This window comes from Micromonospora psammae (assembly GCF_036902725.1).
GTDB lineage: Bacteria > Actinomycetota > Actinomycetes > Mycobacteriales > Micromonosporaceae > Micromonospora.
On sequence record NZ_JBAKHM010000005.1, the window covers coordinates 113,783 to 226,281 of the forward strand.

The 112,499-nt window shown below is 74.0% G+C and carries 109 protein-coding genes, 1 tRNA gene and 1 riboswitch (1 of these 111 cut by a window edge); of the genes, 72 read left to right on the forward strand and 38 right to left on the reverse strand.

The window, feature by feature from the left end; all coding sequences use genetic code 11:
• Together V6U79_RS10465 and V6U79_RS10470 are read right to left on the reverse strand one after the other, a co-directional pair.
• Positions 1-175, reverse strand: partial view of an SAM-dependent methyltransferase gene (locus V6U79_RS10465; protein WP_334614596.1) — the 5' end (the start) only. 854 nt of this gene lie to the left of the window's left edge; only the first 175 of its 1,029 coding nucleotides appear in the window; it begins with the start codon at positions 173-175; the stop codon falls past the left edge of the window.
• Positions 176-207: 32 nt separating this feature from the next.
• On the reverse strand, positions 208-525 hold the full coding sequence (locus V6U79_RS10470; protein WP_334614477.1) for a hypothetical protein: 318 nt from the start codon (positions 523-525) through the stop codon (positions 208-210).
• 156 nt (positions 526-681) lie between these two features.
• Here V6U79_RS10470 and V6U79_RS10475 point away from each other — a divergent pair, with 156 nt between their 5' ends.
• The 7 genes from V6U79_RS10475 (at position 682) to V6U79_RS10505 (ending at position 7,789) form a co-directional block, all read left to right on the forward strand.
• Positions 682-1,659 carry a Rossmann-like and DUF2520 domain-containing protein gene (locus V6U79_RS10475; protein ID WP_334614478.1) on the forward strand — a complete coding sequence of 326 codons (978 nt, stop codon included), beginning with the start codon at positions 682-684 and terminating at the stop codon, positions 1,657-1,659.
• A gap of 115 nt (positions 1,660-1,774) precedes the next feature.
• Positions 1,775-2,623 (forward strand): pantoate--beta-alanine ligase, encoded by an 849-nt coding sequence (gene panC, locus V6U79_RS10480; protein ID WP_334614479.1) that lies wholly within the window; start codon positions 1,775-1,777, stop codon positions 2,621-2,623.
• A 33-nt stretch (positions 2,624-2,656) separates the two neighbouring features.
• The gene (gene panD, locus V6U79_RS10485; RefSeq protein ID WP_334614481.1) at positions 2,657-3,082 is read left to right on the forward strand and encodes an aspartate 1-decarboxylase; all 426 of its coding nucleotides are present in this window, start codon (positions 2,657-2,659) and stop codon (positions 3,080-3,082) included.
• A 191-nt stretch (positions 3,083-3,273) separates the two neighbouring features.
• Positions 3,274-4,170, forward strand: coding sequence for a septum formation family protein (locus V6U79_RS10490; RefSeq protein WP_334614483.1), 897 nt, complete (start codon positions 3,274-3,276; stop codon positions 4,168-4,170).
• A gap of 73 nt (positions 4,171-4,243) precedes the next feature.
• Complete coding sequence (locus V6U79_RS10495) at positions 4,244-5,938, forward strand: L-aspartate oxidase (protein ID WP_334521209.1); 1,695 nt, start codon at positions 4,244-4,246, stop codon at positions 5,936-5,938.
• 115 nt (positions 5,939-6,053) lie between these two features.
• Entirely contained in the window at positions 6,054-6,950 is an 897-nt protein-coding gene (gene nadC, locus V6U79_RS10500; protein WP_334614485.1) for a carboxylating nicotinate-nucleotide diphosphorylase, read from the forward strand.
• A gap of 80 nt (positions 6,951-7,030) precedes the next feature.
• Entirely contained in the window at positions 7,031-7,789 is a 759-nt protein-coding gene (locus V6U79_RS10505) for a type III pantothenate kinase (RefSeq protein WP_334521205.1), read from the forward strand.
• Positions 7,790-7,824: 35 nt separating this feature from the next.
• Here the strand turns inward: V6U79_RS10505 and V6U79_RS10510 are convergent, their stop codons facing one another.
• Entirely contained in the window at positions 7,825-8,565 is a 741-nt protein-coding gene (locus tag V6U79_RS10510) for a class I SAM-dependent methyltransferase (RefSeq protein WP_334614487.1), read from the reverse strand.
• Between the two features lie 91 nt (positions 8,566-8,656).
• Here V6U79_RS10510 and lysS point away from each other — a divergent pair, with 91 nt between their 5' ends.
• The 3 genes from lysS (at position 8,657) to V6U79_RS10525 (ending at position 13,569) form a co-directional block, all read left to right on the forward strand.
• Complete coding sequence (gene lysS / locus V6U79_RS10515; RefSeq protein WP_334614489.1) at positions 8,657-10,165, forward strand: lysine--tRNA ligase; 1,509 nt, start codon at positions 8,657-8,659, stop codon at positions 10,163-10,165.
• 105 nt (positions 10,166-10,270) lie between these two features.
• Positions 10,271-10,615: a histone-like nucleoid-structuring protein Lsr2 gene (locus V6U79_RS10520; protein ID WP_334521196.1), complete on the forward strand. Its 345-nt coding sequence runs from the start codon at positions 10,271-10,273 to the stop codon at positions 10,613-10,615.
• A gap of 422 nt (positions 10,616-11,037) precedes the next feature.
• Positions 11,038-13,569: an ATP-dependent Clp protease ATP-binding subunit gene (locus V6U79_RS10525; RefSeq protein WP_334521193.1), complete on the forward strand. Its 2,532-nt coding sequence runs from the start codon at positions 11,038-11,040 to the stop codon at positions 13,567-13,569.
• Positions 13,570-13,958: 389 nt separating this feature from the next.
• Here the strand turns inward: V6U79_RS10525 and V6U79_RS10530 are convergent, their stop codons facing one another.
• Entirely contained in the window at positions 13,959-14,864 is a 906-nt protein-coding gene (locus tag V6U79_RS10530) for an iron-sulfur binding domain-containing protein (protein WP_334614490.1), read from the reverse strand.
• 96 nt (positions 14,865-14,960) lie between these two features.
• On the opposite strand from V6U79_RS10530, the gene V6U79_RS10535 reads away from it, so the two are divergent.
• From V6U79_RS10535 to V6U79_RS10545, 3 genes are all read left to right on the forward strand, one after another.
• Positions 14,961-15,473 (forward strand): glycine cleavage system transcriptional repressor, encoded by a 513-nt coding sequence (locus V6U79_RS10535; RefSeq protein ID WP_334521187.1) that lies wholly within the window; start codon positions 14,961-14,963, stop codon positions 15,471-15,473.
• Complete coding sequence (locus V6U79_RS10540) at positions 15,470-16,033, forward strand: peptide deformylase (RefSeq protein ID WP_334614491.1); 564 nt, start codon at positions 15,470-15,472, stop codon at positions 16,031-16,033. Before V6U79_RS10535 ends, V6U79_RS10540 begins: the two co-directional genes overlap by 4 nt.
• A 107-nt stretch (positions 16,034-16,140) precedes the next feature.
• A complete protein-coding gene (locus V6U79_RS10545) occupies positions 16,141-16,854 on the forward strand; it encodes a hypothetical protein (protein WP_334521181.1) in 714 nt (237 codons plus the stop codon).
• A 12-nt stretch (positions 16,855-16,866) separates the two neighbouring features.
• On the opposite strand, the gene disA is transcribed toward V6U79_RS10545, so the two are convergent.
• The 4 genes from disA to V6U79_RS10565 all read right to left on the reverse strand — a co-directional run bounded on the left by disA (position 16,867) and on the right by V6U79_RS10565 (position 21,462).
• Complete coding sequence (gene disA, locus V6U79_RS10550) at positions 16,867-18,048, reverse strand: DNA integrity scanning diadenylate cyclase DisA (RefSeq protein WP_334614492.1); 1,182 nt, start codon at positions 18,046-18,048, stop codon at positions 16,867-16,869.
• Positions 18,049-18,190: 142 nt separating this feature from the next.
• Positions 18,191-19,645 (reverse strand): DNA repair protein RadA, encoded by a 1,455-nt coding sequence (gene radA, locus V6U79_RS10555; RefSeq protein WP_334614493.1) that lies wholly within the window; start codon positions 19,643-19,645, stop codon positions 18,191-18,193.
• 92 nt (positions 19,646-19,737) lie between these two features.
• Positions 19,738-20,481: a copper chaperone PCu(A)C domain-containing protein gene (locus V6U79_RS10560; RefSeq protein ID WP_334614495.1), complete on the reverse strand. Its 744-nt coding sequence runs from the start codon at positions 20,479-20,481 to the stop codon at positions 19,738-19,740.
• A 141-nt stretch (positions 20,482-20,622) separates the two neighbouring features.
• Positions 20,623-21,462, reverse strand: coding sequence for a UbiA family prenyltransferase (locus V6U79_RS10565; RefSeq protein ID WP_334614496.1), 840 nt, complete (start codon positions 21,460-21,462; stop codon positions 20,623-20,625).
• Positions 21,463-21,507: 45 nt separating this feature from the next.
• On the opposite strand from V6U79_RS10565, the gene V6U79_RS10570 reads away from it, so the two are divergent.
• The 4 genes from V6U79_RS10570 to V6U79_RS10585 all read left to right on the forward strand — a co-directional run bounded on the left by V6U79_RS10570 (position 21,508) and on the right by V6U79_RS10585 (position 25,295).
• On the forward strand, positions 21,508-22,260 hold the full coding sequence (locus tag V6U79_RS10570) for a methyltransferase domain-containing protein (protein ID WP_334614497.1): 753 nt from the start codon (positions 21,508-21,510) through the stop codon (positions 22,258-22,260).
• Between the two features lie 44 nt (positions 22,261-22,304).
• On the forward strand, positions 22,305-23,471 hold the full coding sequence (locus V6U79_RS10575; RefSeq protein WP_334614499.1) for an acyl-CoA dehydrogenase family protein: 1,167 nt from the start codon (positions 22,305-22,307) through the stop codon (positions 23,469-23,471).
• A gap of 35 nt (positions 23,472-23,506) precedes the next feature.
• On the forward strand, positions 23,507-24,562 hold the full coding sequence (locus V6U79_RS10580) for a type III polyketide synthase (RefSeq protein WP_334521157.1): 1,056 nt from the start codon (positions 23,507-23,509) through the stop codon (positions 24,560-24,562).
• 115 nt (positions 24,563-24,677) lie between these two features.
• On the forward strand, positions 24,678-25,295 hold the full coding sequence (locus V6U79_RS10585) for a hypothetical protein (RefSeq protein WP_334614501.1): 618 nt from the start codon (positions 24,678-24,680) through the stop codon (positions 25,293-25,295).
• A gap of 9 nt (positions 25,296-25,304) precedes the next feature.
• On the opposite strand, the gene V6U79_RS10590 is transcribed toward V6U79_RS10585, so the two are convergent.
• Positions 25,305-26,030, reverse strand: coding sequence for a hypothetical protein (locus V6U79_RS10590; RefSeq protein WP_334614502.1), 726 nt, complete (start codon positions 26,028-26,030; stop codon positions 25,305-25,307).
• 332 nt (positions 26,031-26,362) lie between these two features.
• Here V6U79_RS10590 and V6U79_RS10595 point away from each other — a divergent pair, with 332 nt between their 5' ends.
• The 4 genes from V6U79_RS10595 to V6U79_RS10610 are packed head-to-tail and all read left to right on the forward strand — an operon-like array spanning position 26,363 to position 29,126.
• Positions 26,363-26,848: a CarD family transcriptional regulator gene (locus V6U79_RS10595; protein WP_007073334.1), complete on the forward strand. Its 486-nt coding sequence runs from the start codon at positions 26,363-26,365 to the stop codon at positions 26,846-26,848.
• A 54-nt stretch (positions 26,849-26,902) separates the two neighbouring features.
• Positions 26,903-27,598, forward strand: coding sequence for a 2-C-methyl-D-erythritol 4-phosphate cytidylyltransferase (ispD, locus tag V6U79_RS10600; RefSeq protein ID WP_334521149.1), 696 nt, complete (start codon positions 26,903-26,905; stop codon positions 27,596-27,598).
• 16 nt (positions 27,599-27,614) lie between these two features.
• A complete protein-coding gene (gene ispF / locus V6U79_RS10605) occupies positions 27,615-28,097 on the forward strand; it encodes a 2-C-methyl-D-erythritol 2,4-cyclodiphosphate synthase (RefSeq protein ID WP_334521147.1) in 483 nt (160 codons plus the stop codon).
• Between the two features lie 6 nt (positions 28,098-28,103).
• Positions 28,104-29,126 (forward strand): tetratricopeptide repeat protein, encoded by a 1,023-nt coding sequence (locus V6U79_RS10610; RefSeq protein WP_334521143.1) that lies wholly within the window; start codon positions 28,104-28,106, stop codon positions 29,124-29,126.
• 35 nt (positions 29,127-29,161) lie between these two features.
• Here the strand turns inward: V6U79_RS10610 and V6U79_RS10615 are convergent, their stop codons facing one another.
• Complete coding sequence (locus V6U79_RS10615) at positions 29,162-30,328, reverse strand: homogentisate 1,2-dioxygenase (protein ID WP_334521140.1); 1,167 nt, start codon at positions 30,326-30,328, stop codon at positions 29,162-29,164.
• Between the two features lie 94 nt (positions 30,329-30,422).
• Here V6U79_RS10615 and V6U79_RS10620 point away from each other — a divergent pair, with 94 nt between their 5' ends.
• The 8 genes from V6U79_RS10620 (at position 30,423) to V6U79_RS10655 (ending at position 37,188) form a co-directional block, all read left to right on the forward strand.
• Positions 30,423-31,307: a hypothetical protein gene (locus V6U79_RS10620; RefSeq protein WP_334521137.1), complete on the forward strand. Its 885-nt coding sequence runs from the start codon at positions 30,423-30,425 to the stop codon at positions 31,305-31,307.
• 46 nt (positions 31,308-31,353) lie between these two features.
• Positions 31,354-32,553 (forward strand): fumarylacetoacetase, encoded by a 1,200-nt coding sequence (gene fahA / locus V6U79_RS10625; RefSeq protein WP_334614503.1) that lies wholly within the window; start codon positions 31,354-31,356, stop codon positions 32,551-32,553.
• Between the two features lie 155 nt (positions 32,554-32,708).
• On the forward strand, positions 32,709-32,918 hold the full coding sequence (locus V6U79_RS10630) for a DUF397 domain-containing protein (protein ID WP_334521133.1): 210 nt from the start codon (positions 32,709-32,711) through the stop codon (positions 32,916-32,918).
• A gap of 105 nt (positions 32,919-33,023) precedes the next feature.
• Positions 33,024-33,506 carry an SRPBCC family protein gene (locus V6U79_RS10635; RefSeq protein ID WP_334521130.1) on the forward strand — a complete coding sequence of 161 codons (483 nt, stop codon included), beginning with the start codon at positions 33,024-33,026 and terminating at the stop codon, positions 33,504-33,506.
• Between the two features lie 109 nt (positions 33,507-33,615).
• Complete coding sequence (locus V6U79_RS10640; protein ID WP_334614505.1) at positions 33,616-34,869, forward strand: outer membrane protein assembly factor BamB family protein; 1,254 nt, start codon at positions 33,616-33,618, stop codon at positions 34,867-34,869.
• Between the two features lie 55 nt (positions 34,870-34,924).
• Positions 34,925-35,458 carry a hypothetical protein gene (locus tag V6U79_RS10645; protein ID WP_334614507.1) on the forward strand — a complete coding sequence of 178 codons (534 nt, stop codon included), beginning with the start codon at positions 34,925-34,927 and terminating at the stop codon, positions 35,456-35,458.
• 58 nt (positions 35,459-35,516) lie between these two features.
• Positions 35,517-36,062, forward strand: coding sequence for a hypothetical protein (locus tag V6U79_RS10650; protein ID WP_334614508.1), 546 nt, complete (start codon positions 35,517-35,519; stop codon positions 36,060-36,062).
• 256 nt (positions 36,063-36,318) lie between these two features.
• Positions 36,319-37,188 carry a hypothetical protein gene (locus V6U79_RS10655; protein WP_334614509.1) on the forward strand — a complete coding sequence of 290 codons (870 nt, stop codon included), beginning with the start codon at positions 36,319-36,321 and terminating at the stop codon, positions 37,186-37,188.
• A 43-nt stretch (positions 37,189-37,231) separates the two neighbouring features.
• Here V6U79_RS10655 and hisC read toward each other — a convergent pair whose 3' ends face one another.
• The 4 genes from hisC to hppD are packed head-to-tail and all read right to left on the reverse strand — an operon-like array spanning position 37,232 to position 41,242.
• Entirely contained in the window at positions 37,232-38,335 is a 1,104-nt protein-coding gene (hisC, locus tag V6U79_RS10660) for a histidinol-phosphate transaminase (RefSeq protein WP_334614510.1), read from the reverse strand.
• The gene (locus tag V6U79_RS10665; protein ID WP_334614512.1) at positions 38,332-39,273 is read right to left on the reverse strand and encodes an RDD family protein; all 942 of its coding nucleotides are present in this window, start codon (positions 39,271-39,273) and stop codon (positions 38,332-38,334) included. Before V6U79_RS10665 ends, hisC begins: the two co-directional genes overlap by 4 nt.
• Entirely contained in the window at positions 39,270-40,025 is a 756-nt protein-coding gene (locus V6U79_RS10670; RefSeq protein ID WP_334614513.1) for an RDD family protein, read from the reverse strand. The genes V6U79_RS10665 and V6U79_RS10670 overlap by 4 nt, the downstream gene beginning before the upstream one ends.
• An 11-nt stretch (positions 40,026-40,036) precedes the next feature.
• The gene (hppD, locus tag V6U79_RS10675; RefSeq protein ID WP_334614514.1) at positions 40,037-41,242 is read right to left on the reverse strand and encodes a 4-hydroxyphenylpyruvate dioxygenase; all 1,206 of its coding nucleotides are present in this window, start codon (positions 41,240-41,242) and stop codon (positions 40,037-40,039) included.
• A gap of 145 nt (positions 41,243-41,387) precedes the next feature.
• On the opposite strand from hppD, the gene V6U79_RS10680 reads away from it, so the two are divergent.
• The 6 genes from V6U79_RS10680 to V6U79_RS10705 all read left to right on the forward strand — a co-directional run bounded on the left by V6U79_RS10680 (position 41,388) and on the right by V6U79_RS10705 (position 50,591).
• Positions 41,388-41,912, forward strand: a complete 525-nt coding sequence (locus tag V6U79_RS10680) for an Lrp/AsnC family transcriptional regulator (RefSeq protein WP_334521109.1) — start codon at positions 41,388-41,390, stop codon at positions 41,910-41,912.
• 112 nt (positions 41,913-42,024) lie between these two features.
• Entirely contained in the window at positions 42,025-43,446 is a 1,422-nt protein-coding gene (locus V6U79_RS10685; protein ID WP_334614597.1) for an outer membrane protein assembly factor BamB family protein, read from the forward strand.
• Between the two features lie 67 nt (positions 43,447-43,513).
• Entirely contained in the window at positions 43,514-45,181 is a 1,668-nt protein-coding gene (locus V6U79_RS10690; RefSeq protein ID WP_334521106.1) for a fumarate hydratase, read from the forward strand.
• Positions 45,182-45,443: 262 nt separating this feature from the next.
• Positions 45,444-48,425 (forward strand): AfsR/SARP family transcriptional regulator, encoded by a 2,982-nt coding sequence (locus V6U79_RS10695; protein WP_334614516.1) that lies wholly within the window; start codon positions 45,444-45,446, stop codon positions 48,423-48,425.
• A gap of 35 nt (positions 48,426-48,460) precedes the next feature.
• Entirely contained in the window at positions 48,461-49,870 is a 1,410-nt protein-coding gene (locus tag V6U79_RS10700) for a class II fumarate hydratase (protein ID WP_334521091.1), read from the forward strand.
• 148 nt (positions 49,871-50,018) lie between these two features.
• Positions 50,019-50,591, forward strand: coding sequence for a GNAT family N-acetyltransferase (locus V6U79_RS10705; protein WP_334614518.1), 573 nt, complete (start codon positions 50,019-50,021; stop codon positions 50,589-50,591).
• On the opposite strand, the gene V6U79_RS10710 is transcribed toward V6U79_RS10705, so the two are convergent.
• A complete protein-coding gene (locus tag V6U79_RS10710; RefSeq protein ID WP_334614519.1) occupies positions 50,551-51,096 on the reverse strand; it encodes a CGNR zinc finger domain-containing protein in 546 nt (181 codons plus the stop codon). The genes V6U79_RS10705 and V6U79_RS10710 overlap by 41 nt on opposite strands.
• Positions 51,097-51,180: 84 nt before the next feature.
• On the opposite strand from V6U79_RS10710, the gene V6U79_RS10715 reads away from it, so the two are divergent.
• The 3 genes from V6U79_RS10715 to V6U79_RS10725 all read left to right on the forward strand — a co-directional run bounded on the left by V6U79_RS10715 (position 51,181) and on the right by V6U79_RS10725 (position 54,613).
• Positions 51,181-52,140, forward strand: coding sequence for an EamA family transporter (locus tag V6U79_RS10715; protein ID WP_334521083.1), 960 nt, complete (start codon positions 51,181-51,183; stop codon positions 52,138-52,140).
• A gap of 13 nt (positions 52,141-52,153) precedes the next feature.
• On the forward strand, positions 52,154-52,843 hold the full coding sequence (locus V6U79_RS10720) for an HAD family hydrolase (RefSeq protein ID WP_334614520.1): 690 nt from the start codon (positions 52,154-52,156) through the stop codon (positions 52,841-52,843).
• Between the two features lie 87 nt (positions 52,844-52,930).
• Positions 52,931-54,613, forward strand: a complete 1,683-nt coding sequence (locus V6U79_RS10725; RefSeq protein WP_334614521.1) for a S8 family serine peptidase — start codon at positions 52,931-52,933, stop codon at positions 54,611-54,613.
• An 81-nt stretch (positions 54,614-54,694) separates the two neighbouring features.
• Here V6U79_RS10725 and V6U79_RS10730 read toward each other — a convergent pair whose 3' ends face one another.
• Both V6U79_RS10730 and V6U79_RS10735 read right to left on the reverse strand, forming a co-directional pair.
• The gene (locus V6U79_RS10730; protein WP_334614523.1) at positions 54,695-55,618 is read right to left on the reverse strand and encodes a DUF559 domain-containing protein; all 924 of its coding nucleotides are present in this window, start codon (positions 55,616-55,618) and stop codon (positions 54,695-54,697) included.
• Positions 55,619-55,878: 260 nt separating this feature from the next.
• The gene (locus V6U79_RS10735) at positions 55,879-56,613 is read right to left on the reverse strand and encodes an IclR family transcriptional regulator (protein ID WP_442933763.1); all 735 of its coding nucleotides are present in this window, start codon (positions 56,611-56,613) and stop codon (positions 55,879-55,881) included.
• Positions 56,614-56,676: 63 nt separating this feature from the next.
• On the opposite strand from V6U79_RS10735, the gene cysS reads away from it, so the two are divergent.
• Complete coding sequence (cysS, locus tag V6U79_RS10740; protein WP_334614525.1) at positions 56,677-58,092, forward strand: cysteine--tRNA ligase; 1,416 nt, start codon at positions 56,677-56,679, stop codon at positions 58,090-58,092.
• Positions 58,092-59,222 (forward strand): 23S rRNA (guanosine(2251)-2'-O)-methyltransferase RlmB, encoded by a 1,131-nt coding sequence (gene rlmB, locus V6U79_RS10745; protein ID WP_334614527.1) that lies wholly within the window; start codon positions 58,092-58,094, stop codon positions 59,220-59,222. The genes cysS and rlmB overlap by 1 nt, the downstream gene beginning before the upstream one ends.
• Positions 59,223-59,301: 79 nt before the next feature.
• On the opposite strand, the gene V6U79_RS10750 is transcribed toward rlmB, so the two are convergent.
• Complete coding sequence (locus V6U79_RS10750) at positions 59,302-60,393, reverse strand: ABC transporter ATP-binding protein (protein WP_334521062.1); 1,092 nt, start codon at positions 60,391-60,393, stop codon at positions 59,302-59,304.
• Between the two features lie 365 nt (positions 60,394-60,758).
• On the opposite strand from V6U79_RS10750, the gene V6U79_RS10755 reads away from it, so the two are divergent.
• From V6U79_RS10755 to V6U79_RS10785, 7 genes are all read left to right on the forward strand, one after another.
• Positions 60,759-60,835 (forward strand) — tRNA-Thr (locus tag V6U79_RS10755).
• 85 nt (positions 60,836-60,920) lie between these two features.
• Complete coding sequence (locus tag V6U79_RS10760; protein WP_334614529.1) at positions 60,921-61,154, forward strand: hypothetical protein; 234 nt, start codon at positions 60,921-60,923, stop codon at positions 61,152-61,154.
• Between the two features lie 33 nt (positions 61,155-61,187).
• Positions 61,188-61,673, forward strand: coding sequence for a hypothetical protein (locus V6U79_RS10765; RefSeq protein ID WP_334614531.1), 486 nt, complete (start codon positions 61,188-61,190; stop codon positions 61,671-61,673).
• A 144-nt stretch (positions 61,674-61,817) separates the two neighbouring features.
• Positions 61,818-62,327: a GNAT family N-acetyltransferase gene (locus V6U79_RS10770; RefSeq protein ID WP_334614599.1), complete on the forward strand. Its 510-nt coding sequence runs from the start codon at positions 61,818-61,820 to the stop codon at positions 62,325-62,327.
• Between the two features lie 208 nt (positions 62,328-62,535).
• Positions 62,536-62,940, forward strand: a complete 405-nt coding sequence (locus tag V6U79_RS10775; RefSeq protein ID WP_334521053.1) for a helix-turn-helix domain-containing protein — start codon at positions 62,536-62,538, stop codon at positions 62,938-62,940.
• Between the two features lie 35 nt (positions 62,941-62,975).
• On the forward strand, positions 62,976-63,395 hold the full coding sequence (locus tag V6U79_RS10780) for a VOC family protein (RefSeq protein ID WP_334614533.1): 420 nt from the start codon (positions 62,976-62,978) through the stop codon (positions 63,393-63,395).
• A 155-nt stretch (positions 63,396-63,550) separates the two neighbouring features.
• Entirely contained in the window at positions 63,551-64,165 is a 615-nt protein-coding gene (locus tag V6U79_RS10785; protein ID WP_334521048.1) for a histidine phosphatase family protein, read from the forward strand.
• Here V6U79_RS10785 and V6U79_RS10790 read toward each other — a convergent pair.
• On the reverse strand, positions 64,153-64,761 hold the full coding sequence (locus V6U79_RS10790) for a TetR/AcrR family transcriptional regulator (RefSeq protein WP_334614535.1): 609 nt from the start codon (positions 64,759-64,761) through the stop codon (positions 64,153-64,155). The genes V6U79_RS10785 and V6U79_RS10790 overlap by 13 nt on opposite strands.
• Positions 64,762-64,766: 5 nt before the next feature.
• A complete protein-coding gene (locus V6U79_RS10795; RefSeq protein ID WP_334521045.1) occupies positions 64,767-66,374 on the reverse strand; it encodes a succinic semialdehyde dehydrogenase in 1,608 nt (535 codons plus the stop codon).
• A 225-nt stretch (positions 66,375-66,599) separates the two neighbouring features.
• Here V6U79_RS10795 and V6U79_RS10800 point away from each other — a divergent pair, with 225 nt between their 5' ends.
• The gene (locus tag V6U79_RS10800) at positions 66,600-67,367 is read left to right on the forward strand and encodes an enoyl-CoA hydratase/isomerase family protein (protein WP_334614536.1); all 768 of its coding nucleotides are present in this window, start codon (positions 66,600-66,602) and stop codon (positions 67,365-67,367) included.
• An 831-nt stretch (positions 67,368-68,198) separates the two neighbouring features.
• On the opposite strand, the gene V6U79_RS10805 is transcribed toward V6U79_RS10800, so the two are convergent.
• The 4 genes from V6U79_RS10805 to V6U79_RS10820 all read right to left on the reverse strand — a co-directional run bounded on the left by V6U79_RS10805 (position 68,199) and on the right by V6U79_RS10820 (position 72,244).
• Positions 68,199-68,642, reverse strand: a complete 444-nt coding sequence (locus V6U79_RS10805) for an HNH endonuclease (RefSeq protein ID WP_334521042.1) — start codon at positions 68,640-68,642, stop codon at positions 68,199-68,201.
• Between the two features lie 223 nt (positions 68,643-68,865).
• A complete protein-coding gene (locus V6U79_RS10810; protein ID WP_334614538.1) occupies positions 68,866-70,041 on the reverse strand; it encodes a hypothetical protein in 1,176 nt (391 codons plus the stop codon).
• Between the two features lie 115 nt (positions 70,042-70,156).
• Positions 70,157-71,683 (reverse strand): FAD-dependent oxidoreductase, encoded by a 1,527-nt coding sequence (locus tag V6U79_RS10815; RefSeq protein WP_334521039.1) that lies wholly within the window; start codon positions 71,681-71,683, stop codon positions 70,157-70,159.
• An 81-nt stretch (positions 71,684-71,764) separates the two neighbouring features.
• Entirely contained in the window at positions 71,765-72,244 is a 480-nt protein-coding gene (locus tag V6U79_RS10820; protein WP_334614539.1) for an MSMEG_6728 family protein, read from the reverse strand.
• 88 nt (positions 72,245-72,332) lie between these two features.
• On the opposite strand from V6U79_RS10820, the gene V6U79_RS10825 reads away from it, so the two are divergent.
• Positions 72,333-74,132, forward strand: a complete 1,800-nt coding sequence (locus tag V6U79_RS10825) for a potassium channel protein (RefSeq protein WP_334614540.1) — start codon at positions 72,333-72,335, stop codon at positions 74,130-74,132.
• 39 nt (positions 74,133-74,171) lie between these two features.
• Here V6U79_RS10825 and V6U79_RS10830 read toward each other — a convergent pair whose 3' ends face one another.
• Both V6U79_RS10830 and V6U79_RS10835 read right to left on the reverse strand, forming a co-directional pair.
• Positions 74,172-75,416 (reverse strand): APC family permease, encoded by a 1,245-nt coding sequence (locus V6U79_RS10830; RefSeq protein WP_334614541.1) that lies wholly within the window; start codon positions 75,414-75,416, stop codon positions 74,172-74,174.
• A gap of 11 nt (positions 75,417-75,427) precedes the next feature.
• Positions 75,428-76,195 (reverse strand): phosphatase PAP2 family protein, encoded by a 768-nt coding sequence (locus tag V6U79_RS10835; protein WP_334614543.1) that lies wholly within the window; start codon positions 76,193-76,195, stop codon positions 75,428-75,430.
• A gap of 111 nt (positions 76,196-76,306) precedes the next feature.
• Here V6U79_RS10835 and V6U79_RS10840 point away from each other — a divergent pair, with 111 nt between their 5' ends.
• Entirely contained in the window at positions 76,307-77,518 is a 1,212-nt protein-coding gene (locus V6U79_RS10840; protein ID WP_334614544.1) for a DUF4032 domain-containing protein, read from the forward strand.
• A 1,035-nt stretch (positions 77,519-78,553) separates the two neighbouring features.
• On the opposite strand, the gene nagA is transcribed toward V6U79_RS10840, so the two are convergent.
• From nagA to V6U79_RS10855, 3 genes are all read right to left on the reverse strand, one after another.
• On the reverse strand, positions 78,554-79,663 hold the full coding sequence (nagA, locus tag V6U79_RS10845; RefSeq protein ID WP_334614546.1) for an N-acetylglucosamine-6-phosphate deacetylase: 1,110 nt from the start codon (positions 79,661-79,663) through the stop codon (positions 78,554-78,556).
• A 2-nt stretch (positions 79,664-79,665) separates the two neighbouring features.
• The gene (locus V6U79_RS10850; RefSeq protein ID WP_442933765.1) at positions 79,666-80,580 is read right to left on the reverse strand and encodes an ROK family protein; all 915 of its coding nucleotides are present in this window, start codon (positions 80,578-80,580) and stop codon (positions 79,666-79,668) included.
• 62 nt (positions 80,581-80,642) lie between these two features.
• On the reverse strand, positions 80,643-81,572 hold the full coding sequence (locus V6U79_RS10855) for an SIS domain-containing protein (protein ID WP_334521024.1): 930 nt from the start codon (positions 81,570-81,572) through the stop codon (positions 80,643-80,645).
• 199 nt (positions 81,573-81,771) lie between these two features.
• On the opposite strand from V6U79_RS10855, the gene V6U79_RS10860 reads away from it, so the two are divergent.
• The 16 genes from V6U79_RS10860 to V6U79_RS10935 all read left to right on the forward strand — a co-directional run bounded on the left by V6U79_RS10860 (position 81,772) and on the right by V6U79_RS10935 (position 92,631).
• Positions 81,772-82,557 (forward strand): DeoR/GlpR family DNA-binding transcription regulator, encoded by a 786-nt coding sequence (locus V6U79_RS10860; RefSeq protein WP_334614548.1) that lies wholly within the window; start codon positions 81,772-81,774, stop codon positions 82,555-82,557.
• Positions 82,558-82,675: 118 nt separating this feature from the next.
• Positions 82,676-83,686 carry an ABC transporter ATP-binding protein gene (locus V6U79_RS10865; RefSeq protein WP_334614549.1) on the forward strand — a complete coding sequence of 337 codons (1,011 nt, stop codon included), beginning with the start codon at positions 82,676-82,678 and terminating at the stop codon, positions 83,684-83,686.
• Entirely contained in the window at positions 83,683-84,696 is a 1,014-nt protein-coding gene (locus V6U79_RS10870) for an ABC transporter permease subunit (protein ID WP_334614551.1), read from the forward strand. The genes V6U79_RS10865 and V6U79_RS10870 overlap by 4 nt, the downstream gene beginning before the upstream one ends.
• 156 nt (positions 84,697-84,852) lie before the next feature.
• Entirely contained in the window at positions 84,853-85,383 is a 531-nt protein-coding gene (locus V6U79_RS10875; protein ID WP_334614552.1) for a DUF3263 domain-containing protein, read from the forward strand.
• A gap of 82 nt (positions 85,384-85,465) precedes the next feature.
• On the forward strand, positions 85,466-86,362 hold the full coding sequence (locus tag V6U79_RS10880) for a hypothetical protein (protein ID WP_442933764.1): 897 nt from the start codon (positions 85,466-85,468) through the stop codon (positions 86,360-86,362).
• A gap of 182 nt (positions 86,363-86,544) precedes the next feature.
• Complete coding sequence (locus V6U79_RS10885; RefSeq protein ID WP_334614554.1) at positions 86,545-87,054, forward strand: GNAT family N-acetyltransferase; 510 nt, start codon at positions 86,545-86,547, stop codon at positions 87,052-87,054.
• Positions 87,055-87,355: 301 nt separating this feature from the next.
• Complete coding sequence (locus V6U79_RS10890) at positions 87,356-87,784, forward strand: hypothetical protein (RefSeq protein ID WP_334521006.1); 429 nt, start codon at positions 87,356-87,358, stop codon at positions 87,782-87,784.
• A gap of 2 nt (positions 87,785-87,786) precedes the next feature.
• Positions 87,787-88,980 carry an SRPBCC family protein gene (locus tag V6U79_RS10895; protein WP_334614556.1) on the forward strand — a complete coding sequence of 398 codons (1,194 nt, stop codon included), beginning with the start codon at positions 87,787-87,789 and terminating at the stop codon, positions 88,978-88,980.
• Positions 88,977-89,402, forward strand: coding sequence for a gas vesicle protein GvpJ (gvpJ, locus tag V6U79_RS10900; RefSeq protein WP_334614558.1), 426 nt, complete (start codon positions 88,977-88,979; stop codon positions 89,400-89,402). The genes V6U79_RS10895 and gvpJ overlap by 4 nt, the downstream gene beginning before the upstream one ends.
• A gap of 1 nt (position 89,403) precedes the next feature.
• Positions 89,404-90,159, forward strand: coding sequence for a GvpL/GvpF family gas vesicle protein (locus tag V6U79_RS10905; protein ID WP_334520998.1), 756 nt, complete (start codon positions 89,404-89,406; stop codon positions 90,157-90,159).
• A 2-nt stretch (positions 90,160-90,161) separates the two neighbouring features.
• Positions 90,162-90,551, forward strand: coding sequence for a gas vesicle protein GvpG (locus V6U79_RS10910; protein ID WP_334520995.1), 390 nt, complete (start codon positions 90,162-90,164; stop codon positions 90,549-90,551).
• A 4-nt stretch (positions 90,552-90,555) separates the two neighbouring features.
• A complete protein-coding gene (locus V6U79_RS10915; protein ID WP_334520992.1) occupies positions 90,556-90,897 on the forward strand; it encodes a gas vesicle protein GvpO in 342 nt (113 codons plus the stop codon).
• 1 nt (position 90,898) lies between these two features.
• Positions 90,899-91,270, forward strand: coding sequence for a gas vesicle protein (locus V6U79_RS10920; protein WP_334614559.1), 372 nt, complete (start codon positions 90,899-90,901; stop codon positions 91,268-91,270).
• Positions 91,254-92,051, forward strand: coding sequence for a GvpL/GvpF family gas vesicle protein (locus V6U79_RS10925; protein WP_334614560.1), 798 nt, complete (start codon positions 91,254-91,256; stop codon positions 92,049-92,051). Before V6U79_RS10920 ends, V6U79_RS10925 begins: the two co-directional genes overlap by 17 nt.
• The gene (locus V6U79_RS10930) at positions 92,048-92,278 is read left to right on the forward strand and encodes a gas vesicle protein (RefSeq protein WP_334520983.1); all 231 of its coding nucleotides are present in this window, start codon (positions 92,048-92,050) and stop codon (positions 92,276-92,278) included. The genes V6U79_RS10925 and V6U79_RS10930 overlap by 4 nt, the downstream gene beginning before the upstream one ends.
• Entirely contained in the window at positions 92,275-92,631 is a 357-nt protein-coding gene (locus tag V6U79_RS10935; protein WP_334614562.1) for a gas vesicle protein K, read from the forward strand. Before V6U79_RS10930 ends, V6U79_RS10935 begins: the two co-directional genes overlap by 4 nt.
• 40 nt (positions 92,632-92,671) lie before the next feature.
• Here the strand turns inward: V6U79_RS10935 and V6U79_RS10940 are convergent, their stop codons facing one another.
• From V6U79_RS10940 to V6U79_RS10975, 8 genes are all read right to left on the reverse strand, one after another.
• Positions 92,672-93,568: an SMP-30/gluconolactonase/LRE family protein gene (locus V6U79_RS10940; protein WP_334614564.1), complete on the reverse strand. Its 897-nt coding sequence runs from the start codon at positions 93,566-93,568 to the stop codon at positions 92,672-92,674.
• 122 nt (positions 93,569-93,690) lie between these two features.
• The gene (locus V6U79_RS10945) at positions 93,691-95,988 is read right to left on the reverse strand and encodes an AAA family ATPase (RefSeq protein WP_334614566.1); all 2,298 of its coding nucleotides are present in this window, start codon (positions 95,986-95,988) and stop codon (positions 93,691-93,693) included.
• Positions 95,989-96,034: 46 nt separating this feature from the next.
• Positions 96,035-96,502: a hypothetical protein gene (locus V6U79_RS10950; protein WP_334614568.1), complete on the reverse strand. Its 468-nt coding sequence runs from the start codon at positions 96,500-96,502 to the stop codon at positions 96,035-96,037.
• A gap of 44 nt (positions 96,503-96,546) precedes the next feature.
• Positions 96,547-97,314, reverse strand: coding sequence for a GTP-binding protein (locus tag V6U79_RS10955; protein ID WP_334614569.1), 768 nt, complete (start codon positions 97,312-97,314; stop codon positions 96,547-96,549).
• Positions 97,292-97,783: a DUF742 domain-containing protein gene (locus tag V6U79_RS10960; RefSeq protein ID WP_334614570.1), complete on the reverse strand. Its 492-nt coding sequence runs from the start codon at positions 97,781-97,783 to the stop codon at positions 97,292-97,294. The genes V6U79_RS10955 and V6U79_RS10960 overlap by 23 nt, the downstream gene beginning before the upstream one ends.
• On the reverse strand, positions 97,780-98,250 hold the full coding sequence (locus V6U79_RS10965) for a roadblock/LC7 domain-containing protein (protein ID WP_334520964.1): 471 nt from the start codon (positions 98,248-98,250) through the stop codon (positions 97,780-97,782). Before V6U79_RS10965 ends, V6U79_RS10960 begins: the two co-directional genes overlap by 4 nt.
• A complete protein-coding gene (locus tag V6U79_RS10970) occupies positions 98,247-101,042 on the reverse strand; it encodes a sensor histidine kinase (RefSeq protein WP_334614572.1) in 2,796 nt (931 codons plus the stop codon). Before V6U79_RS10970 ends, V6U79_RS10965 begins: the two co-directional genes overlap by 4 nt.
• On the reverse strand, positions 101,029-102,231 hold the full coding sequence (locus V6U79_RS10975) for a hypothetical protein (RefSeq protein WP_334614574.1): 1,203 nt from the start codon (positions 102,229-102,231) through the stop codon (positions 101,029-101,031). The genes V6U79_RS10970 and V6U79_RS10975 overlap by 14 nt, the downstream gene beginning before the upstream one ends.
• Before the next feature lie 375 nt (positions 102,232-102,606).
• Here V6U79_RS10975 and V6U79_RS10980 point away from each other — a divergent pair, with 375 nt between their 5' ends.
• The 5 genes from V6U79_RS10980 (at position 102,607) to paaN (ending at position 111,220) form a co-directional block, all read left to right on the forward strand.
• Positions 102,607-105,471 (forward strand): alpha/beta fold hydrolase, encoded by a 2,865-nt coding sequence (locus V6U79_RS10980; RefSeq protein WP_334614576.1) that lies wholly within the window; start codon positions 102,607-102,609, stop codon positions 105,469-105,471.
• Complete coding sequence (locus V6U79_RS10985) at positions 105,471-106,403, forward strand: ABC transporter permease (protein ID WP_334614578.1); 933 nt, start codon at positions 105,471-105,473, stop codon at positions 106,401-106,403. Before V6U79_RS10980 ends, V6U79_RS10985 begins: the two co-directional genes overlap by 1 nt.
• Positions 106,404-106,518: 115 nt before the next feature.
• Positions 106,519-106,654, forward strand: a riboswitch (SAM riboswitch).
• An 11-nt stretch (positions 106,655-106,665) separates the two neighbouring features.
• Positions 106,666-107,952: a threonine synthase gene (thrC, locus tag V6U79_RS10990; protein ID WP_334614580.1), complete on the forward strand. Its 1,287-nt coding sequence runs from the start codon at positions 106,666-106,668 to the stop codon at positions 107,950-107,952.
• Between the two features lie 439 nt (positions 107,953-108,391).
• Positions 108,392-109,411 carry a GNAT family N-acetyltransferase gene (locus V6U79_RS10995; RefSeq protein ID WP_334520948.1) on the forward strand — a complete coding sequence of 340 codons (1,020 nt, stop codon included), beginning with the start codon at positions 108,392-108,394 and terminating at the stop codon, positions 109,409-109,411.
• A gap of 138 nt (positions 109,412-109,549) precedes the next feature.
• Positions 109,550-111,220, forward strand: a complete 1,671-nt coding sequence (gene paaN / locus V6U79_RS11000; protein ID WP_334614581.1) for a phenylacetic acid degradation protein PaaN — start codon at positions 109,550-109,552, stop codon at positions 111,218-111,220.
• A gap of 91 nt (positions 111,221-111,311) precedes the next feature.
• Here paaN and V6U79_RS11005 read toward each other — a convergent pair whose 3' ends face one another.
• On the reverse strand, positions 111,312-111,842 hold the full coding sequence (locus V6U79_RS11005; RefSeq protein ID WP_334520942.1) for a GNAT family N-acetyltransferase: 531 nt from the start codon (positions 111,840-111,842) through the stop codon (positions 111,312-111,314).
• 223 nt (positions 111,843-112,065) lie between these two features.
• On the opposite strand from V6U79_RS11005, the gene V6U79_RS11010 reads away from it, so the two are divergent.
• Positions 112,066-112,269, forward strand: coding sequence for a cold-shock protein (locus V6U79_RS11010; protein ID WP_067305333.1), 204 nt, complete (start codon positions 112,066-112,068; stop codon positions 112,267-112,269).
• Positions 112,270-112,499 lie beyond the last annotated feature (230 nt).

The window sequence follows — 112,499 nt, forward strand, 5'->3', positions numbered from 1 at the left end:
CCACGTCGACGACGGCGAGGACTGCCGGGTGGCCGAGGGCGACGTCGACCTGGGTGAGCAGGCGCAACAGGGCTGTGGTGAAGGCCGGGGTGGCGTGCACGCTGGTGCGGAAGTGGGCGGCCGGCCCGGCCCCGGAGACGAAGAAGCCAGTGGGCCCGTAGAGCGCCCGGTCCATGGCGTCCCGCCAGGGCAGCCGGTCGGAGAAGGTCACCCGCCGACCGTACGGGTCCGGTAGATCTCGACGCAGCCGGCCGAGGCCCGGAACTCGTCGAATTCGGGGACCGGTCGGCCGGCGCGGGCCGCGACCGCCCGCACCGCCTCGGGGAACCCGTCGAGGTCTTCGTTCAGCTCCAGGAACTCACCGGAGGAGTGGCTGACGTCCAGGTAGAGGAATTTCTGGTCGTCCGGCGGGAGCACCAGGACGCACACCCCGACGTCCGTGATCTCCGTCCAGGGGTAGCCGACGACGCCGTGGCCGCCTTCGGTCCAGATCCCGTTCTCGTCGACGACGATCCGCTCTGTCACCGGCCGCAGCGTAGCCCCGCGCGGCAGCTCAAAGTGGCCTGCCGAACCGCCCCCGGCCACGGCCGGTGAAGGTTTTCACACATGCTGTTTTCGTTCCTTGACCCCGGCGCATACTTGCGGTCGACCGGTACCCCCTCCGAGGACTGGATCGATGCCATGAGCGCACCGCTGCGCCCGCGCCCGGCTGCCCCGCGCGGGGCCGCCGCACCGTCGGGCGGCGCCCCTGTCGGCGCCCCGCTCGCCTTTTCCCGCACCCTGACCGTCGGCATCATCGGCGCCGGCCGGGTCGGTGCCGTGCTGGGCGCGGCGCTCGCCGCCGCCGGCCACCGGGTCGTCGCCGCCTCCGGGGTCTCCGGCGCCGCCAAGGCCCGGATCGCGCTGCTGCTGCCCGACGCCCGGAACCGGTCCGCCACCTCGGTGGCCCGGGCCGCCACCGACCTGCTGCTGATCGCCGTACCGGACGACGCGCTCGCCGGCGTGGTCGCGGGGCTGGCCGAGACCGGTGCGCTGCGTCCCGGGCAGGTGGTCGCGCACACCTCCGGCGCGCACGGCCTGGCGGTGCTCGCCCCGGCCGCCGCGGTGGGTGCCCGGCCGCTGGCCCTGCACCCCGCGATGACCTTCACCGGTACGCCGGACGACCTGGGCCGTCTCGCCGGCATCTCGTACGGGGTGACCGCCCCGGCGGAGCTGCGCCCCCTCGCCGCCCGGCTCGTCGCCGACCTGGGCGGGGTGCCCGAGTGGATCGGGGAGGCCGACCGGGCGCTCTACCACGCGGCCCTGGCGCACGGCGCCAACCACCTGGTCACCCTGGTCAACGAGGCGGCCGACCGGCTGCGCGACGCCGGGGTGGCCAGTCCGGAGAAGGTGCTCGCCCCGCTGCTGCGGGCGGCCCTGGAGAACGCGCTCCGGTTCGGCGACGACGCGCTGACCGGCCCGGTGTCCCGGGGTGACGCGGGCACCGTACGCCGGCACCTGGCCCGGCTGGCGGAGACGGCGCCGGAATCCGTCGCCCCCTATCTGGCGTTGGCCCGTCGTAGTGCCGACCGGGCGATCGCGGCCGGCCGGCTGCGGCCGGTGGACGCGGAATCGCTGCTGGACGTGTTGGCGGGTATCCACCGGGAGGTGGCGGCGTGAGCGTGAGGAGTGAGCCGATCTTGCGAGCCCCGCAGTCGCGAACCGAGGTGACGGGCGTGAGCGTGAGGAGTGAGCCGATCTTGCGAGCCCCGCAGTCGCGAACCGAGGTGATCCCGTGACGGAGTTGGTGCACACCCGGGCGGAGCTGGCGGCGGCGCGGGACGGGCTGAAGGGCACCGTCGGCGTGGTGATGACCATGGGTGCGCTGCACTCGGGCCACGAGACGTTGCTGCGGTCGGCCCGCGAGCGGGCCGACCACGTGGTGGTGACGATCTTCGTCAACCCGTTGCAGTTCGGGCCGAACGAGGACTTCGACCGCTATCCGCGCACCCTCGACGACGACCTGGAGATCTGCCGCCGGGCCGGGGCCGACGTGGTCTTCGCCCCGTCGGCGACGGACATGTACCCGGACGGGCAGCCGCTGGTCCGGGTGAACCCGGGTCAGCTCGGCGAGGACCTGGAGGGGCAGAGCCGTCCGGGCTTCTTCCACGGGGTGCTGACCGTGGTCATGAAGCTGCTCCAGCTCACCCGGCCGGACCTGGCCTTCTTCGGCGAGAAGGACTACCAGCAGCTCACCCTGGTCCGGCGGATGGCCCGCGACCTGGACGTGCCGGTGGAGGTGGTCGGCGTGCCGACCGTCCGGGAACCGGACGGGCTGGCGCTGTCCAGCCGCAACCGCTACCTCTCCCCGGACGAGCGGCGTTCCGCGCTGGGCCTGTCGGCCGCGCTGCGGGCCGGCGCCGCCGTCGCCGACGAGGGGCGCGACGCCGGGGAGGTGCTGGCCGCCGCGCACCGGGCGTTCGGCGCGGCCGCCCCGGGCGCCCAGCTGGACTACCTGGTGCTCACCGACCCGGACCTGGAGCCGGGCCCGGTGGCCGGCCCGGCGCGGCTGTTGATCGCCGCCTGGGTGGGCGGTACCCGGCTGATCGACAACCTGGCGATCCGGCTCGCCCCCCGTTCCTGACCTCCTCCACCACACCTGCTGAAAGGCACCCCGATGTTCCGGACGATGCTCAAGTCGAAGATCCACCGGGCCACGGTGACCCAGGCCGACCTGCACTACGTCGGCTCGGTGACCGTGGACCAGGATCTGCTCGACGCCGCCGACCTGCTCCCCGGCGAGCAGGTGGCGATCGTGGACGTGACCAACGGTGCCCGGCTGGAGACGTACGTGATCCCGGGCGAGCGGGGCAGCGGCGTGATCGGCATCAACGGCGCCGCCGCGCACCTGGTGCACCCCGGTGACCTGGTCATCCTCATCTCGTACGGCCAGATGGACGACGCCGAGGCGCGCTCGTACCAGCCCCGGGTGGTCCACGTCGACGCGGACAACCGCGTCGTCGCCCTGGGCGCCGACCCCGCCACCGCCGCCCCCGGCACCGCCGGCACCCCCACCCCCAACCCCCTCGCCCTCCTCAACTGACCCACCCCACCCCGCCGATCACGCAGTTGCGGTGGACGATTCGTAGCCGTTGGCGGCTTTCGTCCGCCAGCACAACTGCGTGATCGACGAGTTCGGGTGTGGGGCGGACATCCGGTCTGTCACCGGAAGGTCATTTTTGGTTACCCTGAGCGGACCGTCGGGTTGACGGTCGTCGGCTGGGGGAGGCCGCGATGCGCCGAGCGATGACGACCACGGTCGCCGGGTTGGTCGCGGGGGCCCTGCTGGCCGGCTGTGGTGCGGGCGGCGGGACCGACGGGGACCTCACCGACGACTGGAAGGCCATGGCAGCCGCCGGGCCGTTCACCCCCGCAGCCGGGGTGTGCCAGGTCGCGGACTTCACCGAGACCGTCGGGCTGGACGCGTACGCGCCGGTGGACTGCGCGGTGGCGCACCGGGTGGAGACCGTGCACGTCGGCGCGTTCCCGGCCGACCGGGCCACCCGGCCGGCCACCGGCTCGCCCGAGCTGCGGGGCGCGTTCGCCGAGTGCGACACGCGCGCCACCGGCTACGTCGGCGACGACTGGCGGGCCGGGCGGCTGCGGCTGGCCGTGGCGCTGCCCACCGTCCCGGGCTGGGCGGCCGGGGCCCGCTGGTACCGCTGCGACCTCAGCGAGGTGAACACCGTCGAGACGGCCGCCGTCGTGGTCACCCGCACCGGCAGCCTGCGCGACGCGCTGAAGGGGGCGTCCCCGCTGCGGCTGGGCTGCCAGCAGAGCCGGTCCGGCCGTGGTCGCGGGGTGCAGACCCTGATCCCGGTGGCCTGCGAGACCCGGCACGACGCCGAGTTCGTCGGGGTGTGGAAGGCGCCGGACCGGCCGTACCCGGCCAGGGACGCCGACTGGGCGCCGCTCTACACCGGCTGCCGCACCGCCCTCGGCCGGTACGTCGGTGTGCCGGACGACGCCGACCTGCGCTTCCGCAGTGGCGTGGTGGTACGCCCACCCGGTCCCGGCCGCTGGCGGGTCGGCGACCGGGGGGTCCGCTGCTACCTGTGGCTCAGCGACCGGACGGTGACCGCGTCGCTGAAGGGTGCCGGACCGGCCGGTATGCCGGTACGGACGAAGTAGCGGACGCCGTAGCCGATACCACTCGTCCCGCCCCCGCCGCCCGTGGTGAGGGCCGTTCGGGTTGACTGTGCTCATGGACCTTCCGACCGTCGACCTGCCGGCCGTGCCCCGACTGCTGGCCGCTCCCGCGCCCGGCTGGGTGGAGACCACCGACGTGATCGTGGTCGGGTCCGGGGTCGCCGGGCTCACCGCCGCGCTGCACCTGCGCGAGGCGGGTCTGCACGTCACCGTGGTCACCAAGGTCAACATCGACGACGGCTCGACCCGCTGGGCCCAGGGCGGCATCGCCGCCGTGCTCGACCCGGCCGACACCCCGGCCGCCCACGCGTACGACACGGAGGTCGCCGGGGTCGGGCTCTGCGACCCGGCGGCGGTGCGGGTGCTGGTGGAGGAGGGCCCGACCCGGCTGCGCGAGCTGATGCGCATCGGCGCCGAGTTCGACCGCAACCCGGACGGTTCGCTGATGCTCACCCGGGAGGGTGGGCACCGGGCGGACCGGATCGTGCACGCTGGTGGCGACGCCACGGGGGCGGAGGTGCAGCGGGCGCTGCACGCGGCGGTCCGGCGCGACCCGTGGATCCGGCTGGTGGAGCACGCCCTGGTGCTGGACCTGCTGCGCGCCCCCGGGGACGGCCCCGACGGGCTCGGCCCGGCCTGCGGGATCACCCTGCACGTGCTCGGCGAGGGCAGCGAGGACGGCGTGGGCGCGCTGCTGGCCCGGGCGGTGGTGCTGGCCACCGGCGGGATGGGACAGGTCTTCTCGGCCACCACGAACCCGGCGGTCTCCACCGGGGACGGGGTGGCGCTGGCGCTGCGGGCCGGCGCGGCGGTGACCGACGTCGAGTTCGTCCAGTTCCACCCGACCGCGCTGATCACCCCGGCCGGCGCGGGCGTGCCCGGCGCCGGCCGGGCCCAGCAGCCGCTGGTCTCCGAGGCGCTGCGGGGCGAGGGCGCCCACCTGGTCGACGGCGACGGCAAGCGGTTCATGGTGGGCCAGCACGAGCTGGCCGAGCTGGCCCCCCGGGACGTGGTGGCCAAGGGCATCCACCGGGTGCTGCTGGCCACCGGCGCCGACCACGTGTACCTGGACGCCCGGCACCTCGGCGGTGACCACCTCGCCGGGCGGTTCCCGACCATCGTCGCCTCCTGCCTGGCCATCGGCGTCGACCCGGCCACCGACCTGATCCCGGTCGCCCCGGCCGCCCACTACGCCTCCGGCGGCGTCCGCACCGACCTGCGCGGCCGGACCTCCATCCCCGGCCTGTACGCCTGCGGCGAGGTGGCCTGCACGGGCGTGCACGGCGCCAACCGGCTGGCCAGCAACTCCCTGCTGGAGGGGTTGGTCTTCTCCCGCCGGATCGCCGAGGACATCGCCGCCGGCCTGCCGGAGCAGGCGAAACCGGCGGAGACGGGCGCCTGGGTGGGGGGCGAGGGCTGGGTGGTGCCGGCCGGCGGCACGCCGGCCCTGCAACGGGCGATGACCCGGGGCGCCGGGGTGCTCCGATCGGCGCGGACGCTGGCCGGGACGGCGGTCACGCTGGGCGAGCTGGGCCGGGGCCGGGGCACGCCGTGCACCGCCGACTGGGAGGCGACGAACCTCATCACCGTGGCGTCGGCCCTGGTCGCCGCCGCCTACGCCCGCCAGGAGACCCGGGGCTGTCACTGGCGGGAGGACTTCCCGACGGCCGACGAGCGGTGGCGGGGCCACCTCGTCGAGGCGATCGGGGCACGGGACCGGTTGGCGCAGCGGTGGGAGGAGTCAGCGTGAGCGCGAGGAGTGAGCCGTTCTTGCGAGCCCCGCAGTCGCGAACGAAGGTGGTCCGGTGAGCGTGAGGGATGAGCCGTTCCTGCGAGCCCCGCAGTCGCGAAGTGAGGAGAGTGCCGTGATCGAGTCGACGGAGCGGACGTTGCGGGCCGGTGGGCTGGACCCGGAGCGGGTGCGGCGGGTGATCACCGACGCGCTCGCCGAGGACCTGGGTGCGGACTTCCTCGACGTGACCAGCGTGGCCACCATCCCCGACACGCAGACCGACACCGCCGACCTGGTCGCCCGCGCCGACGGCGTGGTGGCCGGGCTGGCCGTGGCCGCGGCCGTGTTCGAGCTGGTCGGCGAGGTGACCGGGGTGGGTCGTACCGTCGAGGTGTCGTTGGTGGCGCACGACGGGCAGCGGGTGGCGCGCGGCGACGTGCTGGCCACGGTGACCGGCCCGACCCGGCTGCTGCTCACCGCCGAGCGGACGGCGCTCAACCTGCTCTGCCGGATGTCCGGGGTGGCCACCCACACCCGGGCCTGGGCGGACGCCCTCGCCGGCACGAAGGCGATGGTGTTGGACACCCGCAAGACGACGCCGGGCCTGCGCGCCCTGGAGAAGTACGCGGTGCGGGCCGGCGGGGGGACCAACAAGCGGATGGGCCTGCACGACGTCGCCATGATCAAGGACAACCACAAGCTCGCCGCCGGCGGCGTCGCGCCCGCCTACCACCGGGTCCGGGAGGCGTTCCCGGACGTGCCGGTGCAGGTGGAGGTGGACACGGTCGCCGAGGCGGTGGAGGCGGTCGGGGCCGGCGCGGACTTCCTGCTGCTGGACAACATGTCCCCGGAGATGCTGCGCGAGGTGGTGGCGCGGGTCGGGGACCGGGCCGAGCTGGAGGCGACCGGTGGTCTCACCCTGGACGTCGCGGCGGAGTACGCGGCGACCGGCGTGGACTTCCTGTCGGTGGGCGCGCTGACCCACTCGTCACCGATCCTGGACATCGCGCTGGACCTGCGGGTGGAGTGAGGCCGTCGCGCGCCCGGGCCGCTGCGGTTCGCGGGGCCGGCTCGCTCCTCGCGCTCACCGGCGGCGTCTAGGCTGCGCGTGTGCTGCTCTGCATCGACATCGGAAACACCAACACCGTGCTGGCGACCTTCGACGGCGACAAGCTGGTGCACTCCTGGCGGATCAAGACCGATGCCCGGTCCACCGCGGACGAGCTCGGGCTGATGTTCCGCGGGTTGCTCGCCGGTGACGCCGTGGAGATCACCGGGGTGGCGGCCTGCTCGACCGTGCCGGCCGCGCTGCGTTCGCTGCGGACCATGTTGGGCCGCTACTACGCCGACCTGCCGAGCGTGATCGTCGAGCCGGGGGTGCGCACCGGTGTGCAGCTGGCCATCGACAACCCCAAGGAGGTGGGCTCCGACCGGGTGGTCAACACCCTGGCGGCGTACACCCTCTACGGCGGTCCGTCGATCGTGGTGGACTTCGGCACCACCACCAACTTCGACGTGATCAGCGGGCGGGGGGAGTTCCTCGGCGGCGCCTTCGCTCCGGGCATCGAGATCTCCTTCGACGCGCTGGCCGCCCGGGCGGCGCAGCTGCGCAAGGTGGAGGCGACCAAGCCCCGCTCGGTGATCGGCAAGAACACCGTGGAGTGCCTCCAGTCGGGCCTCTACTTCGGCTTCGCCGGGCAGGTGGACCGGATCGTCGAGCGGATGGTCGAGGAGTTGGGCGAGGTGAAGGCGGTGATCGCCACCGGCGGTCTCGCCTCGGTGGTGATCGGTGAGTGCCGCACCATCACCCACCACGAGCCGATGATCACCCTGATCGGCCTGCGGATGGTCTACGAGCGCAACACCTGACCCCGGCCGCCGCCGGGGCGGGGCCGGGCCTGGCGTCAGCGCCGCCGGGCCCGGAACACCAGCGTCCGGTACGGCAGCTCGACGGTCCCCTGCCCGGCCAGGTCCGGGTGGGTGGCGAGCAGTTCCCGCAACTCCCGCTCGACCCGCCGCTGCTGCCGGGGTGCCGAGGTGAGGTGGTACGAGCGGGTCCTGATCATGCCGATCACCTCGTCCGGGGCGAGGGTGGCGAGGTGGGGGAACTCGCCGAGTTCCACGGCACCGAAGGCCGGGCCGAAGTCGCGTACCTGCCCCATCAGGTCGCCGACGGTGTCGCCCAGGTGGGCGATCCGGCCCAGCTCGGCCACCCAGTCGACGCGTTCGTCCCGGGTGTTCCAGATCGGGGCGAACGTCCCGCCCGTCCGGAGCACCCGGGCGATCTCGTCGTGCGCCCGCTCCCGGTCGAACCAGTGGTACGCCTGCCCCACCAGCACCGCGTCCGCGGTGCCGGCCGGCAGCGGCGTCCGTTCGGCGGTCCCGGCCAGGGCGGTGACGCCGGGGGTGACCGCGTCCAGCTGGGCCCGCATCCCCGGATCGGGCTCGACGGGGACCACCTGGTGGCCCAGGGCGAGCACGCCGCGGGTGAGGATGCCGGTGCCGGCGCCCAGGTCGACCACCCGGGCGGGCGCGGTGAGCCCGTCCAGCGCCCAGCGCAGGGCGTCCTCGGGATACCGGGGACGGAACCGGTCGTAGTCGGCGGCGGCCGCCCCGAACGAGAGGGCCTGAGTGGGGTCCGTCATGGCTGGCACGTTATCCGGTAACGGCCTCCTGGGGGCTTGAGTACGCTCGGGGACTGACCCCGCCGATATCTCCCTTCTGAGGAAGCGTGCCGTGACCGAGCAGAACGCCGTTCCAGTCGACCCCGCCGACGACCTTCCCGAGCAGATGAAGGTCCGCCGGGAGAAGCGGGACCGGATGCTCGCCGAGGGCGTCGAGCCGTACCCGGTCGGCTTTCCCCGCACCAGCACGCTGGCGGAGATCCGCGAGAAGTACGCCGAGCTGCCCACCGACACCGCCACCGGCGACCGGGTCGCGGTCACCGGCCGGGTGATCTTCGTACGGAACACCGGCAAGCTCTGCTTCGCCACCCTGCGCGACGGCGACGGCACCGAGCTTCAGGCGATGCTCTCCCTGGACCGGGTCGGCGCCGAGCGGCTGGACGACTGGAAGCGCCTGGTCGACCTCGGCGACCACGTCGGCGTGACCGGTGAGGTGATCACCAGCCGCCGGGGCGAGCTGTCGGTGCTGGCGGACGAGTGGGCGGTCACCGCCAAGTCGCTGCGCCCGCTGCCGGTGGCCCACAAGCCGCTGAGTGAGGAGGCGCGGGTCCGCCAGCGTTACGTGGACCTGATCGTCCGGCCGCAGGCGCGGCAGATGGTCCGTACCCGGGCGGCGGCGGTCCGCAGCCTGCGCGACTCGTTGCACGGCAAGGGATTCATCGAGGTCGAGACCCCGATGCTTCAGTTGCTGCACGGTGGCGCGGCGGCCCGCCCATTCGTGACCCACAGCAATGCACTCAGCACCGATCTGTATCTGCGAATCGCGCCGGAACTGTTTCTCAAGCGCGCCGTGGTCGGCGGGGTCGACCGGGTCTTCGAGATCAACCGCAACTTCCGTAATGAGGGAGTCGACTCCTCGCACTCCCCGGAGTTCGCCATGCTGGAGGCGTACCAGGCCTACGGCGACTACGACACCATGGCCGAGTTGACCCGCAATCTCGTCCAGCAGGCGGCGATCGCGGTGAGTGGCTCGACCGTGGTCACCCACGCCGACGGGCGCGAGTTCGACCTCGGCGGCGAGTGGCGTTCGGTGACGCTGTTCGGGGTGCTTTCCGAGGCGCTCGGCGAGGAGGTCACGGTCCGCACCGACCGGGCCCGCCTGGTCGAGTACGCCGAGAAGGTCGGTCTTTCCGTGGACCCGAAGTGGGGGCCGGGCAAGCTGGCCGAGGAGCTGTTCGAGGAGCTGGTCGTGCCGGGCCTGCAGGCGCCGACCTTCGTCCGGGACTACCCGGAGGAGACCAGCCCGCTCACCCGGGCCCACCGGAGCGAGCCGGGGCTGGCCGAGAAGTGGGACCTCTACGTGCTCGGTTTCGAGCTGGGCACGGCGTACTCCGAGCTGGTGGACCCGGTGGTGCAGCGGGAGCGGCTGGTCGCCCAGGCGCAGCTGGCGGCTCGCGGCGACGATGAGGCGATGCGGTTGGACGAGGACTTTCTCCGGGCGATGGAGTACGGAATGCCGCCGGCCGGGGGTATGGGAATGGGAATCGACCGGCTTCTGATGGCGCTCACCGGCCTGGGAATTCGGGAAACCATCCTCTTCCCGTTGGTCCGCCCGGAGTGACGGAAGCTTCTCCGGGTCGTTACCGCCTCCCATTGACGCGCCGAGCATCGGGCGGGTTATTGTGCTTCCATTGCAGGAGCACCCTGCTCGAAAGGAATGTGGGACGTGGCCAAGCAGATCATTCACAAGCTGGTCGATGACCTGGACGGCGGGGACGCGGACGAGACCGTCAAGTTCGCCCTCGACGGCGTTCAGTACGAGATCGACCTGTCGAACTCCAACGCCGCCAAATTGCGCGAGGCATTCGCTCAGTACATCGCCCACGGCACCCGGGTGGGTCGGGGTGGCGTGGTCGTCGGCGGCCGGGCGGCGCGGGGCCGGGGCGGCGCCACGGCCGATCGCGAGCAGAACAAGGCGATCCGGGACTGGGCCAAGAAGAACGGCAAGGAGATCTCCGACCGGGGTCGCATTCCGCAGGAGATCGTCGACGAGTACCACGCGTCCCGCTGACCGGGACGACCAGGCGACCCGACGCCGGGCCGGAGCACCACTCCGGGCCGGCGTCGCCGTTTCCGGGGTGCCCCGGACGGGCCTCGGCCGGCGGGAAGTTTTCACCTGGGGGAGGCGTTGTCCACAACCGGTGGAGACTTCGTCCACAGCCTGTGGATGGGCCACCAGGCCGCCGGAGGGCCGATCGCGCCCCGGGCGAATTTCGCTCTGCGCGTACAGGTCGGGGTCCCGGAACACCTCCTGAGCGCGGATGGTTGGTCAAAACGACGTCAGAACGGCTCGTCGCGGGGACACACGACCTCAGCGGAGTCGGTCGGCGGCGATAGAGTAAGGAGGCACGGACGCCCGTCCTGGACGTCCGCGCACCGGCCCCGCCAAGATCTTGGCTATCAAGGCGCACGGCACGTGAGGAGCACGAGGGCATGTTCGAGCGGTTCACCGACCGAGCGCGACGGGTTGTCGTCCTGGCCCAAGAAGAGGCCCGGATGCTCAACCACAACTACATCGGTACGGAGCACATCCTGCTGGGCCTCATCCACGAGGGTGAAGGCGTCGCGGCAAAGGCCCTGGAGAGCCTCGGCATCTCCCTCGAGGGCGTCCGCCAGCAGGTCGAGGAGATCATCGGCCAGGGTCAGCAGGCGCCGAGCGGGCACATCCCGTTCACGCCGCGGGCCAAGAAGGTGCTGGAGCTGTCGCTGCGTGAGGCGCTTCAGCTCGGCCACAACTACATCGGCACGGAGCACATCCTGCTCGGTCTGATCCGCGAGGGTGAGGGCGTCGCCGCCCAGGTGCTGGTCAAGCTCGGCGCCGACCTCAACCGGGTCCGCCAGCAGGTGATCCAGCTGCTCTCCGGCTACCAGGGCAAGGAGCCGGCCGCGGCGGGCGCCGCGCCGGGCGAGGCCGCGCCGTCGACCAGCCTCGTGCTGGACCAGTTCGGCCGCAACCTGACCCAGGCCGCCCGCGAGGGCAAGCTCGACCCGGTGATCGGGCGCGAGAAGGAAATCGAGCGGGTCATGCAGGTGCTCTCCCGCCGTACCAAGAACAACCCGGTCCTGATCGGTGAGCCCGGCGTCGGCAAGACCGCCGTGGTGGAGGGGCTGGCCCAGAAGATCATCAAGGGCGAGGTGCCCGAGACGCTCAAGGACAAGCAGCTCTACACGCTCGACCTCGGTGCCCTGGTGGCCGGTTCCCGCTACCGCGGTGACTTCGAGGAGCGCCTCAAGAAGGTGCTCAAGGAGATCCGCACCCGCGGCGACATCATCCTGTTCATCGACGAGATCCACACCCTGGTGGGTGCGGGTGCCGCCGAGGGCGCGATCGACGCGGCGAGCATCCTCAAGCCGATGCTGGCCCGTGGCGAGCTGCAGACCATCGGCGCCACCACGCTCGACGAGTACCGCAAGCACCTGGAGAAGGACGCCGCCCTGGAGCGTCGTTTCCAGCCGATCCAGGTGGGTGAGCCGTCGCTGGCCCACACCATCGAGATCCTCAAGGGCCTGCGCGACCGGTACGAGGCGCACCACCGGGTCTCGATCACCGACGCCGCGCTCGTGGCTGCCGCGACCCTGGCCGACCGGTACATCTCGGACCGCTTCCTGCCGGACAAGGCGATCGACCTGATCGACGAGGCCGGTGCCCGGATGCGCATCCGCCGGATGACCGCGCCGCCAGACCTGCGGGACTTCGACGAGCGCATCGCCCAGGTGCGTCGCGACAAGGAGTCCGCGATCGACGCGCAGGACTTCGAGCGCGCCGCCCAGCTGCGTGACAAGGAGAAGCAGCTCCTCGGTCAGAAGGCGCAGCGGGAGAAGGAGTGGAAGGCCGGTGACCTGGACGTCGTCAGCGAGGTTGACGACGAGCAGATCGCCGAGGTGCTCGGCAACTGGACCGGCATCCCGGTCTACAAGCTGACCGAGGAGGAGACCTCGCGCCTGCTGCGCATGGAGGACGAGCTGCACAAGCGCGTCATCGGCCAGGAGGACGCGGTCAAGGCGGTCTCGAAGGCGATCCGGCGTACCCGGGCCGGCCTGAAGGACCCGAAGCGGCCGTCCGGCTCGTTCATCTTCGCCGGCCCGTCCGGCGTCGGTAAGACCGAGCTCTCCAAGGCGCTCGCCGAGTTCCTGTTCGGCAGCGAGGACGCCCTCATCCAGCTGGACATGTCCGAGTTCCACGACCGGTACACGGTGTCCCGCCTGGTGGGTGCCCCTCCCGGCTACGTCGGTTACGACGAGGGCGGGCAGCTGACCGAGAAGGTGCGGCGTCGGCCGTTCTCGGTGGTCCTCTTCGACGAGATCGAGAAGGCCCACCCGGACGTGTTCAACACGCTGCTCCAGATCCTGGAGGACGGTCGGCTCACCGACGGTCAGGGTCGGATCGTGGACTTCAAGAACACGGTCATCATCCTGACCACCAACCTCGGTACCCGCGACGTCGCCAAGGCGGTCTCGCTGGGCTTCCAGGCCTCCGAGGACTCCGAGTCGACCTACGACCGGATGAAGCAGAAGGTCAACGACGAGCTCAAGCAGCACTTCCGGCCTGAGTTCCTGAACCGGATCGACGACACCATCGTCTTCCACCAGCTGCGCCAGGGCGAGATCCTCTCGATCGTGGACATCATGATCCAGCGGATCGAGACGCAGCTGCGCAACAAGGACATGGGTCTGGAGCTGACCGACAACGCCAAGAAGTACCTGGCGAAGAAGGGCTTCGACCCGGTGCTGGGCGCCCGTCCGCTGCGTCGCACGATCCAGCGCGACATCGAGGACAACCTCTCCGAGCGGATCCTCTTCAACGAGCTGACCCCGGGTCAGATCGTGGTGGTGGACTGCGAGGGCGACCCGGAGGACATCGACAAGTCCAAGCTGGTCTTCCGCGGTTCGGACCGGCCGGCCGAGGTGCCGGACGCCGTTCCGGCCGACCTCGGTGGCGCGGCCACCGCGGGGGCGGACGAGTAAGGACGAAGCACGAGGGCGGCGGCCCCGGACGGCGAGAGCCTCCGGGGCCGCCGCCTTTCGTCGTGCCCGATCCGCCCAGGACCGGCCGCGCGCCCGACCCGCCCAGGATCGGCCGCGTGCCCGGCCCGCTCTGCGGCCGGTCCTGGGCGGCCGACACCGTGATCGGAACGCTTTGCGGCGTGTCGCGGTCTCCTCGGCACCGGACACCCCGACACGCCGCCAGAGCGGGGTCGGGAGCCAGCGCCGGGCCGAGCCGGACCGGCCTGCCCGACGGTCCGGGCCGGCACGACTTGCGGTGTGTCGGGGTGTCCGGCGCGTAGGACGCCGCGACACGCCGCAAGTGGGGGAACCAGCCTGCCGGGGCCCGGGCCCCGGCGTGGTGGGCGTGGTCAGGGGAGGGGGAGCGGGGCGGGGCCGCCGTCGCCCACCAGCCGGAACGACTCCTCGCCGACCGGCTCGACCAGGCCGTCCTTCACCAGCCCGGCCAGCGCCCGCGACCGCTGCACGTCGTCGGTCCACACCTGGTCCAGCCGCTGGTGCGGCACCGGGCCGGTGGCGTCCCGGAGCACTCCGAGCAGCAGCCCGCGCACCTGGCGGTCGGTGCCGGCGTACCGCTGGGGGCGGCGGGTCGGCCCGGCGGGCGCCTCGTGGCCGGAGGCCCGCCACCGGCAGACCGACTCGACCGGGCAGACCGCGCAGCGCGGCGAGCGGGCCGTGCAGATGATTGCACCCAGCTCCATGAAGGCGGCGCTGGCGAGCGCGGCGGCGGCGGGCTCGGCGGGCAGCAGCTCCTCACAGGCGACCAGGTCGGCCGGCCGGGTGGCCGGTCCGGCGTCCGGTTCACCGGCGACCGCCCGGGACACCACCCGCCGTACGTTGGTGTCGACCACCGGGTGCCGCTGCCCGTACGCGAACGCCGCAACCGCCCGGGCCGTGTACGTGCCGACCCCGGGCAGCGCCAGCAGCTGGTCCAACCGGTCCGGCACCTCGCCGCCGTGCCGCTCCACCACCGCCACCGCGCAGTCGCGCAGCCGTACCGCGCGGCGGGGGTAGCCGAGCCGCCCCCACATCCGAATCGCCTCGGCCGGGGTGTCGTCGGCCAGCGCGGCCGGCGTCGGCCAGCGGGTCGTCCAGGCGTGCCAGGCGGGCAGCACCCGGACCACCGGGGTCTGCTGGAGCATCACCTCGCTGACCAGGATGGCCCAGGCGCCGACGCCGGGCTCCCGCCAGGGCAGGTCGCGGGCGTTCTCCTCGTACCACCGGCTGACCCGGGTGGCGAAAGTGGGTTCAGTCATCGCGCCGCCGATGATGTCACGGGGCGCGGTCCCGCACGTTGGGCGGCCCGGGCGGGGCGGCGCGGCTGACCGGTGGTGATCGGGCAGAATGCCCGGATGAACGAGCTCGCGATCACCGTCATCGGCCGGGACCGGCCCGGCATCGTGGCCGACGTCGCCGAGGTGCTCGCCCGGCTCGGCGCGAACCTCACCGACTCCACCATGACCCGGCTCCGGGGTCACTTCGCGATGACCCTGATCTGCGTCGGCCCGGCCGCCGCCGAGGTCGAGGCCGCGCTGGCCCCCCTCGCCGCCGACGGCCAGTTGCTGGCCACCGTACGCGCGGTCACCCCCGACGGCGAGGTGGCGCCCGCCGGCGAGCCGTACGTGATGGCGGTGCACGGTGCGGACCGGATGGGCATCGTGGCGGCGATGACCCGGGTGCTCGCCGACGCCGGCGGCAACGTCACCGACCTGAGTACCCGGCTCGCCGGCTCGCTCTACGTGGTGGTGGCCGAAGTGGACCTCCCGCCGGGCAGCGCCGACGAGCTAACCGGCCGGCTGTCCCGGGCCGCCGCCGAGTTGGGCGTCGGGGTCTCCCTCCGGCCGGCCGACCCGGACCTGCTGTGAGCGAGGAGGAGTACGCCGGTCTCGGTGACTGGACGCCGGCGGTGCTGGCGGTGCCGGGCGAGGTGCGCCCGGTGGTGGCCGCCCCGCATCCGGTGCTGAGCCGGCCCGGCGAGGCGGTCGACCCCACCTCGGCGGAGACCGTACGGCTGGCCGCCGACCTGATCGCCACGATGCGGGTGTCACCCGGCTGCGTCGGCCTGGCCGCTCCGCAGGTCGGGGTGGGAGCCCGGGTCTTCGCGGTCGACGTCACCGGCCATCCGAAGTCGGTCACGCTGCACGGGGTCTTCGTGCTCTGCAACGCGCGGGTGGTCGAGGCGACCCGGTGGAAGCTGGCCCGGGAGGGCTGCATGTCGGTGCCCGACCTCACCGGTGACGTGAAGCGGGCGAGTCGGCTGGTGGTGGAGGGGGAGCTGCCCGGCACCGGTGAGTCGGTCCGGCTGGTCACCGACGGCTTCGAGGCCCGCGCGTTGCAGCACGAGATCGATCACTGCGACGGGCTCCTCTTTCTGGACCGGGTGGCCGGCGCGCACGCCGTCTACCAGCGCAAGGTCTACCTGTGAGTCGACCCGGGCGACTGTCGTGAGTGGAAGGACGTCGGGGTGAGGCGAGCGAGGTCCGGCGCGTCGCGGGGGATCTCCGCGTGCCGCGCCGCTACGGTGGGGGCATCATGCGTCTGACGGTCGGTCCCCTGCCATCCGCCGTGTACTGGCGGCGTCGCGCCGTCGTACTCGGAGCCGGGCTCCTCTTCCTGATTGTCCTGTTGTATTCGTGCAACCGGTCGGGTGACACCACCACCACACCGGGAGCGCGGTCGGCGCCGTCCGCCCCGGCGGTCGGGGCGTCGCCGACCGGCACCGCGCCGTCCCCGGAATCGTCCGGCGCGCCGGATTCCTCGGGTGCCCCGGACGGCTCGGCGGCCGACCCGGCGCCGACCAGCGCGCCGCCGCCGCCCGCCGTGCCGGCCAATCCGGCCGCCGTGGACGACGGCACCTGCACGGACGCCGAGATCACGGTCTCCTCGGTGGCGCTGCCGAGCGAGGCGCAGCGGGGCGCTCCCGTCGACCTGACCCTCAAGGTGAAGAACCGGTCGCAGCGCACCTGCAGCCGGGACGTCGGGGCGGACGTGCAGGAGCTCTTCGTGAAGTCGGGCGCCGAGAAGGTCTGGTCGTCGGACACCTGCGGCACCGGCAAGGGCTCCGACCCGCAGTCCTTCACCCCGGGCTTCGAGCGCACCTACCAGCTCACCTGGAACGGGATGGACGCCAGCCGGTGCGCCAAGGGCGTGGCGGCGGGCCCTGTGCCGCCGGCCGGGACGTACCAGGTCTTCGCCCGGGTCGGCACCAAGCTCAGCGAGCCGGTGAAGCTCACCATCACCGGCTGAGCGGCGGCCGGGTCAGACGTAGCGCTCCAGGATGGACGCTTCGGCGAGCCGGGACAGTCCCTCCCGTACGCCCCGGGCGCGGGCGTCGCCGACGCCCTCGACGGCCTGGAGGTCCTCGACGGTGGCGCCGAGCAGTCGCTGGAGGCTGCCGAAGTGCACGACCAGCCGGTCGACGATCGCCACCGGCAGCCGGGGCACCTTGGCCAGCAGCCGGAACCCGCGCGGGCTGACCGCCGCGTCGAGGGCGTCGGAGGCGGCGGGGTAGCCGATCGCCTTGGCGACCGAGACCAGGTCGATCAGCTCGGTGGCGCCGAGCAGGTCCAGTTCGACCAGCGCCTCGTCCAGGGTGCGGGACTTGCGGCCGGAGGGCAGGTAGTCGCGGATGACCAGGGTGCGGTCGGCGTCGACGCCGGCCATCAGCTCGTCCAGCTGGAGGGCGAGCAGGCGGCCGTCGGTGCCCAGCTCCACCACGTAGCCGGCGATCTCGTCGGCGATCCGGCGGACCATCTCCAGCCGCTGCACCACCGCGACCGCGTCCCGTACGGTGACCAGATCCTCGATCTCGAGCGCGGAGAGGGTGCCGGAGACCTCGTCCAGCCGGAGCTTGTAACGCTCCAGGGTGGCCAGCGCCTGGTTGGCCCGGGACAGGATGGCCGCCGAGTCGTCCAGCACGTGCCGCTGCCCGTTGACGTAGAGGCTGATGATCCGCATGGACTGGCTGACCGAGATGACCGGGTAGCCGGTCTGCCGGGCCACCCGCTCCGCGGTGCGGTGCCGGGTGCCGGACTCCTCGGTGGGGATGGACGGATCGGGCATCAGGTGCACGGCGGCCCGGACGATGCGAGTGCCGTCGCTGGAGAGCACCACCGCCCCGTCCATCTTGCACAGCTCGCGGACCCGGGTGGCGGAGAACTCGACATCGAGCGGGAAACCGCCGGTGCAGATCGTCTCGACCACCTTGTCGTAACCGAGGACGATCAGCGCACCCGTGCGGCCGCGGAGGATCCGCTCCAGCCCGTCGCGCAGCGCGGTGCCGGGCGCCATCAGGGCGAGGTTCGCCCGCAGCGGGTCACCGGCGCTGCCGGCGCCCCCGGTCACGCTCACGCTGATCGCACGGGCGGGCGAGCCCACGGCAGCGGTGCGGGCGTGGGGCGGCGCGCCGGCAGGCTTGGTGGTATCGCGGTCGATCGGCACGGGCACAGTCTACGGACTGCCGTGCGGTGGGTGCTCTCGTGGTTACTGTGATGTGTCACGTCGTCGGGTCCTTCCCGGCGGTACCGGCCCGGCGGGCCTGTCCGGTATGGCCCGGGCGGTCCGGCCCGGCGGGCGTCGCCGGTCACTCGGCGGACGCGCGGGCGACGCACTGCAGCGCCGCGCGGACGTCGGTGACCTCCATCACCCGCATGTTCTCCGGGGTGACGCCGGTGCTGCCCGGGCCACAACCGGGCGGCACGAGGGCCACCCGGAAGCCGAGCCGGGCCGCCTCGGCCAACCGCCGGGGCACCGCCCCGACCCGGCGCACCTCGCCGGTGAGGCCCACCTCGCCGATCGCCACCAGATTGGGGGCGATGGCCAGGTTGAGCCCGCCCGATGCGACCGCCAGGGCGACCGCGAGGTCGGCCGCCGGTTCCACCACCCGGATGCCCCCGACGGTGGCCGCGAAGACCTCCCGGTCGTGCAGGGTCAGCCGCTCGGTGCGGCGTTGGAGCACGGCGAGCACCATGGCCAGCCGGGCGCCGTCCAGGCCGGAGACCGTACGCCTCGGCGAGCCGGCCACCGTCGCGCCGATCAGCGCCTGCACCTCGGTGAGCAGCGCCCGCCGCCCCTCCATCGCCACCGTGACGCAGGTGCCCGGCACCGGCTCGGAGTAGCGGGTCAGGAAGAGCCCGGACGGGTCGGCGAGGCTGCTGATGCCCCCCTCGTGCATCTCGAAGCAGCCCACCTCGTCGGCGGCGCCGAAGCGGTTCTTGACGCCCCGGACCATCCGCAGCGACGAGTGCTTGTCGCCCTCGAAGTGCAGCACCACGTCGACCAGGTGCTCCAGCACCCGGGGACCGGCCACCTGGCCGTCCTTGGTCACGTGGCCGACCAGCACGGTGGCGATGCCGCGCTCCTTGGCGACCGAGACCAGGGCGGCGGTGACGGCCCGGACCTGGGTGACCCCGCCGGGCACCCCCTCGGTGCCGGTGGTGGAGATGGTCTGCACCGAGTCGAGCACCAGCAGCCCCGGCTTGACCGCGTCGAGGTGGCCGAGGACGGCCCCCAGGTCGCTCTCGGCGGCCAGGTAGAGCTGGTCGTGCAGGGTGCCCATCCGCTCGGCGCGGAGCCGGACCTGGCTGACCGACTCCTCACCGCTGACCACCAGCGAGGGGCTGCCCGCGCCGGCGGCCCACTGCTGGGCCACGTCGAGCAGCAGGGTCGACTTGCCGACCCCCGGCTCCCCGGCGAGCAGCACCACCGCGCCGGGGACCAGGCCGCCGCCGAGCACCCGGTCGAGCTCGCTGACGCCGGTGGGCCGGGCCCGGGCGGGGGCGGCGCTGATCGTGGCGATCGGTCGGGCCGGCTCGCTCGGCATCCGGGAGCTGACCACCCGGCCGGAGACCATCGGACCGGTGACCGTGGACTCGACCACCGAGCCCCACTCGCCGCACTCCGGGCAACGCCCCACCCACTTGGGCGGCTGGTGCCCGCAGGCGTCGCACTCGTAGGCCGGGCGCGGCTCGCGGGCGGCCCGGCCCCGGGACGCGCCGGAGGCCGCGCCGCGGGGGGAGGTCGATCGGGGAGTGGTCACCCCAGGACGCTAACCCCCGGATACGACGAAAACACCGCCGGCGTGGTGGTCACCACGCCGGCGGTGTCGTCGGCAGTTACGTACCTCCGGGGTCAGCCGTGGCCGGAGCCACCCTCCTCGCCGCCACCCTCCTCGCCGGAGCCACCCTCGCGGTGGATGATCGGGGAGGGCTCGGGGACCGGGGTCAGCGGCACGGCGATCGGGGCCGGGGTGTCGATGGTCCGGCCGTTGCCGAAGTCGAAGGTCAGGTTGACCTGCTGGCCGGGGCGCAGCGACTCCTTCAGGCCCACCAGCTGGAGGCTGCGGCCACCCTGCAGGTTCAGCTGGACGTAGCCCAGTGCCGGGATCTCGATCCGGGCCGGCTCGCCGGCCGGGGCGGACGGGCTGGGCGAGGCGCTCTCCGACGGGCTGGCCGAGGCCGAACCGGACGGCGACGCGCTACCCGACGCCGACGGGCTGGCCGTGGCCGGGGCGGACGGGCTGGACACGCCGGCCTGGGTCCCCGGCTCGGCCTGGCCGGTGATCACGACCTCCCGGGCGCTGTCCGTGGTGACGGTGACCGTCACCGGGCTCTCGGTGTCGTTGTAGAGCACGGCGTTGAGCGGGGCGTTCGCGCCGGCGGGGTAGCCGGTGGCGCCCGGGTACTCGACGTAGAGGCTGCGCACCTTGTACTCGTTGTCCGGAGTCTGGACGTTGATGCCCTGGATCGACGGCTCCTTGTTGGCGGTCTCGGCCACCTGGCCGGTCCCGCAGCCGGTGGCCAGCAGGGCGGTCGCCGCCGCCATGCCGGACAGCAGCAGGGCCGCCCGCCGGGAACCCCTGATCGAGCGCGTCACGTCGGTCCTCCTCGTCACGATCCGCACCCGGCCGTACCCCGGGCGCGGGGTGGTCATACCCGCGCAGACCGCGCTCCAGGGTAGTTGGGCCTGATCGACGACCGCACGCCGACCCGGTGCCGCCACCCGCGCGGGTGCGGGTCAGACCACCCGACCGCTCGCCACCAGCAGCACCACGTCGATCAGGGCGACCACCATCACCGCCCGGAACGCGGCGACCGGCCGTCGACCCGCGCGGACCGCGGCCCGTCCGCCGTACCAGCCGAGGGCCGGCACCACGGCGGCGGCCGCGACGGCCGACAGCCCGGCCCAGGACGGTGGCCCGGGCGGCCCGAGGACCAGCGTGACGGTGGCGGCGAGCAGCAGCCCGGCGGCGGCCACCCGGCTGCCGGCCGGGCCGAGCCGGTGCGGCAGCCCGCGCACCCCGGTGCGGGCGTCGTCGGCCAGGTCGGGCAGCACGTTGGCGAAGTGCGCCCCGGCGCCCAGGCAGGCCGCGGCGGCGACCAGCCAGGCCGGCGGTGCCGGCGCGCCGGGCAGGGCCAGCACCACGAAGGCGGGCAGCGCGCCGAAGGAGACCGCGTACGGCAGCACGGAGGCCGGAGTGGACTTCAGCGGCCAGTCGTAGAGCAGCGCCGAGACCAGGGCGACGGTGATGCAGAGCGCCGCCGCCGGGGTGGTGGTCAGGGCCAGCGCCGGGGTGGCGAGCGCGGCCACCGCCGCGCCGACCGCCACCGTCCGGCGGCTCACCGCGCCGGCGGCGACCGGTTTGTCGGTACGCCCCACCGTGGCGTCCCGCTCGGCGTCCAGCGCGTCGTTGGTCCAGCCGACGGCGAGCTGGCTCGCCAGCACGCTGCCGACGACCGCGGCCACCCCGGCCGGCGGGTGCCCCACCCCGACGGCCAGCAGGCCGGTGACCACGGTGACCGCGGCCGCCGGCTCCGGATGGCTCGCCCTGACCAGCCCTAACACCGTTGACGACATAAGGGAAGTCTGGTCGTTACCGGCCGGTCGTGTCACGCTCGGTCCATGCGGAACGGTCCGGTCTCGACTCCGCCCCGCGTGCTGCCCCCCAACGACCCCCGCCAGTACGACGACCTGGCCGGCGAGTGGTGGCGACCGGACGGCGCGTTCGCCATGCTGCACTGGCTGGCCCGGGCGCGGGCCGCGCTCGTGCCACCCGCGAGCCGCCCCGGCGCGCTCCTGGTCGACCTGGGCTGCGGCGCCGGGCTGCTCGCCCCGCACCTGGCCGGCAAGGGCTACCGGCACGTCGGCGTCGACCTGACCCGGTCCGCCCTGGCGCAGGCCGCCGCGCACGGGGTGGTCGTGGTCAACGGGGACGCGACCGCCGTGCCGCTCGCCGACGGCTGCGCCGACGTGGTGGCCGCCGGCGAGCTGTTGGAGCACGTGCCCGACTGGCGGCGCGCGGTCGGTGAGGCGTGCCGGCTGCTGCGGCCGGGCGGCCTGCTGGTGCTGGACACCCTCAACGACACCGCGCTGGCCCGGCTGGTGGCGGTGCGGATCGGTGAGCGGCTGCCCACGGTGCCGCGGGGCATCCACGATCCACGGTTGTTCGTGGACGACCAGGAGCTGGTCGCCGAGTGCGCCCGGCACGGCGTCGACCTTCGGGTCCGGGGCATCCGTCCGGAGCTGCGCGGCACGCTGGCCTGGCTCGTCCGGCGGGCCCGGGGGGCTTCCGCCGGGACGGGCGTCCAACCGCGGGTGAAGGCGACGTGGTCCACGGCCGTGCTCTACCAGGGGAGTGGAGTGCGGCACGGGTAGCGGGTGCGGCCGGGGGGTATCAGGGACGTCGAGAAGGGGGCGACATGACGGTGCACGCGTTGGAGGCGGCCCGCCGGTTGGCGCCGCGGTTCGCGGCACGCGCCGAGCGGCACGACCGGGACGGCTCGTTCCCGGTCGACGACTTCGCCGACCTGCGTCAGGCGGGCCTGTTCGGGCTGATGGTGCCGCGCGAGCTGGGCGGGACGGGCGCCACCTTCGCCGAGTACGCCGCGGTCGCCACCGAGCTGGCCCGGGGCAACGGCGCGACCGCGCTGGTGTTCAACATGCACGCCTCGGTCACCGGCGCGCTCGGCGCGGTCACCGAGGAGCTGGCCGAGGCGCTCGGCGTGCCGGACGAGGCGCTGGCCGCCCGGGACCGCCTGCTCCGCGCCGCCGCCGAGGGCTCCTGGTACGCGGTGGCGATGAGCGAACGCGGCGCGGGGGCGCGGTTGTCCCAGCTCAGCACCGTCTACGAGCCGGTCGAGGGCGGCTGGCACCTCAAGGGCAGCAAGACCTTCTGTTCCGGCGCCGGCCATCCCGACGGCTACCTGGTGGCCGCGCGCAGCGCCGCCGACCCGGCGGTGGTCTCCCAGTTCCTGGTCCCGGCCGGTGACGGGGTGACCGTGGAGCCGACCTGGGACTCGCTGGGCATGCGCGCCACCTCCTCGCACGACCTGCACCTGGACGTCACGGTCCCCGCCGACCGGCTGCTCGGTGGGGTGGAGGGGCTGGCCCTGGTCGTGGCCCAGCTGATGCCGCACTGGCTGGTCGCCAGCTACGCGGCCGTCTACGTCGGGGTGGCCCGGGCCGCCGTCGACGCCGCCGCCGAGCATCTGAACGCCCGCAACCTGTCCGGGCTGCCGGCGGTCCGGGCCCGCCTCGGCCGGGCCGACGCGGCGGTCGCGGCGGCGCACCTGGTGGTGGCGGAGGCGGCCCGGCGGGTCGACGAGGCGCCCGGCGACGAGGAGACCAACCGCTGGGTCTGGCGGGCGAAGCTGCTGGCCGGCACGACCGCCGCCGACGTCGCGGCGTCCATGCTGGAGGCGGCCGGGACGTCGGCCACCCGGCGGGGCCACCCGCTGGAGCGGCTCTACCGGGATGCCCGCTGCGGGTCGCTGCATCCGGCCACCTCGGACGTCTGCGCCGACTGGCTCGGCATCGCGGCGCTCGGCGGCGACCCGGATCGTGACGGATCGACCCCTCGTTGGTGAACGGGCGGGACAGTCAGGGACGAGAGGTGGGGGACATGGCCGTGCCAGTGATCGCGGGTCTCGGTACGGCGCATCCGCCGGGCGCCGCACAGGACGAACTGTGGGAGGGTTTCTTCTCCCGGCACTTCTCCGGCAACACCCGGGCCCTGGCCCAGCGGATCTTCGCCAACTCGGGGGTGTCCCGGCGGCAGGCGGCGGTCAACCCGTTGCTGGAGGACGTCTCCGACTGGCCGACGGAGCGCCGGATGCGGCGCTACCAGGTCGAGGCGCTGCCGCTGGGCAAGGAGGCGGTGGGTCGCGCGCTGACCTCCGCCGGCATTACCGCCGGGGACGTCGGGCTCTTCGTGGTCTGCTCCTGCACCGGGTACGCCACCCCGGGGCTGGACATCCTGCTCGCCCGGGACCTCGGCATGGCTGCCGACACCCAGCGGATGTTCGTCGGCCACATGGGCTGCTACGCCGCACTGCCCGGCCTCGGCGCGGCCGGTGACTTCGTCACCGCGCGGGGCCGCCCGGCGCTGCTGCTCTGCGCCGAGCTGACGAGCCTGCACATCCAGCCGGCCAGCGCCCGGGTGGACACCCAGCAGATCGTGTCGCACGCCCTCTTCTCCGACGCCGCGGTCGCCGCCGTGCTGGTACCCGACTCCGGGGCCGGCGGTTACCGGCTGCGCGAGGTCGTCTCGGTCACCGACACTTCCACCGCCGACCACATGACCTGGGAGGTGACCGACACCGGTTTCCGGATGGGGTTGTCGCCGAAGGTGCCGCAGGTGCTCTCCACCCACGTCCGGGGGTTGGTCGACGACCTGCTGTCCCGGCACGGCACCGGGGTCGCCGAGGTGGACGGCTGGGCGGTGCATCCGGGCGGCCCCCGCATCCTCAACGTGGTGGAGCGCGAGCTGGCGCTGCCCCCGACGGCCCTGGCCGCCTCGCGGGCGACGCTGGACGAGCACGGCAACTGTTCGTCGCCGACGGTGCTGCTGATCCTGGACCGGCTGCTGCGCGCCGCCGTCCGGCCGGAGCGGATCGTGATGCTCGCCTTCGGCCCCGGTCTCACCCTCTACGCCGCCCTGCTGGAACGTCGCCCCTGAGCGCGACCGGCAGCGCGTCCGACCCTCGGCCGTCGACCCGTCGGGCGGGAGCCGGGACTCCGTCGGCGCGCGTCGCGGGCCGGCGGGGTTGGCGCGCGCTGGTTACGCTCGCCGGGTGGGCGACGCGACGGGTGACCGGCTGCGCGGTGTGGTGCTGGCCGGCGCGGCCCTGCTCGTCCTGGTGGCGGGGGGCTGGTGGTGGCGGGCGAACGCGCCGGTCACCGGCGCGGACCGGGCCGACGGGCGGGACAGCGGCGCGTTCCTGGAGCCCGGCATCAGGCCGCCCCGGGGCACCATTCCCTTCCGGGGCAGCGAACTCGACAGGGCGGTGGTGACGAGCCGGCCCGACGCCAGCACCCACCTTGAACTCGATGTCAGGACGGGCCGGGCCCTCGACCTGACCGAGCTGCCTGACGACTGGTCCGACGGCGGGCTGCCCCGCTCCGCGGACGTCCGGTGGCGGGAGGAGATGACCCTGGTGCCCGGCGCCGAGCCGGTCCGCCGGGAGTCCCGGGCGGACGGTGTGCGGCGCCTGTTGCAGTACCGCTGCACGGGCGACGGTGAGCTGCTGATCTCGACCGTGCACGCGCCGTACACCGACACCAGCCAGACGAACTGCGACGGCGAGCCGGGTTGGCTGGAGCTTCCGGAGCCGCAGGTGCCGACCCGGCTCGAGTTCTCCGCCGTGGCCGGTCCGGTCCGGGTGCAGGCGCAGGTCGTCGCCCTGTCCTGAGCGGCCCGCTCAGCCGGCCAGGCGGACCAGGTCGGCGTGGTAGTCGGCGGCGGCGCCCAGCTCGGGCAGCACGCGTACGACGGTGCCGGTGCGGTCGACCAGCAGCGCGGGGGCGGTGCCGGGGCGGGCCGGGAGGTGCAGCGCGGCCCGGACCCCGCCGGCCGGGTCGGCGAGGGCGCGTACCCGCGTGTTGCCGGCCGGTACGCCGGTGGGGCTGCGACCGCCGGCGACGGTGACCACGGAGACCCCGGCCGGGGCGGCGCCGGCGGCCGTGGCGACCTGTTCGGCGCAGGCGCAGGCGTCCACCAGGATGATCATCGCGGGCAGCAGCCGACGCAGCGGCACGGTCGCCTGGTCGGCGTCGACCAGGTCGAGGGCCGGCAGGGGCCGGCCGGTCAGCGCGGCGGTGGTCGTCGGGTACGGCAGGACGGTCGGCCGGTCGGCGCCGCGCGGTGACCGGGGCCAGGTGACCGCCGCCAGACCCGCGAGGGTGGTCAGCACCGCCACCAGCAGGACCAGCAGGGGCAGCCCGAGGGGCGGCCGGCCGTCCCGCCGGGGGGCCGGCCGCGGGTGCCGGGGGTCGGTGCCGGCCGGGCGGCGCAGCTCGCGGCGGAGCTGCTCGGCCTCGGCGGCCAGCGCGGAGGCGTCGTCCGGTACGACCACCCGGCCCCACTCCGGTGGCAGGTCGGGCAGTCCGTCGGGCGGGCCGGGGCCTTCGGCGTCAGTCATGCCCATCGGACCCCCGGGGGTGAGCGGCTCGGCGAGCGGGCGGCGGTACGGCCTCCAGCGTCCCCCACCGGGCCCTCCTCCCGCCAGATCTGGGCGCGTCGGGCGGCATCGCGATACCATGTGAGAAGCGCATAGCCCGAGATTTCCACGCTCCGATCACCCCTACCGGGTTGTCATCCGTTCGTCACGGAGCGTGTGCAAACCATCGGTTTGACCGCCTGTCAAGCTGAAGAAATACCTCTCACAGGGCCCCTGAGCTGCGCCAACGGTCAGGACAGCGGTGGGACATCGGTGCCTGAGCGTGTTACCCTAGACACAGCGAAAGGGGTTTCGAACCTATGGTTTTCAGTGTCGGCGAGACCGTTGTTTACCCCCACCACGGGGCCGCACTCATCGAGGCAATCGAGACTCGGGTCATCAAGGGCGAGCCCAAGCAGTACCTCGTCCTGAGGGTCGCGCAGGGTGACCTGACGGTCCGGGTGCCCGCTGAGAACGCCGAGATCGTGGGTGTGCGCGAGGTGGTCGGCGAAGAGGGCCTCGGCAAGGTCTTCGACGTGCTCCGCGCACCGCACACCGAGGAGCCGACCAACTGGTCGCGGCGTTACAAGGCGAATCTGGAGAAGCTGGCCTCCGGTAACCCGCTGAAGGTCGCCGAGGTCGTTCGCGACCTGTGGCGCCGGGAGCGGGAGCGGGGCCTGTCCGCGGGTGAGAAGCGCATGCTCGCCAAGGCCCGCGACATTCTCGTCGGCGAGGTCGCGCTGGCCGAGAAGAGCACCAAGGACGAGGCGGAGACGCTGCTCGACAAGGTCCTGACCGAGGCCTAGTTCCCACAGCATCGTCGTACCCCGACATCGGCAAAGAAATCCGAGGACCGCGACGTGACCGCGCAGCTCAATCCGCGCGGTGACGTCGCGGTCCTCGTGCCTGCGGCCGGTGCCGGGGTACGCCTCGGTCCGGGCGCGCCCAAGGCGCTGCGCCTGCTCGGCGGCGAGCCGCTGCTGGTGCACGCGGTACGTCGGATCGCGGCCGCCCCGTCGGTGCACACCATCGTGGTGGCCGCCCCGGCGGCCGACGTGGCGGCGGTACGGCAACTGCTCGCGCCCGTGGCGCAGGTGGTGGTGGTGCCCGGTGGCGCGGAGCGCCAGGCCTCCGTGGCCGCCGCCCTCGCCGCCGTCCCGCCCGGCCCGGACATCGTCCTGGTGCACGACGCGGCCCGGGCGCTCACCCCGCCCGCGCTGGTCGAGTCGGTGGCGACGGCGGTCCGGGCCGGTCACGACGCGGTGATCCCGGTGCTGCCGGTGGTCGACACGGTCAAGGAGGTCGGGGCCGACGACGTCGTCCTCGGCACCGTCGACCGGTCGGCGCTGCGCGCCGTGCAGACCCCGCAGGGCTTTCGGCGGGGGGTGCTCACCGCCGCGCACGCCGCCGCCGGCGACCCGCTCACCGACGACGCCGGACTGGTCGAGAAGCAGGGCGTCCCGGTGTTCTGCGTGCCCGGTTCCGAGTACGCGTTGAAGGTCACCCGCCCGTTCGACCTGGCGCTGGCCGAGCACCTGCTGGCCGCCGGTTGTTGACGCGTACCCTCGGGTCATGATCGTTCCTCGGGTCGCCATCGGGACCGACGTGCACGCCTTCGAGGCGGGCCGGCCCTGTCAGGTGGCCGGCCTGCACTGGCCGGACCAGGACGGCCTGGCCGGGCACTCCGACGCGGACGTCGCCGCCCACGCCGCCTGCAACGCGCTGCTCTCCGCCGCCGGGCTCGGCGACCTCGGCGCGAACTTCGGGGTCGGCCAGCCGGAATGGGCCGGCGCCTCGGGGGTGGCGCTGCTGACGGAGTCGGCGCGGCGGGTCCGGGCGGCCGGCTTCGAGATCGGCAACGTCTCCGTGCAGGTGATCGGGAACCGCCCGAAGATCGGACCGCGCCGGGAGGAGGCGCAGCAGGTGCTCTCCGCGGCGGTCGGCGCCCCGGTGACCGTCTCCGCCGCCACCACCGACGGCCTCGGCTTCGCCGGGCGCGGTGAGGGGCTCGTCGGGATCGCCGTTGCCCTCGTCCACGACGCCCCGGCCGGCTAGACCGCCATGACCGGGGACGCCGCCTCCGACCGGTCCGCCGCCGACGGCTACCGGCAGCGGGCACAGCTCCTCGCCGAGCTGGGCCGCTACGACGAGGCCGCGGAGGAGTTGGGCTTCGCGCTCGCCCTGGGCCCGACCGACGCGGTGGCGCTGACCCTGCTGGCCCGGCTGCACCTCGCCGCGGGCCGCCCCGCCGAGGCGCTCACCGCGGCCGACTCGGCGTCGGCCGCCGCCCCCGACGCGGTCGCGCCCCTGGTCGCCCGCGGCTTCGCCCTGACCGACCTGGCGGAGTACGCCGAGGCGGCCCGGACCGCGGACCGGATCCTCACCATCGCGCCCACCGACGCGTACGCCCAGCGCAGCGGCGCGGCGTTGCTGGCCGAGGCGCGCAACGGCCAGCCGGCGCTGCACGCGGCCTGGCGCGGCGTGGAGCTGGCCCCCGAGGAGTCGCAGGCGCACCTGGTGCTGGCGCTGGTCGCGGGCCGGTTGGAGCTGTTCGACCTGGCCGAGCGGGCCTACCGGGAGGCGTTGCGGCTGGACCCCGAGCTGGCCGACGCCCGCGACGACCCGGGCGTGCTGCGGTTGGAGCGACGGCGCTGGGCCGAGGCCCTGGAACTGGTCGCCGCGACGGCCCCGGTCGAGCCGGGGCGGGCACTCGCCCCGGCCGGCCCCGACGACCTGCGCCGGCTGGTGGTGCGGGGCGCCGCCTGGTCCCTGGTCGCCAGCGTGCTGATCGCCGTCCTGGCGTCCGGCGGGGCGGGCCTGAGCCGCGTCGCGGCCCTGCTGGCGGCGCTCGGCGGGGCGCTCTTCGTCCGGCGCCTGGCCCGGCGGGTGCCCGAGCTGGTCCGGGTCGTGCTGCCGGCGCTGCTGCGCACCGACCGTCCACTGGCGCTGGCCGGCTACGCGGTCGCCGCCGGCCCGCTCCTGCTGCTGCTCTACGCGCTGGTCGGCACCCCGTGGCCGCTGGTCGTCGCGATCGCGGTCGCCGCCGCGGCGGAGCTGACCGTGCTCGGTCGCGCGCACCACTGACCCGCGCCGCCCCCGGGTCGGCGGCGCGTGGCGGGTCAGCTCCGGCGGGCCCAGGTCCAGGCGTAGCCGTCGTCCTCGCACTCCGCCGCGGCCTCGCAGAGGTCCAGCGGGCGGAAGGTGTCGACCATGACCGCCAGCTCGTCGAAGAAGTCCGCGCCGATGGAGCGTTCCGCCGCGCCGGGCTGCGGCCCGTGGGTGAAGCCGGACGGGTGCAGCGAGATCGAGCCCTGCTCGATGCCCGAGCCGCGCCGCGCCTCGTAGTTGCCGCCGGTGTAGAAGAGCATCTCGTCGGAGTCGACGTTGTGGTGGTTGTACGGCACCGGGATGGCGTCCGGGTGGTAGTCCACCTTGCGGGGCACGAACGAGCAGATGACGAAGTTCGGGCCCTGGAAGGTCTGGTGCACCGGCGGCGGCTGGTGGATCCGCCCGGTGATCGGCTCGAAGTCGTGGATGGAGAACGCCCACGGGTACATGTGCCCGTCCCAGCCGACCACGTCGAAGGGGTGGTTGGCGTAGACGTACCGGGTCCAACCGCGCCGGTGGCGGACCAGCACCTCGACGTCGGCGCCGTCGACCAGCAGCGGCGCGTCCGGTCCACGGACGTCGCGCTCGCAGTACGGCGCGTGCTCGAGGAACTGGCCGCGTACCGAGAGGTAGCGCTTCGGCGGGCCGATGTGCCCGGTCGCCTCGATGGTGAGCAGCCGGGTGGGCTGGTCGCCGGTGGGCACCAGCCGGTGGATGGTCGACGTGGGGATGACGACGTAGTCACCGGCGACCGCGTCGAGCACGCCGAAGGTGGACTCCACCCGCAGCGTGCCGGCCTCGACGTAGAGGCACTCGTCGCCGGTGGCGTTGCGGTAGAGCGGGGAGGGCCGGTCGGCCAGCACGTAGCCGATCCGCACGTCGTCGTTGGCGAGCAGCTGCCGCCGGCCGAGGACCGGGTCGGCGCCGGAGCCGTCGAGCTTGTGGGTACGCAGGTGGCGCGGCTTGAGCGGCAGGTTCGGCACCCGGGTGGTGGCCGGCGGGGTGAACTCCTCGGCGGCGACGATCGCGGTGGGCGCGTACCGGTGGTAGAGCAGGGACGAGTCGGAGGAGAAGCCCTCCTGGCCCATCAGTTCCTCGGCGTAGAGGCTGCCGTCGGGCTGGCGGAACTGGGTGTGGCGCTTGCGAGGTACCTCGCCGACGCTGCGGTAGTACGGCATGTCGCCTCCCGTTATATCCCGTTCTCCGGCCGGCCGTGTCCGATAATCGGACGCTGTTGTCCGTTCCTCGTAGCGTCCCGTAGATTCTTGTCTCGTGTCAACGCAGGTGCCCCGTCTCTTCGCCGGCCTCGTCGACGACGCCGCCGTCTTCCCGCCCGGCAGCGCGTCGCTGCCGGACGCCCTGGCCGCGCACCGCCGACACCGCGACTCCTGGTACGCCGACCTGGTCGGCCCGCTGCTGCTGCCCGCCACCCGGCTGGCGGAGCTGGCCGCGCTCCTCGACGCCGACGAGCGGATCGCCGTCGGCGTGATCGGCGACGGGCCGCTGGACCGGCTCGCCGAGGCCCGGGCCCACGCCGACCCCCGCATCGAGATCCGCCAGGTCGAGGCGGCGGTCGCCCGCCGCGGCGAGGACCCGCTCCCGGGTCTCGCCACCCTGGTCGACCAGGCCCGCGACGCCGCGCGCCCGGCAGCCGGATCGCCCGCCGCCGGACCCGACTGGTACGCGGAGATCCCGCTGACCTTCGGGCTGACGGCCGCGCTGGACGCCCTCGCCGCCGCCCGCGCCGACGGGGTGCCGATCGCCGCCAAGTTCCGCACCGGCGGGCTGGCCGCCGAACTCTTCCCCACGCCGGTGGAGCTGGCCGCGGTGATCGGCGCCTGCCGCGACCGTGACCTGCCGTTCAAGCTGACCGCCGGCCTGCACCACGCGACCCGCCACCTGGACCCGGAGACCGGCTTCACGCACCACGGCTTCGGCAACGTGCTGGCCGCCACCCTCGCCGCCACCGGGGGCGCCGAGACCGACCGGGTCGCCGGGCTGCTCGCCGCCCTCGACCCGCTGCCGCTGGTCGAGCCGGTCCGGGCCCGGCGTGACGACGAGCGTCCGCTGTGGATCGGCTTCGGTTCGTGCAGCATCCTGGAACCACTGACCGATCTGATCCGGCTGGGGCTGGTGAACGGGGGATTCGACGGATGAGCGAGCGCATCAGCAGGTGCGGTACGGCACGGAGCGGAGTGGCGGCATGAGCTGGGTGACGGGCGTCGACGGCTCCCCGTACGGGGTGGCCAACCTGCCGTACGGGGTGTTCCGGCACGGCGGGCGCGAGCCGCGGATCGGCGTACGCGTCGCCGACCTCGTACTCGACCTGGCCGGCGCGGAGGCGGCCGGGCTGGTGCTGGCCGCCGGGGCGCTCGGCCGGCCCACCCTCAACGACTTCATGGCGCTCGGGCGTCCGCAGTGGACGGCGGTGCGGCAGCGGATCGTCGAGCTGCTCACCGACGAGGCCCACCGGGCGGCGGTGGAGCCGCTGCTGGTGCCGCTCGCCGAGGTCGAGCTGCGGCTGCCGTTCGAGGTCGCCGACTACGTCGATTTCTACTCCTCCGAGCACCACGCCTCGAACGTCGGGCAGATCTTCCGCCCCGGCCAGCCGCCGCTGCTGCCCAACTGGAAGCACCTGCCGATCGGGTACCACGGCCGGGCCGGCACGGTGGTCGTCTCCGGCACGCCGGTGGTCCGCCCCAGCGGGCAGCGTGCCACCCCGCAGGGCCCCACCGCCGGACCCTCCGTCCGCCTCGACATCGAGGCCGAGGTGGGCTTCGTGGTGGGCGTGCCCAGCGCGCTCGGCGACCGGGTCTCCGTGGACGACTTCACCGACCACGTCTTCGGCGTGGTGCTGGTCAACGACTGGTCGGCCCGGGACATCCAGGCCTGGGAGTACCAGCCCCTCGGCCCGTTCCTGGGCAAGTCCTTCGCGACCTCCGTCTCGGCCTGGGTGACGCCGCTGGACGCGCTCGCCGAGGCGTTCGTGCCCGCCCCCGACCAGGACCCGCCGGTGCAGGACTACCTGCGCGACACCCCGCACCTGGGGCTCGACCTGCGCCTGGCGGTGGAGTGGAACGGCGAGCGGGTCGCCGAGCCGCCCTTCGCCACCATGTACTGGACCCCCGCCCAGCAGTTGGCCCACCTGACCGTCAACGGGGCCTCGCTGCGCACCGGAGACCTCTACGCCTCCGGCACCGTCTCCGGCCCGGAGCGCGGCCAGGTCGGATCGTTCCTGGAGCTGAGCTGGGGCGGCGCCGAGCCGGTCAAGGTCGGCGGTGGAGAGACCCGGACCTTCCTGGAGGACGGCGACACCGTCACCATCCGGGCCACCGCCCCCGGTCCGGACGGCACCACCATCGCCCTGGGGGAGGTGACCGGGCGGATCCTTCCCGCCCGCTGACCCCTACCGTCCCGCGGTCGCACCGGCTGTCCGATCGGCCGGGCCTCCTGCCGAGTTTGATCGACCGGATTCGGTCACCACCCCACGCCGTCCCGTCCCGGGGCGGCGTGGGTCGTGACCGACACGGCACGTTCCAGCGGACAGGAGGTACGAGCATGAACGATCTTGTGGGCGCGGTCTGGCGCACCAGCAGCCGCTCCAACGACCAGGGGCTCTGCGTCGAGGTGGCGGACAATCTCGCCGGCACCCGAGGCGTGGTCGGGATACGTGACTCCAAGGACCCGCGGGGGCCGGTGCTCGTGGTCGGCCCGCCGGGCTGGACCGCGTTCGTCGACGCGCTCCGGGGCGGTCACCTCCGTCCCTGAGCCGGCCGTCTCCGGTGCCCCGACCGGGGCACCGGCGACGGAATTTCCATCCAGGGCTCCCGTGCCCCGCTCACCCGCCGTACGGTGGACGACACGGGAGGTGTCATGTCCACGGTCACGGTCACCGAGTTCATCGAGGCGCCGGCCGCGGACGTCTGGGCGCTCCTGGCCGAACTGCCCGTCCGCGTCGACTGGCTCTCCACCGTCGGCGGCGTCGAGCTGCTCACCCCGGGCCGGTTCGGACCCGGCACCGCCTGGCGGGAGACCCGCACCAGGCCGGACGGCGGCGACCAGGCGGAGGAGTTCGTGGTGCTGGCGGTGACGCCACCGCACCAGCTGGTGCTCAGCTCGCCCGGCATCGGAGTGGACTACCGGATCACCTGGACCCTGCGGACGGTCCAGCGTCGCCGCCGCAGTCGCACCGCCGTCACCGTCGAGCACGAGGCGGTGCCGATCGCGCCGTACGGCCGGGTGATGGCGCTGCTCTTCGGTGGGCTGGCCGCGCGGGCGGTGGAAGGGGCGATCCGGCGTGACATCGCCGACCTGGCCGCCGCCGTCGGGGCCAGCGGTACCGCCGTGGCGGCCTGAGCGCCCGGGGGAGACCGCGCGGGCCGGACCGACCCGACGGCGCGCCCTGCCGCGACCTGACCGGGGCGCACCGGGATTGCCTGGGTAGGGTGCCGGGCGGAGGTGCGGCATGGGTGTCCCGAAGGGCCGGCGACGGATAGCGGTCGCGGTCGCGGCGCTGCTCACCCTCGGGGCGGTCGCCGTCATCGGCTACCGGGTGCTCGCCCCCGCCGAGGTCAGCACGCCCGCCCGGGGCGAACTGCCACCGGCGGCCACCCCGAAGATCGGCGTGGTAGGCCGGCTACCGGCCGCGCCCCTGATCGTCGACGGTCGGCTGCGGGTGTACGCCACCACCCGCCAGGTGTACGCGGACCGCCCGGTCGACCGCCGGCACCGGGTCACCCCGTTCTGGTCGTACCGGCGGTGGCCGGCGCAGGTCAACGGGGTGCTGGCCAGCGGCACGACCGTGGTGACCCACTGGTCGGACGGGAAGGTCGTGGCGCTCGACGGGCGTACCGGTCGGGTGGCCTGGCGGGCGGGCGGGCCGGAACCCGGCGCGGGGTTCACCGCCCGGCGCACCGGCGCGGCCACCGTCTGGGACCCCCCGGGCATCTCCGTCGGGCAGGGCCCGGGCGGCGGGTCGGTGCTGGTGGTCTCCGGACCGGGCGGGCTGCGCGGCTACGGGCTGGTCGACGGGCGGGAGCTGTGGCGGGCCGGCGGCGGCACGGACTGCCGTACCGGCCTGGGCACCACCGCGGCGGGCCGGTTCGTCTCCGTCGACGCCTGCGCGGGCCCGGCGACCGTCGAGTTCCGGGACGTGACCACCGGCGCGGTGGGCACCCGCTGGCGGCCGCCCGACGCCGGGGCGGAGCTGGTCGTGACGCCGCTCGGCTGCCTGACCCCCCGGTCGCAGTGCCGGGGGCTGCGCACCGCCGCGCCCGGCGACGCCGCCGGACGGGGCTGGCTGGTCGGCGCCGGTGAGCCGGTGCCCGCTCCCGCGCTCGACGCGGCGGAGGCGGTCCTCGCCGGCGACCTGGCGGTCGGTGTGACCGACGGGGTGCTGAGCGGCCGTGACGCGCGTACCGGCAAGCTGCGGTGGCGGCGGGGCGACCTGGGCCAGGTGCGGGTCATCGCCGCCGAGCCGGGCCGGGTGTACGCGTTGACCGGGTCACGCGAGCTGATCACGCTGGACCCGGTGACCAGCGCGGAGCGGTCCCGCTTCCCGCTCACCGTCGGGCAGGACGGGACCAGCTGGAAACCCGGGTTGGCCCACGCGGTGGACGGCTACGTGGCGGTGGAGCGGCTCCGTGGGAACGCCCGTCCGGGCGCCGACGACCAGCAGTGGTTCCTGATGACCGAGCCGGTGGTGCTGGCCGCCACCTGAGCGGCACCCGCCACCCAGCTCAACAAAACGGACATAGGTTAATTATAGTCACAGAATGCGACTCGTGGCTGCCCTGCTGGGTGCGTTCCTGATCCTCGTCACCGCGCCGCCGGCCCATGCGGCACCCGCCGCTCGGACGCTGCGCCTGTCCCTGACCGCTGGCGTCGACATCACCGTGCCGGCGGCCGTCAACCTGGGCACCGGCTTCACCGGCGGCACGTTGACCGGTTCGCTCGGCATCGTCGAGGTGCGCGACTCCCGTGGCCCGGTGAACCCGAACACCTGGGTCGCCACGGTTTCCGCCAGCGTCTTCGTCGCCGGCGGGGGAGGTGCCCTGCGGACGATCGCCCCCGGTCAACTCTCCTACTGGTCCGGGCCGACGGTGCGCAGCACCGGCGGCGGCGTCCTCGCGCCCGGCCAGCTCAGCTCGACCCAGGCGGTCACGCTGAACGTGGCCCGCGAGGCGTTCCGCAAGTCCTCGGGCAACGGCAACAACGAGGTGCGCTGGACGCCGAACATCCGGGTGGCGATCCCGTCCAACGTGGTGGCCGGCACCTACACCGGAACTGTTACGCACTCTGTCGCCTGATGAGTTATTTGTCCGAATAAGCCCAGTTTAGGGCGTTCGCGATACCTAAGGTGACGGCATGAAGAAGCGACTTCTCTCCCTGACCGCCGCTGCTGCCGCCGCCGTGGTGGCACTGGCATCGCCCGCCGCGGCGTCCCCCACCGACGACACCATCGTCACCTTCACGGTGGGAGCCGCGAACCTGAACATCTTCGCGCCACCGGCGGTGAACCTCGGCTCCACCTTCGCCGACACCACCATCGAGGGCTCGATTGGCCCGGTTCAGGTCGTCGACCAACGGGCGACGCTCAACGCCAGCTGGGTCACGACCGTGAGCATCACGGAGTTCGTCAGTGGTTCCGGCAGCCCGGCGGAGCTGATCACGCCCGGCCTCGTCGAGTACTGGTCGGGGCCGGCGACCAGCACCACCGGCACCGGCACCTTCGTCCCCGGGCAGCCGACCGCGACGGACCGGGTGAGCCTCTCCGTCCCCCGTACCGCCTTCTCGAAGACCTCCGGCAGCGGCAACAACTCGGCGACCTGGAACCCGACCATCCGCATCAACGTGCCGGCCACAGCGGTGAGTGGCACCTACAGTGCGACGGTGACCCATTCGGTGGCATGACCCCGTCCGCGTCGTCGCCCTGGCCCTGACCTTCCTGGTCGCGGCCGGGGCACCGGCGTCGGCCACGCCGCACACCTGGCCACCGCCGGCACGGACCGGCACCCAGGCGCAGGCGCCGGACCGGCCCGACGCCGGCCAGGCGGGGGCCGGGGTGCCGCGCCGGGACGGACCACGCAGGCCCTCACAGAGTCCGACGTCGAGCCCGAGCCCGGTCGGACCGGCGTCCGCCGTCGGCATCCGGCTGCTCGACGCGCCGGTGGACCGCCGGGACGACACCCGGGCCCACAAGTACATCGTCGACCACGTACGTCCGGGCACGACGATCAAGCGTCGGGTCCTGGTCAGGAACCTGTCCGAGGACCGCCGACCGATCTCGGTCTACGCCGCCGCCGCCGACGTGACGACGGAAGGCTTCGTCTTCGCCCCGGGCCGTACCGAGAACGAGCTGAGCAGCTGGATCCACGTCGACCGGGCGGAGCCCCACCTGGCGCCGGACGAAGAGATCGAGGTGCTGGCGACGATCGAGGTACCGGAGAAGGCCGAGGCCGGCGAACGGTACGCGGTCATCTGGGCCGAGGTGGCCGGCGTCGAGGGGCAGACCGTGCGCAACGTCGGCCGGGTCGGAGTCCGGGTCTACCTCTCCGTCGGGCCGGGCGGCGAGCCCCCCTCCGGCTTCGAGATCGGCCCGCTCACCGGCGGCCGGGAGAAGGACGGCACCCCCGTGGTCACCGCCGAGGTGCGCAACACCGGCCAACGGGCGCTCGACCTCGCCGGGGAGCTGCGCCTCACCGACGGGCCGGGCGGGCTCTCCGCCGGCCCGATCAAGGCCGAGGCGTCCACCCTCGCCCTCGGCGGAACCACCACCGTCCGCGTGATCCTGGACCGCCGCCTGCCGGACGGCCCGTGGTCGGCGAAGCTCGACCTGGCCAGCGGCTGGACGAAGCGCGACGCCACCGGGACGCTCAGCTTCGGGACCGCCACCGCCGCCGCGGCTGCCAGCGCCACCGACCGGTCCGGTCAGGTGCTCACCGGCGGCCTGGTCACCTCCGGCCTGGTGCTGACCCTGTTCGTGATCCACGCGTACCGCCGGCGGGCCCGGTTCCGCGAGCCGGTGCCGGCCGCCTGAGACCACCGGGCCGCCTCCGACCGGGGGCGGCCCGGTCCTTCGCTCAGGCCAGCGCGGCTTCCGCCGCGGCCAGGAAGGCGTCGTTCTCGGCCGGGGTCCCGATGGTGACCCGCACCCCGTCCCCGGCGAACGGCCGGACGATCACGCCGCGCGCCTCGCACGCCTTGCCGAACTCCACCGCCCGATCGCCCAGCGGCAACCAGACGAAGTTGGCCTGGCTGGACGGCACGTCGGGGAGCAGCTTGCGCAGCGCCTCGGTCACCCGGTCCCGCTCGGCGACGACCAGCGCGCACCGCCGCCGCACCTCGTCGGCCTGGGCCAGCGCCGCCAGCGCGCCCGCCTGGGCGGCCATGCTGGTGGAGAAGGGGGTGACCACCTTGCGCACGGCCGCCGCCACCTCCGGCGCGGCGACCAGGAAACCGATCCGCAGGCCGGCCAGGCCCCAGGCCTTGGAGAGGGTGCGCAGCACCACCACGTTCGGCCGGTCCAGGTAGGTCAGGCCGTCCGGCACCTCCGGGTCGGTGACGAACTCCCGGTACGCCTCGTCGATCACCACCAGCACGTCCTCGCCGACGGAGTCGAGGAAGCGGTCCAGCTCCGCCCGGCGGACGGCGGTGCCGGTCGGGTTGTTCGGGTTGCAGACCAGCACCATCCGGGTCCGGTCGGTCACCGCCGCGGCCATCGCCGTCAGGTCGTGCCCGTGCCCGGCGTCGTTGGGCACCCGCACGCTGGTCGCGCCGCTGGTCGCCGCGATGATCGGGTACGCCTCGAAGGAGCGCCACGAGTAGAGCAGCTCGTCACCGGGCAGGCAGGTGGCCCGGACCAGGTGCTCGGCCAACGCCACCGACCCGCAGCCGGTGGCGATCCGGTCGGCGTCCACGCCGTACCGCTCGGCCAGCGCCGCGCGCAGCGCCACCACCCCCATGTCCGGGTAGCGGTGCGAGCCGGCGACCGCCTCCGTGACCGCCTCGACCACGCCGGGCAGCGGGCCGTACGGCACCTCGTTGCTGGCCAGCTTGATCGCCTCGTCCAGGCCCAGCTCGCGGGCCAGGTCGGCCGGGCTGCGACCCGGCACGTAGTTGGGCAGCGCGTCCAGGTCGGCGCGGGTCAGCCGCAGCGAGGACTGGTGACGTCCGGTGTCGGTCATGGGGTGTCTCCCGGGGAGTCGGCACGGTCGTGCGGGGCGGGACGGGTCGCGGTGCCGCCGGTTCGCGGCATCTGCACCACGACGGTCTGGGCGCGCCTGTCGTGTAGGGCCTGGCGCATCGGGTGGTCGAAGAGGGCGGAGACCGCGTCGACGAACTGGAGCAGCAGGCCGAAGCCGCAGCAGTACCAGAGCAGCGTGGGCAGGCCCAGGGTGCTCCACCGGCGGGTGGCCCGGCCGAAGCCGAGCGGCTGGTCCGCCTCCAGGGGCACCGCCCGTACGCCCATCAGCCGCTTGCCGAAGGTCTGCCCGCTGGCGGCCATCGACGGCACCTCGTACGCGTACCAGAGCGCGGTGGCGATCAGCAGGATGGCGACCAGCAGGGAGCCGCTCTGCGCCCCGGCCGCCGGCAGCGGTTCGGTGCTCAGGTCCCGGGCGTTCACCCGCCGCCAGTACTCCTGGAACGGCGGGGCGATCTCCAGCGCGAACCGCCAGACGAACCAGCCGTTGACCAGCACGTTGAGCAGGAGGAGGACGCCGAAGTCGATCAGTCGGGCGATCAGCCGGGCGCCGTACCCGGCCAGGGGCAGGCCGTGCGGGCGCGGCGCGGGCGGACGACCCGGCCAGGTCGGGTAGGGCCAGCCGGGCGGTGGCCCCTGCGGGTGTCCCGCCCCGTGCGGGTGGACCTGCCCGGGGCCGTACGGGGTGACCGGGCCGGCCGGGTGGCCACCGACCGGTCCGGGCGGCGCCGGCGCACCGGTGGCCGGTGGGGCGGCCGGGGACGCCGGGCGGGCCGGTTCGGGGGCCGGCTCGGGGGGCGGCGGCCCCTCGGGGGGCGTGACGTCGACCGGGACGGGCGCGCCGATCCAGCCCTCGCCGTCCCACCAGCGCCTGGTGGAAGGGTCTGCGGGGTCGACGTACCAACCGGGTTGCACACTCACCCGGACACCTTAACGACGACGGTGCCGGCGAACTTGTCGTGGAGGCACTGCTGCCAGGGCTTGTCCCAGAGCTGCCAGAGTCCGTCGACGTAGCTGAAGCCGGGAATGAACGATCCGCCGATCTGGTGGGCGGCCCACCGCTTCGCCGCCGCCCTCCGGTCCAGCGTGGCGGCCGGGTCGAGCGGGACGACCCGCAGTTTCATCACCCGCTTGCCCAGCGTCTGCCCGGTCTTGAACATCATCTCGACGTGGAAGACGTAGGTCACGCCGATCGCGAACAGGAGGATCCCCGCCTCCAGGGCGAGGAACGGCAGGAGGAAGTCCGTGACCGGGTCCGCCTCGACGTAGCTGCCGTCGGCCGTGGTGGCGGTCAGGTCGGGCAGGACCGCCAGGAGGAGGACGAGCACGGCGGGCAGGATGACCACCATGCAGATGCCCATGATCACCAGGCCGTCGATCAGCACCGCCAGCAGCCGGTCGCCGAAGCTGGCCAGCGGTTGCCCGTTCGGTGCGAGCGGCACGCCCGGGAAGCCGGGTCGGGGCGGGCCCGCCGGGTGCACCGGCAGCCCGGCGTAGGGGCCGGCCTGCGGTGGCGGGCCGTACGGGTTGGCCTGCGGCGGCGCGCCGTACGGACCGGGCTGCGGCGGCACGGCGTACCCCTGGGGGGTGGGGCCGGCGGGGGGCGCGAAGCCGCCGGCGGCGGGCGGGGGCCCACCGGCCGGCGGCGTCGGGTACGTCGGAGGCTGCGTCACGCTCGACAGTGTTACAGGTTGCCGCGCGCTTCCTGCTCCCGCTCGATCGCCTCGAAGAGCGCCTTGAAGTTGCCCTTGCCGAAGCCGAGCGATCCGTGCCGCTCGATCAGCTCGAAGAAGACCGTCGGGCGGTCCTGCACCGGCTTGGTGAAGATCTGCAGCAGGTAGCCGTCCTCGTCCCGGTCGACCAGGATCTTGCGGGCCTTCAGCTCCTCGATCGGCACCCGGACCTTGCCGATCCGGGCGCGCAGCTCCGGGTCGTCGTAGTACGAGTCCGGGGTGTCCAGGAACTCGACACCCGCGGCGCGCATCGCGTCGACGCTGGCCAGGATGTCGTTGGTGGCCACGGCGATGTGCTGGGCGCCCGGGCCCTGGTAGAACTCCAGGTACTCGTCGATCTGCGACTTCTTGCGGGCGATCGCCGGCTCGTTGAGCGGGAACTTCACCTTGCGGGTGCCGCTGGCGACGACCTTGCTCATCAGCGCCGAGTAGTCGGTGGCGATGTCGTCGCCGATGAACTCCGCCATGTTGGTGAAGCCCATGACCCGCTTGTAGAACTCCACCCACTCGTCCATCCGGCCGAGCTCGACGTTGCCGACCACGTGGTCGATGGCCTGGAAGAAGCGCTTCGGCTGGAGGCCGGCGTCGATCATCGGCTGCCGGTCCACGATCGGGCCGCGGGCGACGAAGCCGGGCAGGAACGGGCCGGTGTAGCGGGACCGGTCGACCAGGGTGTGCCGGGTGTCGCCGTACGCGGCGATGGCGGCCATCCGGACGGTGCCGTGCTCGTCGCTCACCTCGTGCGGCTCGACCAGGCCGGTGGCGCCCTGGGCGACGGCGTGCGCGTACGCGGCGTCGACGTCCGGCACCTCCAGCGCGATGTCCGAGACGCCGTCGCTGTGCTTGGCGACGTGGTCGGCGCCGGCCGCGTCGGGGCGGACCGCGCCGGTCAGCACGAACCGGGCCGAGCCGCTGGTCAGCACGTACTCGGCGTGGTCGCGGTAGCCCTGTTCCGGCCCCCGGTACGCCACGCAGGTCATGCCGAACGCGGTGGAGTAGTAGTGCGCGGCCTGCTTGGCGTTGCCGACCAGGAAGTGCACGTGGTCGAGGCCCCGGACCGGGAAGGGGTCGCGGCTGATGTCGTGGTCGACGGCGCCGACGAGCAGGTCGACGTCGACCTCCTCGGTCGACTGGGGTCGGTCGATCGCCTGGGTCATGGTGTCCTCCCTGCGTACCGGCCGGCCTGGTGGGCCGCCGCGGTGGTTCGGTTGTTCTTGTGGCGAGGATCGCGGTTACCGGGTTCACTGGGCAACCGTTGGCGGTTCGGCTGGTCAGCTTGCGCATAACGTAGGGTCGTAGAACATGAATGCTGGACAGGATGTACAGCTCGACGAGCTGGATGCCCGGCTCATCCAGTTGCTCGCCGACGAACCGCGGATCGGGGTGCTCGAGTGCTCCCGCCGGCTCGGGGTGGCCCGGGGCACCGTCCAGGCCCGGCTGGACAAGCTGGTCGACCGAGGGGTGGTCGGCGGGTTCGGGCCGGACATCTCGCCGACCGCCATCGGGTTCGGGGTGACCAGCTTCGTCACCCTGGAGATCAGCCAGCGGCAGGGCCACGACGCGGTCACCGCCCACCTGGCCGCCATCCCCGAGGTGCTGGAGGCGCACACCATCACCGGCGCCAGCGACCTGCTCTGCCGCATCGTGGCCCGGTCCAACACCGACCTGCAACGCGTGATCGACCAGATCGTCTCCTACGAGGGCATCCGCCGGGCGTCGACGATCATCGCGCTGGCCGAGCAGATCCCGTACCGCGTGCTGCCCCTGGTCCGCTCCGCGGCCCGGCGCGCCGAAGGGCAACCCGGCGCGGGGGCGGCCCCTTCCTGACCGGCCGGCGACGCGGAGAAAGGGCGGCGACACTCCGGGCCGGGAGCGGGAGAGGTCGGTGATCGTCGCTACGGTGTGCGGTGTGAAGGGCCTTGGGGGCGTACGGGGGGCGTTGCTGGTGGGGCTCGTCACCGTGGTCGTGCTCGCCGCCACCGGGGTGTGGAACCCGTTCCCGGGGCTGTGGGACTGGGTGAACCGCAGCCAGCCGATCTCCGAGCCGGACGTGGTCTGGCAGCAGCGCGTCGGCGGCACCCCGAAGAGCGTCACCATCGCCGGGGAGACCGTCGTCGTGGAGCAGCGCACCCGGGTCGAGGCGCGCAGCCTGGCCACCGGCACGCAGCTGTGGGAGCGCAAGGCGGACTGGGCCGCGGTGGCCGGCGGCGACCGCGACGCCGTCGTCGCCGTGGGCAAGCTCCTGGTCAAGGGGTACGAGCTGCTCGACCCCGCCACGGGCGTGGTCCGTCGGCGCGACGACGACGCGGTGGCCGTGTGGACGTACCGGAACCTGCTGCTCGACGCGCGCTGCACCGAGGCCACCGACTGCACCCTCAGCGCCTGGGACCCGCGCGGCACCACGCCACTGTGGACGGCGTTCCTGCCGGGCGTCAGCACCGGCCTCTTCGCCGACAATCCCCAACTGCTCGGCACTCGGCGACTCACCGCCCTGCGGGTGGACGACGGCGCGGCCGGCCCGGAGCGGGTGCCGCCGCTGCTGGGCTTCCCCGTCGACGGCCGGGTGCACGTGGTCGACACCGCCACCGGCCGGGTCGTGCAGAACGTCGAGCCCGGGCGGGACGAGCGGCTCGCCGTGGTCGGCGGGCGGATGCTGCGGATCACCGCCGTCTCCGCCGACGGCAGCTGCCGGTACGCCATCTCCGGCCGCGACCCGGCCACCGGCCAGGAGGTGTGGCGCCGGGCCGGGGTGAACGTGCGGACCGCCGACAGCGCGGGCTGCGCCCAGCGGGAGGATCCGCAGGGCGCCCGCAACGTGCTCGTCGGAGTGGCGCCGGACGGCCGGGAGGCGGTCCTCGACGGGTACGACGGCCGGCTGCTCCTGGTCGACGCCGAGGGGGAGAAGCTGCTCGCCGTCGACGACCGGTACGCCCTGGTGCGCAGCGCCGACAAGCGCACGATCACCGGCCGGGAGCTGGGCGCCGACCGGGTGCGCTGGACCCGTCCCGCCGGCGGCAAGCCGGGCGCGGCCCTCACCCCGTACGCGGCGGTGGTCGCCGCGGAGAAGCCGAACCGGCTCACCGCCCTCGACCCGCGTACCGGTCGGGAGCTGGTGGTGCTGCGCACCAGCGCGAACGTGCTCGCGGTCGGGCCGAACGGCATGATCATCGGCGAGGGGCGGGAGATCGGGTACGTCCGCTTCGGCGCCGGCGCCGCCGTTCCACCGGCGCCCCCACCCGACGGCGGCGTCCCCGGCCCGGGCGACACCGGCCCGGGCGACACCGGCGGCGTCCCGACCGACGGGGACAACTGCGGGCCGAAGCGGGAGCTGTGCCGGACCGAGGCCCCCAAGGACGGATGAGAGCGGCGTCCCACGACCGACCCGGCGGGTGTCACCGATCGACCGGTCTGCCCTAGGCTTTTCCGTCATGAGCAGTGCCGCCGCGTTCTCGTACGCCCCCTTGCTGCCGACCGGTCCGGACGCCACGGAGTACCGCCTGGTCACCGACGAGGGCGTGGACGTCGTCAACGGCCCGGGTGGCCGCCGTTTCCTCACCGTCGATCCGGCCGCGCTGACCGCGCTGACCGCCGAGGCGATGCACGACATCGCCCACTTCCTGCGCCCCGCGCACCTGGCCCAGCTGAGGTCGATCATCGACGACCCGGCGGCCTCGCCGAACGACCGGTTCGTCGCGCTGGACCTGCTGCGCAACGCCAACATCGCCGCCGGTGGGGTGCTGCCGATGTGCCAGGACACCGGCACCGCGATCGTGATGGGCAAGCGCGGCCGGCACGTGCTCACCGACGGGGCCGACGCGGAGGCGATCTCCCGCGGCGTCTACCAGGCCTACACCCGGCTGAACCTGCGGTACTCGCAGCTCGCCCCGCTGACCATGTGGGACGAGCGGAACACCGGCAGCAACCTGCCCGCCCAGGTGGAGCTCTACGCGGAGGACCCGGACGGCCACCCGGACGCGTACAAGTTCCTCTTCATGGCCAAGGGTGGCGGCTCGGCCAACAAGTCGTACCTCTACCAGGAGACCAAGGCGCTGCTGAACCCGACGCGGATGATGCAGTTCCTGGAGGAGAAGCTGCGGCTCATCGGCACCTCGGCCTGCCCGCCGTACCACCTGGCCATCGTCATCGGCGGCACCTCCGCCGAGTACGCCCTGAAGACCGCCAAGTACGCCTCCGCCAAGTACCTCGACGCGTTGCCCACCTCCGGTTCGATGACCGCGCACGGCTTCCGGGACCTGGAGCTGGAGGCGGAGGTGCTGGAGCTCACCCGCAACTTCGGCATCGGCGCGCAGTTCGGCGGCCGGTACTTCTGCCACGACGTCCGGGTGGTCCGGCTGCCCCGGCACGGCGCCTCCTGCCCGGTGGCGATCGCCGTCTCCTGCTCCGCGGACCGGCAGGCGGTCGCCAAGATCACGCCGTCGGGCGTCTGGCTGGAGCGGCTGGAGACCGACCCGGCCCGCTACCTGCCCGACGTCACCGACGAGACGCTGGACGCCGAGATGGTCGTCAAGGTCGACCTCAACCGGCCGATGGACGAGATCCGCGCCGAGCTGTCGAAGTACCCGGTGAAGACCCGGCTGTCGCTGACCGGCCCCCTGGTGGTGGCCCGGGACATCGCGCACGCCAAGATCGCCGAGCGGCTGGACGCGGGCGAGCCCATGCCCCAGTACCTGCGCGACCACGCCGTCTACTACGCCGGCCCGGCGAAGACCCCCGAGGGGTACGCCTCCGGCTCGTTCGGCCCGACCACCGCCGGACGGATGGACGCCTACGTGGAGAAGTTCCAGGCCGCCGGCGGCTCCCAGGTGATGCTCGCCAAGGGCAACCGCTCGTCCCAGGTCACCCGCTCCTGCGCGCAGCACGGCGGCTTCTACCTCGGCTCGATCGGCGGCCCCGCGGCCCGGCTCGCCCAGGACTGCATCAAGCACGTCGAGGTCCTCGAATACCCCGAGCTGGGCATGGAGGCGGTCTGGAAGATCCAGGTGGAGGACTTCCCGGCCTTCATCGTCGTCGACGACAAGGGCAACGACTTCTTCGCCGAGGTCACCAAGCCGGTGCTGACCATCGGTCGCCGCTGACGACGCGTACGCGAAAAGGGGCGCCGAGCTTCCGCCCGGCGCCCCTTTGTCATCTGGTGCTCGCCGACATCGGTGCGCCCGCCGCCCGGTGGGGCGTGGCCGGCGGGCGCACCGCCCCCGTCGGATGTCGTCACCGACAACCACGATGAGTGTCGGCTCCGCTGCTGTCGTTCCGCTATCGGATCGCTATCGTCCGCGTGAGGCGAGCTGTGACCGTCGGGCTACGCTGCTGGAAGGTGCACAGAAGCGTGCGGGGGCGCAGATGCGGTTCGGGATCCTGGGACCTCTGCGGGTGGGCGGCGGCGAGGCCACCATCACCGCAGGTCGGGACCGGACGGTGCTCGCCATGTTGCTGCTGCGGGCCGGCCGGGTGGTGCCGGTCGAGGAGTTGATCGACGCCGTCTGGGAGGACCGGCCGCCGGCCACCGCCCGGACGCAGCTCCAGATCTGTGTGTCGCGACTCCGACAACGCCTGGCGGCGGTCGGACTGCCGCCGGAGATCATCGTCACCGACCCGGTCGGTTACGGGATCCGGGTCGAGCCGACCGACCTGGACGCCGAGGTGTTCGGCCGCGCGGTCGAGGCCGGGCGCGTCGCCGTCGCCGACGGTCAGGCGGCGGAGGCCAGCCGGCACTACCGCTCAGCGCTGGCCCTCTGGCGTGGCCCGGCGCTGAGCGGAATCGCCAGCCGGAGCGTACGGCGGCGGGCGCAGACCCTCGACGAGCAGCGGCTCGCCGTGCTGGAGGAGTGCGTCGACGTCGAGCTGCGGCTGCGACGGGCGGCCGACCTCATCGACGAGCTCACCGAGACCGTCGAACGGCATCCCCTGCGGGATCGGCTGCGGGGCCAGCTCATGCTGGCCCTGTCCGCGGTCGGCCGACAGGCGGACGCCCTCGCGGTCTACCGCGAGGGCCGCCGGATCTACGCCGAGGAGTTGGGCATCGAGCCCGGTGCGGCGTTGCAGGAGCTGCACCAGCGGGTGCTCGCCGGCGACCTGGCGCTGGCCGGTCCGGAGGATCCGGCGCCCGCCCCGGTCCGCGCGCTGCCCCGGGCCATCAGCGACTTCATCGGGCGGCAGCAGACCGTCTCCCGGCTGGTGAAGGAGATCGAGGAGGACGGAGCGCGGATCCAGCTCATCGACGGCATGGCCGGCAGTGGCAAGACCACCCTGGCGGTGCATCTCGCGAACGCCCTCGGTGACCGCTACCCCGACGCGCACCTCTTCATCGACCTGCACGGGCACAGCGAGCGCACCCCGCTGAACCCGGCCGCGGCGGTGGCCACCCTGCTCCGCCAGCTCGGCGTGCCGGCGGAACGGGTGCCGCTCGACCCGGACGACCGGCTGGCGATGTGGCGGACCGAGCTGGCCCAGCGGCGCGCCCTGCTGGTGCTCGACAACGCGGCCGACGCCGCGCAGGTGACCCCGCTGCTGCCGAACGGCCCGAACTGCCTGGTGCTGATCACCAGTCGCCGCCGGCTGGTCGGGCTGGACGAGGGGCGCCCTTCGTCGCTGCCGGTGCTCGACCCGCAGGAGGCGGTCGAGCTGCTCGGCCGGGTCGCCGGGCCGGAGCGGGTCGTCGCCGAGCCGGACGCGGCCGGCGAGGTGGCCCGGCGCTGCGGCCACCTGCCGCTCGCCATCCGGCTGGCCGGGGCCCGGCTCGCGCACCGACCACGTTGGCGGATCGCCGATCTGGCCGATCGCCTGGCCCAGGGGCGCAATCCGCTGGCCGAGTTCGCGGCGGGGGACCGGTCCGTCGGGCAGGCCTTCGCCCTGTCGTACGCCCAGATCACGCCGCCAGCACAGCGGCTGTTCCGGTTCCTGGGCCTGCATCCCGGCGTACGGATCGACAACCGGGTGGCCGCCGCCCTCGCCGACCTGCCCCTGCCGGAGACGCAGGACCTGCTGGACGAGTTGGTCGACGCCCACCTGGTCGAGGAGGCGGAACCCGGCCGGTACCGGCTGCACGACCTCATCCGGGAGTACTCGCGCCTCCTGCTCGGCGAGCCGGAGCGGGTTGAGGAACGGCGGGACGCCCTGCGCCGGCTGCTCGACCACCATCTGTACGTGGCCGCCGAGCTGACCCGGCAGGTGGAGTGGGCGAGCAGCCGGCTGGCGCTGCGCCTGCCCGAGCCCGCCCGGCCCGATCTGGTCGCCGCCTCGGTCGCCGACGGACGCAGCTGGTTCGACGAGAACCGGTCGGCGTTGCCCGCGTTGAGCCGGATCGCGGAGGCCGAAGGGTTCCCCCGGCACTGCTGGCAGCTCGCCCGGGCCAGTTGGCGGGCCCAGTTCGACGGCGGTCACCTGGACGACCTGATCGAGATGCACGAGGCGGGCCGACGGGCCGCCGCGACGATGGGCGACGACGAGGCCGTCGCGACCATGCTCAACTACCTGGCCTCGGCGTACTACCGGCTGGCCCGCTTCTCCGAGGCCATCGGGCTGATGGAGGTGGCACTGGACCTGTGGCGGAGGCTCGGGTTGCACCACGAGGTGCGGAACACCCTGGGCAATCTCGCGACCTCCCACGCCGCCAACGGGGACCTGCCGCAGGGGCTGGCGTGTTACCAGGCCGCCAAGGCCATGTACCAGCGGCCCGGAGAGCTGGGTCATCTGGCCCAGCTGCTCAACAACCTGTCCTTCGCCCACTTCGTGGCCGGGCGGTACGAGGAGGCGTTGCGGGTCGGCCGCCGGCACCTGTCACTGGCACGGCAGGTCGGCGATGCGCGCCAGGTGGGGCACGCGATCGCCCACCTCGGGATGATCCGCCACCGGCTGGGGCACGGGGAGCCGGCCCACCGGCTGCTGCGGCTGGGTCTCCGGCTCAAGCGGAAGTCCGGCAACCGGTTCGGTGAGGGCGAGCTGCTCAACGAGATCGGGCTGATCGAGCGCCGGGCCGGCCGGCTGGACGCGGCGGCCGCCCTGCACCGGCAGGCGCTGGTCCTCATGATGGAGGTCGGCGACCGGATCGGGCAGTGCGGCTCGCGCAACCTGCTGGCCCGGGCCCTGCTCGACCAGGGCGACGTCGCCAGCGCGCTGGACCTGCACCGCCGGGTGCTCGCCGACGCCACCCGGCTCGGCGCCCGGCGCGAGCAGGCCCGGGCGCTCGACGGCATCGCCCGGTGCCTGCGCGGCACCGACCCCACCGCGACCCGCTCCCACTGGATGCGGGCCCTGGCGCTGTTCCGCCAGGTCGAGTCGCCGGACCAGCACGAGGTCGCCCGGCTGCTGGCGGAGCTGGACTGAGCGATCATCTGCGAGTCGGCGGCGTGCGCGGCAGGATGGTACGCGTGACGACTCCAGAGGCGACCGGTTACCGGATCGAACGCGACTCGATGGGCGAGGTGGAGGTGCCCGCCGAGGCGCTGTGGCGGGCGCAGACCCAACGCGCGGTGCAGAACTTCCCGATCTCGGGGCGGGGCATCGAACCGGCCCAGATCAAGGCGCTGGCCCGGATCAAGGGGGCCGCCGCCCAGGTCAACGGGGAGCTGGGCGTGATCGGGGCGGACGTGGCCGCGGCGATCGCCGCCGCCGCCGCGCACGTCGCTGACGGGGGCTACGACGACCAGTTCCCGGTCGACGTCTTCCAGACCGGCTCGGGCACCTCGTCCAACATGAACACCAACGAGGTCATCGCCACCCTGGCCGGCCGCGAGCTGGGCCGGCCGGTGCACCCGAACGACGACGTCAACGCCTCGCAGTCCAGCAACGACGTCTTCCCGTCCTCGATCCACCTGGCCGCCACGCAGGCGGTGGTCGAGGACCTGCTGCCCGCCCTGAAGCACCTCGCCGGGGCGTTGGAGGGCAAGGCGGAGGAGTTCGAGACCGTGGTGAAGGCGGGGCGTACCCACCTGATGGACGCCACCCCGGTGACCCTCGGCCAGGAGTTCGGCGGCTACGCCGCGCAGGTCCGCTACGGGGTGGAGCGGCTGGAGTCGGCGCTGCCCCGGCTGGCCGAGCTGCCGCTGGGCGGCACCGCCGTGGGCACCGGCATCAACACCCCGCTGGGTTTCGCCGCCCGGGTGATCGGGAAGCTGCGCGAGTCGACCGGCCTGCCGCTGACCGAGGCGCGCAACCACTTCGAGGCGCAGGGCGCCCGGGACGCCCTGGTGGAGACCTCGGGGCAGCTGCGTACCGTCGCGGTGGGGCTGTACAAGATGGCCAACGACATCCGCTGGATGGGTTCCGGTCCCCGCGCGGGCCTGCGCGAGCTGCGCATCCCCGATCTCCAGCCCGGCTCGTCGATCATGCCGGGCAAGGTGAACCCGGTGGTCGCCGAGGCGATGCGGCAGGTCTGCGCGCAGGTGGTCGGCAACGACGCCACGGTCGCGTTCGCCGGGTCGCAGGGCGACTTCGAGCTGAACGTGATGCTCCCGGTGATGGGGCGCAACCTGCTGGAGTCGATCCGGCTGCTGGCCGCGTCGAGCCGGCTCTTCGCCGACCGTCTGGTGGTGGGCCTGGTCGCGGACGCCGAGGTCTGCCTGGCGTACGCGGCGGGCTCGCCGTCGATCGTCACCCCGCTCAACCGTTACCTCGGATACGACGAGGCCGCCTCGATCGCCAAGGAGGCGCTGGCGAAGCAGATCTCGATCCGCGAGGTGGTGATCGCCCGGGGCCACGTCGACTCCGGCAAGCTGTCCGAGACCCAGCTCGACGAAGCCCTCGACCTCCTCCGCATGACCCACCCCTGATCCCCTGGACCGATCCACTCCGTTGCGCCGATCTGGCGGTGTCCGGGGCAAGGTGATACCGCCACGTCGCCGACGTGGAGCGGATCACCAGCGCGGCGGGGGCGGGATATCGGTCGACCGGGGCGGGTGGGGGCGGGATCATCGCGGCATGGCCGCTGAGGTGGTGCTGGAGACCGCGCGGCTGCGGCTGCGCCGGTTCACCCCGGACGACGTGGACCACCTGGTCGAGCTGGACAGCGACCCGGAGGTGATGCGCTTCCTGACCGGTGGCCGGCCGACCCCGCGCGCCACCGTGCGCGACGAGCAGCTGCCCCGGCTGCTGCGCCAGTACGACGCACACCCCGGGCTGGGGCGGTGGGCGGCGGAGGACCGGGACAGCGGCGGCTTCCTGGGCTGGTTCGCGCTCGACCCGTCCGACGACGGGACGCAGGCCGAGCTGGGCTACCGGCTGCGCCGGAGCACGTGGGGACGGGGACTGGCCACCGAGGGTTCACTGGCCCTGGTGCGGCACGCCTTCGACACGGTGGGCGTGCGGCGGGTCTGGGCCCAGACCATGACGGTCAACAGCCGCTCGCGGGCGGTGATGGCGAGGGCCGGCCTGCGCTACGTACGCACCTTCCACCTGCACTTCGACGACCCGGCTCCGGGGACCGAGCACGGCGAGGTGGAGTACGAGCTGCTCAGGAGCGACTGGCGGCCTTCCTCGCCCGGTACGCGTTGACCGCGGCCCGGTTGCCGCAGCCCGCCTCGCAGAACCGGCGGGACCGGTTCTTCGACAGGTCGACCAGCACGTTCTCGCAGCCCGGGTGGGCGCAGATCCGCAGCCGGCCCAGCTCGCCGGCGCGGACCAGGTCGGCCATCGCCATCGCCGCCTCGACCGCCATCCGGGTGGCCAGCGGCGCGTCCCGGGGCACCGCGTGCAGGTGGTACGGCTGGTCGTCGTGCCGGATCAGCTGGGGCAGTGCGTGGGATTCGCGCAGCAGTGCGTTGACGATGGCGACGACCTCGTCGACGTCGGCGTGCCAGATCCGGCGCAGCCGGGGGCGCAGCCGGCGTACCGCGTGCAGCTCGGCCTCGGTGTGCTCGTGCCGGCCGGTCCAGCCGTTGGCGACGAAGAACCGGTCCAGCGCGGCCACGTCCGGCAGTCCCTCGCCGTCCGGGTCGTCGGTGTTGGCGAGGGCGGCCGCCGCGATCAGCCCACATTCGGTGTCATGAGCAAAGAGCAACTTGACTCCTGTCAGCGTCGACCGTTAGCGTCACCAGCATAAGCGTATTTCGGTCATGACACCTGTGCCGGCGAGGAGAGCCCGATGCACGAACGATCCGCTGGCGTGGGCCTGGGGCTGGCCCTGGTCTCGGCCGTCACCTTCGCCACCTCGGGCACCTTCGCCCGATCCCTGATCGGGGCCGGCTGGTCGGCCGAGGCCGTCGTCGTCGCGCGGGTCGGGATCGCCGCCCTGGTGCTCGCGGTACCGGCCCTGCTCTCCCTGCGCGGCAAGGGTGCCGTGCTGCGCCGCAACCTCGGCCCGATGACCGTCTTCGGCCTGCTCGGCGTGGCCACCGCCCAGGCGTGCTTCTTCAACGCCGTGCGCTACCTGCCCGTCGGGGTCGCCCTGCTGCTGGAGTACCTCGGCATCATCCTGGTGGTGGCCTGGATGTGGCTGATGCACGGCCAGCGCCCCCGACGGCTCACGGTGGTCGGCTCGGTGGCCGCGCTGGTCGGGCTGGCCTTCGTGCTCGACCTGACCGGCGCCGGCCGCCTCGACCCGGTGGGCGTGCTCTGGGGGCTCGGCGCCGCGGTGGGGCTCGCCGGCTACTTCGTGCTCGCCGCCCGGGTCGACGCCGAACTGCCGTCGGTCGCCATGGCCAGCGGCGGCATGGCGATCGGAGCGGCGGTCTTCCTGCTGCTCGGGCTGGTCGGGGTGCTGCCGCTGCGGGCCACCTTCGGCGAGGTCGACTTCGCCGGGCAGCGCACCAGCTGGCTGGTCCCGATCGTCGGGCTCTCGCTGGTGGCCGCGGTGGTCGCGTACCAGGCCGGCATCGCGGCCACGCGGATCCTCGGCGCCCGGCTGTCGTCCTTCCTCGGGCTGACCGAGGTGATGTTCGCGGTGCTCATCGCCTGGCTGGTGCTGGGTGAACTGCCCACCGTGGTGCAACTGGCCGGTGGCACGCTGATCGTCGCCGGGGTGGCGCTGGTCCGCCTCGACGAGCTGCGCGGCGCCCGTGCCGAACGGTCGGCGACCCCGGCCGAGGAGCCCGCCCTGACGTGAGATCGTCGGCGCCGTGCTGACCGTGCTGGTGTTCGACGCCGACGAGACCCTGCTCGACCTGCGCCCGGCGGTCACCGGCGGGCTGGTGGCCGTACTCGAGGAGATGCGGAGGTTGACCCCGGCGGCGGCCGGGGTGTCGCTGGCGGACCTGGAGTCGGACTGGGGCGCGGTCTTCGGCGCGATGAGCGCCGCCCCGGTGCGGGAGATCCGGCGGGCCGCGCTGGCCCGCTCCCTGGCGCGGGCCGACCTGGCCGAGCACCTCGACGCGCTGGCGGCGCTCTTCTTCGCCCGGCGGTTCGCGCTGACCCGCCCCTACGCCGACGTGCTCCCCGCCCTGGCCACGCTGCGACGCGACTTCCGGCTCGGCTACGCCACCAACGGCAACAGCCGCGCCGAACGCTGCGGGCTGGCCGGCGAGTTCGCCTTCGAGCGGTACGCCCACGACGACGGCCTGCCGAAGAAACCCGACCCCGGCTTCTACGCGGCGGTCGTCGAGGCCGCGGGCGTGCCGGCGGAGCAGATCGCGTACGTCGGAGACTCGCTCGCCCACGACGTGGCCGGCCCGCAGCGCGCCGGTCTGCGGGGGATCTGGCTCAACCGGCTCGGCCTCCCCTGCCGGCCCGGCATACGCCCCGACGCCGAGGTCACCGGTCTGGCGGCGCTCCCCGCCGCGCTGGCCGGGCTCCAGCTCAAAGCCGGATAAACGTCCAATCCGGACGCCCACCTGGCGGAACTCGCATCGGTGTTGTCTGATGTCTGCGCACGTCCCTCAACGAGAGGAATTGATGTGGTGAGCAAACGCTTCACCGCCGGGGCCGTCGCGACCGCGGCGACCCTGGCGCTCACGGTGACCGGACTCGTGGCTCCGGCCAACGCCGAGCCGACCAGCACCCGGACCTTCACCGTGGTCGCCGAGGACGGCGTCTCGGCGGACGCGGCCATCGCCGCGATCCGTTCCGCGGGCGGCACCGTGGTGTCCCGCACCGACGACGTCGGCCTGTTCCAGGTCACCAGCGACCGGGCCGACTTCGCCAGCCGGGCGACCGCCGCCGGAGAGCTGGTCGGCGCCGCCGAGCAGAAGGCCATCGGCCGCAAGCCGAAGCTGGACCGGGTCGAGCAGGAACACCTGCTGACCGAGGCCAAGGGCGCCGCCGCCAGGGGGCAGGGCAAGAAGCTCGACCCGCTGGACGACAAGCTCTGGGGCCTGGAGATGATCCGCGCCGACAAGGCCCGGAAGATCGAACCGGGTGACCGGCGGGTGACCGTCGCCATCCTGGACACGGGCGTCGACGCCAGCCAGCCGGACCTCGCGCCGAACTTCAACTGGTCGCTGTCGCGCAACTTCGCCCCGGACAAGACCGACGTCGACGGCCCCTGCGAGGTGGCGAGCTGCCTCGACCCGGTCGGCACCGACGACGGCGGACACGGCACGCACGTCGCCGGCACCATCGGCGCCGCCGCGAACGGCTTCGGCCTCTCCGGGGTCGCCCCGAACGTCTCGCTGGTCGAGCTCAAGGGTGGCCAGGACTCCGGCTACTTCTTCCTCGACCCGGTCGTCAACTCCCTGGTGTACGCCGGCAAGGCCGGCATCGACGTGGTCAACATGTCCTTCTACGTCGACCCGTGGCTCTACAACTGCACCGCCAACCCGGCCGACTCGCCCGAGGCGCAGGCCGAGCAGCGGGCCATCATCAAGGCCATGACGCGGGCCCTGAACTTCGCCCACCGCAAGGGCGTGACCCTGGTCGGCTCGCTCGGCAACAACCACGAGGACCTCGGTGCGCCCCGGACCGACGTCTCCAGCCCGGACTACGGCTCCCCGCCGTACCCGCGGCCGATCGACAACGACAGCTGCTGGGACCTGCCGGCCGAAGGGCCGCACGTCATCGGCGTGTCCGCCGTCGGCCCGTCCGGCAAGAAGTCCGACTACTCCAACTACGGCACCGAGCAGATCTCGGTCGCCGCACCGGGTGGCTGGTTCCGCGACGGCTTCGGCACCGACACCTACCGCACCGACGCCAACATGATCCTCTCCACGTACCCGAAGAAGGTGCTCCAGGAGGAGGGCTCGGTCGACGAGGACGGCAACATCGTGGCCGGCTTCGAGAACTCGGTCTTCAAGCAGTGCACCGCCGCCGGTGAGTGCGGGTACTACACCTACCTGCAGGGCACCTCGATGGCGTCGCCGCACGTCAGCGGCGTGGCCGGTCTGATCGTCAGCAAGTTCGGCAAGAAGCAGGGCCGCAACGGCTTCGGCCTGGCGCCGGACCTGGTGGAGCAGCACCTCTACCGGACCGCCGCCGAGCACGCCTGCCCGGAGCCGCGCCTGCAGTCCTACACCAACGAGGGCCGGTCGGCCGAGTTCGACGCGTACTGCGCCGGCTCGCTGAACTTCAACGGCTTCTACGGGTACGGCATCGTCGACGCGTACGCCGCGGTGAAGAGCCCGCTCAAGCCGCACATCCAGCCGTAACGCACCTCCCGTCGAGGGCCCGGGCGACAGCCGTCGCCCGGGCCCTTCGCCGTCCGGTCGCGCTCGGCAGCGGCGGGGTGGTCAGCGCCGCCAACCCCGGGCGACGAGGGCGGTTCGGATCTCGCGGAGGACCGCGGGGAAGTCGTGGCGGAGGCGGCGGCCGGTCACGTGCAGCACGATCCAGCCGGCGGCCACCAACTGGTTGAGTCGTCGTCGGTCGCGGTGCAACTGGTCGGAATCGGCGTGCCACTGGCCGTCGTACTCCACCGCCACCCGGAACTCCGGCCAGGCCAGGTCGGGGTGCAGGAGCAGGCCGGACGGCAACCGGACCGGATGCTGGGTGACCGGCCGGGGCAGACCACCGAGGACCAGCCGGACCCGCAGCTGCGACTCCGGTGGTGACTGCGCTCCCGCGTCGGCCAGGTCGAAGACCCGGGCGGCGCGTCGACCGCCCGGGCGGTGGGCCTGCCGGCTGGCGGTCTCGGCGAGGGCGTCCCGGGACGTCAGGCCCATACCCAGCAGAGTGTCGACGACGCCGACCGCCCGAACGGGCTCCAGCCAGGCGGCCGTCTCCCAGGCGGCCTGCGCCGGGTCCGACCGGGGGAGGGCGGCAGGGATCCGTGCCGTGCCGTCCACACCGAACCGGCCGGACGGAATCACCGCGTCGCTGGTGTGCACCCGAATGCCGCCGAGGGAGTCGAGGCGGACGGTTCGGGGCACCCGAACGTGCACGACGTCGTCGAATCCGGCGGCATGGGTGACGCCGTGCAGGTAGGCCGCGGACGGGCCGGCGATCACCGCCTCGGGTGGCAGACGGAGCATGGTGGCCTGGCAGGCCAGCGCGTGGTCCCGGTCGAGGCGGGCGTCGGCGTAGACGTCCTGGCGGACCCGGATCCAGGAGGCGCCGCGGAGCTGGTGCCGGGTGAGCAGGCCACGCCGTACCGCTTCCGAGCCGCGGAAGACCCGCCAGGCGAGCGCGGACGGGCGGTGAGGTGGTGGGGGCATGACAAGGAGCGTCGCCGCCGCCGCTCCTACTGCGACACCCCTGTGGACAACCAGGGCCGGCCGGGTACGCCCGCCCTGTGGACGACGCCCGCCAGCGCCGCATCCTGTGGTAGGCGCCCCCTGATCACCGGTCGTCCGGTTACCGGCCGTTCCGCAGCTGAGATCGACTCCGTTTCGCCGACATGGCGGGGACCCGTCACGTCCGACACCACAACCTCGGCGCAATGGAGTCGATCTTGCCGGCTCGGGGTGCGGGGAAGTCAGGAGAGGGCGGCGGCGATCGACTCGGCGGCGGCGAGCACCTGCGCGCCGACCGCGTCCGAGTCCAGCGGGGCCAACGCCACCACCCCGACGCTCGCCTCCAGGCCCGGCACCCCCAACACCGGCGCGGCCACCCCGTACGCCCCGGGTTGGAGCTCCCCGACGGTGCTCACCGGGTCGGCCACGCCCGACCGGCCGGCCAGGATCGCCCGGCCGGCCGCCCCGCGCTCCAGCGGGTGCCGCGCGCCCGTCCGGTACGCCACGTGGAACGACGTCCAGCTCGGCTCGACCACCGCCAGCGCCACCCCCTCGCCGCCCTCCACCACCGTGAGGTGCGCGGTCGCGCCGGCCTGCTCGGCCAGCCGGCGCAGCGCCGGCAGCGCCCCCTCGGCGAGCAGCGGCTGGGCCCGCCGGGCCAGGTGGAGCACGCCGGCCCCGAGGCGCAGCCGGCCCGCGCCGTCCCGGCGCAGCATCCCGTGCCCGGTCAGCGCCCCGACCAGCCGGTAGACGGCCGCCCGACCGATGCCCAGCCGGTTAGCCGCCTCGGTCACGGTCAGCCCGGCGGGCGCGTCGGCCACCAGATGCAGCAGGCGCAGGCCCCGGTCCAGGGTCTGCGCCGTCTCGCCGGCCCGGACCGCCGCGTCGCCGAGCGCCGGCCCGTCCCGTTCCGTCGCGCCGACCCCGACCCGGGCCGCCGCGTCGCCGGACTCGCCGGACCTCGCCGTCGTCTCCACAGCACGCAGCGTACGACCCGGCTCCGGGCGACCTGGGAATGCGTGGACGGCTACCCTTGTACGGTGACGCTACGCCTGTATGACACCGCCACCCGATCGGTGCGGGACTTCGTCCCGCGGGAAGCCGGCAAGGTGGGGGTCTACCTGTGTGGGCTCACCCTCCAGTCCCCACCGCACATCGGCCACCTTCGCTCCGGCGTCAACTACGACGTGCTGCGCCGCTGGCTGCTCGCCGCGGGCTACGAGGTCACCTTCGTCCGCAACCTGACCGACATCGACGACAAGATCCTGGTCAAGGCGCAGGAGCAGGGCCGGCCGTTCTGGTCGATCGCGTACGCCAACGAGCAGCTGCTCGCCAACTCGTACCGGGCGTTGAACGTGCTGCCGCCGACGTACGAGCCGCGCGCCACGGGGCACATCCCGGAGATGCACGAGCTGATCGCGAAGCTGATCGCCGACGGGTACGCCTACCCGGCCACCGACGGCTCCGGCGACGTCTACTTCGACGTGGCCTCCTGGCCGGCGTACGGGTCGTTGTCGGGCGCGTCGCCGGACGCGATGCAGTCGGCCGGCGACGCGCCGGACCGGGGCAAGCGGGACCCGCGCGACTTCGCCCTCTGGAAGGGCGTCAAGTCCGACGAGCCGGCCGACGCCTACTGGCCGTCGCCGTGGGGGCGGGGCCGGCCCGGCTGGCACATCGAGTGCTCGGCGATGTGCTGGCGCTACCTGGGCGCCGAGTTCGACATCCACGGCGGCGGGCTGGACCTGACCTTCCCGCACCACGAGAACGAGATCGCCCAGTCGCAGGCCGCCGGGCTGCCCTTCGCCCGCTACTGGGTGCACCACGGGCTGCTCGGCATCGGCGGCACCAAGATGGGCAAGTCGCTGGGGAACGCCCTCGACCTGGCGTACGTGGAGTCGCTCGGGGTGCGCCCGGTCGAGCTGCGCTACTACTACGCCGCCGCGCACTACCGCTCGCTGATCGACTACTCCGAGGAGGCCCTGCGCGACGCCGCGGTGGCGTACCGGCGCATCGAGGGCTTCGTGCTGCGGGCCGCCGAGCGGGTCGGCGCCGGTCAGCTCGGCGAGCTGCCCGCCGGCTTCGTCGCCGCGATGGACGACGACCTGAACACCTCGGCCGCCCTCGCCGTGCTCCAGGGGGTGCTCAGGGACGGCAACACCGCCCTGACCGACGGCGACGATGTGACCGTGCGCACGACCCTGGGGGCCGTACGGGCGATGCTGGATATCCTCGGCGTCGACCCCCTGGACCCCGCCTGGACCGGCGGTGGCCGCGCGGACGACCTGCGCGGCGTGGTGGACTCCCTGATCGCGCTGGCCCTGGAGCAGCGCGCGCAGGCTCGCAGCCGCAAGGACTGGGCCGCCGCGGACGCCGTACGCGACCAGTTGAAGCAGGCCGGCGTGGTGGTGGAGGACACCCCCCAGGGCCCCCGATGGACTATTGGAGAGCAGGACTGATGGCCGGCAACTCGCAGCGCCGTGGCCGGCGTCTGACCCCGAAGGCGGGCGCCCCGAAGGGCTCCGGCGGCAAGAACAAGGACGCTCTGGCCGGGCGGGGCAGGACCCTGCCCGCCGATGAGCGGCCGTGGCACAAGGCGTACTCGGGCACCGAGAAGCTGCCCCAGCGCACCGCCTGGAAGCAGGACAAGGAGCGTCGCGCGGCGGCCGAGGAGGGGCGTGCCCCCAAGATCGGCCAGCCGGGCTCGAAGGACACCACCTGGGGCAAGGGCGGTGGCCGGGGCGTTCCGGTCGGCCGGGGCGCCACCGGCGGCCGGGGCGGCAAGCCCACCGGCCGGACCGGTCCGCGGGTCGCGCCGGGACGCAAGTCCAACCCGGCCAAGGACAGCCCGGAGTTGCTGGTCGGCCGCAACCCGGTGCTGGAGTCGCTGCGCACGCAGGTGCCGGCGACCGCGCTCTACACCGCGCAGGGCATGGACGCCGACGACCGGGTCAACGAGATCATCCGTACGGCCGCCGACCGGGGCATCGCCATCCTGGAGGTCAGCCGGGCCGAGCTGGACCGGATGACCGGCGGGGTGCTGCACCAGGGCGTCGGTCTCCAGGTGCCGCCGTTCGCGTACGAGCCCTTCGAGGACATGCTGGCCGCGTCGGTGGAGCACACCGCCCCGCTGCTGGTGGCGCTGGACGGGGTCACCGACCCGCGTAACCTGGGCGCGGTGATCCGCTCCGCCGCCGCGTTCGGCGCGCAGGGCGTCTTCGTACCCGAGCGGCGGGCCGCCGGGATCACCGCGACCGCCTGGCGGACCTCCGCCGGCGCGGCCGCGCGGGTGCCCGTCGCCCAGGTCACCAACCTGACCAGGGCGTTGAAGGCCTGCCGGGACGCCGGCTTCATGGTGGTCGGCCTGGACGCCGACGGCGAGACCGACCTGTACGACCTGGAGGCCGCGGTCGGCCCGCTGGTCGTGGTCGTCGGCTCGGAGGGGCGCGGGCTGTCCCGGTTGGTCGGGGAGACCTGCGACCTGACCGTCAGCATCCCGATGATCTCCGACGTGGAGTCGCTCAACGCCAGCGTCGCCGCCGCCGTCACCCTCGCCGAGGTGTCCCGCCGCCGCGCCGCCGAGGGCTGACCGACCGGTTCACGCAGACGAAAGGGGCGGTCCGCCGTGGCGGACCGCCCCTTCGCTGTACGTCAGTTCAGGGCGTACGTCAGATGCGCTTGCCGGTGGTGGCGTGGAAGATGTGGCTCTGGCCGGCGCGCGGCTTGACGAACACGGTGTCACCCATGTTCGGCATGGTGCGCCGGTCGGTGCGGACGACGAAGCGCTCGTCGTGGCCCTCCAGCGCGGCGTGGCCGTAGACGTTGGCGTCCGAGCCGAGGTCTTCGACCAGCTCGACGACGACCGGCATGCCGCCCTCGGTCGGGCTGACCAGGTCGCAGTCCTCCGGACGGAAGCCCACGGTCACCTTGCCGTCGCCGCCCTCGGCGCGGGCCGCCTCGACCTGCTCGCGGGTCAGCGGGATGTGCATCTCGGCGAAGGCCGCGCCCTGGTCGTTCAGCGGCACGGTCTTGATGTTCATGGCGGGGGAGCCCATGAAGCCGGCGACGAAGACGTTGGCCGGGGTGTCGTAGAGCGCCCGCGGGGTGTCCACCTGCTGGAGGATGCCGTCGAGCATGACCGCCACCCGGTGGCCCATGGTCATCGCCTCGACCTGGTCGTGCGTGACGTAGACCGTGGTGATGCCGAGCTTGGCCTGCAGCGAGGCGATCTGGGTACGGGTCTGCACGCGGAGCTTGGCGTCGAGGTTCGACAGCGGCTCGTCCATGAGGAAGACCTGCGGCTCCCGGACGATCGCCCGGCCCATCGCGACCCGCTGGCGCTGACCACCGGAGAGCGCCTTCGGCTTGCGGTTGAGGTACTCCTCCAGCTGGAGCAGCCCGGCCGCCTCCTTGACCCGCCGGTCGATCTCGTCCTTCGGGGTCTTGCGCAGCTTCAGCGCGAACGCCATGTTCTCGTACACCGACATGTGCGGGTAGAGGGCGTAGTTCTGGAAGACCATCGCGATGTCGCGGGCCTTCGGGGGAAGGTGGGTGACGTCCCGGTCGTCGATGTAGATCGCGCCGTCGTCGACGTCCTCCAGGCCGGCGAGCATCCGCAGGCTGGTGGACTTGCCGCAACCCGACGGGCCGACCAGGACGAGGAACTCCCCGTCGCCGATCTGGAGGTCGAGCTGGTTCACCGCGGGGCGTTCGGTGCCCGGGTAGATCCGGGAGGCCTTCGCGTACGTGACCGTAGCCATGGTGGTGCGCTTCCTTTCACCGGCAGGAACGTGCCGGACGATCCGAGTGAAGGAGCCACCGGCACCGCGTCGGTGCCGGTCCGCGGACGGCGCAACCGGTCGGCCGGAGCCGGTGGGGGTGTCGCCCGCGTGACTGCACGGTAAACGCCTTTTCCGGGCCTGCCAAGACGGGGGACGCCGGAAGGGATGGACCGCATACGCATTCCGGTCAGTCGGGCACGGGCGGGCAGGAATCCCCTCGGCCGATCCTGCCCTTCGGCGTCGGTCGGTCGGCGAAGAGCGCCAACGATCGACGTTTTCCGTGCTCGGCGGCCTGCCGGGCGGGAATTCCGGACGCCAGTCGCTATGCTGACGTCGACACATGCGCCCCTGTAGCTCAGCTGGCCAGAGCACTCGCCTTGTAAGCGAGATGTCGCCGGTTCGATCCCGGCCGGGGGCTCCAACTCCACTACGCAGCTTCCACCGGGCGCTGCCGCGCGTGCTGTACCACTCTCGCTACCACCGGCTCTCCCCGTAAGGCGAGCACGGTGACCCGAGGGGCGAACATCATCGCGATCATCCAGAAGACGGCCGCGACGGATGCGATCGTTGCGATGGCCTTCGTTGGGAGCGAAGCCGCCCTCCACACGCTGCTGGGCAGCACGAATTGGCTGGCTGCCACCACCGCTATGACCATCGCAATGATCAGCACCGCCGTGAATCTCGACCGCCTCCTCGACGCCCGCCCTCAGGTCACACGCCTCTCGGGTACGAGATCATGACGAGTCTTGGTCGACCCGACTAGCCTCTCGGCCATGCCTCTGTCCGGCCGTGCGCGGCGGCGGGCCGCTCGGCTACCGCTGTGGCCCAGGTTCGCCATCGTCGGCGTCGTGGCGTCGACCGGGCTGCTCCTGGCCGGCCTCTTCGCCGATCTGGGACCGCCACCGCAGGCCGGCGAGCTGGTCCCCGGCACCGTGGTCTCCGTCGAGACCGACCGCGGCGGCCTGCCCGCCACAGCGCTGCTGGGGATCGAGACGGTAGACGGCCCGGTCCTGTGTGGCATCGGGCGGACGGCGTTTCCGGGAGAGCAGGTCCCGCCCCCGGGGACGCGGATGACCGTGGACCACACGCCCACCACGTGTGCCCCGGCCCCGGTATCGCGTGAGTTGCCCCGTTGGCTGCTGCTCTCGACCGGCGGTGGCGGACTGGCTCTGATGGTGGCCTACCTGTGGCTGGCCGGGCCGATCACCTGGGCTCGGTTCATGCCGGGATGGACCCGCGGCGGCGCCTGGCACGGGTGAGCAAGGCGCCCCGCTGCCGAGCCGTCGTGCCCCACCCGGGGCGAAGAATTGTGGGACGGTTGCGCCTACCGGACGGCGGGAGACGGGAGGAGACCCCGCGTGGACGAGACCGGTACGCCGCGGGTCGGCGGACAGGACCCGGAGGTGCGGTGCACGGAGAGCGGGCGGTTGCTGCTCCGCCGGCCCACGTCGGCTGACCTGCCGGACGTGTTCCGGATCCACGGCGATCCGCGGACCAACCAGTTCAACCCGGACGGCCCACACGTTGGCGTCGAGACCAGCGTGGCACTGCTCGATCAGTGGCTCGATCACTGGCGGACGCACGGGTTCGGATACTGGGCGGTGCAGCCCGTGAGTAGCGCGGAGGTCATCGGCTTTGCCGGGCTGCGCCACGGACGATGGCTCGGACGTTCCGTGCTGAACCTGTACTACCGCTTCGCGCCGCAGCACTGGGGCAGTGGCTACGCCACCGAGACGGCCCGGTACGCGGTCGCCTGGGCCGCGGCACACCAACCGGACCTGCCTGTGCTGGCCCGCACCACCGCCGACAACGTCCCGTCTTTGCGTACGGCGCTGGCAGCGGGCCTGGTACGGCGCCCGGACCTCGACGGGGCCGAGGGAGACGTACCGATGGTGGTGCTGGCATCGCGCTGACCGGTCCGGTCACCACCCCGCGACCTCATGATCGACATGGCCCAGGAGGACGTTCCGGAGGACGGCCGGCTGCTGAGGACGCTTGCCGACCACCATGACCTGACGTTCGGGGCGTGCGCGGCGGTGGTCGCGGCTTCCTCGAACCGGGCTCGCCACCGTTGGACCCACCCGCCCGATAACCTGGGCGGACGCGGGGGAGGCGAGGTCGATGAGTCGCGCGGTGGAGGAGTCCAACCGGGCGATGCTGCGCGCCCGGGACGCGATGGACCGGGCGTACGCCCAGCCGTTGGACATCCCGGCGCTGGCCCGGATCGCGCACGTCTCCCAGGCCCACTTCATCCGTACCTTCCGGGCCACCTTCGGTGAGACCCCGCACCGCTACCTGCAACGCCGTCGGGTGGAGCGGGCGATGTCCCTGCTGGTCGAGAGCGACCGGGACGTCACCGACATCTGCTTCGCGGTCGGCTTCAGCAGCCTCGGCACGTTCAGCCGGACGTTCCGGCAGATCGTCGGCGAGTCGCCGAGCGACTTCCGCCGGCGCCGGTCGGCCGCCGCCGCGCGCGTGCCCAGCTGCTTCACCAAGGCCTGGACCAGACCGAGCAGTTTCGGATAAGCGGCAGGTCACGTCCGACCTCTAGCGTCGTGGGCATGACGATGAACGCGATCAGCCGCTCCCAGATCTACGTCCTCGACCAGGACGAGGCCCTGGACTTCTACGTCGGCAAGCTCGGCATGGAGGTCAACACCGACCAGGACCTCGGCTTCATGCGCTGGCTCACGGTCAACCTCCCGGGCGACCGGGAGCGCGAGATCCTGCTGGAGAAGCCCGGACCGCCGGCGCTCGACCCGGCCACCGCCGAGCAGGTCCGCGAGCTGCTCACCAAGGGCGCGCTGGGCGGCTACCTCTTCATGACCACCGACGACGCCCACAAGACGTACGAGGATCTGGTCGCCAAGGGTGTGGAGATCACCGACGAGCCGATGGAGCGCCCGTACGGGATCGACTTCGGCATCCGCGACCCGTTCGGCAACAAGATCCGCATCGGCCAGATGTTCCCCCGGGCCTGATCGCCTTCGGCCTCGCGGTGTCCGCCGGCTGGGCCTGGGTCACCGCGACCTTCGTGGGAGCGCTGCGACGGTCGCCTCGCTGAGCGTGAGCGGGACGGCGGCGGCCGGGAGGCGCGGGTTAGCATCGCGCCTCCCGGCCACACGAGGAGACGACGATGGCCACGCGACTGCTCTATCTGGCTCGGCACGGCGAGCAGGACCGCCCGGAGGTCGAGTCGCCCGAGGTGGGTCTCTCGGAGCGGGGTCGCCGTCAGGCCACGCTGCTCGGCCAGCGGCTGCGGGCCGTACCGTTGCGCGCCGTCCACCACGGCCCGCTGCGCCGGGCCGCCGAGACCGCCGAGCTGGTCGCCGCGTCGCTGCCGAAGGTCCCGGTGTACGAGACCGAGCTGGCCGGCGCCCATCTCCCGCACGACACCGACCCGGCCGGCCTGCCCGTGGCGTACGCGAGCTTCCTGGCCCGCTTCTCGGCGCGCGAGCGGGTCGACGGGCCGCGACTGGCGGCGGAGGCCGTCGCCCGCTTCGCCACCGCCCCGGCGGAGGGTGACGTCCGCGAGTTGGTGATCACCCACAACTTCCTGATCGCCTGGCTGGTCCGGCATGCCCTCGACGCCCCGGAACGACGCTGGCTGGGGGTGAACCACCACAACGCCGGGCTGACCGTGATCCGCTACAGCTCGTCCGGGCCGCCCAACCTGGTCGCCTTCAACGACGTGGCGCACCTGCCGCCCGAGCTGCGCGGCACCGGGCTGCCCAGCGACTATCGGGTGTGACCGGCGCGCGGGGGTGAGGGTCGGGACGCGGGCGCCGTGGGCAGGCCGGCGAGCAACGTGTCGACGAGGGCGTCCGCGTCCGCCGCCGGAAACGGACGGTGGGTCACCACGGCCCGCAGCCAGACCGGTCCGAGCAGCAGGTCGGCCAGGAGCAGGTCGTCCACCGGTCCGCTCAGCTCGCCCCGGTCGCGGGCCCGGGCGGTGATCTCGGCGACGTGGGCGCAGTGCTGGCCGAGCAGTTCGTCGGCGAGCCGGGCCAGCTCCGGGTCGGCGCCGGTGTGCGCGAGCACGTCGGCGGCGAGCCGGCCCGGCCCCGCACCGAGGAAGGCCGCCTTGGCCCGGAGCAGCGTGACCAGGTCCCCGCGCAGGGTGCCGGTGTCCGGCACCGGCAGGTCCCGGGCGATGGCGTGCCGGAAGGTGGCGGCCACCAGCGCCGGCTTCGAGGGCCACCAGCGGTAGAGGGTGCTCTTGTTGACCCCGGAGCGGCGGGCCACCCCCTCGATGGTCAGCCCGGCGTACCCGTCGGTGTCGAGCAGGTCGAGCACGGCGGCGTGGATGGCGGCCGCGCCGCGCGGCCCGCGACCGGCCGTCGCCACGCCGGTCACCGGCCGACGCGGCGCAGCAGGCGCAGCGCCGTGGTCATCCGGCGGGTCCAGGCCGCGGTCTCCGCGCCCGGCCGGTGGTACGCCGGGGCGAGGTCCAGCCCGCGCTGCCGGGCGACGGTCTTGACCCGGGTGAAGCGGAGCAGCCCGTCGGCGCCGTGCCGGCCGCCGAGCCCGGAGTCCTTCCACCCGCCCATCGGCGCGTCGATGCTGCCCCAGACCGCGGAGTAGCCGTCGTCGACGTTGACGCTGCCCGCCTCGATCCGGGCGGCGACCGCCTCGCCGCGCGCGCCGGAGCCGCTGAACACGCTGGCGTTCAGGCCGTACGCGGTGTCGTTGGCCAGGGCGACCGCCTCGTCGTCGGTGTGGAACCGGTGGACGGCGACCACCGGCCCGAAGGTCTCCTCGGCGTACATCCGCATGCCGGGGGTGACACCGGTGAGCACGGTCGGCTCGAAGACGTACGGGCCGACGTCGGGTCGGTGCCGACCACCGGTGTGCACGGTGGCGCCGTGCTCGACGGCGTCCGCGACGTGCGCGGTGACCGTGTCGAGCTGGCGTGCGGAGGCCAGCGAGCCGAGGTCGGCGTCGAAGTCGCCGCCGATCCCCAGCCGCAGCGTCGCGGTACGCGCCACGAAGCGGCGCAGGAACTCGTCGTGCAGCCGGTCGGCGACGTACACCCGCTCGATGGAGACGCAGAGCTGCCCGGCGCTGGCGAAGCAGGCCCGGATCGTCCCCTCGACCGCCCGGTCGAGGTCGGCGTCGTCGAGCACCAGCAGCGGGTTCTTGCCGCCCAGCTCCAGCGACGCCGGGACCAGCCGGCGCGCGGCCTGGGCGGCGACCTCCCGGCCGACCCGGGTGGAGCCGGTGAAGCAGACCAGGTCGGCCCGCTCGGTTACCAGCGGACCGACGTCGGCGCCCTCGCCGGCGACGACCTGCCAGAGCGCGGCGGGCAACCCCGCCTCGACGGCCAGGGCGCGGACCCAGAGGGCGGTGAGCATGGTCGCCGGGTCGGGTCGGTGCACCACCGCGTTGCCCGCCATCAGGGCCGGCAGCACCTCGGCGGTGGCGAGCGAGAGCGGGTAGTTCCAGGGCGAGACGACGCCCACCACGCCGACCGGGAAGCGCAGCTCGCGGGTGCGGGTGAGCAGCGGCAGGGCACCGCCACGGCGGCGCGGGCGCAGCAGCCGGGCGGTGGCGCGGGCGTAGTAGCGGGCGGTGATCGCCACGTCGAGGATCTCCTCGACGGCGTGTCGCCGTGCCTTGCCGGCCTCCAGTTGGACCAGGTCGAGCCCGTCGGCCTGCCGGTCGAGCACGAGGTCGTGCAGCCGGAGGAGGACGGCGGCCCGGCGGGTCACCGGCAGCGCCGCCCAGGCCCGCTGCGCGCCGGCCGCGTCGGCGAACGCGGCGTCCACGTCGGCCGGGCCGCTCGACGGTACGACCACCGTCGCCGCGCCGGTCAGCGGCGAGGTGGCGGTGAAGGTGGGACCGGTCCCGCGTACCTGGTCGACCAGCGCATCCACCCCGGCGGGCAGCGCCGGCGGGGCGCCGCCGACGGCCGGGTTGCCGGGCGGGGCGGTCTGGGGGGTCAACGCGGCAGCGGTCATGCGGCCACGGTACGCAACGCAACGTCGCGTTGCAAAGTTTCGGGCTGAAGCAGCGGTGTCGATCAGAAGGAAGCGGGTCGCGTCCGGGGCGGCGGTGGGCGTCCGGGGCGGCGGTGCCGGTTGCCCCCCTTTCTCCCGCGCCACCCCTCGCGGGTGGTCGTCGGGCCCGCGCCGTTATGGTCGCCGGACCGGCGTCGGCGCGCGCCGACCGGCACGGAAGGGGTGGTGGCGGTGTCCGACGCGGGGTTGACCGTCGAGGTGACCGGCGCGGTGGCGACGGTGACGATCCGCAACCCGGCGCGGCGCAACGCGATGACCCCGGCGATGTGGCGGCAGCTGCCGGTGCTGCTGGACGGGCTGGAGGCCGACCCGACCGTGCGCGCCCTGGTGCTGACCGGTGCGGAGGGCACCTTCTGCGCGGGGGCGGACCTGGGCGATCTGGACGAGCTGCTGGAAGCCGGCGACGGCAGCATCGCGGTGGTCGCCGAGGAGCGGCTGGCCGCCTTCGCCAAGCCGACCGTCGCCGCGGTCGCCGGGCCCTGCGTGGGCGGCGGCTGCCAGCTCGCGGTCGCCTGCGACCTGCGCATCGCCGCCCCGGACGCCCGGTTCGGCGTGCCGCCGGCGCGGCTCGGGCTGGTCTACCCGGCTCCGACCACCCGCCGGCTGACCCAGCTGGTCGGCCCCGCCACCGCGAAGTTCCTGCTCTTCACCGCCGAGCTGATCGATGCCGAGCGGGCGTTGCGGGTCGGCCTCGTGGACGAGGTGGTCGACGATCTCACCGCCCGGGTGGACGCGATCACCGCCGCCATCGCGCAGCGCTCGCAGCTCAGCGTCGCCGCCGCCAAGGAGATCGTGGACGACCGGGCCGGGCCGGCCCGGATCGCCTGGTGGCACCGGAAGGTACGGGACAGCGGCGAGGCCCGCGAGGGCATCGCGGCCCACCGCGAGCGCCGAGCGCCCAACTTCGGCTGGACGCCGTCCGACCGGCCCTGAGCGCCCCCGCCCTGATCCACAGGTACGACCATCGCCCGCCGCGCTGCTTCATCCGCTCCTGATCGTGATCCCGTCCGGCGCAGGGGGCCGCCCCCGGCACCGTGGGACGTCTCTCGCGGACGCTTTGGAGCTGATGACGTGGACGAATCATCGTGTCGGTTCGGACGGGGGCGGCTCGGGCGCGGGTGGCGTCACCCTCCTGTGCTGATCCGGGTGCTTTGGAGCTGGTGACGTGGACGAATCGGCCTGCCGGCTCGGACCGGGCTGGCTCATGCGCGGTTGCCTTCACCCGCCTGCCCTATGCCGGGTGCTTTGGAGCTGATGACGATCGGTCTGCCGGCTCGGACCGTGCCGGCTCGGCACGGTGCCGTCACCGGCCTGCGCTGGAGCCCGCGGGCTGCCGACTCGTGGCGGGCCTGCGGCTTCGCGCGCTTGAGTCGTTTACGACATCAGGTCCAAAGCGTCGTCGACCCCCTCTTCCTCCGGCGCCGGTCCCGTCAGGGGCGGCACTGGCACCCGGCGTCATGCATGCGGAGGCTCAGCCCCCGGCCCGCCGAGCCGGCGGAGTCCAAGGCGCCAACGGGCCGGGACCCGCCGTGGTGCCCGGCGCACCGACAGCGGTCACCGGCCGTGATGCGCTGGACCGGCACGGGTCACCGGCACCGGCACCGGTCACCGACCCGTGCCGGGCTGGGTCGGCGCCGAAGCGGCACCGAGATCGGCACCGAGGCCGGCACGAGGCCGGCACCAGAAACGGGACCGGGGCCGGCGGGCGCCGCGCCGGAGGCGTACACCTCCGACGCGGCCCCCTGTGCCCGCCGGCCGGCTTGGTCACCGCCCGGCGAACGCGGCCCAGCTCGGCGTGACCGGCTCGCGGCGCAGCGGCATGCCCGCCTCTGCCGGCGTCCGGTCGCCCTTGCGCTGGTTGCAGGCGTAGCAGGCGGTGGTCGTGTTCTTCCAGGTGTTCCGGCCGCCGCGCGAGCGGGGCAGGATGTGGTCGATGGTGCTGCCCGGGCCGCCGCAGTAGGCGCAGCGGTGCCCGTCGCGGCGCAGCACGCCGGCCCGGGACCAGGCCGGTCCGGCGCTGAACCGCCAGCGGGTGACCACGTACCGGACGAGCCGGACGACCCTCGGCATCGGGAAGACGCCGATCACCTGGTCCGGCTCGGCCTCGTGGATCTCGGCGACCCGGCGGCACAGCATCCGGATCGCGTGCTGGACGGTGACCCGGTGCAGCGGGCCGAGGTCGGCGTTGATGACGAGGACGGCGTCCACCGGGCTCTCCCTTCACGATCGGCGGTGGACCGGCCCGGACAGCGAGAAGCCGCCCGGTCCGGTGCGGGACGGGCGGCTGCAACGCGTGCGGGCACGCGTCAGTCGGGCCTGTTGTCCCAGGGACCTTCGGCTCGGCGACCGTCCGACGGCAGCGTCGACCACGCGCACGTGACGTGCGACAACGGCATGACTGACTCCCGGCGGGCTGGTTGACCTTGCGCGATCACGGTAGGTCCACCCCGGAGAGAGGGGCAACGTATTTCGATTCGCCCTCGGCCCGGTCCGGGCGTCTCTGGCGCGCGGCGGGGCCGGCCGCCTGCGCGGCGGCGAGCGGCCTGTTGATCCGTACCGCCATCTGTGTGGTCAGCTCGCTGTCCAGCAGCGGCCGGTTGATCTCGGCGGCGACGGAGAGGGTCGGTCCGGAGACCGAGCGCCAGATGGCGGTCAGCCCGGCGCCCAGGCCGAGCAGGGCGACGGCCGCCCGGGTGGTGGGCGAGCCGGCCGCCGCGGCGGCACTGAGCCCGACGACCGCGCCGAGCACCACCAGCAGGGGTACGAGCACCGGCCAGAAGATTCCCCGGGCGGCCTGGACCACCAGTCGCCGGTCCCGGATGATCAGGTTGCGGGCGACGATCGCCCAGTTCTCCTCGTCGAGCAGGTCCCGCGGGTGCAGCCCACCGGTGAGCACCCCGCGCCACAGCTCACCCTGGTTGCGCAACTGGCGGGACAGCTCGGCCGGGTCGGCGCCCCCGACCCGGGTGACCGCCGTCGCCCACGCCGCCAGGGAGCGCCGCACCACCGCCGCGGAGTACGGGGGCAGCACGCTGGCCAGCTCGTCCAGCCAGCGGCTGATCTGCACGTGCCGGCCGCCGAAGCGCCGGGTCAGCTCGTCGGCGTCGCCCTCCCGTACGGTGTCGGCCAGCGAGCGGCCCAGCCGGTACGCCAGCCCCACCCGGTGGTTGGTGGCCGTCGCCCAGCCCAGCACGTCGACGTTCAACTCGTCCAGCGCGAGCAGCAGCCCGGTCACCTCGACGGGACGGTCGCCCTCGCCGAGGCGGTCGCGGGCGGTCGCGGTGGCGGGACCGGGTCGGTCGGTGCTGGTCAGCTGGGCGATCTGATCGAGGGCCACCTCCACCGCGTCGAGGTACATCCGCATCCGCTGCCGGCCCGGCATCTCCGTCAGGTTGGACAGCTTCGCGGGCGGGGTGACCGGGCGGTCGTCCCGGCCGGTCAGGTCGACGGTCCGCGCCCGGTGGTACGCGTCCGCCATCCACCAGCCCAGCCGCAGGGCGATGACGATGCACGCCCGCTCGTCACGGAGCAGCCCGTACGCGTCGTCGCGTCCGTCCTCGGTGCGGTCCGGTGCGGCGTCCACACCGGACCGGTGCAGTGGCGACACCCTCCTGACCTCCCGTGCCGGCTGCTCGCCGGCGTCGATCGACGTCAGTCGAGCGTAGAGCGGTCAGGCGGACAAAAGGGGCGATTCGCCGAAGATCGCGTCCCGGAGGTATCCCTCAGCGGCGGGCGAGCAGGCCGCGCGGGCGGACCGACCGGACCGGCTCGGCCGCCGCGCCCGCGGCGCGCAGGATGTGGTTGGCGGCCAGGATGCCGGTCGCCGCCGACCGCTCCATCAGCGCGCTCGGGAACTCCGTCCGGATTCCGTCGCCGGCCAGGTAGAGCCCGCCGGCGTCGGTGCGTACCCCCGGCCGGCCGGCGTGGCTGCCCGGGGTGAACGCCGGGGCCTGCGCCTCCACCCGGGCGCGCAGCTCGCGGACCCGCAGCCCGGCCGCCTCCGGCCAGAGCGTCGTCAGCTCGACCCGCATCCGCTCGGCCAGCTCCTCGGCGGGCACGCCCTCGTCACAGGCGTACGCGTGCAGCTCCACCACCGAGCCGCCGGTCCGCTCGGCCCACCGGCGGGAGGAGTTCTCCAGCCGGTGGTAGAGGGTCACCGAGTCCAGGGTGGGCTGCCGGGACACCCCGCTGAACACCGCCCGGTCGGCACGGACGTCCCCGTCCATCCAGTACCGCGCCACCGCGTACGGCGGACCGGCCCGGCCGAACGCGGGCATTCGCGCCACCAGCCGGGGCGCCGCCCCGCGCAGGCCGGGGGAGGCCGCGACCAGCGCGGCGAGCGCCGGCGGGTCGACCGCCAGTACGACGTGGCCGGCGGTGTACCCGGTGCCGTCGGCGGTGGTCACTCGCCAACCGTCCGGGGCACGGTCCAGCCGGGTGGCGGCGGCGCCGGTGACCACCCGGCCGCCGTGCTTCTCCACGTGCCGGGTCAGCGGCTGCCAGATCGCCGTGGCGTAGTCCTCGTCCGGGCAGTCGAAGGCCAGCCCCTCCGGGTTGCCCAGCAGGTAGAAGTGGAACTGGGCGATCATCTCGGCGGCGGACATCTCCGCCTCGTGGTTGAAGAACGAGTGGGAGAAGACCTCGAAGAGCATCGCCCGGGCCCGGTCCGGCAGCCGCAGCGAGGTGAGCAGCTCGTCGGCGGTGGTGGCGTCGAACTCGGCGTACGTGCGCTCCGGGTCGTAGGTGAGCAGCGGCAGCGCGGCGTCCCGGTCCATCCCGCGCAGGTCGGCCAGGCGCAGGCTGGGGCTGCGCAGCAGCAGGGTGAGCAGGTTCAGCGGCGGGGCCGGCGGCAGCTTGCCGAACTCCTCCGTCGGCCACTGCCCGCTCAGGATCGGGTAGCCGGGGATCGGCTTGAGGAAGCCCAACCCCGGGTCGACCCGGCGCAGGATCGACCGCCAGTTGTAGTACTGCCGGAAGAACGCGTGGAAGCCGTGCTCGTTGAACTGCGGGCCGTCGGCGAGCGCCTCCGGCCAGGCGCCCAGCCGGCCGCCCAACGTCGGCGCGGCCTCCAGCACGGTCACGTCCACCCCGCGCTCGGCCAGCACCACCGCCGCCGACACGCCGGCGATCCCGCCCCCCACCACCACCGCCGTGACCGGACGCGGCACGCGGGGGGCGCCGCCACCGCCCGGGTCCACCACGTGCTCGCGTACGCCGATGAGCCGACCCAGCAGTTGCGACAGCGCCATGTGCACCTTCCCCGCCCGAGGAAGTCCCAGTCTGCCGGAGATGTGACCGGAAGGACCCCGTCGACGGCCGGCAGCTCTCCCTCAGGGCAGGCAGCGGCGGGGGCGGTCGGAGGGAGGCCAGACGTACTCGAGGTCGGGTGGGACGTCGCCGAACTGGGGGCCGTAGTGGTCGGGATCCTTGCGCAGCAGCGAGGAGCGGTGACTCAGGTGCAGGTCCTCCCGGCCCAACCAGGGTGGCAGCTCGCCGGCCTCCGCCAGCTCCCGTTGGGTCCGGATCCGCTCGATCCCGCAGGCCGCGGCGAGGTCGGTGCTCATGGTCGCGGCGCAGGTGTCCGCCCGGCCCGGCTCGGACCAGACCGCGCACATGTCCAGCCCGTACCGGGTGAGCGCCTCCTCGTAGCCGGCCCACATCTTGACCGCCGGATGGTTGCGCCAGCCGTAGTTCGGCCGGGTCAGACCGCGCAGCACCTGGATCGTCTCCACCCGCTGCTTGCCCAGCCGCCGCTGGTCGAGCGCGCGGGCGCTGGCCAGGAAGTCCGGATACGGGAGGAACGTCTGCATGCCGGTGCTCTACCCGCCGTCGGCCCCGCCATGCCCCCCCATGATCGCCGGGCTGCGCGCGGCGCGACCGGCTGACTACCATCCGGTCATGGCCGAACCCCTGCGCGACCGTGCCCGGCGCGCGACCGGCTGGCGGCTGCGGATGAACGGCGACACCCGGGCGCACTACGTGATCTGCGGCAACGACCCGCTCGCCTACTGGGTGGTGCGGGCGCTGCTCGCCACCGAGCTGCCGCAGGGGCGGGTCCGGATCACCCTGGTCGTGCCGGAACGCCGCCGCTCCGACGGGCCGGACGGGCGCGACCTCGACGGTGTGCAGGTGGTCCGGGCCGACCGGCTGGACGAGGCGACGTTCCGCCGGGCCGGGCTGGCCGGCGCGGACGGCCTGGCGCTGCTGCACCAGGACGACGTCGGCAACATGCACGCCGCGCTCTGCGCGCAGGAGGTCGAACCCCGGCTGCGGCTGGTGGTACGGATGTTCAACACCAGCCTCGCCAACGGCCTGCGGCAGCTCTTCCCCGACTCGGCGGTGCTCTCGGACGCCTCGATGGCCGCCCCGGCCTTCGTCGCCGCCGCGCTCGGCGAGGTCGCCCCGACCCACTTCCGGCACGGCGGCCGCACCCTGTACGTGGCCCGGCGGGAGGACGTACGCCCCGGTGACGTCGTCAGCGGCCTGGCCGTCACCACGGACCCGGAGCTGGTCAGGGTGCTGCCGGCCGACGAGGCGGCGGCCGACGTGGTGCTCGCCGAGGCGACCGGGCAGCCGCCCGGGACGGAGCTGGCGGCCCGCCGCCTGGTCCGGGCGCGGCGCCGTCGGCAGCCGGTCGCGGTGCTGCTGCGGGCGGTCCGCAGCTTCGCCACCCGCAAGATCGGCATCGCGGTGCTCGCGCTGTTGGCGGTGATCGCCGTGCTCGGCTGGCTGAACGGCCGCGCGGCCGATGTCAGCTGGGCCGAGGCGCTCTACCTGACCCTGGTCACCACGCTCAGCGGCCAGGATCCCGACGTCACCAAGCCGGCCGCCGCGCAGGTCATGCAGGTGGTGCTCAACCTGGCCGGGCTGGCGCTGATCCCGCTGATCACCGCCGTGGTGGTCGACGGGATCGTCAACGCCCGGCTGGCCCTGCACACCGGCCGGATCCAGCCCGACCGGACCGGGCACGTCGTGGTGGTGGGGCTGGGCAACATCGGCACCCGGGTGATGGCGCAGCTGCGGGACTTCGGCGTCGAGGTGGTGGCGATCGACCGCACCGGGGAGGCGCGCGGCGCGGCGCTGGCCCGGCGGCTCGGGGTGCCGCTGATCGTCGGGGACGCCGCCCGGGAGGAGACGCTGCGGTCGGCCTCGGTGGAGAGTTGCCAGGCGCTGGTGGTGGTCTCCACCGACGACGGGGTCAACCTGCGGGCCGCGTTGAACGCCCGGGCGCTCAACGAGGAGGTGCGGGTGGTGCTGCGGCTCTTCGACGGGGACTTCGCCGAGCGGATCCAGAAGGCGTTCGGCATCGGCATCTCGCGCAGCGTGTCGTACCTGGCCGCACCGGCGTTCGCCGCCGCGCTGCTGGACCGGGCGGTGATCGCCACCATCCCGGTCGACCGGCACGCCCTGCTGGTGGTGGAGGTGCCGGTGGTGGCCGGAGCCCCGCTGGACGGCCGCCCGCTCGCCGCGGTGGCCCGCCCCGGCGAGGTCCGGCTGCTCGGGCACGCCCGGGCCGGGCAGAAGGTCGACTGGTCGGCCGACCCCCGCATGGTGATCACCGCAGGGGACCGGCTGACTGTGGTGGCCCGGCGCGCCGGGTTGAGCGCCCTGCTGCGGGAGACCGCCCCACCGGCGCCCCCGCCCCCGCCGGTGGCGCCCGGCGGCCCCCCGGCGCAGCGGACCGCCGACGAACAGTGACGCCGCGGAGGGTGCTCACGCGGCCGGTTCCGCCGGAGGTCACCGGGCGGGGCGGGCGTGGCGCAGGGCGTACCCGGCGGCGCCGAGGGCGAGTACGCCGAGACCGGTGAGCACGCTGGCCGGCGGCAGGTTCACGGCGAGCAGCAGGCAGCCGGCCAGCCCCAGCCCGGCGAGGAGCCGGACGGGCAGCTTGCGCGCCGGGTCACGGCCCAGCGTCAGCGCCGCCGCGTTGGTGATGGCGTAGTAGACCAGCACCGTGCAGCTGGAGAAGCCGATCGCCCCGCGCACGTCCCCGAGCGCGACCACCACGATCACCACGGTGGCCACCGCCAGTTCGGCGCGGTGCGGCACCCGGTGCACCGGGTGCACGGCGTCCAACGCCCCCGGCACGTCCCGCCGGCGGGCCATCGCCAGCAGGGTCCGGCCGACCCCGGCGAGCAGGGAGAGCAGCACACCGGTCACCGCCACGGTCGCGCCGGCCCGGACCACCCAGGCCAGGCCGGGCAGCCCGGCGGCGGTCACCACGTCGGCCAGGGGCGCGGCGGAGGCGGCCAGCCGGTCGGCCCCGAGCACGCCGACGGTGACCACACCGAGCACCAGGTAGACGGCGAGCACCACGCCCAGGGCGAGCGGCACCGCGCGGGGGATGGTCCGCTCCGGATCGCGTACCTCCTCACCGAGGGTGGCGATCCGGGCGTACCCGGCGAAGGCGAAGAAGAGCAGCCCGGCGGCGGTGAGCACCCCGCGGACGGTCCCGTCACCGCTGCCCAGCCGGTCGAGGGAGACCTCGCCGGCGGCGATCCCGGTCACCGCCACCAGGGCGAGCACGGCCAGCACCACCACGACCAGCGCCTTCGTCGCGGTGGCGGTCCGGGCGATGCCGCGCAGGTTCACCGCGGTCACCGCGAGCACCGCACCGGCCGCGACCGGCCGGGCCTGGCCCGGCCACAGGTACGCCCCGATGGTCAGGGCCATCGCCGCGCAGCTCGCCGTCTTGCCGACGACGAATCCCCAACCGGCCAGGAAGCCGGCGAACGGGCCGAGCCGTTCCCGCCCGTAGACGTACGTCCCGCCGGACTCGGGGTGGCGGGCGGCGAGCCGCGCCGAGCTGGTCGCGTTGCAGAAGGCGACGAAGCCGGCCAGGGCCAGCGCCACCAGCAGCCCGGCACCGCCGGCCGCCGCCGCGGCCGGGGCGAAGACCACGAAGACGCCCGCGCCGAGCATCGATCCCAGCCCGATGACCACCGCATCGGGTACGCCCAACCGCCGCGCCAGCCGCTCCACGTGCGCAGACCCTAGGGGTGCGAGATGAACGGCCGGTCACGCTCCCGCAACCTGCGCGGCAGCGGCACGTCGTCCCACGGCACCCGGTGCAGCAACCGGTCCAGCAGCAGCCCGAGCAGCAGCCCGGCGACCGAGTCGGTCAGCCAGTGCCAGCCCAGGTAGGTGGTGGTGCAGAGCACCACCGCCGGCGGTACCACCCGGACGACGGCGACCACCCGGCGCGGCATCTGCCGGCCGAAGCTGCGCAGCAGCGGCGCGAGCAGCAGGGCGATGACGCCGTACCAGACGATCGCGTTGGCCACGTGCCCCGACGGGTACGACTGCGCGAACCGCACCGGCAGCTCGTCCTGGAACAGCGGCAGGGTCTGTGCGGGCGGCAGGAAGGGCTCCTTGGTGCTGGCGCTGGGCGCCGGCCGGGCCGTCCACACCTTGAGCGGGCCGATGGTCAGGTAGGTCAGCGCGAAGGCGACCACCGGGGGCAGCACGGGGCGGACGGACCGGAGCCGGACGGCCAGCAGGACGCCAAGCCCCGCGGCGATCAGCGTCAGCGGTGTGCCCTGCCCCAGGTAGTTGAGGATCACCGCCGTCCACCGGGCGGCGGTGGGCCGGTGCGCGTCGGCCCAGTCGGCCACCGCGCGGTCGATGCCGAAGAGCTGGTCGGCGCTCAACGCGACGGTCAGCCCGACCAGGGCCGCCAGGAGCAGCAGATCGAACCACCAGCCGGCCGGGCGGACCGGTCGGAGCCGCGCTCTGCGCCGTACCGTCGTGGTTTCCCGCACCCGGCCACGCTACCGGCCGCGGTCGATGGCGGACCGGGACGGGGCCGGGGTGCCTGTGGGCCCAACCACGTAGAGCGGCGCTGCGCCGGGGGAGCGGTCACACTTGTCCCCGTGCGGATCACCTCGGCCCTCGTCGACCCGGCGCTGCTCGACCTTCCCTGGTCGACCCCGCTGGAGCAGTGGCCTGCCGAGCACCTGGTGGCCCTGCCGCAGGGCATCTCCCGGCACATCGTCCGGTTCGTCCGGCTCGGTGACTACGTGTACGCGTTCAAGGAGACCCGCGAGCGGATCGCCGAGCGGGAGTACGACCTGCTCCGGGCCCTGGAACGGATCGACTTCCCGTCGGTCGAGGCGGTGGCGGTGGTCGCCGACCGGCAGACCGAGGACGGGGAACCCCTCGAGTCGGTGCTGATCACCCGGCACCTCCAGTTCTCGCTGCCCTACCGGGCGCTCTTCTCGCACACCCTGCGTCCGGAGACGATGAGCCGGCTGCTCGACGCGCTCGCCGCCCTGATCGTCCGGATGCACCTGACCGGCTTCTTCTGGGGCGACTGCTCGCTGTCGAACACGTTGTTCCGCCGGGACGCCGGGGCGTTCGCCGCCTACCTGGTGGACGCCGAGACCGGTGCCCTGCACAGCTCCCTCTCCAACGGCCAGCGCGGCGAGGACCTGGAGATCGCCCGGGTGAACATCTTCGGTGAGGCGCTGGACCTCCAGGCGGCCGGGCTCCTGCACGAGTCGATCGACCCCGAGGTGGTCTGCGAGGAGGTCGTGCAGCGCTACGAGCGGCTCTGGCACGAGATCACCTACGAGCAGCAGGTCGAGCGGGAGGCCCGGCACGACATCGAGGGGCGGATCCGCCGTCTCAACGAGCTGGGCTTCGACGTCGCCGAGGTGGCCCTCTCCACGGTCGACAACGGGCGCTACCTGGTCCGGCCGAAGGTCGTCGACGCCGGCTACCACACCCGCCGGCTGCTCCGGCTGACCGGCCTCGACGCCGAGGAGAACCAGGCCCGCCGGCTCCTCAACGACCTGGACGCGTACCGGGTGGAGAGCGACCTGACCGACGAGCAGCAGGCCGCCCACCGCTGGCTGACCGAGGTCTTCGAGCCGGTGGTCCGGGCGGTGCCGGCACACCTGCGGCGCAAGCTGGAGCCGCAGGAGCTGTTCGCCCAGATAATCGAGCACAAGTGGCTGCTCTCCGAGCAGGCCGGTCGGGACGTCGGCATGGGACCGGCGGTGCAGTCGTTCCTGGCCGACGTGCTGGTGCACCGCCCCGACGAACAGGCCGTCCTCGGCGTCGAGGTCCCCAACGCCGGCTGACGCCCGACCCGGCCTCCCCGGCCTCCCGGCAGCTCCGCCTTCCCTGCCTCTTCCGCCTTCTCAAGCGGCTGAGGCTCCGCCTTCCCCGGCCGCTCCGGCCTGCTCTGCGGGTCCTGACCTGCTCTGCCGGTCCTGGTCCGCTCTGCCGGTCCTGGTCCGCTCTGCCGGTCCTGGTCCGCTCTGCCGGTCCTGGTCCGCTCTGCCGGTCCTGGTCCGCTCTGCCGGTCCTGGTCCGCTCTGCCGGTCCTGGTCCGCTCTGCCGGTCCAGGTCTGCCCTGCCGGTCCAGGTCTGCCCTGCCGGTCCTGGCCTGCCCTGCGGTCCTGGCCTGTCCGGTGCAGGGTGGCGGCTCGCAGACGCGGCCCGGGCCTCGACGCCGCGAGCGAACCCCTGGGCAGTGATGTGCGTCCTTTAGAGCTGATAGCACAAACGAATCACGTCGCGGCCGAGATGCAGGGACCGGAGCTACGGTCCGCCGACCGCCTGCCAGCAGCAGGTCCGATACCGAGGCGAACAGGTCAACTCCGAGGGCGTCCGAGCCCTGATCAGCTCAATGGCGTCAGACTGCCGTGGCAGCTGAGCGGACCGGGCGCGTAGAAGCCGAGGCTGACCAGCCTTGACTCGGTTACGTCATCAGCTCTAAAGGACGCCAAGAAGAAGTGCGACCTCCAAGAGCCTCGGGAGGCCGGGAGCCTCGGAGGGCCGGGAGCCTCGGAGGGCCGGGAGCCTCGGAGGGCCGGGAGCCTCGGAGGGCCGGGAGCCTCGGAGGGCCGGGAGCCTCGGAGGGCCGGGAGCCTCGGAGGGCCGGGAGCCTCGGGAGGCCGGGAGCCGGGAGCCGGGGAAGACTGGGAGCGCGGGAGGCTGGGAGCCGGGGGAGGCCGGAGCCGCGGGAGGTCCGGAGCCGCGCGAGCCCGGAGGCCCCGCGAGGCCGGAAGCCCCGGAGTCAGGGGGGCCGAAAGCGTCGCGGCCCGGGAGCTTCCGGGGCCCCCGGCCGCGAGTCGGCGTCGCGGGGGGCGACAGCGGGGGTCCGGAGCCGATCAGTCCAGCCAGGTGCCGCCGCGCATCACCCGGACCACGTTCAGCTCGTCGTCGAGTACGACCAGGTCCGCCCGGAGGCCGACCTGGAGCGCGCCCACCCGGTCGCCCAGGCCGATGGCCCGGGCCGGGGTGGTCGCCACCATGCGGACCGCGTCGGCGATCGGGATGCCGGCGTCCACCGCGTGGCGCAGCGCGGCGTCCATGGTGAGGGTGCTGCCGGCGATCGCGCCGTCGGAGGCCAGCCGGGCCACCCCGTCGGTCACGGTGACGGCCTGGCCGCCCAGCTCGTACTCACCGTCGGGCATGCCGGCGGCTGCCATCGCGTCGGTGATCAGCGCGGCCCGCTCCGGGCCGGCGACCGAGGTCGCGAAGGTGAGCATCCCGTCGTGCAGGTGCACGCCGTCGGCGACGAGCTCGCAGACCACGTTCGGGGCGTCCAGCAGGGCCACCACCGGGCCGGGCTCACGGTGGTGCACCGGGCGCATCCCGTTGAACAGGTGGGTACCGACGCTCGCGCCCGCCGCCACGGCGGCGCGGGTCTGGTCGTACGTGGCGTCGGTGTGCCCGACCGCGGCGACCACCCCGTGCGAGGTGAGCAGCTTGATCGCGTCCAGCGCGCCGTCCCGCTCCGGGGCCAGCGTCACCATCCGGACCGCGCCCCCACCCAGCTCGATCAGCTCGGCCAGCTCGTCGCTGGACGGGTCGCGGAGGAACTCCGGGTTCTGCGCTCCGCAGCGGGCCGCCGACAGGTACGGCCCTTCGAAGTGGATGCCGGCCAGCACTCCCTCGTGCCGCAGTGGCGCGTACGCGGAGGTGGCCGCCCGCATCAGCTCGAACGGTGAGCTGACCAGACTGGCCAGCAGGGTGGTGGTGCCGTGCCGCAGGTGGAACGCGGCTGCCTCGCGAGCCTGGCCGGCGTCCCCGGTGGTGAAGGTGTGCCCGCCACCGCCGTGGGTGTGCATGTCCACGAAGCCGGGCACGATCCAGTGGCCGTCCCGCTTCGCCGGGTACTCGGCGACCGCGCTGATCCGCTCACCGTCCAGCTCCACGCACCCCTGCCGGATAACGCCGGTCGGGGTCACCACCTTGCCGGTCACCCGAAGGGCCATCACTACTCCAGACTGTCGAGGGCGAGCAGGGCGGCGCCGAGGCTACCTGCCTCGTCGCCCAGGGCCGCCGCGACCAGCCGCGGCTCCCGGTGGAAAGTCATCCGCTCGCGCAGCGCCGCGCGCAGGGGGTCCAGCAGCTGCCCGCCGGCCCGAGCCAGGCCACCGCCGATCACGATCGTCTGGACGTCGAAGAGCGCCTGGCCGGTGGCGAGCCCGTCGGCGAGCGCCTCGACGGCCTCCCGCCACACCCGGCCGGCCAGCTCCTCGCCGGCCGCCGCCCGCGCGGCCACGTCCGCCGCGGTCACCACCCCGACCGCCGGCCTGGCGCCGTCGCTCGCGGCGTCGGCCCTGGACGCCTCGGCCAGTTCCGCGTAGCGGCGGGCGATGGCGGAGGCCGACGAGACGGCCTCCAGGCAGCCGGGACGGCCGCAGCCGCAGCGCGGTCCGCCGGGGCGTACCAGGATGTGGCCGATCTCCCCGGCGGCGCCGTGCGCGCCGGCGGCGGCCGACCCCGCGACGACGTGCGCGGCGGCGATGCCGGTGCCGATCGCGACGAAGAGGACGTGCGTGGTGCCGCGCCCGGCGCCGAGCCGGGCCTCGGCGAGACCGCCGACGCGCACGTCGTGGCCGAGCGCCGCCGGCAGCCCGAGCCGCGTGGCCGCCAGGTCCCGCAGGGGTACGTCCCGGAAGCCCACGTTCGCCGACCAGACCGCCGTGCCGGTGGCCTCGTCGACCACGCCCGGTACGGCGATGCCGCAGGCCACCGGGGTGAGCCCGTCGGCGCGGGCCTTGTCGGCCAGCCCCTCGGCGATGTCGAGGACGGTGTCGACCACGGCCGCCGGCCCGCGGGCGGCGCCGGTGGGGTGGCGTTCGGTGTGCACGACCTCGCCGCTCGGCCGGACCAGGGCGCACTTCATCCCGGTGCCGCCCACGTCGAGGGCGACGACGACGGCGTCACCGGCGCCGGTGGGGCCGTCGGTCACGCCAGCACCACGGAGCGGGTCAGGTGCCGGGGCGCGTCCGGGTCGAGGCCCCGGCTGGTGGCCAGCGCCACCGCGAAGCGCTGGGCCAGGATCAGGTCGGCCATCGGGTCGACCGGGGTACGTCCGGCCGCCCAGCTGCCCAGCACGGTGTGGCAGCCGTGGTGGCGGCTGTGCACGAAGGCCGCGCCGGTGGCCGCCACGTCCTCGGCCAGGCCGTCGGGCAGGGCGCCGAACGCCCAGACCAGGCGGCCCGGAGCGGCGATCGAGATGGGACCGTGCCGGTAGTCCATGGCGGGGTACGCCTCGGCCCAGAAGGTGGCCGCCTCGCGGCACTTCAGCGCCGCCTCCTGGGCCAGCCCGACGGTCCAGCCCCGGCCGAGGAAGGTGGCCTGCCCGATCGTGGCCGGGTCGATCGGCAGCGGGGCCCGGACGGCCACCTCGGCGTCGGCGGCGAGCGCCTCGACGTTGTCGCCCAGGTGGGCGCGGAGCAGCGCCAGCGACGTGGTGGCGAACCGGGTCTGCACCACCGACCGTTCGTCGGCGAAGGGCATGGTCACCGCCGCGTCGGCCAGGCCGACCGCCGGGGATCCGGGATCGCCGACCAGGACCGTGGTGGGCAGCTGTCCGCGCAGCGCGGCGAGCAGGTCGAGCACCTCGGTGGTGGTGCCGGAGCGGGTGATCGCGATCAGCCGGTCGTAGCGGCGGCCGGTGGGGAACTCGCTGGCCTGGAAGGCGTCGGTCTCGCCCTGGCCGGCGCGTTCGCGCAGCCCCGCGTACGCCATCGCCATGAACCACGACGTGCCGCAACCGACGACGGCGACCCGCTCGCCGGGGTGGGGAAGGTCGGCGGCGACGCCAGCGGCGAGCCGCGCCGCCTCCCGCCAGCAGTCGGGTTGGCTCGCGATCTCCGCGTCGACGTACGCCATGAGGACTCCTCGCACTGGCTGGCGATGCGCATTACGGCTCGTTAAAGCCGTCTTTCGCGCGTTATTCTGCGCGAACCCGGGTGGCTCTGGCAACCAGCCCCCAGATCGCGCAGGTCAGGGTTTTGCGCCTTCGTAGTTTCGCGCACTACTGTGCACGCAATCAATCACCGATCGTGCAGAGTCAACGGAGGCCCCCGCGGTGGACCGGTACGCCAGATGGAACGCTCTGCTCGAGATGCTGACCGACAGCGGCCGGGTCAGCGTCGAGGAGGCGGCCGAGCGGCTGGACGTCTCCCAGGCCACCATCCGGCGTGACTTCGACCAGCTCGCCCAGCAGCAGATGATCACGCGGACCCGGGGCGGCGCGGTCGCCAACGGCGTCTCGTACGACCTCCCGCTGCGCTACAAGACCGCCAAGCACTCCGCCGAGAAGCAGCGGATCGGCGCGGCCGCCGCGTCGCTGGTCTCCCCGGGCACGGTCGTGGGCCTCAACGGCGGCACCACCAGCACGGAGGTGGCCCGGGCGCTGGCCGTCCGCCCCGATCTGAACACCAGCGCCGAGGGCGCCCAGCTCACCGTCGTGACCAACGCCCTGAACATCGCCAACGAGCTGCTGGTCCGGTCCCGGATGAAGGTCGTGGTCGCCGGCGGGGTGGTCCGCCCCAAGTCGTTCGAGCTGGTCGGCCCGCTGGGCGGGGCGCTGCTGCGCGAGGTCACCCTGGACGTCGCCCTGCTCGGCGTGGACGCGGTCGATCCCCAGCTCGGCGCCGCCGCCCACCACGAGGGCGAGGCCGCGATGAACAACCTGATGGTGGCCCGGGCGAAGCGGGTGGTGATCATCGCCGACTCGTCCAAGCTGGGCGGTCACGCCTTCGCCCGGATCTGCCCGGTGGACCGGGTGGAGACCCTGGTGACGGACTCCGGCGCCGACCCCGCGGTCGTCGAGGCGTTCCGCGCCGCCGGGGTCACCGTCATCTGCGCCTGAGTACGTCGTTGCTATACGGTCGGTGACGATTTCCGAGCCGATGCATACCCGGTATTGCTCTGCTCTGTATACCGAGTATGGTGACCGCTGTCATGGAGTCCCATCGGGGAGGCGCAGCTTGTCGGCTGTCCTGGAGATCGAAGGTCTACGTAAGACGTACCGGAGTCGTCGGCGGGGCGTCCGCAACGCCCTCGACGGCTTCGACATGCGGGTCGAGGCGGGACAGGTGCACGGCTTCCTCGGCCCCAACGGGTCGGGCAAGACCACCACGCTGCGTACCCTGCTCGGGCTGATCCGGCCCGACGGCGGCCGGATGGCGATCCTCGGCCACGAGGTGCCGGCCGCGCTGCCCGTGGTGGCCGGTTCCGTCGGGGCGATCGTGGAGAGCCCCCAGTTCTTCCCGCACTTCACGGCCCGTGACACCCTGTCGCTGCTGGCCGGCGCCGGTGAGGTGCCCGCCGTCCGGGTCGACGAGGTGCTGGAGCTGGTCGGCCTGCGGGACCGCGCCAACGAGCGGGTCAAGACCTACTCGCTCGGCATGAAGCAGCGGCTCGCCGTCGCCTCGGCGCTGCTCAAGAACCCGCGGCTGCTGATCCTGGACGAGCCGGCCAACGGCCTCGACCCGGGCGGCATCCGGGAGATGCGCACGCTGATGCGCAACCTCGCGGAGTCCGGGATGACCGTGGTGCTCTCCAGCCACATCCTCGGCGAGATCCAGCTCATCTGCGACGAGGTCACCATCATCTCGCTGGGCCGCCGGGTCGCCTCCGGCCCGGTCGACCAGGTGCTCGCCGCGCACTCGCACGGCGGTGTACGCGTCCGCCTGGAGGCCGCCGAGGACCTGTCGGCCGCCGCCGAGCTGCTCGGGCGGGCCGGCGTGGTGGTGAGCCGCCACCCGGACCACCTGATGCTCGCCGGCATCGACAAGCCGGCCTCCGTCAGCCGGCTCCTCGCCGAGCAGCACCTCTACGTCAGCGAGCTCGCCCCGGTCGCGGTGGACCTGGAGAGCGTCTTCCTGGAGTTGACCGCCACCGCGCCGGTGCCCGGTCAGCACCGCCAGGTCGACCAGTCCACGAAGGTCGGTGAGCCGGGTCCGACCGGCGGCGCCGGAGGAGGTTGGGGCGCATGAGCCTGTACGTCACCGAGCTGCGGCGGCTCTTCAAGCGCCGGTTGACCCGGGTCATGCTGGTGCTGCTCGTCCTCGGGCTGGCCGGCATCGCCACCGCCTTCGCCTTCTCCAGCCAGAAGCTCTCCCCGAGCGTGGTGGCGGAGGCGCAGGCCCAGTCCGACGCCAACTACCAGCAGGCCCTCCGCGATTGGGAGAAGTCGGTCGCCGACTGCGACGCGGCCAAGGCCCGCGGTGAGCAGACCGACGAGAAGTACGGCCCGGAGTGCGGTCGGGAGTGGCAGCCGCAGCCGGAGATGTTCGACCCGAAGTGGCACATGCCGTACCAGTTCGACTTCCGCGCCGAGTTCGGCATCTTCGTCGCGGTCTTCGCCGGGGCGGTGGCGCTCTTCGCCTTCCTGGTGGGCGCCTCGTCCGTCGGGGCGGAGTGGAGCAGCGGCGGCATGATGAACCTGCTGCTGTGGCGGCCGAAACGGTTGACCGTGCTCGGCACGAAGCTGGCCGCCGTGCTCACCACGCTGCTCGGGGTGAGCGTGGTGCTCGGAGCGCTCTGGACCCTGGCCTTCTGGCTGATCGGCACCTACCGCGGCACCACCGCGAAGGTCACCGCCGGCGTCTGGCAGTCCGCCGGGCTGAGCGGCCTGCGGGCCGTGGGGCTGATCCTGGCGTTCGGCGCGGTCGCCTTCGCGCTGGCCTCCCTTGGCCGGCACACCGCGATGGCGCTCGGTGTCGCGGTCGGGCTCGGCGTGGTCAGCGAGATCGGCCTGCGGATCGCGATCGAGATCGCCGGGGTCCGGTTCGGGGAGCGCTACGTCCTCTCCACCTACGCGATGGCCTGGTTCGAGAAGCAGAAGAAGCTGATCGACTACCGGTCCTGCGACTTCGTGCAGGGGCAGTGCAACCCGAAGGAGATGCTGGTGACCTGGCAGGACTCCGCGGTGGTCTTCGGTGTCGGCACCGCCGTGGTGCTGGCCGCCGCCTTCTGGATGATGCGGCGACGGGACATCACCTGAGCCGGGGCCGCCCGGTTCGGGCGGCCTGACGGATGAGCGGGCCCGGGCACACCCGGGCCCGCTCGTCGTCCGCTGCGGGTGTCGTCGGGTCTGGTTAGGCTGGGAGTCCCCCGGTCGGCTCCGCTGCGCCGGCCGTCCGCCCTGCTGAGGAGCGCCATGCCGCCCGCCGACGCCGCCCCGGCCGCCGCCGACCGGTCCGAGCCGTCGCCGGGCCGGGTCGGCACCGACGGGTCGGCGAGCGCGGGGCGCACCGTCCCGCCGCCCCGCGTCGCACCGGAGGCGGGGCCGGTCCCCGCGTCGCCCCCGCGGGTCGGCGCGCCGCCGTCCTCGGCACCCGGTGTGCCGGCGCCCGCCACCTCGCCGGAGGAGGTCGCCGCCGGCCCCGCGGAGGTCGCCGCCGGCCCCGCGGCAGCCGCCGCCACCTCGCCGGACGCTCCGTCGCCGGTGGCCGGGGCGGACGAGCTGACCGAGCGGGAGCGGTCGATCCTCGCCTTCGAGCAGCAGTGGTGGAAGCACGCCGGGGCGAAGGAACAGGCCATCCGGGACACCTTCGGGCTCTCCGCCACCCGCTACTACCAGCTGCTCAACGCGCTGCTGGACCGTCCCGCCGCGCTGGCCGCGGAGCCGTTGCTGATCGGCCGGCTCCGCAGGCTGCGTTCCTCCCGGGCACGCAACCGCCGCCGCTGACCGACTGATCCGATCGCGGGTGGCGGGCATGGCCCCGGTCGGGCCGGGTAGCCGGCCGGCGGGCGAGGCGAAGGGGGCGGGCATGGCGGGACCGGAGGCGCGACACCCGGCGGGGCACACGGTGCGGACCGTCGGCGCGGCGTGGACGATGCGGGTCCGCTCCGCGTCGTCCCCGGCGCCGGGGCGGGAGAACGAGGACATGGTCTTCCGGTTCGGCCCGCTGGTCGGGGTGCTGGACGGGGCGACGGTGCCCGACGGGTTCGACACCGGGTGCGTGCACGGGCCGGCCTGGTTCGTCCGGCACCTGGCCGCCCGGATCGGCCTGGCGGTCGCCGCCCGGCCGACGTCCACCCTGGTCGGCAGCCTCGCGGCGGCGCTGCTGGCGGTACGCGCGGACCACGGTGCCGCGTGCGACCTGGACCATCCCGGCACCCCCTCCTCGACGGTCTGCCTGCTCCGGGAGGGCGAGGACGAGGTCGACTACCTGGTGCTCTGCGACAGTCCGTTGGTGCTGGACCGGGGCGGGCGGATCCAGGTGGTCTCGGACGACCGGCTGGACACGGCGCTGGCCGACCTGCGCCAGATCATGGCGACGCTGCCGGCCGGGGAGGCCGACCGGGCCACCCGGTTCCGGCAGGCGGTGGGGGTGCAGCGGGAGCGGATGAACCGGACCCACGGGTACTGGGTGGCCGCGGCCGACCCGGACGCCGCGTACCACGCGCTGACCGGCACGGTGCCGCTGCGTGGGCCGGACGCGCTCCGTCGGGCGGCGCTGCTCTCCGACGGCGCCTCCTGCGCCGTCGAGCAGTTCGGGCTCCTCGACTGGGCCGGCCTGCTCGACCTGGTCACCACGGAGGGCCCGGGTGCGCTGATCGACCGGGTGCGCACCGCGGAGCGGGAGCTGCCCGACCGGTTGCGTCGGCACAAGCGGGCCGACGACGCCTCCGTGGTGCTCTGCGAGTTCCTGTCCCACGACTGAGGCGCACCGGCGCGGACGGTCTCGGCCAGGGCCCGCCGGGACGCCGGCGGCAGGGGCGCGGCTGACAGCGGAGCGTGACGTGGAACACCCTCATGGCACGACCGGTTGGTCCCTTCGGCCGGATCGCCAGTCGCGGCCCGAAGGGCTGGACGAGGGCCGGTGAGGACGGCAGACTGCGGCACGTGGCAGGTGCGGTGCGGCTGGAGCCGGTGGACGAACGGAACCTGGAGGCGTTGCTCTCGGTAGCGGCGGCCGAGGCCGAGCCGGGTGACGTCATGCCCCCGGTCGAGGCGCCGGTCGGCTGGTCGCACGCCCGCCGCGAGGCGTTCCGGGACTACCACCGGGCCAGCTTCGCCGGCCTGGACGGCCCCACCCGCACCCGCATGTACGCGATCCTCGCCGGTGGCGAGGTGGTCGGCATGGTCCGGATGAGCCGGTGCGACGAGCCCGGGGTGGTGGAGACCGGGATGTGGCTCGGGCGGTCGGCCCGGGGTCAGGGCCTCGGCGTGGCGGCGCTGCGGGAGTTGCTGAACGAGGCGGCGGCGGCCGGCATGCACGCCGTGCTGGCCGAGACCACGCGGGACAACGCCGGTGCTGTCCAGGTATTGCGGAAGTGCGGCGCGAAATTGCTCGAAGATGGCGACGTGGTGCGTGCGGAAATCTGTCTGGACGCGACGCCTCCGGTGTTGTGAAACGGTGTTCTCCATTCTTTTGGTGATCTGTACCCGTCTCGGAACGGTCCTGCTCAGAGCTGTCCGTCTGTCCGAATAGCCCGCTTGGTGCGCGGCTGAAGACGCCATTCTCATTTGCCGTCGCGAGCCGGCGCGTAATTGCCGGTGCAGGTTTTGTGTATGAGGTCCGGGGTACCTCCGGCGGGGTCCGCCAATACGGGACACCCGATCGCAGGCCCGACATGCGCCGTTTCCCCGGTAGCGTTTTCCGGCCCTCCGTGGATCGGGTTCGACCCGTCCACCGGGGAGCGAAGGAGAACCGATGAAGAGCGGAATGCGGATCGGCCTGGCGGTCGGTGCCGGATACATCCTCGGGCGGCGCAGGAAGCTCCGTACCGCCCTCACCCTGGCCGCCGCGGTCGCGGCGGGCCGGGCCAGCCGCGAACCGGGCCACCTGCTCAAGCACGGTGGCCAGCTGCTCAGCTCGTCCCCCCAGTTGAGCAACCTGGCCAAGCTCGGCGGCCCGCTCGCCACGGCCGGCAGGGCCGCGGCGAGCGCGGCCGCCGGCAGCGGCATCGACGCGGTGAGCGGCCGCCTGCGCGACAGTGCCGACGCGCTCCGCCGCAGGTCCGGCGGCGGCGAGGGGCGGGCCCGCTCCGGTCCGGACGAGGAGCAGGAGCCGGACGACCAGCCGACCGCGGACGACCAGGACCGCGACGAGCGGCCGGACTCGACCCGACGGGGGCGGTGACCATGACCCCGAACCCCACCGGCGGTCTGGCCGACCGGGCGAAGGAGCAGCTCGGCGCGGACCTGAAGGATCTCGCCTCCGCGATCGGCGAGCGGGCCGTCTCGGTGGTCACCGAGCGGCTCACCGGCGCCACCGGGCGGCTGAGCGAGTACGCGAAGTCCGGCGGCGGTCCCGGCCTGATCGCCGCCGCCACCGGCGCGCAGCGGCTCGCCGAGGGCCACTCCCCGATGAAGGCCATGTTCCAGGCCGGCCTGGCCGGCGGTAAGGAGAAGCTGATGGCGGTGTTCGGCGGTGGCAAGGGTGGCCGGGGCGGCGGCAGGAAGCTCAAGGTCACCAACATCGTCGAGACGGTCGAGGTGGGCGTGCCGGTCCGGGTCGCCTACAACCAGTGGACCCAGTTCGGCGACTTCCCCAGCTTCATGAAGAAGGTCGAGCAGGCCGACTGCGAGTCGGACGAGAAGATGACCTGGAAGGCGAAGGTCTTCTGGTCGCACCGGACCTGGGAGTCGACCATCGTCCGGCAGATCCCGGACCAGTTGATCCACTGGCGGTCCAAGGGCGAGAAGGGCTCGGTGGACGGCACGGTCAGTTTCCACGAGCTCACCCCGGACCTGACCCGCATCCTGGTCGTCCTGGAGTACCACCCGCAGGGACTCTTCGAGCACACCGGCAACCTGTGGCGGGCCCAGGGCCGCCGGGCGCGGCTGGAGCTGAAGCACTTCGTCCGACACGTGATGACCCGGACCGTGCTCGACCCGGACGCCGTCGAGGGGTGGCGGGGCGAGATCGAGGACTCCCGGGTGGTCCGGGACCACGAGACCGCGCTCCGCGAGGAGCAGGAGGAGCGCGAGCAGCAGGGCCGGGGCGAGGAGCCCGAGGAGGAGCGCCGGCCCGCCGAGCGTGGCCGCCGTCGCCCGCCGGAGCGCCGCCGTCCCCCGGAGCAGGAGTACGACGCCTACCACGCGGGCGAGGACTACGACGAGGGGTACGACGAGGAGGAGCTCGAGGAGGAGCCGCCTCCGCCCCGGCGGCGTGAGCCGGAGCGGGCCCGTCGTCCCCAGCCGCGCCCCGATCGGGAGCCCCGTCCGGAGCGCGAGCCGCGGGAGGAGCCGCCGCGTCGCCCGGCCTCCCGGCGCGCCCCGGAGCCGCCCCGCCGGCCGGTGGTCCGTCGTCGGCGTGAGGAGCGGGACCAGTGAGCATCGCGACGACGAGCACCGGCGCGGGCGGCAGCGCCCTGGAACGGGGCGGTGGTGGCGGTGCCGGCGGCACCCTGGCCGACGTGGTGGAGACCGTGCTGGACAAGGGCGTGGTGATCGACGCCCAGGTCTCCGTCGCGGTGGTCGGCATCCAGTTGCTGGAGATCAACGCCCGGGTGGTGATCTCGAGCGTGGAGACCTACCTGCGGTTCGCGGAGGCGGTCGACCGGCTGAGCATCGTGCCGAAGGGCCAGAAGGGGCTGCCCGACCTGATCGGTGATGCCGCCGGCGGAGCGGCCAAGGGTAGGGCCGTCGCCGGTCTGGGCAAGGCCGCCCGGGAGATCAGCGGCGCGGTCGCCGACTCGCTCGCCGACCGGGAACCGGCGCGGGAACGCCGCCGCCGCCGGGACGAGGAGCGCTGAGATGACCGACCAGCGAGGACTCTTCCTGTACGGCATCGTGCCCTCCGACGTGGAGCCGACCCCGGACGCCGTCGGGGTCGGCGACCCGCCGGGGGAGGTGATCGCCGTCCAGCACGGCGAGCTGGCGGTGCTGGCCAGCGAGGTGGGGCTGGAGGAGCCGATCGGCCGGCCCGCCGACCTGACCGCGTACCAGACGTTGCTGGACGGGACGGCCGAGGTGGCGCCGGTGCTGCCGGTGCGGTTCGGCACGGTGGTCACCGGGGAGGACGCGGTGGCCGACCTGCTGGACGCGCACCACGACCAGTTCGCCGCCGCCCTCGACGAGTTCGAGGACCGGATCCAGTACACCGTCCACGGCCGCTTCGACGAGCAGGAGCTGATCAGTCGGCTGCTGGCCGAGAACCCGGCCGCGGCCGACCTCGCCGAACAGGTTCGGGGCCGGCCCGAGGCGGAGAGCCGGGAGCAGCGGATCCGCCTCGGCGAGATGATCAGCCAGGCGGTGGAGCTGAGCCGTGAGGCGGAGAACCGGCAGCTCGTCGAGGCGGCCGGCCGGTTCGCGGTGCGCGACGCGGCTCGCCCGCCGAGCCACGAGCTGGACGCGGTGAACGTGGCCTTCCTCGTGGCGGTCGACGACGAGGACGAGTTCGTGGGCGCGGTGGAGGAGTTCGCCGAGCAGCGCCGGGGGCTGGTCCGGATGCGGCTGCTCGGCCCGCTGGCCCCGTACGACTTCGTCAGCGCGCACCAGTTGGTGGACTGACCGTGGACATCCTCTGGTCGTTGCTGACCCTGCCGTACGCGCCGGTGCGCGGGCTGACCTCGGTGATCAAGGTGATCGCCCGGGAGGCGGAGTCCCGGCGGTACGACCCGGCCAACGTCCGGCGCGAGCTGGACGAGCTGGACCGGGCCGCGGCGGCCGGCGACATCACCGACGCCGAGCGGGACCGGGCCCAGCAGCAGGTGCTGGACCGGTTGACCGGCACGGTGGCCGGCTCGGCCCGCCCCGCCGTGGCGGCCGCGCCGGGCCGGCCGGACGAGACGGACCAGCCGGGCCGGGCGCGTACGGCCCGGCGTTCCGGAGCCGCCCGGTCCGCGCCCCGGAGACGACAGGCCGACCGGCGGGGTGACCCCCGCCGGCGGCGGGAGAGGTGAGGAGATGGCGCCAGGACGGACCCGGGCCGACGGTGACCGGCTGCGGGACCCCGAGCCGGAGGACCGCTACGACGAGGAGTACGCCGAGGGCGTCTCCGCCGCCGAGGCCGGCCGCGAGGGGCTGCGTCAGATCGTCGGGCTGACCGGCAAGGAGCCGCTCGGCATCACCTCGATCCAGGCCACCGACGAGGGGTGGCTGATCGGCGTCGAGGTGGTGGAGGACCACCGCATTCCCGCCTCGACCGACCTGCTCGGCCTCTACGAGGTGGAGCTCGACCTCGACGGTGGACTGCTCGGCTACCGCCGGACCCGGCGGTACCAGCGTGGCAAGGGGGAGGCGACCTGAGATGACGACCGCCCGCGCACCCTCGGTGGTGCAGAACTCCGGTCAGGTGCTGCCGGCCGGGAACGAGCCGGCGAACCTCGGCGACATCCTCGAACGGGTCCTCGACCGGGGCATCGTGATCGCCGGTGACATCCGGGTCAGCCTCCTCGACATCGAGCTGTTGACGTTGAAGCTGCGGCTGGTGATCGCCTCGGTGGACACCGCCCGGCAGCTCGGCATCGACTGGTGGGAGCACGATCCGTGGCTCAGCTCGAAGGCCACCCCACCGCTGGAGCCGGGGCCGCGCGATCCGGAGCAGGTCGAGGCCGAACGCCGGCCCCGGATCGCCCGCCGGGCCACCGCACGGGAGGAGTGGAATGAGTACGACAGCTGACCCGACGACCGTCGCGGTGGGCAGCTGGCTGCACGGCGTGGTCCGGGACGCCGACCCGGCGGCCCTGGCCGGGGTCGCCGGCATGGACGGCGGGCCGGTCCGCGCGGTCCGGGCGGCCGGCCTCGCCGCGGTGGTCAGCGCCGCCCCGCTGACCGAGTACGGCGAGGAAGCACTGCGCCGCAACCTGGAGGACCTGGCCTGGCTGGAGCGGGCCGCCCGGGCCCACCACGCGGTGGTGGACCTGCTCGCCCGGAGCGGGCCGGTGGTCCCGGCCCGGCTGGCCACCGTCCACCACGACGACACCCGGGTCGCCGCCATGCTCGCCGAGCGGCGGGCCGACCTGAGCGGCACGCTGGACCGGCTCACCGGCCGCGGCGAGTGGGGGGTCAAGGGGTACGTGCGACCGGGCGTCCCGCCCCGGGCCGAGGCGCCCGCCGCGTCGGGCGGGGCGGGCGCGGCGTACCTGCGGCGGCGCCGGGCCCAGCTCACCGCCCGCGACGAGGGGCAGCGGATCGCCGCCGAGGCGGCGGCTGCCGTGCACGAGGCCCTCGCCGGGTCCGCGGTGGCCGCCCGGCGGCACGCCCCGCAGGACCGTCGGCTCTCCGGAGCGCCGACCGCCATGGTGCTCAACGGGGCGTACCTGGTGGCCGGCGCCGCGGTCGAGGGCTTCGCCGCGTTGGTGGCGGAGCTGACCGACCGGCACCCGGAGCTGCGGCTGGAGCTGACCGGGCCGTGGCCCCCGTACTCCTTCGTGGACGGTCGGCGGGAGCCGGCCCGATGACCACCTCACTCGCCCCGAGCAGCGCCGACGGTCCGCTGGCCTACCGCCCGGTGGCCCTGGTCGACCTGCTCGACCGGGTGCTCGGCACCGGCGTGGTGATCACCGGCGACATCACCCTGGCCATCGCCGACATCGACCTGGTCCGCATCTCGTTGCGCGCGCTGGTCGCCTCCGTCGGCGCGCTCGGCCCACCCGAGCTGGGCGAGCTGCCCGGGGAGCCGGTGTGACCGCCCGGCGGGACGAGGCGGCGGAGCTGGCCGCGGCGCTCGGCGAGCCGCTCCGGCCGGCTCCCCGGGTGACCCCGCTGGACCGCCGGCTCGCCGTCGACCGGGACTCCGTCGAGCGGGGGCTGGCCAGCCTCGTGCTCACCGTCATCGAGCTGCTGCGTCAACTGATGGAGCGGCAGGCGCTGCGCCGGGTCGACGTCGGTGACCTCAGCGAGGAGCAGGTCGAGCGGATGGGCGCCACCCTGATGGCGCTGGAGGAGCAGATGACCGAGCTCCGCGAGTACTTCGGCCTGGCCCCGGAGGACCTGAACCTCGACCTCGGCCCCCTCGGCCCGCTCCTGCCCACCGACTGACCCGTCCGGCGGCGCCCACCCGACGCCGCCGGCCGGTCGGTCAGGCGGGGAGCCGGACGATGTCGTAGTCGGTGTCCGGGGTGGGTTCGGTGTCGAACCGGGCGTTGACCACGTACAGCCCGGAGCCGAAGAGGTCGCCGGTGGCGGGCACCCGCAGCCGGGGGTCGGTGCTCTCACGCTGGACGACCCCGCTGGTGAAGGACGGGTCGAGGCGCACCACCGCGACGAGGTTGGTCAGGTTGCGGATGACGTACAGGGTGCGACCGCGCAGCACCAGCCCGTCGGCCCGCCGCACCGAGTAGCCGCCCAGGTCGACGACCTGGCTGGCACCGGTGTCGGGGTCCACCCGTACCAGGCGGCCGGCGAGCATCTGCGCGACCAGCAGGTCGCCGTCGGGCAGCGCGACGATGCCGTTGGAGAACGCGCCCGGGTCGGCCGCCGGTCCCGACAGCGGCAGCACCTGGAAGTCCGTCGCCGCCGGGAGCCGGCCGCCCGGCCCCAGGGGTACGACGTACAGGACCGGGCGGGTGGAGTCGGTGAACCACACCGCCCGGGGGGTGATGACCAGGTCGTTGACCAGGCTGCCCGGCTCGTCGGTGAACTGGTAGTGGGCGAGGCGGGCGCCGGTGCGCGCGTCGTGGACGCTGGCCCCGCCGCCGGAGAAGTCGGCCGTCCAGAGCCGGTTGCGCGCGTCGACCTTCAGGCCGGCCCGGTCCGTGCCGGGCGTGCCGGGGATCAGTACCGACCCCCGCCCGGTGCGCAGGTCGCCGCGCCACACCGCGCCGTCGAGGATGGAGCTGACGTAGACGGTGCCGCCCCGGCCGATGGTGAGCCCCTCGGGGGCGAAGCCGTCCGGTAACGGGATCCGGGTGGGAAACGGTGCGGCCGGTGCGGCCGTCGCCGACCCGATCGGGGTGAGAACGGCCGTGGCCGTCATGACGAGTGAGACGAGGATCGAGGAAAACATCCTTCGCAAGGAGTCACCACCTGACGTCGTCGCGGATCACTCCAGTCGGGATCCGATGTGAGACGAGACGTGCTGGCCGGGACGGATGGTTGTCAGCGGCGGGAATGCTGCTCCGCGTACGCGGCCAGCCAGGCCACCTGCGCGGGGTCCAGGGACGGACGGACCCGGCGTCGCGCGGTCGCCACGTGCCCGGCGCCGACTGTGGCGGCGGTCAACGATTCCCGCATCGCGGCCAGCGCCGCCTCCCGGACCAGCGCCGCGCAGTCCGCCGCCGAGAAGCCGTCCAGCTCCGCGCCGAGCGCGCCCAGGTCCACGTCCGGCGCGAGCGGTACGGTCCGCGACGCGGCGCGCAGGATCTCCGCCCGGGCCGGACCGTCCGGCGGCGGCACGTAGACCAGCCGCTCCAGCCGGCCGGGGCGCAGCAGCGCCGGATCGACCAGGTCGGGCCGGTTCGTCGCGGCGACCACCACCACGTTGCGCAGCGCCTCCACCCCGTCCAGCTCGGTCAGCAGCGCGGCGACCACCCGGTCGGTCGTGCCCCCGTCGGTGGCCTGGCCGCGGATCGGCGCCAGCGCGTCGACCTCGTCCAGGAAGACCAGGGTGGGCGCCGCCTCCCGGGCCCGGCGGAACAGTTCACGGACCCCGCGTTCGCTCTCGCCGACCCACTTGGAGAGCAGCTCCGCGCCCTTGACGGAGAGCACGTTGGCCCGGCCCGACCCGGCCAGCGCGGTCACCAGGTACGTCTTGCCGCAGCCGGGCGGCCCGTAGAGCAGCACGCCCCTCGGTGGCTGCACACCCAGCCGGGCGAAGGTGTCCGGGTAGGTCAGCGGCCAGAGCACCGACTCGGTGAGGGTCTGCTTCACCTCGACCAGGTCGCCGACGTCGTCCAGGGTCACCGACGCCAGCTCCAGGGTGGACGCCGCCATGGTGGTCGGCCGGACCACCTCCAGCGCGGCGGCGAAATCGGACATCGCCACCGTCGGCGCCGGCGCCGACTTCTGCCGCAGCGCCGCCCGCACCCCGGCCTCGCGGACCAGCGCGGCCAGGTCGGCGGCGACGAAACCGGGGGTACGGCCGGCCACCTCGTCCAGCCGGACGTCCTCGGCCAACGGCACCTGCCGGGTCAGCACCGTCAACTGCTCCCGGCGCAGCGCCGGATCCGGCAGCGGGACGGTGATCCGCAGGGAGAGCAGGTCCGGGGCGCGCAGCGCCGGGTCGACCGCCTCGGGGCGGGAGGTGGTGCAGACGACGGCCGCCCCGCCGGAGCGGACCGTCTCGGCGAGCACCTGGCGGAACACGGTGGCCAGCGGTCCGGCGCCCTCGACCGGGGCGAGCGCCTCCACGTCGGTGACCAGCAGCACCGCCGGCCCGTCGGCGGTGACGTCGGCGGCGGCCTCGCGCAGCCGGCGGGCCGCCGCGTCGTTGTCCAGCGCGGCCAGCTCCGGTGCCCAGAGCGGGCGCACCCGGGCCCCGACGGCGGCGGCGACCGCCCGGACCAGCGCCGACTTGCCGGAGCCGGCCGGGCCGCTGAGCAGCACGCCGAGCGAGACCGTCGTGCCGAGCCGGCCGAGCACCTCCCGGTGGTGGAACCCGAGGTCGAGCAGCTCGGTCAGCTCCTCGGCCTGGGCCCGCAGCCCGGGCAGCTCGTCGACGCGCGGGGCGTCCTCGGGTGGCGGGTCGGCCCGGCCCGCGGTCGCGGTGCCGGCCGGGGCGGCGGCGGACCGGGCGTCGACACCGCCCGGCCGGACCCCGCGCACCGGGTCGGCGGGCGGGCCGGCCAACCGGCCGCGCACCGGCCCGGAGGAGCCGTGGGTCAGGGGACCGTGCTCCCAGCCGACCACGGTGTCCATGGTGACCAGCGCGCCGGTCTCCGGCTCGGCGTGCACCACGGTGAGCAGGGTGCTCGTCCAGGCGTACCCGACGGTGTTGGCCAGGCTGCGCCGGGCCGCCTCGACCAGGGCGCGTACCGAGGCGTCCGGCAGCACGTCCTGCGGGAGCAGGGAGACGTCGTCGCCGGTGGTGACGACCTTGCCCAGCAGGGCGAGCCGGAGCATCTCCGGGGAGACCGCGGCGACGACCTGCACCGGCCCGGTCAGGGTGACCCGGCGGGCGGGGGTGACCGGCGCGGGACCGACGGTCACCTCACCGCCGTCGCGCAGGCCGAGGTTGCCCAGCACCAGGTCGTCGGCGTAGAGCAGGGCGGTGCTCGCGCCCGGTCCGGCGGGCGCGACGATCCCGGCGGTCACCCGCCGCCCGGCCAGCCGGACCGGGTCGCCGGGGCGCAGCCCGAGCGCGGTCAGCACCTCCGGGTGCAGCCGGACGACGCCCCGTCGGGCGTCCAGCGCGGCCGGCCGCAGGCTCGCGACGAGGGTCAGCTCCGGTTCGGCCATCGCCCGACACTAGCGGCCCGGCGCACGGGCCGGCGCGGCGTACGGCTCACCGCTCGCCGGTGAGCAGGGACGGGTCGCGGCGGATCATCTCGGCCAGCCGGGCTGCGGGGTCCACGGGCGACCCGTCCGGCCCGGGCGTCCACGACGGCACGGTAAGGCCGGACAGCGGCCACGCCGGCGGCGGTGTGGCCGGGTGCTCCGGGCCGGCCGCCACCTCGGTGTCCGCCCAGTCGATCCGCACCGGGTACGTCCGCCCCTGGTGCTCCACCCGCAGCACGACCGCCAGCCCGGGATGGTCCGCGACCACCCGGCGGACCGCCTCGATGACCTCCTCGACCGGGTCCATCCCGCCCTCCGGCGGCTGGTCCGGCTGGAGGGCGCCCGGACTGGCCGGGTACCCGGGCCCGGCCGTCGGGTCCTGGCCGGCCCCGTCGCCCGGATCCGCGGCCCGTCGTCGCATCGCCTCCTCGCGACGGGCCATCCGGGCCAGTGTCTCGTCCAGACCACCTCTCATCACGTCCACCCCTTCCCGTGATACGGGTCGAACCGTCGATCGGTTCAGGTTCGTCTCTCCCGGGTGGCCCGGTCCAGCGCCCGGTCCAGGACGACCAGCAGGGCGTCCCGCACCGAGAGCCGGTCCCGGGCGTCGAACTGCACCAGCGGCACCTGATCGCCGATGGCCAGCGCCCACCGGATCGCGGCGAGGTCGTGCGCCAGCCGGCCGTCGAAGGCGTTCACCCCGACGACGAACGGCAGCCCTGCCCGTTCGAAGAAGTCGATGGCCGGGTAGCAGTCGTCGAGCCGGGAGCTGTCCACCACCACCAGCGCGCCGAGCGCGCCCCGGGCGAGGTCGTCCCACATGAACCCGAACCGGGACTGCCCGGGCGTGCCGAACAGGTAGAGCTTCAGGCTGCGGTCGATGGTGACGCAGCCGAAGTCCATCGCCACCGTGGTGGTGGTCTTCGTGCTCCGGGTGCCCGGGTCGTCGACGCCGATGCCGGCGCTGGTCATCTCCGCCTCGGTGGTCAGCGGGGCGATCTCGGAGATCGCACCGACCGTGGTGGTCTTGCCGACCCCGAAGCCACCCGCGACGAGGATCTTCACCGGGATCGGCGGCGCGGGCCGGGCGCCGGGTGCCGACGCGGCCTGCGGCGCCCCCGGCGGCCGGTACGGCGGCGGGCCGGGCAGCGGCGGGTAGGGCGGCGGGCCGGGCGGGGGCATCACGGGGCCACCCGCCGCCGGGCTGCCGTAGCGGGCGGATGCGCTGTTCGAGGAGAGCCCGCCCGACGGGGCGACCGGCCATTCAGGAGATCGCACGGAGTCCATCAATCACTCGAAGGATGAGGTCGGGGTCGAGCGCGTCCTCGACGTCCCCGACGTGCACGTCGAGGTGGCCGGCGGCCCGCAGGTCGCCGACCAGGACCCGGGTCACGCCGAAGTGCATCCGCATCCGGGCGGAGATCTCCGCGACGGAGATCGGCTCACCGCAGAGCGCGATGATGGCCTGCAGCTCCGGGGCGAGCCGGGCCGGCGTGGCGGTCCACGGACCGGTCGTGGGCCGGGCGGTCACCTGGGTCTCCAGGCCGATCGCCGGGTCCGCGCCGGAGACCCGTCCGGCGGTGAGCACGAAGGGGCGCGGCCCCGCCGGGTGGGCGGCCTCCGGTTCGGCCCCGACCGCCGGTGCCGGGGGCGCCGGCGACGGGTCCTCGCCGGGCGGTGGTGGCGTCCGCAGGTAGGGCCGGATCCGGACCAGCGGGTCCGGTCCCGGTTCCTCGCCGACGGCCTCGGGAGTCACTGCTGAACGGCGTTCTTCAGCTCGGCGATCAGTCTCGGGCTGAGCGCGCCACCGGCCCGGCCGGCGAAGAGGGTCATCTCGTACGCGACCGTGCCCAGGTTGGCCGACCGGTTGGCGACCACGCCGAGCACCGAGCCGCTGCTGATCGCGCTGATCAGCAGGTACCCGTCGGCCATGTCGACGATCACCCGGTTGAGCCCGCCGAGGGCGTACCAGCTGGCCGCGCCGCCGGCCAGGCTGGTCATGCCGGAGACCACGGCGGCGAGCCGTTCGGCGTTCGAGCGGTCCTTGATCGCCGACATGGCCATCAGCAACCCGTCCGACGAGACGGCGATCGCCTCCATGACCCCGGCCGTGCTGGAGGTGAACGAGTCCAGCAGCCAGTTGAAGGTCCGTGCCTCCGGGCTGAGCTCGTGACCGGCGTGGGTCGGGTGGTCGACGTTGTCGTGCAGGAAGGGGCTGGTCACCGTGATGATCCCTCTTCGTCTTGGCGGTGGTCTGGACGGACTTCGCGCAGGGCACGGGCGACGCCCGCCTCGAAATCGGTGATGAGGTCGCGCACCTCGGCCGGGTCGCCGGGATGCGGACTGGTCGTCACCGGACGTGCCGGGCTCACGCTCAGGTTCGCACCCGGCACGCGCCGGCTCAACCGGGGCCGGTCCGAGGTCGCGGCGAGGTCGACCGGTCGCCCGGAGGGCTGGTCCTGCTCGGCGCGCCGTACCCCGGACTGGAACTGCTCGACCAGGGCGCGGGCGGCCTCCGGGTCGGCGCCGGAGGCGTCGACCGGGCCGGTCGGCGGCGCGGTCGCCGGCAGGCTCGCGCCGGGCACCCGCTGCCGGATGGTCGGTGCGGCGGCGACCGGCGGCCAGTCCGGCGGGGCGGCCGGTCCGACCAGCGACGGGTACCCGGCCGGCGGCGCCGACCCGGCGACCGGTGTGGCCGGGGCCGGGGCCGGGCCGGTCGGCGGGAACGACGGTGGGGCGACCGGGGCCGGTGGCGCCGGCGGGGCGGTGGGTGCCCAGCCGGCCACCGGGGGCCGAGGTCCGGCCGGTGCCGGCGCGTCCGGGGCGTCGTCGGCACGGCGACGCCGGGGCAGTCCCGCGCCGGTGACCGGCCCGTCCGGAACGGCCGGGGCCGCGACCTGCGGGGCGGTGCTCCCGGCGGGCACGGTCGGCTGTCCGGTGCCCGAACCGAAGGCGTCCCAGGACGGCCCGGCGGCCATCGTGCGGGTGGCCCGGGTCAGCAGCGCCGGGTCGAAGCCGGCGTCGGCCAGTTGGGCGCCGGCCCGGTGTTCGGGCATCGCGGTCGGTGTCCGGCCCGGCCGGCCCGCGTCGAACGCGCCGGCCGAGCGCTGGTCCCGGGCCGGCCCGGCGGTCCGGGCCACGGTCACCCCGGCCGGATCGGCGCGCTGGGCGACCAGCAGCGCGTGCGGCACCTCCAGCCGGGCGGTCACCCCGCCGCCGGCGGTGGGGACCAGGTCCACCGTCCAGCCGTGCCGGCGGGCCAGCCGGCCCACCACGAAGAGCCCGAGCACCTCGGTCGGGGCCAGGTCCAGCCGCTCCCGCCGGGTCAGCCGGACGTTCTCCTCGGCCAGCCGCTCCTCGGTCATCCCGATGCCCTGGTCCACCACGGAGAGCCGGGCGCCGGTCCCGGTCAGCTCGCCGGAGACCACCACCCGGGTGTGCGGCGGCGAGAACGCCGTCGCGTTCTCCATCAGCTCGGCCAGGGCCAGCACCAGGTCGCCGACGGTGGCCGGCGCGGCCGAGACGCCCGGCGGCACCTGCACGTCCACCCGGGTGAAGTCCTCGATCTCGCCGAGCGCCAACCGCACCACGTCGGCGAGCGGCACCGGGGCGACGTGCCCGTCGCTCCCGGTCGAGCCGGAGAGCACCACCAGGCTGCCGGCGTTGCGGCGCAGCCGGCTGGAGATGTGGTCGAGCCGGTAGAGGTCCTCCAGCCGGCCCGGGTCGGTCTCCTGCCGCTCCAACCGGTCGATCAGCGCGATCTGCCGGCCGACCAGGTTCTGGGTACGGCGACCGACGTGCCCGAACATCTGCGCCACGTTGCGCCGGCCGGCCACCTGCCGTTCGACCAGCCGGGCGGCGGTGCGCTGCACCCGGTCGAAGGCCCGGGCCAGGTCGCCGATCTCGTCGCGGGCCCGGACGTCGACCGGGTCGAGGCGGACCGGTCGGCCGGCCTCGGTCTCGTCATCGGCGACCCGGACCAGTTCGGCCTCGGCGACCCGGGCGACCCGGTCGGCCGAGCGGGTGAGTCGGGTCAGCGGCCGGGCCACCGTACGGGCCACCGCGAAGCTGAGTACCAGCACGGTCAGCAGGATCAGGGTGGCCGCCCCGCCGACCAGCCAGGCCGTGGTGAGCGCCCACCGCTTGTTGGCGTTGGTCTCCGCGATGACGTCGGCGACGACCTTCTTCTCCACGAACTGGCCGAGCGTGATCATCGAGCGGACCGAGGGGAAGAGCACGTCCAGCGGGACGTTCGCGATGGCGGCGACCGGATCCTTGACGCTGTCGATGAGGAACGTCGGGCTGGTCCGGGCGGCCACCGCCGCGTCGTCCAGGAGAGCCAACTGGTACTGCTCCGGGGTGGCCAGGCTGCGGAACCGGATGTTGTCCACCTGGAGCGCGGCCATGCAGGCGATGTAGGCGGCGGAGGCCCTCGGGTCGCTGGTCGCCTTCACCAGGACGATCAGGGTGGCGCAGGCGCCCAGCCCCTCGTCGGCCCGCATCACCGCGTCCAGCGCCAGCACCTGGCGTCCGGCGGAGGTGCTGGTGTCCACCTCGAACGGCAGCCGCAGCGCGTCGATCAGGGCCATGTCGATCGGGCCGTACAGGTCCATGACCTGGGACGGGGTGGCCGCCCGGGCGAGCACCAGGGTGCGCAGGTCGGTCAGCTTGCCGACCCCGTCGAGGGCGGTCGCGACGCGGGGCGGCAGGTCGGCGCCGAACTCGGCCCGCAGGTCGGCGATCCGGTCGTCCACCGCCGTCGACTTCTGGATCAGCTCGGTGGGCTCGACCCGGCCGAGCAGCAGACCCACCGAGAGGACGCGCTCCTGCTGGAGGTCCTGGACGAGGCTGCCGATCCGGCTGGCGAGCCGTACGGTCTCGGCGGTGTCGCCCGCCCGCTGGGCGGCGGCGACCCGGTCGAGCACCACCGGCACGGCCAGCCCGACCATGCTGAGCAACGGGATGACCACCAGTAGGGCGAGCTTGCCTCGGATCCGGAGCCTAGCGAGCAGCATCGAACGGCCCCCAGCGTTCGCTGCCGGCGTCCCGACCCGTGCCGACCGGCTGGGGCAGCCGGTGGTCCTCGGACCTGCCACGCTCCGCCGGCCGGGGCGGCTGCCAGCCGCTCGACCCGGGCAGCGCGCCGGACTCGGCCGCGCGCTGGGCCTCGGCGGCGCGCCGCTGGGCCCGCCGGAACGCGGCCACCAGCACGCCGATCAGGATCAGGACGAGCAGCACGGCGGTCGCGGCGGCGCCGGCTGCCAGCCGGCGGTCGCGGTCGTAGGAGTCGATCCGTTCGGTCAGCAGCGAGTCGAGCTGGTCGAGGATGACCGGCTGGAGCAGCTTGGCCGCGGACTGCGCGTTGAGCCGGGCGCCGGCGACCTGCGCGGGGTCGCTGAGGCCGGTCTTCGCCGCGGCGGCCGGGGCCGAGTAGGCGGCGAGCGCCTCGACGGCGCGCTGGTAGGTGTCGAGCGGGGTGAGCACGTTCGGGCCGAGTTCGGTGCTCTCGGAGCTGTCCACCGCCGCGCGCAGGTCGGCCACCAGGTCGCCGGCCGAGGCGAGCGCGGCGACCCGCAGTTCGGCCAGTTCGCCCTGGGTGCGGGCCCGCTCGGTGGCGGGGCGGGCGGCGCCGAGCGCGGAGAGGTCGGCGAGCCGCCCGGCGGCCACCATGGCGGTCGGCAGGTCCCGACCGATGCCGTCCTGGAGGAAGAAGGAGTCCTGCTGCGGGTCGCGGACCAGCCCGGAGGCCTCCCGTACCTTGCGGTGCAGGGCCAGCAGCAGGTCGGTGACCTCCCCGTAGGCGGTGAAGGCGGCCTCCGGGTCGTTGAGCGTCCGGTTGGGCAGCGCCTCCAGCTTGGCGCGCAGCCCGGCCCACCGTTCGCGGCTGCGCAGCTCGTCGCCGATCCGGGCGTCCACCCGGGCGGCGTCCTGCACCGCCCGGTCCAGCGCCTCGCGCGCCGGGGCACGGCCGGTGACGGCAGCGGACTGGGCGTCGACCAGGGCCTCCGTGACCGGGCCGAGGACCCGCAGGTACTCGACGCCGAGCCGCTCGCGCACCGCCAGGTCCCGGTCGTCGCCGGTGAGCCGGTGGGTCTGCGCGAACAGGAATCCCACCGGCGCGAGCAGCGCCACGACGAGCAGCAGCGGCAGCACGCGGCCCGGTGCGGAGGGCCGCCGACGGACCCGCTGCGCGGGGACTGTCATGGTCTTTCTCCTCCGGCGACGGCGGGGGAAGTGTCCGGTGCCGGGGGTCGCCTGTGGAGTCCCGTACACCGGACCGGAAAACTAACCGACCGGCGTGGGCGTGGAACCGCCATTGACGAGTCAGTTTTGTGTCACTACGAGCTATGTCACATGTCGTTGACCTTGTCGACACACAAAGTGTCGCGGGCGGAACGTGATGGAGTGATCGGAGGCGATATCGGCCGAAGATCGGAATTCACGTGATGCGAAGTCGTTTCGCCCCCGCTGGTCTGGACGAACCGCGGTCGACGGCCACCGCGCACCGATCGGACCGACCGGACGGACGTACGGTGGATCCCAGGCAACACTCAGGATCCACGCCGTACCGTGACCCGCATGAGATCGCCGTCGTCGGCCGCCGTCCGGCGCCTCCTGGCCGGCCCGCGCCGGATCGTGACCGCGTCGCTGGTCGCCATCCTGCTGGTCGCCGCCGTCATCTGGGCGGCCCGGCCCGACCAGCCGGGCTTCCGGACCGAGTCCGCGATGGTCACCGTCCGATCCGGACCGACCGGCGACCAACCGGTCGACCTGGACACCACGCTCTGGCTGCCCGAGGACGCCTCGGCCGACCGGAAGGTGCCGGCGGTGCTGCTGGCGCACGGCTTTGGCGGCACCAAGGACTCGGTGCGCTCCGACGCCGACGAGCTGGTGAACCGCGGCTACGCGGTGCTGACCTGGACGGCCCGCGGCTTCGGCCGCAGCGGCGGACAGATCCACCTCGACGACCCCGACCACGAGGTCCGGGACGCGCAACGCCTGCTGGACCGGCTCGCCGCCCGGCCGGAGATCCGCACCGACGCCGCCGGTGACCCCCGGGTCGGCGTGGTCGGCGGCTCCTACGGCGGCGGCCTGGCCCTGCTGCTGGCCGCGCAGGACCAGCGGGTCGACGCGATCGTCCCGATGATCACCTGGAACGACCTGGCCCGCTCCTTCCTGCCGGAGAGCACCGGACGACCGGCCACCGACGGCGTGTTCAAGAAGGGCTGGGCCGGCCTCTTCTTCGGCGGGGGCGGCAACGCCGGCTCCGGACCGGCCGGCATCGCCGGCGTCCCCTCCGCCCAGCCGCAGGGGGCGCCCGCGTCGGCCGGCCCGGCCAGCCCGGCGCCGGGTGCCGGGCCGGGCACCGGTCCCGGGTACGCACCCGCCGGGGCCGCGGACCCGTCCTGCGGCCGGTTCGCCGCCGACGTCTGCGCCGCGTACCTGCGGATCGCCACCACCGGCCGGGCCGACCAGGCCGCCGTGGACCGGCTGCGCCGCTCCAGCCCGGCCGGCGTCCTCGACCGGATCAAGGCGCCGACCCTGCTGGTGCAGGGGGAGGCGGACAGCCTCTTCCCGCTCACCGAGGCGGACGCCAACGCGCGGGGCATCGCCGCCGCCGGCACGCCGGTGCGGGTCGCCTGGTTCACCGGAGGCCACGACGGCGGCGCCGGGCCCCAGAGCGACTCGGACCGGGTCGACCTCCTCACCGCGCAGTGGCTCGACCACTACGTCAAGGGCGGGGGCGAGGCGCCGGGCGACGACTTCACCTTCTCCCGGATCGCCGGTTTCGACGCCCTCGACCGGGGCCTGGTCGCCACCGGCTACCGCACCACCGACTACACCGGGGTGGCCGGGGACGCCCGCCGCGAGGTCCCGGTGACCGGGCCGGCCCAGCCGGTCGCCAACCCGCCCGCCGGCAACCCCGCCCCGATCTCGTCGGTGCCGTTCGCCGGCGCGCTCGGGTCGCTGCTCGACGGCGTGGCCGGGGACATCCCCGGCCAGCACGCCCGCTTCGAGTCGGCGCCGCTGGCCGAGGCGGTGGACGTGGTGGGCGCGCCGACCGTACCGATCCGGGCCGCGTCGCCGACCGGTGAGGCGGTGCTCTTCGTCAAGCTCTACGACGTCGACCCGACCGGCGCCGCGACGCTCCCCGACGGCCTGGTCGCCCCGGTCCGGCTCACCGGCCTGCCGGCGACCATCGACGCGGCCCGACCGGTGACCGTCACCCTGCCGGCGATCGTCCGCCGGATCGAGGCCGGGCACCGGCTGCGGGTCGTGGTGGCCACCGCCGACCAGGCGTACGCCACCCCGGCCGAGCCGGCCGTGCACGTCGTCGCCGCCGGCGACGGCCCGGTGAGCCTGCCGACGGTCGACGCCGAGCCGATCCCGACCACCGCCACGGCGTGGCGCTGGGTGCTGGTCGGGCTGCTCGCCGCCATCGCGGTCGGGCTCGTCGTGGTCGTCGCCGTCGCCCGCCGCCGGCACCGCCGCCAGGACCGCTCCGTCCACCCGGAGTACGCGGGCGTCCCGCTCGCCGTCCGCCGGCTCCGCAAGGAGTACGCCGACGGCTTCGTCGCCGTGTCCCAGGTGGACTTCGAGGTGCATCCCGGTCAGGTGGTCGGCCTGCTCGGCCCGAACGGGGCCGGCAAGACCACCACCCTGCGGGTGCTGATGGGGCTGACCCAGCCGACCGCCGGTGAGATCTACGTCTTCGGGCACCGGCTGGTGCCCGGCTCCCCGGTGCTGTCCCGGATCGGCGCGCTGGTCGAGGGGCCGGGCTTCCTGCCGCACCTGTCCGGCCTGGAGAACCTGAAGGCGTACTGGCGGGCGACCGGCCGGCCGGAGGCCGACGCGCACTTCGCCGAGGCGCTGGAGATCGCCGGCCTGGGCGACTCGGTGCACCGGCGGATCAGGAACTACAGCCACGGCATGAAGCAGCGGCTCGCGATCGCCCAGGCGATGCTCGGCCTGCCCGAGCTGCTGGTGCTCGACGAGCCGACCGACGGGTTGGACCCGCCGCAGATCGCCGAGATGCGCCGGGTGCTCCAGCGCTACGCCACCGACGGGCGGGCGGTGCTGGTCTCCAGCCACCTGCTCGCCGAGGTGGAGCAGACCTGCACCCACGCGGTGGTGGTCAACAAGGGCCGGATCGTTGCGTCCGGGCCGGTCGAGGAGATCGTCGGCGAGTCGCCGAGCGTGCTCTTCGACGTGACCGACCCGGAGGCGGCGCGCGCCGTGCTCGGCCGGCTCGACGGGGTGCGGGTGCTGCCCGACGACGACGGCCAGCTGGTGGTGGACACCAACGGCACCGCGCGCAGCGAGGTGGTGGCGGAGCTGGTCCGGGCCGGCATCGGGGTGGACCGGGTGGTGCCGCGGCGCCGCCTGGAGGACGCGTTCCTCGCCCTGGTGGGCGAGAACTCTCGGGGAAGCGGGGACCGGTGATGGCGGGCTCTTCGGTGGGTTCACCCGCGGGCGGCACGGGCGCCTCGGCACCGGGCGGGACGTCGACCGCGGTCGGCCCGGGTGGGGCGGCGGCGGGCTACCGCCCGTCGGCGACCCTGCCGTTCGCCGCGGAGTTCCGCCGGCAGGCGTCGCGGCGGCGTACCCAACTGGCGCTCGGCTTCATGGTGCTGCTGCCGCTGATCATCCTGATCGCGTTCCAGTTCGACTCGGGTGACGACGACGACAACGGGCGCAACGAGTTCGGCAGCCTGGTCGAGCTGGCCACCTCGGGCGGGCTCAACTTCGCGCTCTTCTCGATCTTCGTGTCGGCGTCGTTCCTGCTGGTCGTGGTCGTCGCGTTGTTCTGCGGGGACACGGTGGCCAGCGAGGCGCGCTGGGGCAGCCTGCGTTACCTGCTGGCCGTGCCGGTGCCCCGGGCCCGGCTGCTCACGGTGAAGCTGCTGGTGGCGCTCGCGTACTCGGCGCTGGCCCTGCTGCTGCTGGCCGGCACCGCCCTGCTCGCCGGCACCCTCCGGTACGGCTGGGAGCCGCTGCGCAGCCAGGTCGCCGCCGAGCTGGCGCCGACCGACGGGCTGCTGCGGCTGCTGGCGGTGCTCGGCTACCTGGCGGTCGTACTCCTGGTGGTGGCCGGACTGGCGTTCCTGCTGTCGGTGACGACGGACGCCGCGCTCGGCGCGGTCGGCGGCGCGGTGCTGCTCTGGATCCTCTCCAGCATCCTGGACCAGATCACCGCGCTCGGCGCGCTGCGCGACTTCCTGCCCACCCACTACAGCACGGCCTGGCTGGGGCTGCTCTCCACGCCGGTGCAGACCGACGACGTGGTCCGTGGGGCGATCTCGGCGGTCAGCTACGCGACGCTCTTCTGGGGGCTGGCCTTCTGGCGCTTCACCCGCAAGGACGTCACCAGCTGACCGTCGGACCTCCGGGAAGCGGTGCGGATCCCGGCCGGGCGGCGGGCGTTCACACCGTGGGACAGGCGGGTGGCGGCGCCGGCGTCGGGTCGTAGAATCGGCGGCACAACTGCATACCTCATCCAGAGGGGCTGAGGGATACGGCCCGACGACGCCCCGGCAACCACCCCGCGCGCTCATCGCTGAGCCACCGGCGGGGCAGGTGCCAATTCCGTCCCCGCCGCACCCTGCGATGTGGGGAAAGATGAGAGGAATCCTCGACATGACGTCGACGCTCGCCGCTCCCGGCATCGACACCACCGCCGGCCCCGCCCGCGCCCTGGTCTGCCGCGCCTGTTCGGCGCGCTACCCGCTCGCCGCCCAGCACGCCTGTTACGAGTGTTTCGGGCCGCTGGAGGTCGACTACGACGCCGCGGCGCTGGCCGCCGTCACCCGCGAGCAGATCGAGGCCGGCCCGCAGAACATCTGGCGGTACGCCGCCCTGCTCCCCGCCGGCCAGGACCCGGCCACCCGGGTCACCCTCGACCCCGGGCTGACCCCGCTGGTCGCCGCCCCGCACCTCGCCGCCGAGCTGGGCATCACCGCGCCGCTCTGGGTCAAGGACGACAGCGCCAACCCGACCCACTCGTTCAAGGACCGGGTGGTCTCGGTCGCGCTGACCGCCGCCCGGGCGCTCGGCTTCACCCGCTTCGCCTGCGCCTCCACCGGCAACCTGGCCAACTCGGTCGCCGCGCACGCGGCCCGGGCCGGCGTGCCCTCGGTGGTCTTCATCCCCGGTGACCTGGAGCAGGGCAAGGTGGTCACCACCGCCGTCTACGGCGGTGAGCTGGTCGCCATCGACGGCTCGTACGACGACGTGAACCGGCTCTGCGGCGAGCTGGTGGAGACCGACGAGTTCGAGGACACCGCGTTCGTCAACGTGAACGTGCGCCCGTACTACGCGGAGGGCTCGAAGACCCTCGGTTACGAGGTGGCCGAGCAGCTCGGCTGGCGGATCCCGGCGCAGGTGGTCATCCCGATGGCGTCCGGTGAACTGCTCACCAAGATCGACAAGGCGTTCTCGGAGCTGGTCGAGATCGGCCTGGTCGAGGCGCCGGCCGGCGGCTGGAAGGTCTTCGGCGCCCAGTCCGCCGGCTGCAACCCGATCGCCACCGCCCTGCACGCCGACAGCGACGTCATCACCCCCGTCAAGCCGACCGGCATCGCGAAGTCGCTCAACATCGGCGACCCGGCGGCCGGCCTCTACGCCCTGGAGGCGGTGCGCCGCACCGGCGGTTGGATGGAGTACGTGGACGACGACGAGATCCGCGACGGCATCCGGCTGCTCGCCCGTACCACCGGGGTCTTCGCCGAGACGGCCGGCGGGGTGACCGTGGCGGTGCTACGCAAGCTGGTCGAGGCGGGGCGGCTCGACCCGGCCGCCGAGACCGTCGTGTTCAACACCGGCGAGGGCCTGAAGACCATCGACGCGGTGGCCGGCCAGGTCGGCCCGACCCACCGGATCAAGCCCTCCCTGCGCGCCGCCCGCGACGCCGGCCTTCTCGCCTGATCCCCGTCTGACCTCCGGGCCCTCCGGTGCCCCTCGGTCGGCCCGCTCGGTCGCCCCCGTTTGCGGGGTGTCGGGGCATCCCGCCGCCCGGACACCCCGACTCGCCGCAAACGGGGGGCGGGAGGGCGTGGGGGCGGGACGGCGGAGGGCGTCGGGGAAGCCGGGCGGGGGCGGGCGGATCGCCCGGACGGGGGATCGGGTCGATCCGCCGGGTAACTGGCTTTTCGCTGTGAGTGCGGAAAACCCGCCGACAAGGACTTGACGCCAGGAACCGGACGGCGCAAGATGCTCCGTGCGGGAGGGCATTTCGCCGGAGACTCTTGAAGTTCTTGCGACCCAACGCCGGAGGCGTTGTGCGAGTGACCCTCCCGACCACGTCCGATCGGGCCGGCGAACAATTCGCTGGCCCGATCGCCATTTCGGCGGGCATCCTCGGCGGATGAGCATCACCATCGCGTCGTTCGACGGCGCCGACCGGGCCGCGGTCGACGAGGCGTACCGGATCGGCGCGGCGGTCAGCGCCGCCGAGGTGCCGGACTATCCGCCCTTCTGCCGGCGGCGCTTCGACGCGCTCTTCCACACGCCGATGCCCGGTACCGTCACCCGCTGGGCGCTGGCCCGGCTGGACGGCGTGCCCGCCGGCTACCTCGCCGTGGACCTGCCGCAGCTGGACAACACCGACAACGCCACGGCCGACCTGGTGGTCCACCCCGAGCTGCGGCGCCGGGGCGTCGGCCGGGCGCTGCACGAGTACGGGGTCCGCCTGCTGCGGGAGCACGGCCGCAAGCGGGTGCTCGCGATGGCGGTCGCCGCGCTGCCCGACGGGCCGGCCCGGTCGGCGGCGGGCGGCGCGTTCGCCGCCGCGGTCGGTGCCCAGCCGGCGCTGGCGGAGGTGCGCCGCCGGCTCGACGTCGCCGGCGTGGACCACGACGCGCTGGCGGCGGTGCTGGCCGAGGCCCGGAGCCGGGCGGCGGGCTACCGGTCGGTCCGCTGGCAGGGCGCGACCCCGCCGGAGTACGTCGCGGACGTCGCCTACCTGGACGGCCGGCTGATGACCGACGCCCCCCTCGGTGACGTGGAGTGGGAGCCGGAGCGGGTGGACGCCGAACGGGTCCGGGGCACCGAGCGGGCGCTGGAGGCCCGCGGCCGGCGCCGCTACCACCTGGGGGTACGCCACGAGGCGTCCGGCCGGCTGGTCGCCTGGACCCTGCTGGACGTGGGCCCCTCCGCCGACTGGCACGCGTTCCAGCAGATCACCATCGTCGACCCGGCCCACCGGGGCCACCGGCTCGGCCTGCTCGCCAAGGTCGAGAACCTGTCCCACCTGATCGCCCACGAGCCGGCGGTCCGCGTGGTGGACACCTTCAACGCGGCCGCCAACAGTCACATGATCGCGATCAACGAGCGGCTCGGCTTCCGCCCGGTGGACGCCTGGACCGACTGGCAGCTCACCCTCTGACCACGGTCGCGGTCCGGCCCGTCGAACCGGCGGACCAGCTCCCCGGCCCGGCGCCGTCGGGCACCGGACAGCCCGGCGGGGGCCGCCCCGGCTCGCGGCCCTTACCGGCCGGGCCGGGGCTGCGGCATGATGGCGGGCATGACGGAGACCCCGCATCCCCTGTACGACAGGCACGCCGACACCCTCAACCGTGCGCTGACCGCGATCACGGAGCGCGGGTACTGGTCCGCCTATCCCGAGTCACCCAGCCCCCGGGTGTACGGCGAGACCGCCGCCGCGGACGGGAAGGCCGCCTTCGAGGCGTACCTGAACGGCGACTTCCCCCTCGACCAGCCGAGTGCCGACCGGGTCGCCACCGAGACGAGCCCGTTCGGGCTGGAGCTGAACGTGCGCTACCCGCACGCCGGCGCCGACGAGCTGGTCGCCGCCGCCTCCGCCGCCCTGCCGGCCTGGCGCGACGCCGGGCCGCAGGTCCGGGTGGGGGTGTGCCTGGAGATCCTCGACCGGCTGCACAAGCACATCTTCGAGCTGGCCAACGCGGTGCAGTTCACCAGCGGCCAGGCGTTCGTGATGGCCTTCCAGGCCGGTGGCGCGCACGCGCTGGACCGCGCGCTGGAGGCGCTCGCCTACGCGTACGCCGAGATGACCCGGCACCCGCGGACGGCCGAGTGGGAGAAGGCCGCCGGCAAGGGCGACCCGCTGCGGATGACCAAGACCTTCCACGTGGTGCCGCGCGGTGTGGCCCTGGTGATCGGCTGCAACACCTTCCCGACCTGGAACTCGTACCCGGGGCTCTTCGCCTCGCTGGTCACCGGCAACCCGGTGGTGGTCAAGCCGCACCCCCGCGCGGTGCTGCCGCTGGCGATCACCGTGCGGTACGCCCGGGAGGTGCTCGCCGAGGCCGGCTTCGACCCGAACCTGATGCTGCTCGCCCCCGAGGCCCCCGGTGAGAAGCTCGCCTCGACGCTGGCCCTGCACCCGGCCGTGAAGATCGTCGACTTCACCGGCTCCACCGAGTACGGCGACTGGCTGGAGGCGAACGCCCGGCAGGCGGCCGTCTACACCGAGAAGGCCGGCCTGAACACCGTCGTCGTCGACTCCACCGACGACTTCGCCGGGATGTGCCGCAACCTCGGCTTCACGCTGACCCTCTACAGCGGCCAGATGTGCACCACCTCGCAGAACATCCTCATCCCGGCGGGCGGCATCGAGACCGACCAGGGGCACAAGAGCTTCGACGAGGTGGCCGGCGGGATCGCCGCCGTGGTGGGCAAGCTCACCGCCGACCCGGCCCGCGGGGTCGAGCTGACCGGCGCGATCGTCAACGACGGGGTGCTGGAGCGGCTCGACGAGGTGACCAAGGTCGGCGAGCCGGTGCTGGAGTCCCGTACCGTCGAGCACCCGGCGCTGCCCGGCGCGGTGGTGCGGACGCCGACCATCGTCAAGCTGGCCGCCGACGACACCGCGACCTACGGCAGGGAGTGGTTCGGGCCGATCTCGTTCGCCATCGCCACCGACTCCACCACCCACAGCCTGGAGATCATGCGGACGACGGTGGGGGAGAAGGGTGCGCTGACCGCGGCCGTCTACTCGACCGACGAGGCGGTCCTGGACGCCGCCGAGGCCGCCGCGGTCGACGTCGGGGTGCACCTGTCCTGCAACCTGACCGGCGGGGTCTTCGTGAACCAGTCGGCCGCGTTCTCGGACTTCCACGGCAGCGGCGCCAACCCGGCCGCGAACGCCGCCCTCACCGACGGCGCGTACGTGGCGAACCGGTTCCGCATCGTGCAGAGCCGCCGCCACGGCTGAGGACCGCGGAGGGGCCGGCGTCGAAAGGCGCGTGTCTGACGAAGCGTGACACCTCGGGGGCACCGACATGCCGCTGAGGTGTCACGCTCGCTCAGGCGGGCCGGCGCATCTGGAGTTCGCGAAGCGCCGGGACGGTGGGGTGCGGGACGCGTACCCCGGTGTCGGTGAAACCGAGCCGCTGGTACGCCCGGTAGGCCCGGTCGTTGCCGACCACCACCTCCAGCATCAGCTCGGGCCGGCCGCACTCGCGCGACCAGGCCGCCACCCCGTCGATCAGCGCGCGGAGCAGGCCGCTGCCGCGCCAGGCCGGCGTCACGTAGACGGCGTAGACCACGGTCAGGCCGGGCTCGTCCGGGGCGGCGATCCCACCGGCGGACCCGACCAGCCGGCCGCCCGGGTCCGCGATGAACTGGGCGTTCCCGCAGCCGGTCGAGACCTGGGCGACCCGGGCCGCGTAGTCGGCGTGCGGCAGGGCGGCCGCCTGCGCCAACGTCTCCAGAAAGGCCAGCGGGGCGTCCGCCAGCATCTCCAGTCGGAGGGCCCGCATCCGGGCCGCGTCCTGGGGGCCGACCCGACGGACGGTGGCCGTCCGGGCGTCCGGTGAGGCCAGGGCAGAGTTCATGACCGCATGCATACCGCAGTGACGTCGGGCGATGGGCGAAGCTCTGCGGAGCGCCGGAATATGCCCGATTTGTGGTCGTGCGCCGTCGTCACGCCTCGTGTAGCGTGCGATTTCGGTCACTGATTCAGCGGTCGGCACCGATCGCCGGACGGTGGTCCTCCGGGTGCCGGCCTCCGGCCGGCCCCGGGGTCGTGGAACGCCGCGCAGAGTGAGGAAGTGCACCGTGGCACAGGGCACCGTGAAGTGGTTCAACTCCGAAAAGGGCTACGGCTTCATCGCCGTCGACGGCGGCCAGGACGTCTTCGTCCACTTCTCCGCCATCGAGATGGACGGCTACAAGGCGCTCGACGACGGGCAGCGGGTGGAGTTCGAGATCGCCCAGGGCCAGAAGGGTCCGCAGGCCGAGCGGGTCCGAGTCATCGCCTGATCCCCCCGCCCGGGTGGGGCTGCGGGGTGATTTGACAACAGGGAAGATCATGGGCCGTCCCAGGCGTCACTGAGGAGGGTTCATGTCCGACCGGTCCCCATCGGAGCCGTTCGACCCCGCATCGTCGGGTCCGCCCGCGTCGAGCGGCTCGCCGGAGCCCTCCGCGCCGGCCGATCCGCCCGTCCCGGGTCCGCCCGTCCCGGGTCCGCCCGTCCCGGGTCCGCCCGTCC

Bases quoted from the DNA above. Each gene is read 5' to 3' on its own strand.
- V6U79_RS10930 (WP_334520983.1), top strand. From the start codon at position 92,048: ATGACCACCTCACTCGCCCCGAGCAGCGCCGACGGTCCGCTGGCCTAC.
- V6U79_RS10535 (WP_334521187.1), top strand. From the start codon at position 14,961: ATGAACGAGCTCGCGATCACCGTCATCGGCCGGGACCGGCCCGGCATC.
- V6U79_RS10565 (WP_334614496.1), bottom strand. From the start codon at position 21,462: ATGTCGTCAACGGTGTTAGGGCTGGTCAGGGCGAGCCATCCGGAGCCG.
- paaN (WP_334614581.1), top strand. From the start codon at position 109,550: ATGACGGAGACCCCGCATCCCCTGTACGACAGGCACGCCGACACCCTC.
- V6U79_RS10895 (WP_334614556.1), top strand. From the start codon at position 87,787: ATGACCCCGAACCCCACCGGCGGTCTGGCCGACCGGGCGAAGGAGCAG.
- V6U79_RS10635 (WP_334521130.1), top strand. From the start codon at position 33,024: ATGTCCACGGTCACGGTCACCGAGTTCATCGAGGCGCCGGCCGCGGAC.
- V6U79_RS10510 (WP_334614487.1), bottom strand. From the start codon at position 8,565: ATGACGGACCCCACTCAGGCCCTCTCGTTCGGGGCGGCCGCCGCCGAC.
- V6U79_RS10780 (WP_334614533.1), top strand. From the start codon at position 62,976: ATGACGATGAACGCGATCAGCCGCTCCCAGATCTACGTCCTCGACCAG.
- V6U79_RS10980 (WP_334614576.1), top strand. From the start codon at position 102,607: ATGAGATCGCCGTCGTCGGCCGCCGTCCGGCGCCTCCTGGCCGGCCCG.
- V6U79_RS10795 (WP_334521045.1), bottom strand. From the start codon at position 66,374: ATGACCGCTGCCGCGTTGACCCCCCAGACCGCCCCGCCCGGCAACCCG.
- V6U79_RS10975 (WP_334614574.1), bottom strand. From the start codon at position 102,231: ATGACAGTCCCCGCGCAGCGGGTCCGTCGGCGGCCCTCCGCACCGGGC.
- panD (WP_334614481.1), top strand. From the start codon at position 2,657: ATGTTCCGGACGATGCTCAAGTCGAAGATCCACCGGGCCACGGTGACC.
- fahA (WP_334614503.1), top strand. From the start codon at position 31,354: ATGAGCTGGGTGACGGGCGTCGACGGCTCCCCGTACGGGGTGGCCAAC.
- V6U79_RS10970 (WP_334614572.1), bottom strand. From the start codon at position 101,042: ATGCTGCTCGCTAGGCTCCGGATCCGAGGCAAGCTCGCCCTACTGGTG.
- V6U79_RS10925 (WP_334614560.1), top strand. From the start codon at position 91,254: ATGAGTACGACAGCTGACCCGACGACCGTCGCGGTGGGCAGCTGGCTG.
- V6U79_RS10825 (WP_334614540.1), top strand. From the start codon at position 72,333: ATGGCCGAACCCCTGCGCGACCGTGCCCGGCGCGCGACCGGCTGGCGG.
- V6U79_RS10950 (WP_334614568.1), bottom strand. From the start codon at position 96,502: ATGAGAGGTGGTCTGGACGAGACACTGGCCCGGATGGCCCGTCGCGAG.
- V6U79_RS10880 (WP_442933764.1), top strand. From the start codon at position 85,466: ATGGCGGGACCGGAGGCGCGACACCCGGCGGGGCACACGGTGCGGACC.
- V6U79_RS10705 (WP_334614518.1), top strand. From the start codon at position 50,019: ATGGCCGCTGAGGTGGTGCTGGAGACCGCGCGGCTGCGGCTGCGCCGG.
- V6U79_RS10530 (WP_334614490.1), bottom strand. From the start codon at position 14,864: ATGACTGAACCCACTTTCGCCACCCGGGTCAGCCGGTGGTACGAGGAG.
- V6U79_RS10985 (WP_334614578.1), top strand. From the start codon at position 105,471: ATGGCGGGCTCTTCGGTGGGTTCACCCGCGGGCGGCACGGGCGCCTCG.
- V6U79_RS10615 (WP_334521140.1), bottom strand. From the start codon at position 30,328: ATGCCGTACTACCGCAGCGTCGGCGAGGTACCTCGCAAGCGCCACACC.
- V6U79_RS10650 (WP_334614508.1), top strand. From the start codon at position 35,517: ATGAAGAAGCGACTTCTCTCCCTGACCGCCGCTGCTGCCGCCGCCGTG.
- V6U79_RS10890 (WP_334521006.1), top strand. From the start codon at position 87,356: ATGAAGAGCGGAATGCGGATCGGCCTGGCGGTCGGTGCCGGATACATC.
- hisC (WP_334614510.1), bottom strand. From the start codon at position 38,335: ATGACCGACACCGGACGTCACCAGTCCTCGCTGCGGCTGACCCGCGCC.
- V6U79_RS10700 (WP_334521091.1), top strand. From the start codon at position 48,461: ATGGTACGCGTGACGACTCCAGAGGCGACCGGTTACCGGATCGAACGC.
- ispF (WP_334521147.1), top strand. From the start codon at position 27,615: ATGATCGTTCCTCGGGTCGCCATCGGGACCGACGTGCACGCCTTCGAG.
- V6U79_RS10855 (WP_334521024.1), bottom strand. From the start codon at position 81,572: ATGGCGTACGTCGACGCGGAGATCGCGAGCCAACCCGACTGCTGGCGG.
- V6U79_RS10905 (WP_334520998.1), top strand. From the start codon at position 89,404: ATGACCGACCAGCGAGGACTCTTCCTGTACGGCATCGTGCCCTCCGAC.
- V6U79_RS10995 (WP_334520948.1), top strand. From the start codon at position 108,392: ATGAGCATCACCATCGCGTCGTTCGACGGCGCCGACCGGGCCGCGGTC.
- V6U79_RS10915 (WP_334520992.1), top strand. From the start codon at position 90,556: ATGGCGCCAGGACGGACCCGGGCCGACGGTGACCGGCTGCGGGACCCC.
- hppD (WP_334614514.1), bottom strand. From the start codon at position 41,242: ATGACCCAGGCGATCGACCGACCCCAGTCGACCGAGGAGGTCGACGTC.
- V6U79_RS10680 (WP_334521109.1), top strand. From the start codon at position 41,388: ATGAATGCTGGACAGGATGTACAGCTCGACGAGCTGGATGCCCGGCTC.
- V6U79_RS10940 (WP_334614564.1), bottom strand. From the start codon at position 93,568: ATGACGGCCACGGCCGTTCTCACCCCGATCGGGTCGGCGACGGCCGCA.
- V6U79_RS10490 (WP_334614483.1), top strand. From the start codon at position 3,274: ATGCGCCGAGCGATGACGACCACGGTCGCCGGGTTGGTCGCGGGGGCC.
- V6U79_RS10630 (WP_334521133.1), top strand. From the start codon at position 32,709: ATGAACGATCTTGTGGGCGCGGTCTGGCGCACCAGCAGCCGCTCCAAC.
- V6U79_RS10870 (WP_334614551.1), top strand. From the start codon at position 83,683: ATGAGCCTGTACGTCACCGAGCTGCGGCGGCTCTTCAAGCGCCGGTTG.
- V6U79_RS10815 (WP_334521039.1), bottom strand. From the start codon at position 71,683: ATGGCGCTGTCGCAACTGCTGGGTCGGCTCATCGGCGTACGCGAGCAC.
- V6U79_RS10610 (WP_334521143.1), top strand. From the start codon at position 28,104: ATGACCGGGGACGCCGCCTCCGACCGGTCCGCCGCCGACGGCTACCGG.
- V6U79_RS10590 (WP_334614502.1), bottom strand. From the start codon at position 26,030: ATGGGCATGACTGACGCCGAAGGCCCCGGCCCGCCCGACGGACTGCCC.
- V6U79_RS10730 (WP_334614523.1), bottom strand. From the start codon at position 55,618: ATGCCCCCACCACCTCACCGCCCGTCCGCGCTCGCCTGGCGGGTCTTC.
- V6U79_RS10785 (WP_334521048.1), top strand. From the start codon at position 63,551: ATGGCCACGCGACTGCTCTATCTGGCTCGGCACGGCGAGCAGGACCGC.
- V6U79_RS10875 (WP_334614552.1), top strand. From the start codon at position 84,853: ATGCCGCCCGCCGACGCCGCCCCGGCCGCCGCCGACCGGTCCGAGCCG.
- V6U79_RS10955 (WP_334614569.1), bottom strand. From the start codon at position 97,314: ATGGACTCCGTGCGATCTCCTGAATGGCCGGTCGCCCCGTCGGGCGGG.
- V6U79_RS10775 (WP_334521053.1), top strand. From the start codon at position 62,536: ATGAGTCGCGCGGTGGAGGAGTCCAACCGGGCGATGCTGCGCGCCCGG.
- V6U79_RS10920 (WP_334614559.1), top strand. From the start codon at position 90,899: ATGACGACCGCCCGCGCACCCTCGGTGGTGCAGAACTCCGGTCAGGTG.
- V6U79_RS11005 (WP_334520942.1), bottom strand. From the start codon at position 111,842: ATGAACTCTGCCCTGGCCTCACCGGACGCCCGGACGGCCACCGTCCGT.
- V6U79_RS10640 (WP_334614505.1), top strand. From the start codon at position 33,616: ATGGGTGTCCCGAAGGGCCGGCGACGGATAGCGGTCGCGGTCGCGGCG.
- V6U79_RS10545 (WP_334521181.1), top strand. From the start codon at position 16,141: ATGCGTCTGACGGTCGGTCCCCTGCCATCCGCCGTGTACTGGCGGCGT.
- V6U79_RS10645 (WP_334614507.1), top strand. From the start codon at position 34,925: ATGCGACTCGTGGCTGCCCTGCTGGGTGCGTTCCTGATCCTCGTCACC.
- V6U79_RS10945 (WP_334614566.1), bottom strand. From the start codon at position 95,988: ATGGCCGAACCGGAGCTGACCCTCGTCGCGAGCCTGCGGCCGGCCGCG.
- nagA (WP_334614546.1), bottom strand. From the start codon at position 79,663: ATGGCCCTTCGGGTGACCGGCAAGGTGGTGACCCCGACCGGCGTTATC.
- V6U79_RS10850 (WP_442933765.1), bottom strand. From the start codon at position 80,580: ATGAAGTGCGCCCTGGTCCGGCCGAGCGGCGAGGTCGTGCACACCGAA.
- V6U79_RS10525 (WP_334521193.1), top strand. From the start codon at position 11,038: ATGTTCGAGCGGTTCACCGACCGAGCGCGACGGGTTGTCGTCCTGGCC.
- V6U79_RS10495 (WP_334521209.1), top strand. From the start codon at position 4,244: ATGGACCTTCCGACCGTCGACCTGCCGGCCGTGCCCCGACTGCTGGCC.
- V6U79_RS10750 (WP_334521062.1), bottom strand. From the start codon at position 60,393: ATGGCTACGGTCACGTACGCGAAGGCCTCCCGGATCTACCCGGGCACC.
- V6U79_RS10475 (WP_334614478.1), top strand. From the start codon at position 682: ATGAGCGCACCGCTGCGCCCGCGCCCGGCTGCCCCGCGCGGGGCCGCC.
- rlmB (WP_334614527.1), top strand. From the start codon at position 58,092: ATGGCCGGCAACTCGCAGCGCCGTGGCCGGCGTCTGACCCCGAAGGCG.
- V6U79_RS10575 (WP_334614499.1), top strand. From the start codon at position 22,305: ATGACGGTGCACGCGTTGGAGGCGGCCCGCCGGTTGGCGCCGCGGTTC.
- V6U79_RS10595 (WP_007073334.1), top strand. From the start codon at position 26,363: ATGGTTTTCAGTGTCGGCGAGACCGTTGTTTACCCCCACCACGGGGCC.
- V6U79_RS10580 (WP_334521157.1), top strand. From the start codon at position 23,507: ATGGCCGTGCCAGTGATCGCGGGTCTCGGTACGGCGCATCCGCCGGGC.
- V6U79_RS10765 (WP_334614531.1), top strand. From the start codon at position 61,188: ATGCCTCTGTCCGGCCGTGCGCGGCGGCGGGCCGCTCGGCTACCGCTG.
- V6U79_RS10695 (WP_334614516.1), top strand. From the start codon at position 45,444: ATGCGGTTCGGGATCCTGGGACCTCTGCGGGTGGGCGGCGGCGAGGCC.
- V6U79_RS10690 (WP_334521106.1), top strand. From the start codon at position 43,514: ATGAGCAGTGCCGCCGCGTTCTCGTACGCCCCCTTGCTGCCGACCGGT.
- V6U79_RS10820 (WP_334614539.1), bottom strand. From the start codon at position 72,244: ATGCAGACGTTCCTCCCGTATCCGGACTTCCTGGCCAGCGCCCGCGCG.
- V6U79_RS10570 (WP_334614497.1), top strand. From the start codon at position 21,508: ATGCGGAACGGTCCGGTCTCGACTCCGCCCCGCGTGCTGCCCCCCAAC.
- thrC (WP_334614580.1), top strand. From the start codon at position 106,666: ATGACGTCGACGCTCGCCGCTCCCGGCATCGACACCACCGCCGGCCCC.
- V6U79_RS10715 (WP_334521083.1), top strand. From the start codon at position 51,181: ATGCACGAACGATCCGCTGGCGTGGGCCTGGGGCTGGCCCTGGTCTCG.